Raw genomic sequence first — 113,986 nt, 5'->3', positions numbered from 1 at the left:
GTTCGGGCATCGCCGCGCTGCATGCCAAATGGGGCTGGATCGTCGCGCTCGGCGTCGTCTATCTGATCGCCGGCTTCGTCGCTCTCGGCAGCGTCGTGATGGCGACGGTGGCGAGCGTGATCGTGGTTGGCGCGATGATGATCGTGGCTGGTGTCGCCGAGGTGATCGGCGCATTCCAGATGAAGAGCTGGGGTAAATTCCTGATCTGGGCGTTTCTCGGCGTGCTCTATATCGTCGCCGGCTTCCTGACCTTCGCGAATCCGCTGCTCGCGGCAGTCCTGCTGACGCTGTTTTTGGGAGCATCGCTGATCGCCTCGGGCGCCGTCAGGCTGTTTCTCGCTTTCAGCATGAAACGAGAGAGCCCGTGGGTGTGGGTTGCGCTCTCCGGCGCGATCACGTTGCTGCTCGGCCTGCTCATCGTGGCGCGCTGGCCCGTGAACAGCGTCTACATCCTCGGCCTGTTTCTCGGTATCGACCTGATCATGGCCGGTGCCGGGTGGATCAGTCTCGGCTTTGGCCTGAAGCGGCGAGGCTGAGCGCAGGCGCGTGCAGCTTTCTCTCTCCATCTCTTCCGTCGGGAGAGGTGAAGCGATGGCTTCATGCGCCAGGCCGACGCGGGCCATCAGCAACTCGACGCAAGACCATCTTGCAGAACTCCGCTGATCTGACGCGCTGACAAGAAAGCAGCACGCCGCGCAGGCGCTGACCGCCTCGCGCGGGCGATCATCACCGGGGAGAAACCATGAGAGCCGCTTTGGCCCTGGCCGCAGCGCTGGCTGCCGGCTGCCTGTCCACGCCCGTTTTCGCGCAAAAGTCCTACGGTCCCGGCGTCAGCGACACCGAGATCAAGATCGGCAACACCATGCCCTATAGCGGCCCGGCCTCGCCGCTCAGCATCACGGGCAGGGTGATCTCCGCCTATTTCGACGAGATCAACGAGAAGGGCGGAGTTGGCGGCCGCAAGCTCAATCTGATCTCGCTCGACGATGCCTTCTCTCCGCCCAAGACCATGGAAGCGGCGCGGCGCCTCGTCGAGGGCGATGGCGTTGCCTTCATCTTCGCGACCATGGGCACCGCACCGAGCTCGGCCATCGCGAAGTATCTCAACAGCAACAAGGTGCCGCAGCTTTTCTTGATCAGCTCGGCCTCGAAGTGGAACGATCCGGCCAACATGCCCTGGTCGATGGCGCTGCCCTGGGCGCCGAACTACACCAGCGAGGCCGCGATCGACGTCGCCTATGCCCGCGCCAAGAACCCGAACGCGCGCTTCGCGGTGCTCTATCAGAACGACGATGCCGGCAAGGAATATCTGCGCGGCGTCAAGGAGGCGCTCGGCACTGAGGCCGACAAGGCGATCGCGATGGCCTCGAGCTTCGAGGTCGCCGACCCCACCGTCGATTCCCAGGTGCTGACGCTGGCCAATACCAAGGCCGACGTCTTCCTGATCTATTCGGTGACGCCGCGCGCCTGCGCGCAGGCGATCCGGAAAGCCCATGAGGTCGGCTGGAAGCCGACGCGCTTCATCGCCAGCGGCTGCGCCAACAAGGCGACCGTGATGGTGCCGGCCGGCCTCGACGCGGGCAAGGGCGTGCTGTCGCTCGGCTCGCTCAAGCCGTTCGTCGCCGAGCCCAAGGACGATCCGGCGATGACGGCCTATATCGATTTCATGAAGCGCCGTCTGCCCAATGCCGACGTCAACAACGTCGCCGGCCTCTATGGCTACACCGTCGCCGAGGCGCTGGTGGTGCTGCTGAGGCAGTGCAAGGACAATCTGACGCGCGAGAACATCATGGCGGAGGCCGCCAACCTGAAGAACGTGCCGCTGTCGCTGTTGATGCCCGGCATCACCCTCAACACCACGCCGCAGGATTTCCGCCCCATCAAGGACGGCTACATGCTCCAGTTCGACGGCAACGACTGGGTCGTGGCGAGCGAGCTGTTGCGCGGGACGTGAGAGGCCGAGGAGGTGGTGCACCCTCTCCTCTTGTGGAAGAGGGTGCATGCGCGAAGCGCAGCCGGGTGAGGGGTCTCGATCCTCACGAATGGTGTTGCCGGCAGAGAGAACCCCTCATCCGGCGCTTCGCGCCACCTTCTCCCACAAGGGGAGAAGGAAGAAGGAGACCAGCATGGACTTTCAACACTCCGCCCGTTCGCTCGAGCTCCAGGACCGCGTTCGCCAGTTCATGCGGGCGCATGTCGAGCCGGTCGAGGAGCTCTATTACGAGCAGGTCAAGCCGGAAGCATCGCGCTACAAGACGCCGCCTGTCTTGCAGGACCTGAAGCGGCTGGCGCGGGAGCAGGGGCTCTGGAACCTGTTCCTGTCAGGTGAGCATGGCCCGGGCCTGACCAATCTCGAATATGCGCCGGTGAAGGAGATCATGGGCCGCATTCTCTGGGCGCCCGAGGTGTTCAATTGCTCGGCCCCCGATGTCGGCAACATGGAGGTGCTCGCCAATTACGGCACGCCAGCGCAGCAGGAGCGCTGGCTGAAGCCGCTGCTGGAGGGACGCATCCGCTCCGGCTTCTCGATGACGGAGCCGCAGGTCGCCTCCAGCGATGCCACCAACATCCAGTGCGAGATCCGCCGCGACGGCGGCGACTATGTCGTCAACGGCCGCAAATGGTTCACGTCAGGCGCGATGAACGAGGATTGCGAGATTCTGATCGTGATGGGCAAGACTGCGCCGGATCATCCCGACCGCCATCGCCAGCAATCGATGATCCTGGTGCCGAAGAATACCCCGGGCGTGCGCATCGTCCGCGACATGCTCACTTACGGCTACGACGATGCGCCGGTCGGACACCCCGAGATCGTCTACGAGAATGTCCGCGTGCCCGTGGAGAACATTTTGCTCGGCGAAGGCCGCGGCTTCGAGATCGCGCAAGGCAGGCTGGGCCCCGGCCGCATCCACCACTGCATGCGGCTGATCGGCTGCGCCCAGCGCGCGCTGGAATTGATGTGCCAGCGCGCGGTCTCGCGCGTCGCCTTCGGCAAGCCGCTGGCCGAGCAAGGCTCGGTGCGCGAGGACATCGCGCACTCCTTCTGCGAGATCGCGCAGGCGCGACTGCTCACCTTGCAGGCCGCCGACAAGATGGACCGCGAGAGCAACAAGGCCGCGCGCGACCTGATTGCCGCCGCCAAGATCGTGGTCCCCAGCATGGCGGCCCGTGTCATCGACCGCGCCATCCAGATCCACGGCGCCGCCGGCGTCTCGCAGGATACGTTCCTCGCGCGTGCCTACGTCTACGCCCGCTTCATCCGCATCGGCGACGGGCCGGACCAGGTGCATCTCGCCGCGCTGGGCAAGGAGCTGATCCGGCGGGGCGGAGTGGGCATGGCGTGACGGCTTATTCCAGTCGCTCCTCGATGTCGGCTTGATCGGCGATGGCAGCGCGGCGCCGGCCAATGGCCGTGCGGCCTCGTCGGAAAATTTGGCCGGAGCAAGCGCGTCCGGTTGATGGACAGGACGAATACGGAGGCGAGCTTCGCGGCAATGCAGGAGCGCATCCTATTTGGACGCCCGTGGCCGGACTAGGGCGATCGCAGGCGGTGCGGGGTGATGGACCGCCTTGTCGATCACTATGGGAAGATGAGCCCGATCAGCTCCTTCGCCTGCTCGGCAGCCAGATTGCTGATCTGGTCGGCTGCACCCAGAGTTAAGTACCATCCCAGTGGCGTCTCGGCCGCATGTTGCGCCGTGAGGCAAATTTCTTCGTTGCGTCTGACACATCTCAATGGCGGGAATAGCTTCTGGGAAGCGCTTGCCGTATGCAAGTTCCGGCCGCAGCGCATCTGGAAATCTCGATAATAGTCGAGATCATAGGTGCGCTCGGGAGGTGTGATCTCCACCGCTTCGTCCGTATGAGCATCCCGCGCTCTCACATAGGCGCGTAACCCGGACCATCTGAACAGTCGCGCCAGCAGGCTCTCGCTCTCAGGTTCCCATCGGATCGGTGGATAAAAGAACCAGCGGGAATACCCTTTGTCGCGAAGCGCCTGCTGCCAGGCGGCGCATCGATGATCCGAAGGACGGGTGTTGCCGTTCAGGCGCACGATCTTCAATTCTGCCGGCTTCTTGACGTTTGGGCTGTTGCTCAAAAATGCGCGCAACGTCGCCGCGCCCGAATTATCAAAATAGCCCCCGTCGACGACGTGGATCTCCTGGCCGTTCTTCGTTGCGACCCCGGCCGGAGAAATGACCGGAAAACGGGCGCTATTGAGCACGGCAATTCCGACCGGAATGTCGTCGAGACCCGCCCGCGCATTCCACCACGGGGCATTTGACCACGCAGTCCGCTGTCCGGTCTGCACATTCGTCGTCGAAAACAGCAAATAGGGCGGCCGGTCTGAATTGCCTGCGTGAACACTGCTGAGACGTCGGGCGAGACCGACAGCGCCGGAAATTTCCTTGTAGCCGAAAGCTTCCAGGATCGACTGTTGCCAGCTATCGAGCAGAGCTTGCCCTCGGACTGCGTTGCCCCATGGCAAGAACAGATCGCCCGTCAACAATCCGGCGAGCACCTTGGATAGATGGTCTTGTGCGAGCACGCCGTAGACGAGGTCGCTCGTCGGCGATCCGAAAGCCTTGCCGGGCCGGCAGTCGGACCACGCTTTATCGCCTTGTGCCTGCTTGTAGTCTTGACGCAGGACCGCCCAGATGGCGATGCCAAGACTGCCTCCAGATACGCCGCTGGCAGCGAAAACATGCTCTCCAAACTTTCCGCATGTCGAGTCGTCGGCCATGGCAAGCACCTGGGCGGTGAACATCGCAGCCCGAAGACCTCCGCCATCGGCGTAAATGGCAAGCTGCACGCCGGGTCGATCGACCACGGCCCAGTCTCCGCTCGTCGCGGCGGAGGGCGCCAAGAGCTCCAGTTCCTCTCGTCCGTATTTCTCTTGGGTGTTGAGCACCAACACCGCAATCAACAGAATGGCCAAAACGGGATCGATGCCTCGCACCCCGGTCAGCCGATGCGTGAGCACCATGAGGAGAGCAACGGAGACGCACGCCCACGCAAAGAAGAGGAAGACGACCGGAATGCTGCCAACACTCCAGACGGCTGTTTGCAACAATCCGTAAGACAGGGCGATCCGGGCGGTCGCCATGAGCGAAATGATGCCGACCAGAAGGCAGGTTGTGACCTTGGTCGAGGGATAGAGGTGTGCAGGAATGTGACGTCGTGCCCAAATCGTCAAGAGAGCCGCGGCGAGCGGCGTAAACATACTTATCAACGCGGCGACGAGATCGTCCTCACTTCGTGATCTTTCGTCCATCGTCATCCATACGAAGGTCGCGATGGCAGAGACGATGAAGGCGAGGGCCGCTGTCTCACAATGCGGATCGTTCGATCGCAAGCAAAAGACCCCATAGCCAAGTGCTATGACGAGCGAAATGGCTCCTGGAACTGCCTGTTTGGGAAAGAAACTAGGCACTTTTGCGTACATGAACGCATAGTGGATAAGGGCCAAACTGCCGACGAATATGAGCGCCGCAACGAGTCCGACAAGCGGCTCAGCTTGCTCGGAACGGCTCCGTTGCTGACAGCGGCGGAGCGGCAAATTCCCGAGCAGAAGAGTTGTAATCGACAGCGCCGCCGCGACAATGACTGCACTCAGCCAGAACGCTCCATACAGGGTCCAACCGATGGTTTGTGAATCTGCGCCGATCCATCTGACCCAATGTCTTGGAGTGAGTGCGAAGTTGAGGCCCCCGAGCAGCTCTCGCGTCTGGCCGCTGAAGCACAAAAGCAAGACAAGCATTGCAAGTGCAAACGTGCTGATCCACGCGCGGTAGAGCAACATCTCCCAGAGCCGAATCAGGCCGGACCAGAACGAGACGATGATCGTTCGCATTGCGACGCCCGAATATTCATGATCGCGAGATGAATCGCCGCTTCGGCGAAAGTCATCCGATTGAACTTAGGCTCCTTTGAAGATGATCAGTCCAATGACTGTCGCGCAGGCCAGCCAGACGGCTCGCCCCTGGTCCTGAAGGTTCTTCAACTCCAGCAAACGCGTGGCTCGCTTCGTAGGATCTTCGTGAACGCGACGTTCCGATCGGAAAACATACTCACAAAAGAAAAAGAAGGGCGCGGCTATCGTGAGCAAGCCATAAAAGCCCTTTAGGGCAATCCAGCGCTTTGCGGTGGGAGGCCAGCCGTGAAAGAGACCATAGATGCCGACGAGGAGGAGCAGGATGTAGCTGATCGCGCCAAGGGGAAGCGCAATGGCCCCCTGCTTGCCGATCACTCGGAAAAGACGCCCCCAGCAGGCCTCAAGCTGTTCTTGGAAAGACATCGTCACTCTCCAAATCACCAAAAGTCCCGGCATTGCGGAAAAGCAATAGAGCGGAATTGTGACAGCGCATGAAAACGACCAGTAATTGAGTTGCCCGAACTTTCAGCGCTCGCAGGCAGACGATCCGACGAGGGGCAGCCTTCCTTCCAGATCAGCGCTGGCTTGCTGGGTCGCCCTGTCATGCACTTGGGCGGAGTGAGCTTGGAGTATCGCAGGCGGATTTGAGAGCACGCCTCCCGGGAGGTGCTCGGGGCGGGAGAGGGGCGGATGACGTGCCGGTCGCTATGGTGACATCATGCCGGTGTTTTGCCCGACGAGTCAAATCGATTCGTAAAATCCGTAGCCGTCAACCCCGGTTCAACCCATTGATTCAGTTGCCCCCGCCTACTGTGCATGGGGTTGTTTTCGCACTTTTGTGTCGGCGCGGGCTTCGCGGCCCGCGCCCGCGCCGTCATCCCGCCTTGGCGAGGCGGCCGTCCGCCGAACCTGCGCGCAGGTTCTGGAAGAACTTCTCCACCTCGCGCGACAGCGTGTCCGCCGTCGCCGTCAGGCTGCTCGCCGCCGTCAGCACCGAGGATGCCGCCGTGTCGGTCTCGCCGATGGCGTCGCGCAGCGAGGTGATGTTCGCCACAAGCGTCTCGTTGCCCTGCGCGGCCGATTGCGCATTGGACGAGATCTCGCGCGTGGCGGCGTCCTGCTGACTGACGGCGCCGGCGATCGCGGACGTCACCTCGTTGATCTCGCGCACCGCGCCGCCGATCTCGCGGACGGCATCGACGGCGTTGCGGGTCGAGGCCTGGATCATCGAGACGTTCTCGCTGATTTCGGCCGTGGCCTTGGCGGTCTGGCCCGCGAGCGCCTTCACCTCGTGGGCGACGACGGCGAAGCCGCGGCCGGCATCGCCGGCGCGCGCGGCCTCGATGGTGGCGTTCAGCGCGAGCAGATTGGTCTGCTCGGCGATCGCCTGGATCAGGCTGAGCACGCCGTCGATGCGCTGCGTGGCCGCGGCGAGGCTCTCGATCTCGGAGATCGATTTCTCGGTGCGCTGGCCGGTCTGCTCGACCGCGCCGGCGCTCTGGCGCACCTGGCGGCCGATCTCCACCACCGAGGCCGACAGTTCTTCGGCCGCGCCCGCCACTGCCGTGACGTTGTGCGAGGCCTGCTCGGTGGCGTTCGCCGCCGTGCCGGCGCGGCTGTTCGCATCGGCGGTGACGCGGGTGATGGTCTGCGCGGTCTCGCGCATCACCGAGGCGTTGTCGCTGAGGCCGCGCATGATCGCACCGATCGCCTCGCGAAACTGCTCGACGGATCGCTCGATTTGGCGGGCGCGCTCCTCGCGGGCGGCGGCGTCGTTCGACACTTGCGAGGCGAGGTTGCGGTTGCGGCCCATGGCGTCCTGGAACACCTGGATCGCGCGGGCCAGTGCGCCGATCTCGTCGGCGCGGTCGGAGTGCGGCACCACGATGTTTTCGGCGCCGTCGGCGACCTGCTTGATGGTGGCGGTGATCGAGGCGAGCGGCCGGGCGATCGAGCGGGCGATGATGACGATGCCGATCACGACGAGAGCCAGCGCCACGCCGCCGAGGCAGGTCAGCACGAACGACAATTCGCGATTGGTCTCGGTCTGCTGCGCGATCTGCCGGGCGCGCTCGGCATAAACCTTGGACAGCGCCTCGAGGTCCTTGTTCAGGGCCGAGCGCACCGCGCGGTTGGCGTCGTTGTCGCCCCATTCGCGGCCCGCGGCTGCATTGATTTCGACGCCGCGGCGGACCAGCTCCTTGCGGAACTCGACGAACTGCTCGATGCGCTTCTTGAAGGTGGCAAACTGCTCGGCGTCGTCGGCCTTGACGATGGTCTCCCAACGCTTCACGACGTCCAGGATCTGGGCGTTGAACTTGAGCAGGCCATCGCCGTATTTCTTCACCACGGCCGGCTCGGTCGACATGTAGACGCCGCGAGATTCCATCACGACCGCATAGACCAGCGAGTTGACCCGCTCGACGTTCAGCGCGGCGGCATTCGCCGTCTCGATCGCGCTGGTCAGGTCGGCGCTGCGGCGGCTGTTGTAGTCGGACAGCATCGCGATCGCGGCCGTGAGCAGCGCGAACAGCGCGAAGATCGCATAGAGCTTGGTGGCAAGCGTGAAACGGCCTGCCCGCTTGGTGGCATTCCCAGGTCGGTCTGATGTCATGGTGTGCAGGAGCCCGGAATGGCCTGAAGCGGCCGGTGAGCGGGGTCGTGTAGAATTGATGCAAAACTTTGCAGGAGGAAGGTGGATGTGGCGTTAACGCGCCCGTCAGGCTCCCTCCGTCCTTGCTCGAACGAAAGGTAAGATATTTCAGCGTCTTGATCCTAAGGTATAGTCTCAGGATAGTCTTTCAGCATAGTCTTTCAGCATAGCCTTGGGGTCGGCCGTTGGCCGACCAAGCCTGGAGAGCCCCGTGGTCTACCGACACAGCATCGACACCACGACCTACACCTTCCCGGATCTGCGCGACCTGCTCGCCAAAGCGACACCGCCGCGCTCCGGCGACAGGCTGGCCGGAATTGCCGCTGCCAGCTCCGAGCAGGTGATCGCGGCACGGATGGCGCTGGCGGATGTGCCGCTCGGCCAATTCCTGCAGGAAGCCGTCATTCCCTATGAGACCGACGAGGTCACCCGCCTCGTCATCGACAGCCACGACGCCAAGGCCTTTGCGCCGGTGGCGTCGCTCACGGTCGGGGCCTTCCGCGACTGGTTGCTGTCCGATGCTGCAACGCCCGAGATCCTGCGCAAGCTCGCTCCCGGCATCACGCCGGAGATGGCGGCCGCAGTGTCAAAGCTGATGCGCAACCAGGATCTGATCCTGGCGGCGCGGAAATGCGAGGTCACCACCGCTTTCCGCAACACCATCGGGCTGAAGGGGCGGATGAGCACGCGGCTCCAGCCGAACCATCCGTTCGACGACGCCAGGGGCATCACCGCCTCGATCCTCGACGGCATTCTGCTCGGGGCCGGCGATGCCTGCATCGGCATCAATCCTGCGAGTGACGATCCTGCCGTCATCGCCCAATTGCTGCGGCTGCTCGACGAGGTCATCGCGCGGCTGAAGATCCCGACGCAAGGCTGCGTGCTGACCCATGTCACGACGACGCTGTCGCTGATCGGGCAGGGCGTGCCGGTCGACCTCGTCTTCCAGTCGGTCGCCGGCACGGAGGCGGCCAACCGCAGTTTCGGCATCGATCTTGCGCTCCTGAAAGAGGCGCAGCAGGCCGGGCTGTCGCTGCGGCGCGGCACCGTCGGGCAGAACGTGATGTATTTCGAGACCGGCCAGGGCTCGGCGCTGTCGGCGGGCGCCCATCACGGGGTCGACCAGCAGACCTGCGAGGCGCGCGCCTATGCGGTCGCCCGCGCGTTCGCCCCGCTCCTCGTCAACAGCGTGGTCGGCTTCATCGGCCCGGAATATCTCTATGACGGCAAGGAAATCATCCGGGCTGGTCTGGAGGATCATTTCTGCGGCAAGCTGCTCGGCCTGCCGCTCGGGGTCGACATCTGCTACACCAACCATGCCGAGGCGGACCAGGACGACATGGACAACCTCCTGACGCTGCTCGCCGCCGCCGGCGTCACCTTCATCATGGGCGTCCCCGGCGCCGACGACGTCATGCTGAACTACCAGTCGACGTCTTTTCACGACGCGCTCTATGTCCGCGCCGTCTTCGGCTTGCGCCGCGCGCCGGAATTCGACGACTGGCTGGTGCAGTCGGGAATTACAGGCGCCGATCTCCGCCTGGCCGGCGATGCAGGCCTGCTGCCCGATTTTGCCTCGCGGTTGATCGCGTGAGGCGGCGCGCCAACTGGCACTCCGATGAAACTATCGGCGCCCCCCGGAATTGTGCTTGTGCCACAATATTGAGAAATTCCGGCGACAGCATTACCCTGAGTCTGGCTGGCAATTTCCGCACTATCGGTCGAGCGTGGCGGGGGGAGCTTTGATGCGAGCTGAAAGTAACGGAACGACCCGGCGGATTCTCTGCGTGTTTCCGCGCTACACCTCGTCCTTCGGTACGTTCGAGCATTCCTATCCCTTGACCGACGGCGTCCGCGCCTTCATGCCGCCGCAGGGGCTGCTGCTGATCTCCGCCTACCTTCCGAAAGAGTGGCAGGTCAAATTCGTCGACGAGAACCTGCGCCGCACGACGAAGGAGGAATTCGAATGGGCGGAAGCTGTCTTCGTCAGCGGCATGCACATCCAGCGCCAGCAGATGAACGACATCTGCCGCCGCGCCCATGAATTCGATCTGCCGGTCGCACTCGGCGGGCCCTCGGTCAGCGCCTGCCCGGACTATTATCCGTCCTTCGACTATCTGCATGTCGGCGAGCTCGGCGACGCCACCAACCAGCTGATCGATATCCTGTCGCGCGACACCTCGCGTCCCGAGGCCCAGGTGGTGCTGACCACCAGGGACCGGGTGCCGATGACGGAGTTTCCAATTCCGGCCTACGAGCTCGTCGATGTGAAGAAGTATTTCCTCGGCAGCATCCAGTATTCGAGCGGCTGTCCCTATCAGTGCGAGTTCTGCGACATCCCCGGCCTCTACGGCCGCAATCCGCGCATCAAGTCGCCGCAGCAGATCATCGCCGAGCTCGACCGCCTGCGCGAATGCGGCATGACCGACACGGTCTATTTCGTCGACGACAATTTCATCGGCAACCGCAAGGCGGCTCTGGACTTGCTGCCGCATCTGATCGAATGGCAGAAGCGGACCGGCTACGTGGTGCGGCTCGCCTGTGAGGCGACGCTCAACATCGCCAAGCGGCCCGAGATCCTCGAGAAGATGCGCGAGGCCTATTTCATCACCATCTTCTGCGGCATCGAGACGCCGGATCCGGACGCCCTGAAGGCGATGCAGAAGGACCACAACATGATGGTCCCGATCCTGGAGGGCGTGCACACCATCAACTCCTACGGCATGGAGGTCGTGTCCGGCATCATCATGGGGCTCGATACCGACAAGCCGAACACCTCGGAAGCTCTACTCGCTTTCGTCGAGGAGTCCCGGATTCCGCTGCTCACCATCAACCTGCTCCAGGCGCTGCCGAAGACGCCGCTGTGGGACCGGTTGGAGCGCGAGGGTCGCCTGATCCACGACGACGGTCGCGATTCCAACGTCGACTTCCTGTTGCCTTATGACGAGGTCGTCGCATCGTGGAAGCATGCGATGGCGGTCGCCTACGCGCCCGAGAAGGTTTACGCGCGCTATCAGTATCAATGCGACAATGTTTACGTGCGCCGAGTCAAGATGCCGGTGCCGGACGAGATGAAGACCTGGCCGAACATCCGGCGCGGCCTCGTCATGTTGCGCAACATCTTCTGGAAGGTCGGCGTGCGCGGCGACTACAGGCGCGTGTTCTGGAAGTTCGCGCTCAGACGCATCAAGCGCGGCGACATCGAAGGCCTGATCGGCTGCACGCTGATCGCGCACCATCTCATTACCTTTGCGCGCGCGGCCTCCAGCGGCAAGCAGAACGCCTCGAACTATTCGATCCGGCTGCGCGAGTCCGCCGTTCCGGCTGAATGATGCGACATGTCTGATCCGGTTCCGCCGCGCCGCCCGACCCTCGATCTGCGGGCGTTCACGCCCGCGCGCGTTGCGCTCGGGCGCAGCGGCGCGAGCGTGCCGACCAGGGCACTGCTCGATTTCACGCTGGACCATGCCCGCGCGCGCGATGCCGTGCATGCCGCCTTCGACACGTCGCGCCTGGTCGCCGACCTCGGCGCGCTCGGACTTGCCGTGACCGAGGTGAGGAGCCGGGCGGTCGATCGCAGCGACTATCTGCGGCGGCCGGATCTGGGACGACAGCTTGAACCCGGTTCGGCGCAACTTCTGGCGCGGGGCGCCTCGGCGCCGTGCCAACTCGCGATTGTGATCGGAGACGGCCTGTCCGCGGCGGCGGTTCACGCCCATGCGGCCATCGTGGTGAGGCGCCTGTTGCCATTGCTTGCGCAAGGGGATGACGTCGCGATCGGCCATGTCGTTATCGCATCGGGCGCGCGCGTCGCGCTCGGCGACGAGATCGGCGCCATTCTCGGGGCGCGCATGGTCGCGATGCTGATCGGCGAACGGCCCGGCCTGTCCGCGCCCGACAGTCTCGGCGCCTATCTGACCTTCTCACCGAAGCCCGGCCGGACCGATGCCGAACGCAATTGCGTGTCGAACATCCACCACGCCGGTTTGAGCTACGACGAGGCCGCCTTCAAGATCGCCTGGCTCATCCGTGAGGGGCTCGCGCGCGAGACCACCGGCGTGGCTCTGAAGGACGAGAGCGCGGACCGGGCGCCGCGTCGAATTGGCACGGCGCCGCCGGAATGATAGGCGGTCGGGGGCCCGAAATCGCCGCTTCTTGATCGATTCGGCCACGCCTCGCCTGCTTGCGAGAAGACCTGTTGACCTGCTAAACCCCTCGCGGCGATTTTCCGCGCATTTTCAAAAGGCAAGCCTCCCATTGGTATGGCGTTTCAAGCCGTTCGCGGGGCGCAACAAGCTCTCAAGACCGAGCCGATTTAGGAACTGGACAAGGCATGCTCGAAAAGCACAGCGAGAATGAGGTTCATGTCGACAAGGTCGAGCAGGGACCTGCGTCCTCGATCGCCTTCGGGCTGGAGCGCCTCGGGCTGATCGCCGTTCGGGCGCCGATCGTCTCCTGCATCGTCCTGCTGGCGCTGATCGTCGGCGCCGTGTTCGGCATCCACCGGATCAAGATCGACGATTCGCTGTCGCAGCTCTTTCGCTCCGACACCCGCGAATTCAAGCAGTATGAAGAGGTGACGAAGAAGTTCCCGGCCGAGGAGTTCGACGTCCTCGTCGTGGTCGAGGGCAAGACCCTCCTGGAGCGCAGCAACCTCGAGAAGCTGCGTGACTTCGTTACCGACCTGCAACTGGTCGATGGCACGCGCGGGCTGGTCTCGCTGTTCTCGGCGCGTCAGGCGCCGGCGCCGGGCAAGCTGCCGGCGGCACTGTTCCCGGCCGAGCTCCCCGAGGGGGCCGCCTATGACAAGTTCATCGAGACCGTCAAGAACAACGAGATCATCCGCGGCAAGCTGCTGTCGGAGGACGGCACGCTGGCGCTGATCGTGCTCTCGCTCGATCCCGAGGTGGTCGCCTCCAACAAGCTGACCAAGACCGTCGGCGACATCCGCGCGCTGATGAAGGAGGACCTCGGCGACACCGGGCTCAACGTGCAGCTCTCCGGCGTTCCGGTGATGCAGCTCGAGATCCGCAACGCGGTCGAGCGCGACGGGCTGACCTACAACATCCTCGGCATTCTCGCCGGCTGCATCATCGCTATCATCTTCTTCCGCAAGATCTCGTTCATGGTCGCCGCGGCATTCCCGCCGATGATCGCGATCCTGCTGGCGCTCGGTGCGCTCGGCTGGGCCAATTTCAACCTCAACATGTTCCTGAACGTGATGACGCCGCTCATCATGGTCATCAGCTTCTCGGACTCGATGCAGCTCACCTTCGCCGCGCGCGACCGGCTGATTGCAGGACAGGACAAGTTCACCGCGTTCAAGAACGCGGTGCTGGTGGTGGGACCCGCCTGCGTGCTGACGCACGGCACGGCCGGCATTTCCTTCATCGCGCTGCAATTCTCCGACTCCGACCTGATCCGCAAGTTCGGCGAGGCCGGGCTCGCCGCCACCATCATCGCGCTGGTCGCGGTGCTGTCGCTGGTGCCGGTGTTCGGCGTGCTGCTCGTGCGCAACGAGAAGGTGTTCGCCGTCAAGTTCCAGAGCGCGGATGCCGGCGTCCAGGCGCTGCGCAATTTCTGCTACTGGATCGCGGTGCGCATGGTCGGCCGTCCCGGCCTGTTCAGCCTGATCGCGGTGCTGTTCGTCGGCGGCCTCGGCGTCATCTACGCCAATCTGGAGCCGCGCTACCGGCTCGCCGACCAGGTGCCGGACAAGCGCCAGGCGGTCGCCGCCAGCGACCGGCTCGATGCCAAGCTGACCGGCGCCAACCCGGTCAACGTGCTGATCCAGTTCCCCAAGGGCGAATCGCTCTATTCGCCGGAGACGCTCCAGACCATCGCCGACGTGCATGCGACCGTGGAGAAGACGGCCGGTGTCGGCAACGTCTGGTCGCTGGAGACGCTGCGCCGCTGGCTGGCAGAGAAGGCGGGCAGCGCCGACGTCGCGACGTTGAAGGAATATGTCAACGTCATCCCCGAGCATCTGGTGCGGCGGTTCATCGATGCCGAGCAGGATGCCGTCGTGGTCGCCGGCCGCGTACCGGACAAGGATTCCAGCCAGCTCCTGCCGATCGTCGACAAGCTCGACCACGAGCTCGACGCCGTCCGCAAGAAGCATCCCGGCTACGAGATCGCGGTGACGGGTCTTGCCGCCATCGCTGCGCGCAACTCGGCCAGCATGATCGAGAAGCTGAACCACGGCCTCACCATCGAATTTGCGCTGGTCGCGATCTTCATCGGCCTCGCGTTCCGCTCCTGGGTGGTGATGTTCGCCTGCATTCTGCCGGGCATCTTCCCGGTGGTGATGTCGGGAACGGTGCTGTGGGCGATGGGCGAGGGCCTGCAATTCGCCAGCGTCGTCGCGCTCACCGTCTCGTTCGGCCTGGGCTTGAGCGCCACCATCCACTTCCTCAACCGCTTGAGGCTCGAGAGCAAGCCGGGCGTCGGCTCGGCGCTTGCCGTGGAGCGGGCCACCGTGCTGGTCGGCCCGGCGCTGATCCTGACCACGGTGGTGCTGGCCTGCGGCCTCGTCGTCACCGTGTTCTCGGACCTGCCGTCGCTCAGGCTGTTCGGCTGGCTCAGCGCCTTCTCGATGGTGATGGCCCTCGTCGCCGACCTCTTCATCCTGCGGCCGACGGCGATGTGGCTGATCAATCTGCACGCCAGGCTTCAGGGCCCCGACAAGCCGGCGATCTGAGCAGCTTCATCTGATCCAGGTCAGCAATAAGCCCCCGGCTCGCGAGAGCCGGAGGCTGTATCCTTTCGCAGCGGAAAGGGCGTCAGCCCTTCGTCATCGTGATGTTGACGCCGCGGATCTCGCCCTTGGAGCTGATCTGCACCGTCTGCTTGCTGCCGTTGGTGCGCAACGAGAGGTTGGCGGCAAAGCCGTTGGCCTCGACGAACACGTCGATCTGGCCGCCGCCGGCGGTGCCCTGCAGATTGCCGAAGATGTTGCGGCTGGACTCGCTCCAATTGCCGGAGATGCGCTCGCCCTGGCTCGTCACGTCGCTGGTGAGGTTGAACTTGTAGCTGTCGGACGCGCAGTGCAGCGCCTGCTTCAGGTTGAGGCCGCTGCCGCCGACCTTGTAGTCCGCCTTGCAGCGAATGCGCTCGGTGGAGCCGTCGGACAACGACACCGTGCCGGTGCCGGTCCATGCGCCATCGAAACCGGCAAACGGTCCGGACGACTGAGCATGGCTCGCCGAAACCGAGAAGAGCAGCGCCGCCCCGATGCCGGCCGCCTTGATTGCCAGTCCAGTTCGCCCAATGAATTTCATCGCAATTATCCCGTTTTGGAACGACGCTCGCTTACGATTGAGAACGTCTCGCCACATCGAAAGTTTAGTGCTCCGAGCAAGTCGCAGGTTCAAAGCCTGACCGGCCGGCATGGCAGGTCATGACGCCTCGCGCCGGGCTTGATCGCCCGATTTGCCACGTTTCGGCATGTTTCCGGCGGGAAAGGCAAGGCGGACAGATGCAGCGCTGCAACAGGTATGCAGTAAAACGCAGACGTTCTGAATTATGACGTAGTATCAACCTCTTACATCTGCGAATGAAGGCACGGGGAAGTCTCGATTCGGCGCGTGCGGTGCCAATTTGGCCGCATTTGCCGGTGCTTGTGCCTTCTCTGGGCCGCCACTCCTGCGGCGACTTGCCATCAGAACAATCCGCTCCGGTCGTTCGCCCTCTGCAGCCGGGTCCGGTATGATTCTGCCGTCAGAATGAAGGAATACAATGCGTAATCTTCTCGTCGCTCTCACCCTGCTGTCGGCATCTCTTTCGACGGCCGCGTTCGCTCAGCAAGGGCGTGGCACGGACGCCGAGCAGAAGGCCTGCACACGAGATGTGCAGAAGTTCTGCCGTCCGGTCATCGATCAGGGCGATTTCACGATCCTCGCCTGTCTCAAGGAGAACCGGGCCAAGATCTCGCAGGCCTGCGACCAGGTGCTGAAGAACCACAACCAGTAAGCTTGGCCATTGGCTCCCAAAGGTGGATCCCGGAGCCGCCTTTGGGGTCCGATCCGCAAAGGGCGGCCATCGACAGACAGGATTGGTTTTGCGGCATTATTCCCCTATATGGGGGCCGCGGCGGCATCGCCGGCATGAGCCCGCGCGAGCGAAAAAGCCTTCCTGTCCAAACGATTGTAAACCAGCCCTCGATGACCTCTGCGAGCGAATTGCGATCCGGCAAGGGTGACCGCGACGAGAATTTTCCCGTCGCGTCCTGGATCATTCATCCGCGTCATCGCGCCCTGATCCTGGCCTATTACAATTTCGTCCGCACCGCCGACGACATCGCCGACCACGCGACCCTGCCGCCCGACCAGAAGCTTAGCTATCTCGACCTGCTCGAGGCGGAACTGCTCGGCAAGGGCGACACCCAGGCCGAGGCCGTCACCCTGCGCCGCGCGCTGGCCGAGCGCGGCATGGCCCCACGCCATGCGCTCGACGTGCTCATCGCCTTCCGCATGGACGTGACCAAGCTGCGCTACGAGAATTGGGACGAGGTCATCCACTATTGCCGTTACTCGGCGATGCCCGTCGGCCGCTTCATGCTCGACGTCCATGGCGAGAGCACTTCGACCTGGGCCGCATCGGACGCGCTCTGCGCAGGCCTGCAAATCAACAATCACCTGCAGGATTGCGGCAAGGATTTTCGCGAGCTCAACCGCGTCTATCTGCCGCGCGATGCGCTGGCAGCACACGGCGCCTCGGTAGAGCAGCTCGGGCTCGCGCAGTCGCCGCCGGCGATGCTGGCCTGCCTTCACGCGCTTGCCGCACGCAATGAAGCGCTGCTCAACGAGGGCAGGTCGCTCGCTGCGGAAATCCGGGATTTCCGTCTCGGCGTCGACGTCTCGGTCATCCAGGCCTATGCGGATCGCATCGTGCGCCTCTTGAAAGTGCGCGATCCCCTGCGCGAGCGCGTGCATCTGAACAAGTTCGAGCTGCTCGCCTTCAGCCTCGCCGGGATGATCGGCGAAGTCGGTCGCCGCGCGATCGGACGCAAGGCGATTTCCAGACCGGGGACTGCACATGACGCTTGAGGCGACCACGCCCGGCGCCAATTACGGCTCGGCCGCATCCGGCAGCTCGTTCTATGCCGCGATGCGCATCCTGCCGCGTGACCAGCGCGAAGCGATGTTCCAGATCTACAGCTTCTGCCGCCAGGTCGACGACATCGCCGATTCCGACGGCCCGCGGGAGGAGCGGCTCGCCGCACTCCAGCAATGGCGCGACGACATCGACGCGCTCTATCAGGGCCATCCGCCGCCGCGGCTGAAGGACTACGTCGCCTCGGTGAAGACCTTCGGGCTCAAGCGCGAGGATTTCCTCGCCATCGTCGACGGCATGGAAATGGATGTGCCGCAGGACATCCGCGCGCCCGACATGGCGACGCTGGATCTGTACTGCGACCGTGTCGCCAGCGCCGTGGGGCGGCTGTCGGTGCGCGTGTTCGGCATGCCCGAGGAAGACGGCATCCTGCTCGCGTACCATCTCGGCCGCGCGCTGCAGCTCACCAACATCCTGCGTGACATCGACGAGGACGCCGGCCTCGGCCGGCTCTATCTGCCGCGCGAGGCGCTGCTGCATGCCGGCATCACCTCCGATGATCCGGACCGCGTGATCGCCGAGCGCGCGCTGCCGAAGGTCTGCCTGCCGCTGGCGCAGCGCGCGAAGGTGCATTTCGAGAAGTCGGACGAGATCATGAACCGCAACAAGCGCCGCGCGGTGCGCGCGCCGCGGATCATGTCGAGATATTATCATTCCATTCTGGACCTGCTGATCGCGCGCGGCTTCACCGCGCCGCGCGAGCCGGTGCGTGTGTCGAAGATCACACGCATCCTGATCCTGCTCCGCTACGCTTTCATCTGATGCAAAAGACAGCTCACATCATCGGTGCTGGAATTTCCGGCCTCTCTGCCGCTGTGCGGCTCGCCAATGCCGGCTTCAAAGTCGCCGTGCACGAGGCCACGCACCAGGCCGGCGGCCGCTGCCGTTCCTATTTCGACGGCGCCACCAACCTCACCATCGACAACGGCAATCATCTGCTGCTGTCGGGCAACAGCCATGCGCGCGCCTATGCGCGCGCGATCGGCACCGAGGCGGGTCTCGTCGGCCCCGAGAGCGCGCAGTTTCCCTTCGTCGACATCAAGACGGGGCAGCGCTGGCAGATCGATCTCGGCGCTGGCCGGTGGCCGACCTGGGTGCTCGATGAGAGCCGCCGCGTTCCCGACACCGGCCTCACCGATTATCTGAAGCTGGCGCCGCTGATCTGGGCGTCGGAGGAGACGCTGGTCGGCAAGTCCATTCCTTGCGAAGGCATCCTCTACCAGCGTCTGGTGCAGCCGCTGCTGCTCGCGGCGCTCAACGTCGATCCGCCTGAGGGCTCGGCGGGGCTCGCGGGCGCGATCGTGCGCGAGACGCTGCTCGCGGGCGGGCAGGCCTGCCGTCCGTTGATCGCGCGCGACGGTCTCAGCGCGGTGCTGATCGAGCCTGCAGTGAAGTTCTTGGCTGAGCGCGGCCACTCGGTTCAGCTCGGCCATGAGCTGCGCTCGTTTGCGACCACCGACGGCAAGGTCGGCGCGCTGAATTTCGGCGGCGAGGATGTGATCCAGATCGGTGAGGGCGATGTCGTCGTGATGGCGGTGCCGCCGCGCGCCGCTGCGAGCCTGCTGCCGGGCCTGAAGACGCCGACCGAATTCCGCGCCATCGTGAACGCGCATTTCCGCATCACACCGCCGCCGGGCTCGGCGCCGATCCTCGGCGTGATCGGCGGCGTGGTGGAATGGCTGTTCGCGTTCCCCAACCGGCTTTCCGTCACGATCAGCAATGGCGACCGTCTGGTCGACATGCCTCGCGAGGAACTCGCGCAGGCGATCTGGAACGACGTCTGCAAGGCCGCCGGCCTGTCGGGTGAGTTGCCGCCGCAATTGCCCCCCTGGCAGATCGTGCGCGAGCGCCGCGCCACCTTTGCCGCCACGCCGACCCAGAATGCCCTGCGTCCAGGGCCGGTCACTGCGCTGAAAAACCTGTTCCTTGCCGGCGACTGGACTGCTACGGGATTGCCGGCAACCATCGAGGGATCGGTCCGGTCCGGCGATCGCGCCGCCGATCTGGTTCTGGCCGCCAAAGCATCCTGAAAGGCGGCCCTGACGGGCAGATGTCCCGGCCAATTTTCAATCGACTATCGGAGCAATCGAGCGACATGGATTCCGTGAACGCGACCAGCCGCGAGACCCTGGAATCGAGCATTGAGTCGGCCACGCAGGGCGTTCTCGGCTTCCAGCAGTCCGACGGCCATTGGGTGTTCGAGCTCGAGGCCGACTGCACGATTCCGGCCGAGTACGTCCTGCTGCGCCACTATCTCGCAGAGCCGGTTGACACGGTGCTCGAAGCCAAGATCGGCAACTACCTGCGTCGCGTGCAGGGAGCCCATGGCGGCTGGCCGCTGGTGCACGACGGCGAGTTCGACATGAGCGCCAGTGTGAAGGCCTACTTCGCGCTCAAGATGATCGGCGACTCCGTCGATGCGCCGCACATGGTGCGGGCGCGCGAGGCGATCCATGCCCGAGGCGGTGCGATCAACAGCAACGTCTTCACGCGCTTCCTGCTGGCGACGTTCGGCGTCGTGACCTGGCGCGCGGTGCCGGTGCTGCCGATCGAGATCGTGCTGCTGCCGTTCTGGTCGCCGTTCCACCTCAACAAGATCTCCTACTGGGCGCGCACCACCATGGTGCCGCTGATGGTGATCGCCGCGCTGAAGCCGCGCGCACGGAATCCGAAGGGCGTCGGCATCGACGAATTGTTCCTGCAGGACCCGCGCTCGATCGGCATGACCGCGAAAGCGCCGCACCAGAGCATGGCCTGGTTTCTGTTGTTTCGTTCGCTGGATGCGATCCTGCGCGTGGTCGAGCCGCTGTTTCCGAAGAGCCTGCGCAAGCGCGCGATCGACGCCGCGCTCGCTTTCATCGAGGAGCGGCTCAACGGCGAGGACGGCATGGGCGCGATCTATCCGCCCATGGCCAACATCGTCATGATGTATGACGCGCTCGGCAAGGACGAGAACTATCCGCCGCGCGCGACGACGCGCCGGGGCCTCGACAAGTTGCTCGTCATCAAGGACGACGAGGCCTATTGCCAGCCCTGCGTCTCACCGGTGTGGGACACGACGCTTACCGCGCATGCGCTGCTGGAAGCCGGCGGCGACAAGGCGGTGCCGGCGGCCAGGCAGGGCCTCGACTGGCTGATTCCGAAGCAGGAGCTCGAGGTGAAGGGCGACTGGGCCGTGAAGCGGCCCGACGTGCGTCCGGGCGGCTGGGCCTTCCAGTACAACAACGCGCATTATCCTGATCTCGACGACACCGCGGTCGTAGTGATGTCGATGGACCGCATGCGCCGGGAGCACGGCGTCGCCGGCTATGACACTGCGATCGCCCGTGGCCGCGAGTGGATCGAGGGCATGCAGAGCGACGACGGCGGCTGGGCGGCCTTCGACGTCAATAATCTCGAATATTACCTGAACAACATCCCGTTCTCGGACCATGGCGCGCTGCTCGATCCGCCGACCGAGGACGTCACCGCGCGCTGCATCTCGATGCTGGCGCAGCTCGGCGAGAGCGAGAAGACCAGCACGCACGTCGCCGCCGGCGTCGCCTACCTGCGGAAGACCCAGCACCCCGAGGGGTCCTGGTACGGCCGCTGGGGCATGAACTTCATCTATGGGACCTGGTCGGTTCTGTGCGCCCTCAACATGGCCGGTGTCGACCACGGGGATCCCATGGTCCGGAAGGCCGCCGACTGGCTGGCCTCGATCCAGAACGAGGACGGCGGCTGGGGCGAGGACGCCGTCAGCTACCGGCTGGACTACAAGGGCTGGGAAGCCGCCCCCTCGACCGCCTCGCAAACGGCATGGGCCTTGCTTGCCCTGATGGCGGCAGGCGAGGTTGATCACCCGGCCGTCGCCCGCGGGGTGGAGTACCTGATTGCAACACAAAACAAAAAAGGACTGTGGGACGAGCAGCGGTACACCGCCACAGGCTTCCCCCGTGTATTCTATCTACGGTATCATGGTTACCCGAAGTTCTTTCCGCTGTGGGCGTTGGCGCGGTATCGGAACTTGCGGAACACCAACAGCAGGGTGGTAGGGGTCGGAATGTGACTTTGGGGACGGGGGACTGTTTCGCCGCGGGGAATACCATCGACCCGCGGCCGATATTGATCGTGACCGGACTGGTTCAGGAGGCCCGCATTGCGGCCGGGCCCGGAATGGCGGTCATCTGTTCATCCAGCAGCCCGACCCAGTTGCGGGCGCTGCTGACGGTGGTGGATCCCGAGACGATTCGCGGCGTGATCTCCTTCGGCGTGGCCGGCGGGCTCGACCCGACGTTGCGGTCCGGCGACGTCGTGCTGGCGACCGAAGTGCTGTCCGGCGATACCCGCTGGGCCGCCGGCCTGTCACTCGGCGACGACCTGATCGAGCGCCTGACCTCGGGCCGTCGCCGTGTGGTGCGCGGCAGCCTCGCCGGCGCCGAGGAGGTGGTTACCGGCCGCTCCTGCAAGGCGGCGCTGCATTCGGAGACGGGCGCCTCCGCCGTCGACATGGAAAGCCACATCGCGGCCGCCTACGCCGCCGAAGCCGGGCTGCCCTTTGCCGCGGTCCGCGTCATCAGCGATCCCGCCCATCGCGCGCTGCCGGCACTCGCCCGCGCCGCCATCAAGCCGAACGGCCAGATCGACCTCGCCGCCGTGCTGCGCGGCATCGTGCGCAACCCGACCACGCTGCATGCGCTGGTCTCGACCGGCATCGACTTCAACCGCGCGCTGCGCAGCTTGCGCGGTTGCCGGGATTATCTGATCGGGACGGAGCTGATCGAGAGCGAAGCGCTGGTGTCGAAGGCGGCGTGAAGCGGCGTCTTCGAAAAGCTGAAAAAGAAGAGGCCCGGTCGTCAGACCGGGCCTTTTCTTTTGGGCTGCGAGATCGTTGTCACAGGCGGGGCCATCGACGCGATGTGGTTCGTTACCGCCAGCCGCCGACTTGAATTTGAGCCCATCTGCGCTTATCTTACGTTTGTCTTACCTCGGAGGGGTTGGGCCATGGCCGACACGGACAAGCTCACCACTATCGTTTCCACCAAGGGGCAGGTCATCTTGCCCAGCGCTATTCGCAGGTCGCGGGACTGGAAGGCCGGAACGCGGCTGACTGTCGAGGAGACTTCGGAGGGCGTCCTATTGAAGCCTGCGCCGGCCTTTGCGGCGACGCGGCCGGAAGAAGTGTTCGGCGTCTTGAATTATCGAGGCAAGCCGAAGACGCTCGAAGAAATGGACGCAAGCGTGCTTGCCGAAGCCAGGCGGCGGCATGATCGCGATTGATACCAATCTGATCGTCCGCTACCTGACCCGAGATCACGCCACTCAATCCGCGCGTGCCCGCGCCTTGATCGACGGCCAGAGGGTCTTTGCCGCCGTCACGGTGCTCCTCGAAGTCGAATGGGTGCTGCGAAGCGCGTACGGCTATCAGGCCGCAGACATCGTGCACGCGCTTCGTGTGTTCGCGGGGCTTCCGACCGTTACGGTTGAGGACGGCGCGATGGTCGCGGCAGCGCTCGACCTTGTCGAGAGGGGGATGGATTTCGCCGATGCCCTGCATCTGACGAGATCGGGACATTGCGATGCTTTGGTCACTTTCGATCGCAAGCTCGTCAAGGCGGCGAAGGCGGCCGGTCATGCGGGAGTGCGCGAAGTAGGGTAGTCTCGGTTGACGCGCCGGGACTGATGGCCTCGATCGGAGCGCTGTTACTATAATCCTCGTGTCTCACTTTAGGGGTGCAGTCCAGCACTGTCAGCGTAATAGCGTAACGCCCGCGAGCATCAATCCCTCGTCCAGTCCTCCAGTCGCAATCCGGCAATGCGCTGGAATTCGGCGGTGTTGTTGCTGACAAGCGGCAGGCCGCGCGCGATCGCTTGGCCGGCGATCAGGAGGTCATAGGGGCCGATCGGCGTGCCGCGCCGAGCAAGGTCCGCCCGGATCTCGCCGGTGGCTCGCGCGTCTTCTTGGTCAAGATCGAGGATTTCGAGATCGGCAAAGAGAAGACGGAGTGTTTCCAGATTGAATTCGACTTTCTGGCTGCGATAGGCGCCGAAGTAGAGTTCGTGGGTAACGATGGCCGAGATCGCGAGTGCACCGGGCTCGCTGGATTCGACTCGGCGCAGGAGAGGCTCTGACCGGCGTGTGACGAGTGCGATGACGGCGTTGGTGTCGAGAAGCCATTTCGTCATCGAAACGCCTGGTTCAGATCGGGACGCGTCTGCTCTTCAGGTTGCTCCCGCCCTTCAGCCATGAAGTCCGGGCTGAAACCGCGTGCGACGGCCGCGCGAAGCGATGTCCACGGGCCGGTCGCGCTCCGCCTTGGGCGCAGGATCACAGCCTCGCCTTCGCGGGACACTTCGACTTCATCGACCGAGAAACGAAAATCCTTCGGCAGCCGGACGGCCTGGGAGTTGCCCGATTTGAACACCTTCGCAATGTGGGACATGGCGACCTCGTATATACAATTTCGTATATACGATATGGGGGCGGCAAATGCAACGTCGAGCCACAGTTCTACTTTGCATGGGGTTGTTTTTTGGTTTTTTGCAAAGCCCGGTACAGCCGGCAGTAGGTCTGGCAGACGTCTCTACGAGGCGTCGGGCAAAACACCAGAACATCAGTCAACCCCCTCCTCGCAAAAATATTCCACTTTCCCGAATTTCGGATTTGTGGCATAGAACGGTCATCTCGGCCCTGCCAGAGGGGCGCTTCGCGATCGTCACGAAATGCGGGCCGGGGTGCGGTGGACGCGGCAGCGCCGGCGCGAAAGGCGATGACAGGGCGGGCAACCGTGAGTCATGCGCGGCGCGCTACGACACGGCGCGGTAACAGCGGTTCCGGTCGTCGTCGGAGGTGAGCACACGCGAGCTCCCGGCGATCAGGTCGAACCGTCCGCGGACGGAGAAGTCGTGTGGTCCCGACGCCCGGGGTTCTGGCGTCAAATCTCGCCGTGATGTGGCGGCCAACCGGCACGCGCATCGACTAGCGGCGAGGCGACGGGGGCAATAGTGCAACGCTCCCCGAGGAGAGCGCGAAGGACACCGTTAAAACCATCCGCGCAGGGAAGGCCGGGCGACCGGCATCACCTGTGATCCACCCCGTGTGCATTTTTCGTTGCGCACGGATCTGCGGGTGCCGCCGGCGCCCGGTCTTCCCTGCGCCCTTTGGCTTCCATGGGGCGAAACGAACAGCAAAGCTCGGGCGAAAGCAGCCGCGAGAACGCGATGGTGTGCCTTCTCGAACCGTCGCCTGAGGTCAAATGGATGGTCGCGCAGGTCTCGTGCCCCGGATGCGGCGCAGCGCGCACTTGCGCGGTGCGGTGCAGAGCCGGGGCCCATGCATCACCGGGGACGTGCGGCTCTGGGTCCCGGCTCTGCGCCGCAGCGTTGCACGCTGCAGCGCATCCGGGACACGAAGAGCCATCCTTGCGGCATTGCTCCTACAAAGACAAAGGCCCGGTCGCGATCGCGGCCGGGCCTTTGTCGTGAGAGTTGAGTGCCTATGCCGCCGTCGAAGCTTTCTGCGCGGCCTTCGCCTGCGCCGCTGCCGCCTCGTCCTTGCGGATCTCCGACAGCTTCTTCTGGACCTGCTCCGAGAAGATGTACTGCGCCGGGCGCTGCTTGCTCATGTCGATCTCCGGCGCCATCGGGCCGGAGGTCTTGATGCCGCGCAGCGACACCCACATCGCCTTCAGCGGGTTGTTGAGCGCTGCGGTCGCGGCCGTCGGCTCGTAGCCGCAATGGGCCATGCAGTCGGCGCACTTTTCGTACTTGCCGGTGCCGTAGGTTTCCCAGTCGGTGGTCTCCATCAGCTCCTTGAAGGTCTTGGCATAGCCTTCACCGAGCAGGTAGCAGGGCTTCTGCCAACCAAAAATGTTGCGCGCGGGCATGCCCCAGGGCGTGCACTCGTATTCCTGGTTACCGGCGAGGAAGTCCAGGAACAGGCCGGAATGCATGAAATTCCACTTCTTGCCCTTGCCCATGGCAAAGACGTCGCGGAACAGCTTCTTGGTCTTGGTGCGGTTAAGGAAGTGCTCCTGGTCCGGGGCGCGCTCATAGGCGTAGCCCGGCGACATCGAGACACCGACGCCGAGTTCGACCGTGAGGTCGAGGAATTTCGCGATCTCCTCGGCCGGATGGCCGTCGAAGATGGTGGCGTTGACGTTGACGGTGAAGCCGCGCGCCTTGGCCGCCTTGATCGCGGAGACGGCGCGGTCGAACACGCCCTTCTGCGACACCGCCTTGTCGTGGTGGTCGCGCAGGCCGTCGAGATGCACGGAGAAGAACAGGTACGGCGAGGGCTCGAACAGATCGAGCTTCTTCTCGAGCAGCAGCGCGTTGGTGCAGAGCGAGACGAACTTCTTGCGTGCGACGAGGCCGCGCACGATCTCGCCGATCTCCTTGTGGATCAGCGGCTCGCCGCCGGGAATGGCGACCATCGGCGCGCCGCACTCGTCGGCGGCGTCCCAGCACTCCTGCGCCGTCATGCGGCGGTTGAGGATCGCGTCGGGATAGTCGATCTTGCCGCAGCCGACGCAGGCGAGGTTGCAGCGAAACAGCGGCTCCAGCATCAGCACGAGCGGATAGCGCTTGCGGCCAAGCAGTTTCTGCTTGAGCAAATAGCCGCCGATACGCATTTCCTTGAAGAAGGGGATGGCCATTACACGTTTCTTTCTGGGCTTGAAATTCGGGTGGGGTCAGCTCGCAGCCAATTGGGCCGGAAGCCGAAATTCGATGTTCTCCTCGCGGCCCGGCAGCACCGAGACCTTGACCGGTCCGAGCCGCCGCATCGCTTCGATCACGTCATCCACGAGTACCTCGGGCGCCGAGGCGCCGGCCGTGATGCCGACGGTCCTGGCATCCTTCAGCCACTCCGGATTGAGCTCGCTGCCGTCGGCAATCAAATAACTCGCGACGCCGGCCTCGGTGCCGATTTCGCGAAGCCGGTTCGAGTTCGAGCTGTTGGCAGCGCCCACCACCAGGATCACGTCGACCAGTTTGCTCAAGTCCCTTACCGCAGATTGGCGGTTCTGTGTCGCATAGCAGATATCCCGGATATCCGGACCTTGAATGTCTGTAAAGCGGGCCTGCAGGGCGGCGATGATGTCCTTGGTGTCGTCGACCGACAGGGTGGTCTGGGTGATGTAGGCCACCGGCGTATCCGCCGGCAGCGTGAGCGCCTTAACCTCTTCAACGCTCTGGACAAGCTGCACGGGCCCGGGGACCTGGCCCATCGTGCCCTCGACCTCGGGGTGGCCGGCATGGCCGATCAGGATCAGCGTGCGGCCCTTGCCGATGTAGCGCTTCCCCTGATTGTGAACCTTCGTGACCAGGGGGCAGGTGGCATTGAGCACCGGAAGATCGCGCGCGGCGGCCTCTTCCTCGACGCTGCGGGCGACACCATGGGCGCTGAAAACCGTCACCGCCTTCGGCGGAACCTCGGAGAGTTCCTCGACGAAGATCGCACCTTTGCTCTTCAGGCTCTCGACGACGTATTTGTTATGCACGATCTCATGGCGCACGTAGACCGGGGGGCCGTATTTCTCCAGCGCCCGTTCCACGATCTCGATCGCACGCACCACGCCCGCGCAGAAGCCGCGCGGTTGCGCCAGATACACTTCCATTGGACGCCCATTACGCAAGTTGCACCAATCCGCTTTTGTAAGTCCCCGACGGCACCCCGATACTGACCAATGAGTTGCAATATCCGCACCATTGGTTCGCATACGCGGTAGCCGCCCACCCCCGGAAGGGGCTCCGGCGCATGGAGGCGCAATACTTTGTGTCAAAAAATCGGCATTAAGGAAAGGTCGGACCGCTACGGGTCCGATTGTTGAGGTATCATGGTAGGATATGCGATGGGCGCAAATGCGCGACATTCGTGCATCGTCCTTCGTCACTTTCCCGCCTCAACTCCCCGGCTATACCGGCCGCCCCGCATGATTTTTGCCTCGGTCTCCCGCCGTTTACCTCGAACCTTCTCGCGGCGGGAACCACTCAAAACAGCAATAGGTTTCGCCCGGAAACTCCGATAAACAGCGGGCGTTTCTGGCAAGCTGTAACCGCAGAAAGAAAAGAAGTGCTGCAAAGCGTCGTCGTTGCCACCGTCAGGGCCTGCACCCGGTTTGCCTCCCTCGTCGTCCTTCTCGGGCTCCTGCTGTCGGTGGGAGCGGGCTATTACGCCGCGCGCCACTTCGCCATCAACACCGACATCAATTCGCTGATTTCCCAGAATCTCGACTGGCGCAAGCGCGACCAGCAATTCGACCAGGCGTTCGATCAGAACGAAACGATCCTCGCCGTGATCGAGGCCCGGACGCCGGAGATGGCGAGCGCCGCAGCAGACGCGCTCTATGCAAGGCTGAAGGACGACAAGACCAACTTCCACTCGATGCAGCAACTCGGTAGCGGCGAGTTCTTCGAAAAGAATGGATTGCTGTTCCTGCCGACGGAAGAAGTCGCCAAGACGACCGGCCAGCTCGAATCCGCCGCGCCCTTGATCGAGATCATGGCCGGCGATCCCTCGATCCGCGGCCTGACCGGCGCGCTGGAAACCGGCCTTGCCGGCGTCAAGCGAGGCCAGGTCAAGCTCGACAACACCGAGCGGCCGTTCAACCTGATCGCGCAGACCGTCGAGACCGTGCTCAACAAGGGCAACGCCAGCTTCTCCTGGCGCGAGCTCGTCAGCGACGAGCCGTTGAAGGATTCGGACAAGCGCGCCTTCATCGAGTTCAAGCCCATCCTCGATTACAACGCGCTGGAGCCGGGCAAGGACGCGACCGACGCGATCCGGAAAGCCGCGGCCGATCTGGACTTCCCCAACAAATACCAGGCGCGGGTGCGCCTGACCGGCCCGGTCCCGATCGCCAATGAGGAATACGCGACCGTCCAGGAGGGAGCCGTCGTCAACGGCATCGGCACCGTTCTCGTCGTGCTGCTCATCCTGTGGCTGGCGCTGCATTCGGCGAAGATCATCTTCGCCGTCTTCGTCAATCTCTTCGTGGGCCTTGCGATCACGACCGCGGCCGGCCTGATGATGGTCGGCTCGCTCAATCTGCTGTCGATCGCGTTCGCGGTGCTGTTCGTCGGCCTCGGCGTCGATTTCGGCATCCAGTACAGCGTCCGCTATCGCTCCGAGCGCTACAAGCACAATGACCTCTCGGGTGCGCTGGTGCTGGCCGCCAAGCGCTCGGCGGTGCCGCTGTCGCTCGCGGCGATGGCCACCGCTGCGGGCTTCCTCTGCTTCATGCCGACCGACTACAAGGGCATCTCGGAACTCGGGCAGATCGCCGGCGTCGGCATGCTGGTGGCGTTCGTGTCCAGCATCACCGTGCTGCCGGCGCTGCTCAAGCTTCTGAACCCGCCCGGCGAGCCGGAGCCCGTCGGCTATGCCTTCCTGGCGCCGCTCGATCACTTCCTGGAGAAGCATCGCGTGCTGATCGTCGGCGGCACGCTGCTGCTCGCGCTTGGCGGCCTGCCGCTGCTCTACTTCATGAAGTTCGACTTCAACCCGATGAACCTGCGCAATCCCAAGGCCGAATCGATCGCGACCTTCCTCGATTTGCGCAAGGATCCCAACACCGGCGCCAATGCCATCAACGTGATGACGACGTCGGAGGAGCAGGCGAGGCAGGTTGAGGCGAGGCTCGAGAAAGTGCCCGAGGTGCTCAGGGTGATGTCACTCAACAGTTTCGTGCCGCAGGATCAGCCGCCGAAGCTGAAGCTGATCGCGCAAGGCGCCAAGGTGCTGAACCCCGCGTTGAACCCCGATCAGATCGATGCGGCGCCGTCGGATCAGGAAAATGTCGAGTCGCTGAAATCTTCCGTCGACAATCTGCGCCGGACCGCGGGCGACGCGAAGGGGCCGGGGGCGCTCGCCTCGCGCCGTCTTGCAGACGCGCTCGAAAAGCTCGCCGATAGCGACGAGGCCACGCGCAACAAGGCGCAGGACGTGTTCGTCACGCCGATGAAGATCGTGTTCGACCAGCTCAGGAACGCCATGCAGGCCGGGCCGGTCACCCTGAAGTCACTGCCGCCCGAGCTCGTCAACGCCTGGAAGAGCAAGGACGGCATCATCCGCGTCGAGGCGCTGCCCAAGGGCGATCCCAACGACAACGACACGCTGCGCAAATTCGCGGCGGCGGTGCTCGCGGCCGAGCCGACCGCGATCGGGGGACCGGTCTCGATCCTGAAATCCGGCGACACCGTGGTGAAGGCGTTCATCCACGCCGGCATCTACGCGCTGGTCGTGATCGGGCTCTTGCTGTGGATCACGCTGCGCCGGTTCGTCGACGTGCTGATGACGCTGGTGCCGCTTCTGGTTGCCGGCGCAGTGACGCTCGAAATCTGCGTGTTGATCGGCCTGCCGCTGAACTTCGCCAATATCGTTGCATTCCCGCTGCTGCTCGGCGTCGGTGTCGCCTTCAAGATCTATTATGTCGTGGCGTGGCGCTCGGGCAGAACAAACCTGCTCCAGACCAGCCTCACGCGCGCGATCTTTTTCAGCGCGCTGACGACGGCAACCGCGTTCGGCAGCCTGTGGCTGTCGAGCCATCCCGGCACATCCAGCATGGGCAAGCTGCTGGCACTCTCGCTGGTGACCACGCTTGCCGCCGTGCTGCTGTTTCAGCCGGCCCTAATGGGCAAACCCCGCAATCTCAGGGAGTAGGCAGATGTCGCCGACGGGGTCAGCGGCGCCCTTCTGACCGGGCTTGGCGGCGCCGGCGGCCTTCGGAGCTGCAGGCGCAGGCGCAGGTGCCGTGGCGCCTGTCGTGGCTTGAGCTGCCTGCGCACCTTGAGCCTTCGGCGGCGCGGCGCCGCCGGATTTCGGCGCGCCCTTGGCCATGGCGTTGACGGGACTCGAGGGGATTGGCGGGCCGACCCGGGTCCAGGTCTCGCCGCCGCAGAGGAAGCCCATCACGCAGCCCTTGATTTCGAGTTGGTCGGGACCGGCCGGCGTGATGGTCGCGCTGTAGAGCTGTCCATCCTTGGCATTGTACACCTGCCCTTCCCACTGATCGATACCGGGCTTCTTCTTCATATCGATCAGGGTTGCCATACCCAGCGTCGGCCTGTTCTTTTTCGAGACATCCGGATTGTTCTCGTCGCGCCCGCCGGGCTGCTTTTCCCAGGAGACCGCGCCCCACATGCTGCCATAACATTGGGCGACACGAATGTTGGCAACGCTGTCGGCCACCCGCCAGTCGCCGGTCGGGTCTGCAGCGAGCGCGGATGTCAGGCAGGTGTAACCGCCAGCCAGTATTAGTCCGGTGTAAAGGGCTAAACGCATGATGGTTCCTTGGCAGTGCAACATGATCTAAAAGCTGTGCTTGCGAAGATGGTCCGAAAAAGGGCAAAAGGCCGCACAGACCGTTTTCAGCAGCGGTCCGTTTTCAGTTGACGAGACGGCCTCCAATCGAAGTATGTAGCGGATGCACAGCCCAAATCCAGACATGTCTCAGCTATTCGCGGACCGTCAGGCCCAGCGCAGCACCCTGCATAACCGGTATCTGAACGAGCAGTTCGTCCGGGTTCTCAAGACCATCGGCTACGATGTCGGCTTCCAGAAGGGGCAGGGGCAGTACCTTTACGATCGCGAGGGCGCTCGCTACCTTGACCTGTTGTCCGGCTTTGGCGTGTTCGCGATCGGGCGCAATCATCCTGTCATGCGCGATGCGCTCAAGAGCGTGCTCGATGCCGACCTGCCCAACCTCGTCCAGTTCGACGTCTCGACGCTCGCCGGCGTGCTGGCCGAGCGGCTGCTGAAATATGTCCCCTATCTCGACAAGGCGTTTTTCGCCAATTCCGGTGCGGAATGCGTCGAAGCCGCGATCAAATTCGCGCGTGGCGCGACCGGCCGCCCCGGCATCGTCTATTGCGCCCACGGCTACCACGGCCTGACCTATGGCGCGCTGTCGCTGACCGGCGATTCGAACTTCCGTACCGGATTCGAGCCGTTGCTGCCAGGCTGCACCCCGGTCCCGTTCAACGATCTGGCTGCGCTGGAAAAGGCCCTGGCCTCGCGCGAGGTTGCGGCCTTCGTCGTCGAGCCGATCCAGGGCAAGGGCGTCAACATGCCCACCGACGAGTTCCTGCCCGGCGCGGCCGCGCTCTGCAAGAAATACGGCACGCTGTTCGTCGCCGACGAGATCCAGACCGGCATGGGCCGGACCGGCCGCTTCCTCGCGGTCGAGCACTGGAACGTCGAGCCCGACATGGTGCTGCTGTCGAAGTCGCTGTCGGGCGGCCACGTGCCGGTCGGCGCCGTGCTGACGCGCAAGAGCATCTTCGACAAGATCTTCAACCAGATGGACCGTGCGGTGGTGCACGGCTCCACCTTCTCCAAGAACGACCTCGCCATGGCCGCGGGCATTGCCACGCTCGACGTGATGGAATCGGAGAAGCTGATCGAATCCGCCGCCAAGCGCGGCGCCGAGCTGCGCCTCGCATTGACGCGCATGGTGCCCGGTTACGAGCTGATGAAGGAAGTGCGCGGCAAGGGCCTGATGATCGGCGTCGAGTTCGGCCCGCCGAAGTCGCTGCGCCTGCGCGCCTCCTGGAACGTGCTGGAAACCGCCAACAAGGGCCTGTTCTGCCAGCTCATCACCGTGCCGCTGTTCAAGGATCACAAGATTCTGACCCAGGTCGCCGGCCACGGCAGCCACACCATCAAGCTGTTGCCTCCGCTCACCATCACCGAGGAAGACTGCAGCTGGATCGAGCGCGCCTTCGACGACGTCATCGCCGGCAGCCACAAGGTCCCCGGCGCGATCTGGTCGCTCGGCAAGACGCTGGTGGACAACGCGGTGCGACGGTCGGCTTAAGTTTGCCGACCGGTGTTAGCAATCCAGTATCCCGCTGCGGAGATGATCTGGATTGCTTCGCTTCGCTCGCAATGACGACTGAGCCTCCTACCCCTCCACATTCGCCTTCATCGCCGCCTCGAGCTTGTCGACGAATTCGGCGAGCTCGTCGGCGCCGATATCGCTGACGGCCCAGAAGTTCAGGCCGCGGTCGCCCCAGCGGCGGCAGTTGAAGCCTTGCATGGTCTGGGTCTTCGGCGGCCGGTGCTCGGTGCTCGAGGTTTGCGACACGAACAAATTGATCACGTGCTGCCGGCGCTTGTAGACGACGGCGCCGATGGCGCGGGCGTCGATATAGTCGAGCCGGCCGCCGACCAGCGTAAAACCTTGCGCGGTGAGATTGATCACCGGCGGGGCGACGTCGAGCTTGCCGTTGAACCAAGGCTTCACGGCATGCTGGTCGGTCGAGACCACGTCGGTGAGGTGGCCGGCCTGGAGCGAGCGCAGATGCGCGGAGACCACCTCCGACAGGATGCGTTGCTGGTCGTCCTGGCGCAGCACCACGGCGACGACGCCGGAGGCGGCGAGCGCAGAGACTGCCGAGCCCATCGCAAAGCCGCGCAGTACGGAGCGGCGCGTCGGCTGCTGGCGCTGCGCCTGCGGTAACGAGGTTTCGATGCGAGCACGCAGGCTTGCCGGCGCAGTGTAGCGCAGATTGGCGTCTGCGAGCACGCGCTGCATCTCGCGCTGGGCGGCAAACTCGGCGGCGCAGTCCGAGCAGCTTGCGATATGCGCGTCGACCTCGCGCGCGTGTCCGGCATCGAGCTCGTTGTCGAGCAGCGCGTGAAGCAGGATCCTTGCTTCGTCGCAGGTCATTTCGCTTGCTCCTCTTCCGCCGTCCAGGCCGCGCGCAGCATGGCGCGGGCGCGAGCGAGGCGGGACATCACGGTGCCGACGGGGACGCCGACGGCCTCGGCGATCTCACGATAGGACAGGTTGTTGATCTCCCGCAGCACGAATGTTTCCTTGAACGGTTCGGCGAGCGCGTCGATCAGCTTGCGGATCGCGCCGGCATCGCGGCTGCGCAGCACTTCGGTTTCAGGGCTCACCTCGCTTTCCTGCCATAGCGGCGTCTGCTCGGTGGCGCCGGGCGTATCCTCGATCGCGCTCGGTCTATGCGCGCGCCGCGCATATTCGGCGTTGCAGACGTTGCGCAGGATCGCGAACAACCAGGGCTTCATCGCCGGGCCGCGATAGCTGTCGAAATGCTTCAGCGCGCGCAGATAGCACTCCTGCACCGCGTCCTCGGCGTCGGAGGCATCGCGCAGCAGGTAGCGTGCGAGCGTGTAGACGTCGTCGAGATGGGGCAGCGCGGCCTCGCGGAAGCGCTGTGCCTTCTGCACATCGTCGGTGGCGGGCATCGCTCCTCGCCTTGCCTCTGTTTCTTCTTTCGTCATGATCGAAGGCGCGCGTGCCCGGCCGGCGTGGGACCACCGGCCGGGCAGGACGTTGATGCCTTGGTTGGAGACGTTACTCAACCTTGATCATCCCCGTCATGTGCGGGTGCAGCGAACAAAAGTACTTGTAGTCGCCCGCATCGGTGAAGGTGAACGAGAACCTGTCGTTGGTGTCCAGGGTCTTGGATCTGAACTTGCCGACCGAGACTACGGTGTGGGGAATGTCGTCCCGGTTGGTCCAGGTCACGGTGGTGCCGGTCCTGATCTTGAGCTCGGCCGGCTGGAAGACGAAATTGTCGATATGCACGTCCATGTCGTCGGCACGGACCGTTGTTACGGGCGACAGGATGGCCGCGGTCATGGCGAGGCCGAAGTCGCGGCGATTGAGCATCTTCATTTGTCAGCGTCCGTTCAATCTTGGATTCAGCCCTGGAGCGGCGTGTCGATGATCGCCAGCCGCTGCTCGTTCTGCTTGAAGTTGATGCTGGCGACGCCGAGCATGGAGCGCAGTTTTGCGTCCTCGACCTTCATCGGGCCGGGTGAGGGAGCGGCTCCCGGCGCCGGCTGCGGGAAGGCGGTCGAGCGCGCGGTGTGGAAGGTGACGTTGCCCTCGACCTTCTGCATCACCTGGTGGATGTGCCCGTTCAGCACGGTGACCGAGCCAAAACCCTTGACGTATTCCAGCGCGCGGCCGCCATCCTCGGTGCCCCAGCCCCATTGCGGGTAGACCGTCCACAGCGGGATGTGCGCGAACAACACGATCGGCGTCGATTTCGACTTGCCGCGCAGATCGTCCTCCAGCCAGGCAAGCTGCTCGGCGCCGAGATTGCCGAGGCCGCCGGCGTTGAGATCGACGACGTTGACGAGGCCGACGAAATGCACGTCGCCGGCGTCGAAGGAGTACCAGCCGTGACCCTTGGTGCCGCGGCCGTAGCGTTCGCGATAGAGCTTTACCTCTTCGTCGATGAAATCGTGTTCGCCGGGCACGTAGTGCACGTCGAGCTTGGTCTGCGAGATGATCCTCTCGGCATTGTCGAACTCGACGGCCTTCGACAGATGCGTGATGTCGCCGGTGTGGATCATGAAGGACGGCTTGGCCGGCATCGCGTTGATCTTGCCGACCGCTTCCTCCAGCGTGCCGAGCGCGTTGGGATTGGCTGGCTTGTCGAAGCCGACATGGCTGTCGCTGATCTGGAGGAAGGTCATGCCCGGCGCGGCCGCGGTTGCGGCCTCAGCGGAATCGATGATGCCGAGCGAGCGCGGCACGCCGCCCGTGACGGTCCAGAGCACCCCGGTGCCGGCCCAGGTCATGCACTCCAGCACCTTGCGGCGGCTGACGCCGTCATCCCCGTGATCCTGTCCGCTCATCGCGCCTCTCCACGTCGCCCGGAATTGGGCTTCGGGGAGGTGATCAGGGAAGGGGAAGGCTTATTCCCGGATGCGATGACGATTTCGTGAGGGGGCAGGAGACTTACTTTGAAAATTCTCGCACTGCCTTCACCACACGCTGCGGCACTTCCTGCGCCACACAATGCCCGGCGTCCTCAAACGTCAGCGTACTGACGCGCGGAATGAGCGACACCGCGCGTCGCGCCATCTCCCGGTAGATCGGCCCCGACTTCGCGGCCGTCGTGACGCGGACCGGGCAATCGATCTCAGCGAGCGAGCCGAACGGATTGCCGCGGGCATCGCCAACGTAGACCTGCGCCATCGCCTCATAGATCGGACGGAGCATTGCCGACTCGATCTCCGGCATGCAGCAGAGCCGGACCCTGCCATCGTCGAGCGTCACGAAGCCGTGTCGCACATAGGCCCGAAGCGAGGTGTCGGTCCAATCCGCAAATGCCGGCGCTGCGCGGTAGCGGTTGAAGACGGCATCGGAGTTGTCGAATTCGGCCTGGCGGCGCAGCGCACCTTGCACGCGGGCCAGGGAATCTTCGTCCAATCCGCCGGAGAGCGCCGCGCGCGGATCCATGACGGTCGGCTCCATCACGAACAGCCGCGTGAAACATCCGGGCAACAGCTTTGCCGCAAGCAGCAGATCGGTCGCGCCCGCGCTGTGGCCAATGCCGTAGACGTTGCGCAGCTTCAACGCGTCAATCACCCGACAGATGTCGCCGGCAAAGTCGAGGAAATGATAGGCGCGGGGCTTGTGGCTCGCACCATGGCCGCGGCGGTCGAGCGCATAGACCGTGTAGGTCGATGCAAGCTCGCGCGCGACCTCGTCCCAGACGTCGGCGACGAAACCGGTGCCGTGCACGAGGAGAGCGGGCGGCTTCCCGCTCTCGCCCCATTGCAACATGGCGATTTGTGCATCAGTGGGGCCGATTGAAAAGCGCTGACTGATCATGGTGATCGGATGCTACTTCGCATCCTCCAGGATCATCGTCGCGCCCTTCTCGGCGATCATCGCCGTCGGCGTATTGGTATTGCCCGACGTGATCGTCGGCATGATCGAGGCATCGACGATGCGTAAGCCCGAGAGGCCGTAGAAGCGCAACCGCTCGTCCACCACAGCCATCGGATCGTTTGCCGTCCCCATCTTCGCGGTGCCGACGGGGTGGAAAATGGTGGTGCCGATGTCGCCGGCGGCCTTCGCCAGAGAAGCGTCGTCATCGCCTACCGTCGGCCCGGGCAGATATTCGCTTGGACGATATTTTGCGAGCGCCTTCTGCTGCATCAGGCGTCGCGTGGTGCGGATGGCGTCGGCGGCGACCTGGCGGTCGTCGTCGGTTGACAGGTAGTTCGGCGCGATGATCGGCTTCTCATCGGGTGTCGCCGCGCGCAAGCGAACGGTGCCGCGCGAGGTCGGCTGCAGATTGCAGGCGCTGACGGTGATGGCGGGAAAGCGGTGCAGGGGATCGCCGAACTTGTCGAGCGACAGCGGCTGCACGTGAAACTGGATGTTGGCGCGGGCGCGCGTCGCGTCCGAGCGCGTGAAGATGCCGAGCTGCGACGGCGCCATGGTTAGCGGCCCGCGTCGGCGGAAGGCGTAGTCGAGACCCATCAGGCCGCGGCGGAAGAGATTGTAATAGGTCTCGTTCAGGGTGCGGACGCCCTCGACCCTGTAGATCGCGCGCTGCTGCAGGTGGTCCTGGAGGTTGCGTCCCACACCGGGCTTGTCCATGACGATGTCGATGCCGAGCGGCGACAGCCAGTCGGCCGGTCCGATGCCGGAGCGATGCAGCACCTGCACCGAGCCGATCGAGCCTGCCGAGAGGATGACCTCGCGTTTCGCGCTCGCCTCGACGATCTCGCCGTTCTGGATGAAGCGGACGCCGACGGCGCGGCCTTGCTCGATGATGAGGCGGTCGACCAGCACATGCTTCTCGAGCCGCAGATTGGGGCGGTTCAGTGCGGGCTTGAGGAAACCGCGCGCCGACGACCAGCGCCGGCCGCGCTTCTGGTTGACGTGGAAATAGCTCGTGCCTTCGTTGTCGCCGGTGTTGAAATCCGGAATGCGCCTGATGCCCATCTCCTCGGCGGCGTCACCGACGGCGTCGAGAACGGCCCATGACAGCCGCGGCGCCTCGATTCGCCAGCCGCCGCCGGCACCGTGATGATCGCTGGCGCCGAGGAAGTGATCTTCCAGCCGCTTGAACAGCGGCAGCACGTCGTCATAGCCCCAGCCGGTCAGCCCAAGCTGGCGCCAATGATCGTAATCGGCGGCCTGTCCGCGCATCGAGATCATGGCGTTGATCGCCGAGCAACCGCCGATCACCTTGCCGCGGGGATAGGCGAGCGAACGTCCGTTCAGGCCGGGCTCCGCCTCGGTCTTGAACATCCAGTCCGAGCGGGGATTGCCGATCGCGAAGAGATAGCCGACCGGGATGTGGAACCAGATCCAATTGTCGTCGCCGCCAGCTTCGAGAATGAGGACTCGGTTGTTCGGATCGGCCGAGAGCCGGTTGGCGACGATGCAGCCGGCCGTACCGGCTCCGACGACAATGTAGTCAAACTCACCTTCGAGCCGCCTTGGCATTCTGTTTCCACCCGGATGGTCACTTCGCGTTTCGTCTAATAGGCAGACGCAGCGGATCGGGACAAGCCCGGCCATGACGAGAGAACAGAGCTACCCTGGACCCTCCGCCGGTTGGGTGGACCGGCGCTTGCATGGTAGAGAGTCCTGTATTGCCAACAAAGCTCGAGACCTTCCATGCCCATCGTGAACCGCGTCGCCGACCTTCAGCCCGACATCCAGGCCTGGCGGCGGGACATCCATGAGCACCCCGAGCTGCTGTACGACGTTCACCGCACCGCAGCATTCGTCGCGGATCGGCTGCGGGAGTTCGGGTGCGATGAGGTCGTGACCGGTCTCGGCCAGACCGGCGTGGTCGGAGTGATCAAGGGCAACAAGCCGGTCGGCGAGGGGCCCAAGGTGATCGGCATGCGTGCCGACATGGACGCGCTGCCGGTCGAGGAGCAGACCAATCTGCCTTACGCCTCCAAGATCCCCGGCAAGATGCACGCCTGCGGCCATGACGGCCATACTGCGATGCTGCTGGGGGCCGCCCGCTATCTCGCCGAGACCCGCAATTTTGCCGGCGATGCCGTGGTGATCTTCCAGCCGGCCGAGGAGGGCGGTGCCGGCGGCGCGGCCATGGTCAAGGACGGCCTGATGGAACGCTTCGGCATCGACCAGGTCTACGGCATGCACAACGGGCCGGGCATCCCGATCGGTTCGTTCGCGATCCGCCCGGGTCCGATCATGGCAGCGACCGACGAGGTCGACATCATGATCGAGGGCGTCGGCGGCCACGCCGCGCGTCCGCACAAATGCGTCGATTCCGTGCTGGTCGGTGCGCAGGTGATCACGGCACTGCAGTCGATCGTCGCGCGCAGCGTCGATCCGCTTGAATCGGCCGTGATCTCGATCTGCGAATTCCACGCCGGCAACGCCCGCAACGTCATTCCGCAGACCGCGACGCTGCGAGGCACCATCCGCACGCTGACGCCGGAGGTGCGCAAGCTGGTCGAGAAGCGCGTGCATGAAGTCGTCGCAGGCGTGGCGCAGATCACCGGCGCCAAGATCGACCTGCGCTACAAGCGCAATTATCCCGTCGTGAACAATCATGCGGCGGAGACCGAAGTGGCGCGGCGCGTCGCCGAGCAGGTCGCGGGCGAAGCCAATGTGCACGACATGGCGCCGCTGATGGGCGGCGAGGATTTCGCCTACATGCTGGAAGCACGGCCCGGCGCCTTCATCTTCTGCGGCAATGGCGACAGCGCCGGCTTGCATCACCCCGCCTACAATTTCAACGACGAGGCGATCGTCTACGGCACGTCCTACTGGGTCAAGCTGATCGAGCAATCGCTGGCGGCGTCGTAACGCTCCGTCGTCATTCCGGGATGGTCCGAAGGACCAGACCTCAGGTGCGCAATTGCGCACCGGGGAATCTCGAGATTCCGGGTTCGGTCCTGCGGACCGCCCCGGAATGACAGCCTGGTACTTGGGACGCGCCTAGTCGTCGGGCGCGTCCCCTAGCCGCATCGCACTGCGATGCAAGGGCCGGGACATCAGGCAGCGCGGGCGGCCTTCTTCTGCAAGGCAGCGGCGATCTTCAAATCCTCGACAAAGCGCCGATACTCCAGCACCTTGGCTTCCGGATCCGGCAGCCGCAGCAGATAGGACGGATGCACCGTCACGAGTGCTTTGCGTCCGTCGGGAAGGTCAATGAGCCGGCCGCGGTTCTTGCCGATCGGGGTGATCTTGCCGAACACGCTTTGCGCGGCGGTCGCGCCCATCGCCACGATGAGATCGGGCTGGATTGCCGCAACTTCCCGCTCGTACCATTGCCGGCAGGCTCGGATCTCAGGTGTGTTCGGCTTCTGGTGCAGGCGGATTTTTCCACGCGGCACGAATTTGAAGTGCTTGACCGCATTGGTGACATAGACCTTCCTGCGGTCGACGCCGGCTTCCTCCAGCGCACGGTCGAGCATCTGACCGGCCGGACCGACAAAAGGATGGCCGGCGAGGTCTTCCTTGTCGCCGGGCTGTTCGCCGACCAGCATGATGTTGGCGGACTTCGGGCCTTCGCCGAACACGGTCTGGGTCGCGTCCTTGTAGAGATGGCAGGCGCGGCAATGCGCGGCCTCTTCGCGGAGCGCTTCGAGATCGTCGGCAGCAAGCTTGCGTTTCATCGGGGCCTCCGGCCGCTTCTGAGGCTTGTGCGGATCGGTTGCGGCATTGGCGATCATGGCACCGGTCATGCGCTCGGCGTCCTCGATCAAGGGCTTAATGATCGAAGCCTCGGGCAGGTTCCTCCAATATTTCTTCGGCATTTCGCCCTGCATCGCCTTCACCTTGAGCCGTGCCGGATTGAAGATGCTGGCGTAGTAGCGCCGCCAGGTTTCTTCCAGCCGATCTTCGCTCGGTGCTTCGCTCCTGCTGACGCCGGATGTGAACGAAAGTGCGTGGCCATCCCAATGCGCGCAGAGATCCGGTGTCAGGATCGACCAGGGCATGTCGGCGAAGCGCTTGGCGAAGAACGGCGCAGCGAGCTCGACGATATGATGCTCAGGCTCGAACCAGGCGACGTAATGCGCCTGGCGTTCCCGGCCGATCTCGCGGAAGCGGACGAAGGCATGCATCTTGTGCTCGTCGCGATAGACCGCTTTTGCCATGGTCGTGACCTGCGCGACGTCAGGATCGGTCGCAACCTCGATGAGGTCGTGATTGTCCCTCAATCGCCAGAGTAGGCGATAGAGGATCGCAAAACGCTCGACATCGCGGTGCAGGATGGCGGCCTTGGCCAGCTCGACGAATTTTGCTGATACGTTGAAGGTGCCGTCGTTCACCTCGAGGATCGGAGACGGCGCGGGTGGCGCAAACAATTCCACTTCGCCACCTCGCACGGTCCAGGTGATATCACGCGGCTCCACATGATGTAGAACGAGCGTACGGGCGGCTTTGCGCCAGCCGTCGAAATCGGTTTCGGTATCGAGGGTGATGTACTGCATCAGAAGCCAAACCCCAGTTGCGTTGCCTTCGGCTTGAACCGTTCGATCAGCCCGGCAGCGTCGAGCCGATGGAGCGAGGGTCGGTGATCGCTGAGGACGATGAACGGCAGCGCCTTGTTCCGGGGCACGTGCAGCCGCGCGAGATCGGCAAGACGGATCGTGTTGGTGCGCCGCGTCGCGATGATGCGTTCGACCGCCTTGGTGCCGAAGCCCGGCACGCGCAGCAATTCCTCGCGGCTGGCGCGGTTGACGTCGAGCGGAAAGCGGTCGCGATGACGGAGCGCCCAGGCCAGCTTGGGATCGATGTCGAGCGGCAGCATCGCGCTGTCGTCGACGATCTCGCCGACATCGAAGCCGTAGAACCGCATCAGCCAGTCGGCCTGGTAGAGCCGGTGCTCGCGCAGCAGCGGTGGTGCCCGCAGAGGAAGTGCGCGGCTCGCGTCGGGGATCGGGCTGAAGGCGGAATAATAGACGCGCCGCAGCCGGTAGGCGCCGTAGAGATTGGCGCTGGTGTGGAGAATGGTGTGATCGGAGGCCGCGTCGGCGCCGACGATCATCTGCGTGCTTTGGCCCGCCGGCGCGAAGCGCTGCGGCTTGGCCTTGCTCTTTGCGCTGCGGCTGTCCTCGGCCTCGTCCAGCTTCAGCCGCAGCCGGCCCATGGTGCGGCGGATCGCGCGCACGTCCTTCTCCGGCGCGAATTGCTGCAAGCTGGTCTCCTCAGGCATCTCGATGTTGATGGAGAGGCGGTCGGCATATTTGCCGGCCTCCGCGATCAGCGCGTCGTCGGCTTCCGGAATCGTCTTGAGATGAATGTAGCCGCGGAAGTGATGCTCCTCGCGCAGTTTTCGCGCGACGTTCACCACTTGCTCCATCGTGTAATCGGGGCTGCGGATGATGCCGGAAGAGAGAAACAGGCCCTCGATGTAATTGCGCCGGTAGAAGTCGAGCGTCAGCTTGACGACCTCGTCGATGGTGAAGCGGGCGCGTGGGACGTTCGAGGAAGCGCGGTTGACGCAATAGAGGCAATCGTAATTGCAGGCGTTGGTCAGCAGCACCTTGAGCAGCGAGATGCAGCGTCCGTCCGGCGCGTAGGAATGGCAGATCCCCATGCCGGGCGCGGTCGAGCCCATCCCCTTGCCGTCGCTGGAATCCCGCTTCTCGGTGCCGCTGGAGGCGCAGGATGCGTCGTATTTGGCGGCATCCGCCAGAATCTCCAGCTTGCGTTGTACGTCCATGTTTCAATCTCTTTGATTCCGCTGATGAATCTTTGGATGCGCTAATTCGATTGACTCTGCCGGCACCGTTAGCTTTATATTAGAACATATCATGAACAAATGAGCCAGCCGCTGGTTCTTATTTTCGAGAACTTCGGCACTCACCTCTGAAGGAGCGGCGAGCATGAGCGGCGCACGCATCAGCGCGCTTGCGACCTTGCGCAGCCAGATCGAACGCATCGAGACGGCGGAGGTCGTACATCAACACGATCGCGTCGCGCTCGGCCACAGCGAGGCCGACACCGCGCTGAAGGGCGGGCTCGCGCGCGCGGCGATCCACGAGGTGTTTTGCGAAGGACGACAGGGCGCGGCCGCGACCGGCTTCGTCATGGGCCTTGCGGGGCGCGTGAGCGCGCGTCGGCCGCTGCTGTGGGTGCGGCAGGATTTTTCGGAGATAGAGACGGGTGCGCTGTCGATGAGCGGGCTATCCGAGCTCGGCCTCGATCCGCGCCGCGTGGTGATGGTGCGCGCCGCCGATGTCGAGAGCGCGCTGCGCACCTCGGCCGATGCGCTCGCCTGCGATGCGCTGGGCGCCGTCGTGCTCGAGCTCTGGGGCGAGACCAGACAGTTCGATCTCGTGGCAAGCCGCAAGCTGACGCTCGCCGCGCAATCGTCAGGCGTCACCGGTCTGATGCTGCGCATGGCCGCGCAGCCACTGCCTTCAACTGCCGAAACGCGATGGATGCTGCGCGCTGCGCATTCGCCGCCGGGCTCAGCATGGAGCGCCTGGGGTGCGCCGCGCTTCGATGCCGAACTCTTGCGCAATCGTCATGGCCCCTGTGGCCGGTGGATCATGGAATGGAATTGTGATGAGTGCCAGTTCAGTGAACCGTCGACGTATCCTCAGCCTGTGGCTGCCGCGCCTGCCCATCGACAGGATTCAGCGGTTTTTCGGCAGCGCCGGGCTGGGTAAAGCCAATCATGAGCCTGATATCGTCGTCATCAAGGACAACAATGCGCTGGTGATCCATGCGCTGGACGAGGCCGCCGAGCGCCTCGGCCTGTATATCGGCCAACCCCTGGCCAATGCGCGGGCGATGTGCCCGGACTTGAAAGTGTTCGATGCCGATGTCGCGGCCGATGCGAAGACGCTCAGCGATATCGCCGACTGGTGCGACCGCTTCACGCCGCTGGTGGCGCTCGATGTGCCGCATGGGCTGTTCCTCGATATCACCGGCTGCGCGCATCTGTTCGGCGGCGAAGCCGCGCTGTTGCGGACGCTGGTCCGGGCGCTCGACCGGCAGGGCTTTGCCGTCAGTGCTGCGATTGCCGGGACCTCGGTCTGCGCGCGCACGCTGACGCGGCAGGCCACGGGAACCATCGTTGCAGATGGTGGGGAGGCGGCTGCGATCGACCAGTTTCCGGTGTCCGCACTCGGGGCAGGCGAGGCGATCACCACCGGCTTGCGCCGCGCCGGGCTGAAGACCATCGGCGATGTCGCCTCGCGCAGCTCCCACGAGATCACGGCGCGGTTTGGTGCGCGGTTCTCCACGCTGCTCGCGCATGCGCTGGGACAGGGCGATGCGCCGATCAATCCGCGCAAACCGCTGCCCGACTACATCGTCGAGAAGCGTTTCGCCGAGCCGATCGCGACCGACACCATGATCGCGATGACGCTGTCGCGGCTGGCGGACACGTTGATCGCGTCCATGGAGAAGCAGGGCAAAGGCGCGCGGCGGCTGGAGGCTGCCTTCTTCCGCACCGACGGCGTGGTGCGCGCGATCACGGTCGAGACCGGACGCCCCGTGACGCGAAGCGCCGTGATCGACCGCCTGTTCCGCGAACGCCTCGATGCGCTCGCCGATCCCCTCGATCCCGGCTTCGGTTTCGACATGGTGCGGCTGTCGGCGAGCCGCACCGAGATCGTGGTGCAGGAGCAGCGCGATCTCGATGCGCATGTCCACGACAATGACGAGATTGCTGCGCTGATCGACCGCATCGCCGCGCGCATCGGGGGCAAGCGCGTCGTCGTGCATCTGCCGCAGGACACCCATATCCCCGAACGCGCGGTTTGGTCCGCCCCCGCCCAGCATCATCTCGCCGCTGCCATGCAGGCCGAATGGCCTGTTCGCACCGAGAGCGAGCCGCCGCTGCGTCCCTTGCGGCTGTTCGACAAGCCGGAGCCGATCAAGGTGCCGTTCGCGACCGTGCCGGATGGTCCGCCGCATCAATTCACCTGGCGCCGCGCGCTGCACGCGGTGGTGCGGGTGGAGGGGCCCGAGCGCATCGCCATGGAATGGTGGCAGCAGGACGGCAAGCAGCTGACGCGGGACTATTTCCGCATCGAGGATGCCGAAGGCCTGCGCTTCTGGATCTTTCGCGACGGTCTCTATGAAGGCGAGGTGTTCGACGGTGACGGCAAGCCTACCTCTCCCGGCTGGTATGTGCACGGTCTCTTCGCATGAATACGCTTAGCTATGCCGAGATCGGCATCACCACAAACTTCTCCTTCCTGCGCGGCGGCTCGGATCCGCGCGCCTATGTGCATCAGGCCAGCATCCTCGGCATCCCCGCGATCGGCATTGCCGATCACAACACGCTCGCCGGCGTGGTGCGGGCCTACAAGGAGCTCGACAATGACAAGGTGCTGCACAAGCCGAAGCTGCTGATCGGCGCGCGCATCGTCTTCGTCGACGGCACGCCCGACATCCTGGTCTATCCGCGCGACCGTTCCGCCTATGGCCGTCTGTGCCAGCTTCTCACCCGGGGCAAGCGCGGCGACGACATCACGCGGATCGAGAAGGGCGAATGCCATCTCGCCTTCGCTGATCTCCTGGAGTTTTCGGAAGGCCAGCTTCTGGTTCTGACGCTGCCGCATCGTTTCGAGCCGGCGCGGGCGTTGGATTTCCTCGCAAAGCTCAAAGCCAGCCGCGCTGAGGGCGTGTGGCTGGCGGCGAGCCTGATCTATCGCGGCGACGACAGGCGTCGCCTGGCGCGGCTCGATGATCTCGCAGCAAAAGCCCAAGTCCCGCTGCTTGCAACCAACGAGGTGCTCTATCACCATCCCGCGCGCCGTCCCCTCCAGGATGTGCTGACCTGCATCCGGGAAAAGACCACGATCGATGCAATCGGACGGAAGCTGGAGGCCAATGCCGAGCGGTTCCTGAAGCCGCCGCGAGAAATGGCGCGGCTGTTTCGTGATTTCCCCGACGCGATCGCGGAGACCATGCGTTTTGCGGACAAGATCGACTTTTCGCTCGACCAGCTCAAATACCAATATCCCGACGAGCCGGTGCCGCCGGGAAAGACCGCGCAGGGGCATCTGGAGGATCTGACCTGGGCCGGCGTCGACAAATATTTCGGCGGCGAGATCGACGACAAGCTGCGCGCGACGCTGAAGAAGGAGCTCGCGCTGATCGCCGAGCTGAAATACGCGCATTACTTCCTCACCGTGCACGACATCGTGCACTATGCACGCAGCCAGAACATCCTGTGCCAGGGGCGGGGATCGGCGGCGAATTCGGCCGTCTGCTACGTGCTCGGCATCACCTCGGTCGATCCGACCAAGGTCGACCTGTTGTTCGAGCGCTTCATCTCCAAGGAGCGACTGGAGCCGCCCGACATCGACGTCGATTTCGAGCATTCGCGGCGCGAGGAGGTGATGCAATATGTCTACCGCCGCTACGGCCGCCATCGTGCCGCGATCATCGCCACCGTCATCCATTATCGCCCGCGCAGCGCCATTCGCGACGTCGGCAAGGCGCTGGGCCTGACCGAGGACGTCACCGCCGCGCTCGCCGACACGGTTTGGGGCAGCTGGGGCAAGGGCCTCAACGACATGCAAGTCAGGCAGGCCGGGCTCGATCCGAACAATCCCATGATCAACCTCGCGGTCGAGCTTGCGACCGAGCTGATCGAATTCCCGCGCCATCTCTCCCAGCATGTCGGTGGCTATGTGCTGACCCAGGACCGGCTCGACACCTATGTGCCGATCGGCAACGCCGCGATGGACGACCGCACCTTCATCGAATGGGACAAGGACGATGTCGATGCGCTTCATATGATGAAGGTCGACGTTCTGGCGCTCGGCATGCTGACCTGCATCCGCAAGTGTTTTGATCTGATCGATCGGCACAAGGGCGAGCGTTTTGTGCTGGCGAGTGTTCCGCAGGACGACCCGGAGGTCTACGACATGCTGTGCCGCGGGGAGTCGCTCGGCGTGTTCCAGGTCGAGAGCCGCGCGCAGATGAACATGCTGCCGCGCCTGAAGCCGCGGACCTTCTACGATCTCGTCATCGAAGTTGCGATCGTGCGCCCCGGGCCGATCCAGGGCGACATGGTGCATCCCTATTTGCGGCGGCGGAACGGGCTCGAGAAGGTGAGCTATCCCTCGCCGTCGCCGGAGCATGGCGACAAGGACGAGCTCTACAAGGTGCTGCACAAGACGCTCGGCGTCCCGCTGTTCCAGGAGCAGGCGATGCGCATTGCGATCGAGGCTGCACATTTCACCTCCGAGGAAGCCAACGGCCTGCGCCGCTCGATGGCGACCTTCCGCAATGTCGGCACCATCGGCCAATACGAGGAGAAGCTGATCGGCAATATGGTGGCGCGCGGCTACGACCCCAACTTCGCCAAAAGCTGCTTTGACCAGATCAAGGGATTTGGCTCCTACGGTTTTCCCGAGAGCCATGCCGCGAGCTTTGCGCAATTGGTCTACATTTCGTCGTGGCTGAAGCACTACCATCCCGACGCCTTCTGCTGCGGCTTGTTGAACTCGCAGCCCATGGGCTTTTATGCGCCGGCGCAGATCGTCGGCGATGCCCGCAAGAACGGCGTCGAGGTCCGCGACATCGACGTGTCCTGCAGCTTTGCGCAGAACACGCTGGAGGAAGGGAGCGGCAAATTCTGCGCAGTGCGCCTGGGCTTTCGCCAGATCGATGGATTCCACTGGCTGGACGAGGACGAGGAGAGGCTGAAGAGGGGGCAGCAGCTGCGCAAGCGAAGCGTGGATGAACACGAGTCAGGGGCGCACAAATGGTTGGGCTCTCTCCCCCCTTGCGGGGGAGAGTTGGAGAGAGGGGTAAGCCACGACCAGCGCCCGTGCGGCTCATCCCTCTCCCTAACCCTCCCCCGCAAGGGGGGAGGGAACCCATCCACCTCTCGTGCGGCCTTGGACCAGATGTGCATTGAAGAAGCTGAGCTTGACTGGGCCGACCGCATCATTGCCGCCCGCAACCGCCATCCCTTCACCTCGCTCGAGGACTTCGCCCGCGACACCGGCCTGCCCAAGCGGGCGCTGATCCTGCTGGCGGATGCCGACGCGTTCCGCTCGCTCGGGCTCGATCGCCGCGAAGCGCTGTGGCAGGTGCGGCGGCTGCCCGACGACGTGCCGCTGCCGCTGTTCGAGGCGGCGACCGCCCGCGAGCAGCCGGACGAGCACGCCAAGCCGCTGCCGGTGATGCCGCGCGCCGAGCAGGTGGTCGCGGACTACCAGACCATCCGGCTATCGCTGAAGGGCCATCCGATGGAATTCTTGCGCGAGATGTTTTCGCGCGAGCGCATCGTCGCCTGCAAGGACATCAGCCACGAGAACGAGCGGCGCCGCGTCCGCTGTGCCGGCGTGGTCCTGGTCCGGCAGCGGCCGGGCAGCGCCAGCGGCGTCGTGTTCATGACGCTGGAGGACGAAACCGGCATCGCCAATGTCGTGGTCTGGCCCAAGATCATGGAACAGTACCGCAAGGAGGTGATGGGCGCGCGCCTCATCCTGGTCGAGGGTTATATCCAGAGCAGCCCCGAGAAGGTGACGCATCTCATCGCCCAGCGCATGATCGACCGCTCGCACGATCTGATCGGCCTCGCCAACGATGCGCTCGGTCGCAAGCATCCGGTACCGGCAGGCGCCACCGTCGTCGAGCCGCTCAACGAAGACCCCCGCGCTCTTGCGGACATGCCAGCCCAAAAAATCCGCCACCCCCGCAACGTCCGCATCCTGCCGCCGTCGCGGGACTTTCATTGAGGTGAGTCGCGCGGGATGTCGCACGAGTTTGTTTGCAACGACGGCGCGCCTCATTCTCAGTCGTCATGCCGGGGCTTGACCCGGGCATCCACGTCTTTCCCAGTGTGCAGTAGCGCGTGGATGGCCGGGTCAAGCCCGGCCATGACGGAGGCGAGAGTTCGGCAAGCTATAGTCTAGCTTCCCTCAAAAATTCACCCGGTTCGAGATCGCGCCATCCACGACGAGATTGGATCCCGTCGTGAATCCCGACACGGGGCTTGCCAGAAACACCGCAGCGCTTGCAATTTCCTGGGGCGTTGCCATGCGTCCCGTCGGGTTGCGGCTCATCGCATCCTTGTAACGCTCGGGCATGTTCTGCTCGATCATCTCCCAGACGCCGCCCTTGAAATAGACCGTGCCGGGCGAGACGACGTTGACCCGGATCTTCTTCTTCGCATATTGCCGGGCCAGCCCCTTGGCCATGTGGATCAGCGCGGCCTTGATCGGGCCGTAGGAGCTGGCCGTGTCTGCCTGCGCCGCCGCGATCGACGAGATGATCACGAAAGCCGCATCGCCGCTGCTGGCGCCGCTGGCTTCGAGGAACGGTCGCGCGGCATCGAATGCATGCACGGCGCCGAGGACGTCGAGCCGGAAATTCTGCTCCCAGGACGCGGGATCGCCGCCTTGCGCCATCGCGCCGGCATTGGAGAACAGCAAGTCGACGCCGCCGAGCTCTTTTGCTGCCGTCTCGATCCAGCTTTTCAGCGCCGCGCCGTCGGTGACGTCGACCGTGCCGCCGGTGGCCTTGATGCCGCTCGCCTTCAGCTCTGCGACGGTGGCCGCCACCTGATCGGCGTTGCGCGCGCACACCGCGACATTGGCGCCTTCACCGGCCAGCGTCGCCGCAATCGCCCGCCCGATGCCGCGCGTGCCGCCGAGGACGATGGCGTTCTTGCCTTTGAGACCGAGATCCATTGTTAGCTCCTTATTTGGTGCTGCGAGTGCAGCTGCTTCGACATGTATGCTGAACTATCCAGTTCGTCATTGCGAGCGTAGCGAAGCAATCCAGAAAATGCGTCCTAGGCAACAGTCTGGATTGCTTCGTCGCAAGGGCTCCTCGCAATGATGCGGAGAGACCTCACTCCGGTGCCGCCCCCACCGGCGGACCGCCGGGCGGGCGGTGCAGGAAGGTCAGCGACGCATAGGCGCCGGCCCAGGAGCCGATCGCCGCGAACGCGACATAGAGCGCGTTATCGGTGTAGCTGATCACCGCATAGGAGGAGAGCAGGTACCAGACCGCGCTCCAGTTCGCCGCCGGCACGCGCTTGCGCGCGATCACCGCCGAGGTGAACATGACATAGACCGCGTCGGTGGCCGCCGTCGCGATGAACACGGCGCCTGCGGTGAGGGGATCGATGGCGGCCATTGCATTCCTTCTCGTGCTGATGAATGGTCGCGAAAATTAGAGCATGATCCGGAAAGGTGTGCAGCCGTTTTCCATCGCGACGAACGCGGACCGCGTTTGCGCGGAGATCATGCTCAAGCTTCAAGGGAGGGCACCGGCCATGCAAAGCCCCGCCGACATTCTGAAGGGTATCTGGACGTCCGCCGGCGGCGATGCGGGTTCGCTCGATCGCGTGCGGCTGACCGGCACCGAGCCACAAATCCCATCCTCGTTCCGTGTCGCCGTCGCCGGCCAGACGACGATAGCTGCCGCGGGGCTCGCCGCCGCCGAAATCTGGCGACTGCGCAGCGGCGAGGTGCAGGACGTCTCCGTCGACATGCGCCACGCCGTCGCCGAATGTCGTTCCGAGCGCTATTTGCGCGTCGACGACAAGCCGCCGCCGCCGGCGTGGGACGCGATCGCCGGCGTCTACAGGACCGGCGATGGCCGCTTCGTCCGCTGCCACACCAATTTCCCGCATCACCGCGACGCCGTCTGCGAGGTGCTCGGCTGCGCGGCGGAGCGCGAGCAGGTGCAGGCGGCGTTGATGCATTGGAGGGGGGAGGATTTCGAAACTGCGGCTTACGCAGCAGGCGGCGTCGTCGCCCTGATGCGGTCCTACGACGAATGGTCCGCCTTGCCGCAGGCGCATGCGCTCGCGCAATTGCCGCTGGTCTCGATCGAGAGGATCGGCGAGGCCCCGCCGAAGCCGTGGCCAAAAGGCGATCGTCCGCTCTCGGGACTTCGTGTGCTCGATCTCTCCCGCGTCATCGCGGGCCCCGTCGCAGGCCGCACGCTCGCGGCGCATGGCGCGGACGTGCTGCTGGTGTCAGGACCGGAACTGTCCGCCATTCCCTGGCTCACCATCGATACCGGCCGCGGCAAGCTCACCACCTTCATCGAGTTGAAGAGCGAGTTCGGACGGGCGCAGCTGCGCGAGCTGCTGAAGGACGCCGACATCTTCTCGCAAGGCTATCGCCCGCGTGCGCTCGCTGCCCTCGGTTTCGCGCCGGAGGACGCAGCGCAAATCAATCCCGGCATCGTCTATCTCACGCTGTCGGCCTATGGCCACACCGGCCCCTGGGCCGAGCGGCGCGGCTTCGACTCGCTGGTGCAGACCACGACCGGCTTCAATCATGCCGAAGGCCGGGCCGCCGGCATCGATGCTCCCAGGGAATTGCCGGCGCAAATCCTCGACCACGCCACCGGCTATCTGATGGCGTTCGGCGCGATGATGGCCAGGGCGCGCCAGGCCCGCGAAGGTGGCAGCTGGCACGTGCGCGTCTCGCTGGCGCAGACCGGACGCTGGTTGTGGAGCCTCGGCCGGCTCGACGGCGGACTGAATACCCCGGATATTGCGGGCGAGGCCGTACATGCTGCGTTCATCGAAGATATGCCATCTGGCTTCGGCACGTTGAAGGCAGTGCGTCATTCGGCAGTGCTGTCGAAGACGCCGGCACAATGGAGCCGTCCCGCGATGCCGCTCGGCACTCATCCTGCAGAATGGCCTGCGCGAAGCTGACATGAAGCTGACACGTCGCAAAACTTTAACGCAAACCGCAAGGGACCAGCGTTTTTTAGGTTGTTTGAAATCCCAATTCGGCACTATTAGCGCGACCGATGAGGCAGTCATTTGCCGAGATCGTCGCAGACACGACCGGGGCCCATGGTATTTGAAAAGACCAAGCGATTGCAGGTGCTTACAAAACAACGGGTGATCGCATCCGTAGTTCTACTCGCTCTTGCAGGCGCCGGTGCCTACGGCTTGCTTTCTTCGGGGCCAAAGCAAAAAAAGCACTCCGAGATTTCCAGCCAGTCGCGCAGGAATGCGCAGACCTTCACGCCCACGCCGTCCGAATGGGCGACGCTGACGATCGAGCCGGTCAAGGCCAAGAGCTTCCGAGCCGAGTATGTCACAGAGGGCAAGGTCGCGGTCGACGAGGACCGCTCGACGCCGGTGTTCTCGCCCTACGCGGGCAGGGTCACCAAGCTGCTGGCCAAGCCGGGCGAGATGCTGAAGCAGGGTCAACCGCTGTTTACGATCGAGGCCGCCGACACCGTGCAGGCCCAGAACGATTTCATCGCGGCGATGACCTCTCAGAACAAGGCGAAGTCGGCGCTCGAGCTCTCCGACATCCAGTTCAAGCGCGCCAAGGATCTTTATGAGGGACACGCCATTCCGCTGAAGGATTATCAGCAGGCGGAAACAACCCAGGTCCAGGCGCAGAACGACATGCGCTCCTCGGTGACGGCGCTGGAAGCCGCGCGCAACAAGCTGCGCATCCTCGGCTTCACCGACGAGACCATCAAGGCGTTCCAGGACAAGGGCACGATCAATCGGGAGGTCACGATCTATTCGCCGATCTCCGGCACGGTCGTGCAGCGCAAGATCGGCCCCGGGCAGTACGTCAATTCCGGCGCCAGCGACCCGGTCTTCGTCATCGGCGATCTCTCCACGGTCTGGCTCACCGCCTTCGTGCGCGAGAGCGACGCGGCCGCGGTGTGCATCGGGCAGGACATCACCGTCAACGTGATGGCGCTGCCGGGCCGTCCGTTCACCGCCAGGATCAACTACGTCGCCGCTGCGATTGACCCCGCCACCCGCCGCCTTCTGGTTCGCGCCACCATCGACAACAAGGACGGCCTGTTGAAGCCGGAGATGTTCGCCAACGTCACGATCTATTCGGCCGGCGACCGCGCCGCGCCGGCAGTGCCGAAGCAGGCGTTGATCTACGAAGCCGACAACGTCCGCATCTGGGTCGCGCGCGAGGACAAGTCGGTCGAGCTGCGCAAGATCAGGATCGGCCTCATCAACGGCGACCTCGTCGAGGTCACCGGCAATCTCAAGCCCGGCGAGCAGATCGTCACCAAAGGCAGCCTGTTCATCGACCGTGCAGCCTCCGGCAGCTGATCCAGAATGAATGTTGACGTGAATCAGGTCACGCACGGGCTCGCGTCACCTCGCCCCGCTTGCGGGGAGAGGTCGGATTGCATCGAAGATGCAATCCGGGTGAGGGGGACTCTCCGCGAGTCCAACTCTCGCCGTCCCTGCGGAGACTCCCCCTCACCCCAACCCTCTCCCCGCAAGCGGGGAGAGGGGGAAGGCCGTTGACCTGAATGGATCGTCTCGTTGCCCTCGCCGTCGACCGGCGCTTCCTGATGGTCGGCATGTTCGCCGCCGTGCTGATCGGCGGCCTTATCGCGTTCAACCAGCTCAACATCGAGGCCTATCCCGATCCGACCCCGCCGATGGTCGACATCGTGACGCAGAGTCCGGGCCTGTCGGCGGAGGAGATCGAGCGCTACATCACGATTCCGATCGAGACCCAGGTCGCGGGTCTGAAGAATCTCACTACCATCCGCACCATCTCGCTCTACGGCCTCTCCGACGTCAAACTCCAGTTCTCCTTCGCCTACACCTATGACGAGGCGTTGCAGCAGGTGCTGAACCGCCTGGCGCAGCTCGCGCCGCTGCCGGGCAACGTGCAGCCGCAAATCTCGCCGCTCAGCCCGATCGGGGAGATCTTCCGTTACCGCCTGGTCGGCCCGCCCAATTACAGCGTGCTCGACCTCAAGACCATCCAGGACTGGATTCTCCAACGCCGTTTCCGCGCCGTGCCCGGCGTCATCGACGTCACCGGCTGGGGCGGCAAGAGCAAGACCTACGAGCTCCAGGTCGACTTCAACAAGCTGGTCGCCAATGGCCTGACGCTGCCGCAACTGCTCCAGGCCGTCGGAAATTCCAACGTCAATGTCGGCGGCAACACCGTCGATATCGGCCAGCAATCGGCGGTGGTGCGCGGCGTCGGCCTGATCCGCTCGATCGACGACCTCGCCAACACCATGGTGGCGCAGACCGGCGGCAATCCGGTGCTGGTCAAGGACGTCGCAACCGTCACCGTCGGCCAGAAACCCCGTCTCGGCATCGCCGGCCTCGACGAAACCGACGACATCGTGCAGGGAATCGTCCTGATGCGCCGCGGCGAGCAGAGCTCGCCGACCATCAAGCGGGTCGAGCAGCTCGTTCAGCAGATCAACAACTCCACCATTCTGCCGCCGGGCGTGCGCATCGAGCGCATCTACGACCGCAAGGACCTGATCGACCTCACCACCCACACCGTGCTGCACAACATGGTGGTCGGCATCCTGCTGATCGTGCTGTTGCAGTGGATATTCCTCGGCAATCTCCGCAGCGCGCTGATCGTCGGCGCCACCATTCCGTTCGCGCTGTTCTTCGCCGTGATCATCCTGGTGCTGCGCGGGGAATCGGCAAACCTGTTGTCGGTCGGCGCCATTGATTTCGGCCTGATCGTCGACGCCACCGTCATCATGGTGGAGGCGATCTTCCGCCGCCTGACGCAGACGACGCCGATCTCGGAATCCGAGCATACGTCGCCCGAGATGCTGTTCGGCATGAAGAGCCATGCCATCCTCAGCGCGGCCGCCGACGTCTCGCGCTCGATCTTCTTCGCCGCGGCGATCATCATTGCGGCCTTCCTGCCGCTGTTCACGCTGTCCGGGGTCGAGGGCAACATCTTCGGGCCGATGGCCCGCACCTATGCCTATGCGCTCGCCGGTGGGCTCCTTGCGACCTTCACCGTCACGCCGGCGCTGTCCGCGATCATCCTGCCCGCGCATGTCGAGGAAACCGAGACCAAGGTGATGCTGATCCTGCACCGGTTGTACTCGCCGCTGCTGCATTGGGCGGTCGCCAATCGCAACATCGTCCTCGGCGGTGCGGTCGGCCTCGTGCTGACGACGGTGGCGCTCAGCCGGCTGCTCGGCCTCGAATTCCTGCCGAAGCTGGAGGAGGGCAATCTCTGGATCCGTGCCACGCTGCCGCCGACCATCTCGCTCCACGAAGGCAACAGCTATGTCAACGAGATGCGCAAGGTGATCCGCGCCCGGCCGGAGGTCGAGTCCGTCGTGTCGCAGCACGGCCGTCCCGATGACGGCACCGACGCCGCCGGCTTCTTCAACGCCGAGTTCTTCGCGCCGCTCAAGCCCGTGAGCCAGTGGCCCGGCACGCGCGACAAGGAAGAGCTGACCGCGCAACTGCTCAAGCAGCTCGACGACCGCTTTCCCGGCGTCGAGTTCAACTTCTCGCAATATCTCCAGGACAACGTCTCCGAAGCCGTCTCCGGCGTGAAGGGCGAGAACTCGATCAAGCTGTTCGGCAGCGACCTCCAGGCGCTGACCGACACCGCCAACAAGATCAAGTCGGTGCTGGCGACCGTACAGGGCGTCACGGACCTTGCCGTGTTCACCTCGCTCGGGCAGCCGACCATCCAGATCGACATCGACCGCGCCAAGGCCGCGCGCTACGGCCTTGCGCCGGGCGACATCAATGCCACTATTAAGGTCGCAATCGGCGGCGACACCGCCGGCGACCTCTACGAGCCCGGAAGCGACCGCCACTTCCCGATCATCGTTCGCCTCGCGCCGGAATACCGCCGGAGTGCCGAGGCGATCCAGAATTTGCGGATCGGCGCGCCCGGGCCGAACGGCACCGTCACGCAGATTCCCCTGAGCGAGGTCGCCACCATCAGCCTCGTCTCCGGCGCGGCCTATATCTATCGCGAGCAGCAGGAGCGCTATCTGCCGATCAAGTTCTCGGTGCGCGAGCGCGATCTCGGCAGCGCCATCCGCGAGGCACAGGACAAGATCGCCGAGCAGGTGCAGCTGCCGCCGGGCTCGCACATGGAGTGGGTCGGCGAGTTCGGCAATCTCCAGGACGCGATCCGGCGGCTGTCGATCGTGGTGCCGATCTCGCTGGCGCTGATCGGCGTGCTGCTCTGGTTCAATTTCGGCTCGATGACCGACACGCTGCTCGCGATGAGCGTGATTCCGATGGCGATCTTCGGCGGCGTGCTGGGCCTGCTGATAACAGGCACGGCGTTCAGCGTCTCCGCGGCAATCGGTTTCATCGCGCTGTTCGGCATCGCCGTGATGGACGGCATCATCATCCTCTCGCAGTTCAACCAGCTCATCGAAGAGGGCATGGACCGCATGAGCGCGGTGGTCCGCACCGGCGAGCTTCAGCTCCGTCCCGTGCTGATGACCTGCGTCGTCGCGGGCGTCGGCCTGTTGCCGGCGGCGCTGTCGGAAGGCATCGGCTCGCAGGTGCAGAAGCCGCTCGCGGTCGTCGTCGTCACCGGCATGATGCTAGCGCCGCTCGTGATATTGGTGACCTTGCCGGTCCTGATCTCGTTCTTTTCCCGCCGCGCGCGCTGACCGTCAGAACCCGTAGAGCCGCGCCGGATTGTCGACCAGGATCTTCTTGCGCACGTCCGCATTCGGCGCCCACACCGGCAACTGGTTGAGCAGGCGGCCGTCGTCGATCTGATAGAAAGGCGCGATGTCGGTGGGCTTCCGCCCCTCGACGCGGCTGGAATCCGGATGCGGCCAGTCGGTGCCCCAGACGATCCGGTCCGCATTGGCCGCGATCAGCGCGCGGGCATAGGGCACCATGTCCTGATAGTCGGGTGCGAGCTTCGACGAGCGATAGGCGCCCGAGATCTTCACATAGGCCTTGCCGGACTCGACGAGTGTGATCAGGTCGGCAAATCCCGGCTGCTCCAGCCCAAATGAGGCCTCGAGCCCGCCGAAATGGTCGAACACGGCGGGCACGGGCGATGCCAGCACGAGATCCTTGATCGCCGAGATCATCGCCGGCGTCGTGTAGAGCTGCACATGCCAGCCGCGCGCCTTCACGCGCTCGACGGCTCTGGTGAAGCGGGCGCGGCCGACATTGGGGTCGTTGATGCTCCCGGTCGCCAGATTGATGCGGATGCCGCGGAAGCCTTCCGCCTGCATGATATCGAGCTCCGCTTCCGTGGTCTTGTCGTCGATCACGGCGACCCCGCGCGCAGTCGCGCCACGCGCCTTCATGCCGAACAAGGTGGAGGAATTGTCGGTGCCGTAGACGCTCGGCGTCACGATCACCACGCGCTCGATATGCAGCGCCTTGTGCAGCGTCGCCATTTCTTCGGGGCTCGCCGGCTCCGGCGTATAGACGCGCCCCGCGAAGAACGGAAATCTCTGGGGGTCGCCATGAATGTGGGTATGGCAGTCGCAGGCATGCGCCGGGATGCCGAAATTGATCGGCGTTGCGGGTTGCGCCGCACGGGCGCGGGCTTTGCTGGTCATGGCTACTCCGGCGGCAAGGGAGGCAAGCAGGACGCTGCGTCGGTCGAGCACGGCTTCCCTCGTTCTTTGGAAATGCGGCTGGGACGGTATCAGATCCGCCGGGTCAGCTGCTGCGCCTAGCTGCATAGCTGCTCAACAAGGCCCGCAAGCGGACGTGAGCCGTCAACGCGTCCGACCAGGCACCGTCAAGACGGCGAGCGGTGCGGAGAGCTTGGGAGGCGCTGCGGGACGCCTATTGCCCCGACGGCGTACGCAGGCCGTGCCAGGCGTCGCGGACCTGGTGGTAATGCACCTCGGGCAGGTAGTCCGGCGTGTTCAGGTTCAGCGTCTTGACGTCGAGATGGCCGATGGCGCTGAGCAGCGTGTAAGAGGCGATCACGCGGTCGCGTTGCGCGCCGATGAGGCGGGCCTTGGCCTGGATCAGATCGGCTTGCGAGTTCAAGACGTCCACGGTCGTGCGCTGTCCGCCGGCCGCCTCGCGCTGCACGCCCTGGAGCGCGACGGTCGCCGCCTTCACCTCGGACTCCGAGGCCGAGACCGTGACCTTGGCACCTTCATTGGCAACCCATGCGCTGACCACCGCCGTGCGCGCCTGGTTGCGCACCTGGTCGAGCACAAGCCGGCTCTGTGCCGTGATCTCCTTGGCCTGCCGGGTCTGTGCCGCAGCCTGACCGCCGTCGTAGATCGGCGCGGTGACGTTGGCGACGATGGAGGCTTGGTCTTCGGCGAAGGTGCCTAGCGTCGGGTCGTTGTTGCGGCTCTTGCTTGCGCTGCCCTGGATGCTGGCGCTCGGCAGCAGCGTGCCTTCGGCGATGCGGATGTTGGTGGAGGCGACATCGACGTCGAAGCTTGCGGCCATCACCGCCGGATGCTGGCGGATCGCCATCGTCACGGCGTCTTCGCGGCTCTTCGGCAGATAGCGGTCGACGGCCTCGGCGGGCCGAAGCTGCGATGGCGCATTGCCGATCACCTGCGCATAGGTCGCCTGGCTGACGGCGAGCGCGACCTCGGCCGCGTTGAGATCGGCAAGGCCGCGATTGAGACGGGCCTCGGCCTGCGCGGTGTCGGTCGGCGTGACATCGCCGGCGTTGAGACGGCGCTGGGTGACCGCCAGTGTTTCACGCAGGAACGCGACGTTGGAACGCTGTGCCTCGACCAGCGACTGGTTGGCGAGCACGTTGGTGTAGGCGGTGACCGCGTCGAGCAGGACGCCCTGGCCGACATTGCGCAGTGCCTCGCGGCCCGACTGCACCTGGAGTTCGGCGGCCCGCACGCTGTTGGCGGTGCGGAAACCGTTGAACAGGGTCTGCGTCACTGTGACGCCGATGATCCAGGGTTTCAGGTTGGCGGTCTGGATGGTGTTGTCGGGCAACAGATTGCGCACCGATTGAAGGCCGGCGCTGAGGCTGGCCAGGATCTGCGGCCGGTAGCCGGCGAGCGCCTGCGGTACGTTCTCGTCGGTCGCGCGCTGGCGCGCGCGCTCGGCATTGAGCTGCGGGTTGGTCTGGTAGGCCTTGGCCAGCGCCTCCGGCAGGGCCTCGGCCCAGGCGTTAGAGGGGAGGGCGCAAGAGAGCGCCAGCGTGGCCCATGTCGCAAACGCGGGACCCACGCCCGATCGATGCCGCGTCACCCCGCGACCAGCTCTGGCGATACGCCCAATCATATGTTCCCGCGAAATTCCCGGCTGTCCGCCCCCGCCGACGGCGGTCCTCTTAACTGTTAAACCAGCCAAGGTCCCGCAGGCAAACTGCCGCGGGGGAAACCCCCATGAAATCCGTGCTTGTTGCAGCTCCGTCACAGCATTCTGCGGGAGCGCGGCAGAGCCTTACGCCGGCCTGACCGGTTTGCCTTACCGGTTCTTGTTCACCGGCTTGCGCTTCTCGATGAACGCAGCCATGCCCTCGGAGCGGTCCTCGAGCGCGAAAGTCGAGTGGAACAGATTGCGCTCGACGCTCATGCCCTCGGCGAGCGTGGTCTCGAAGGCGCGGTTCACCGCTTCCTTGGCCATCGCGGCCGCAGGGCGCGACATCGCGGCGATCTTCTCGGCTGCCGCCATCACTTCGTCCATGAGCTTGTCGGCGGGTACGATGCGGCTGACGAGGCCCGAGCGCTCGGCTTCCGCCGCATCCATCATCCGGCCGGTGAGGCAGAGGTCCATTGCCTTGGACTTGCCGATCGCGCGTGTCAGGCGCTGGGTACCGCCGATGCCGGGAATGGTGCCGAGCGTGATCTCGGGCTGGCCGAACTTCGCGGTGTCGGCGGCGATGATGAAATCGCACATCATGGCGAGTTCGCAGCCGCCGCCCAGCGCATAGCCGGCAACCGCCGCGATCGTCGGCTTGCGGCAACGCGCGACGCGGTCGCCGCCGATCGCGGCGAAATCCTCCGAGAACATGTCGATGAAGCCCTTGGGCTGCATCTCCTTGATGTCGGCGCCGGCGGCAAAGGCCTTATCGTTGCCGGTCACGACGATGCAGCCGATGGCATCATCGGCCTCGAGATCGTCGACCGCCGCGGCGATCTCGCGGAAGACGCCGAAGGAGAGTGCGTTGAGCATCTTCGGCCGGTTCAGCTTGACGATGCCGACCGCGCCTTTGCTTTCGACGATGATGTGTTCGAACGTGCTCATGCTCCACCCACGCTTTTGATTGGGTGGGCAATGTGCCCGCTGGCGCGATGGGCTTCAAGGGGCTGCAGGCCGCCGGAACGCGACGAGGGCGCGTTCCGGACGAGGTCCGTCAGGCAGGTACCCGGGCCGGGAAGCCGCCGGCAATCACGCCATGAGCATCCGCGCGGCGGACGCCAGCGTCAGCAGCGTGCCGACGCCGATGAAGATCTTGCCGATCAGGGAGCTCTGATCCCAGGCCGAGCTCTGGTGGCTGCTTGCCATCACCGGCGCGGGCCGCGGCTGTGCCTCGGTTGCGGCAATCACCGCCTTCTGCCCCGGCGTCTCCTGTTGCAGGGCGCGATCGATGTCGTTGAGCTGATCGGGTGCGACGACCTGGCTTTCCGCCGGCGCGACGTTGGTATTATCGGCTGCAGCCTGGACATTGTCGTTGGCGCGGTTCGTCATCGCGGAGGCGGCAGCCGCAGTCGGCGTATCCGTGGCGAGCTGCGCGTTGGCATTGGCGACCTCCGGCGGCATCTGGCTCGACACCGGCACCTCACTGCCTGCCTTGTTGTCGTTCTTGTTGCCGTTCCTGGCCTCGTCAGCACGTGCCGCGGCGCCCTTCCTGTCGGCCTTGTCGTCGGATTTCTGCGTCGTCTTGCTGCTGCTGGTGCGACGCGAGTCTTGGCGCCGGTGCTTGGCCGTGTCGGCCTGCTGGTCCGCGCTGTCCGCTTTATTGCTTGCGGCCGAATTCGGCGCCGCCTGTGCAATGCCTCCGAACAGCAAGAAAAGCCCGGCCAAGACGATCAGGGCCGCGCGTGCGCTGGCTTTCATCATGTTGACGATCTCCCCAATTCCGCCCGTCCCGGCAGCGAACAGAGACCCCGCGGCGTGACGACAGCGGGGCAGAAAATGGGAATCTTCGGGCTAGAGCCGGCAAAAACGGGGCAGACCGCCCCTCGCGGCCGGCCGCCCGATGCGGAACGCGCCGATCGGTGTTATGAGCCGCCCCAGAGATGTTTACGGCCGCTTCGGTCGCGAGGTGCCGGCTCGATCACGAATTCGTGATCTGTCCGGCGCCACGTAACAAATTGAAAGAGCGGCCGAATTGCTTGGTGAGGGCGCGCGTGCGCGGACGTGAGGACGAATGGACCGGCCTGATGCGGTCGGCCATGGCTGGCGATGACGCAGCGTATCATCGCCTGTTGAAGGCCATCACGCCGGTGCTGCGCGCTGCCGCGAGGCGCGGGTTGGCGCGGGCAGGTCAGCCTCCCGACCAGGCCGAGGATATCGTGCAGGAGATTCTGTTGGCGGTGCATCTGAAACGGCACACTTGGGACAGCGAGGCTCCCTTCGCGCCCTGGCTGTTTGCGATCGGCCGCAACAAGCTGATCGACGCGCTCCGCCGGCGCGGCAAGCGCGTGTTCGTCAACATCGACGATTTCGCAGAGACGCTGCCGGGCGAGGTGCCGCAGGAGACCGCGTCGGCCGCCGAGGTCGCCGCCCAACTGGGCACGCTGCCGCAGCGTCAGCGCGACGTGCTGCAATCGGTCGCCGTCGAGGCGGCCTCGATCAAGGATACGGCGGCGAAGTTTTCGATGAGCGAGGGTGCGGTGCGGGTCGCGCTGCATCGCGGACTTGCGGCGCTGACGGCCAAACTGCGAGACCATTAGTCATGGACACCGATCAACTCATTCGCTCGCTCGCAGCCGACAACGCGCACCGCGCTCCACGCGTCGGCGCCGTGCTGGCCATGGCGCTGCTGGTGGCCGCGCCGTTTTCGATCCTGTTTTTTGCGACATTCCTCGGCGTGCGCGCCGACGTGATGAGCGCCATGCACAACCCGTTCTTCGACATGAAGTTCGCGGTGACGCTGTCGCTCGCAATCCCCGCGATCATCATCAGCCTGCATTTGTCGCGTCCCGAAGCCCTGCTGCGCGGCTGGGCCTGGCTGCTGCTGCTGCCGGTCGGGCTGCTGGCGGTTGCGATCGGCAGCGAGGCGATGATGGCCCCGGCCATGCCGATGACGATGCGCTTGATGGGCAAGAACTCCAGGATATGCCTGGTCGCGATCCCTGCGATGTCGCTGCCGCTGCTTGCGGGGGCGCTGTTCGGCCTGCGCCACGGCGCGCCGTCAAGCCCCGCGCTCGCCGGCGCGCTCGCCGGGCTGGTGTCGGCCGGCCTCGCCGCGACCCTCTATGCCTCGCACTGCACCGACGACTCGCCCCTGTTCGTCGCGACCTGGTACACGCTCGCGACCGCGCTGGTAACGGCGATCGGCGCGCTGGTGGGATCGAAGGTCCTAAGATTCTAGTCCAGATCCTGCGGCTTCACTCCGCCGGCGTCGCGCCCAGCTGCATGCGGTGGAAGCGCAGCACCTGCTGCGCGGTCGATGGACGTAGCGCCTCATAGCTGTCGCGCAGCGTCAAAATGTCGGTCTGCGACCCGCCGGAGAGCTTCTCGCGCATGGCGATGATGGCGCGCACGCTCGACCATTGCATGCCAGCGACCTTGGCGAGGATCATCACGCCTTCGGTACGGCTCTCGATCATCATGGTCTCGGCCGTCTCGACCGTGACGCCGGCGAGCGCAGCCAGCCCCGCATTGGTCTCGTCGAACTTGCCCTGCTCGGCGAAGGTTGTGACCTGAAACTCGTTGAGCCGGCCGTCGTCGTGCAGCGATTTCACCAGCGCGCGGGCCAATTCGGTCTGCTTCGTCATGGCGGCAGCGCGAACCCGTTGGGCCGCTTGCTGGACTACGCTCGCGACCTCATCCGCAAGCTCGGGATGCGCGGCCGCAAGCTTCCTGCGCACGCTCGAGGATGCCTTGGCGACCAGTCTCAAATAGTGATGGCGCGGCAGGTCGGGCCGCAGGCCGATGCAGCTGGCGAGGTCGTCGTCGCGCTCGGCGCGGATGACGAGCTCGGTGAGACTTCCATCGGAAAGCCGCGCGCCCGGATTCCGGACGGTCGACTGCACCACGTCCTCGTTGCCGCGCGTCACCAGCACGTCGGTCAGTGCTTCCGACAGCATCCGCCGTAGCGAGATCGCCTTGAGATGCGCCTGGCCCCTGGTGCGTGCGATCTCGAGCAGGGTCGCTTCGTCCAGCCGTTCCGATTTCGATAGCACCGGGCCGGAGACCTCGATGACCTCATCGAGCGCGAGCGTGCGGATGATTTTCGGCGGCGCAGCCGCGATCGGTGCGAGGCGTTCGGCGAGCAGCGCCCTGGCCGACGCCTCGATCTGCCCGATCAGGCATTGGAACACGTCGTCGAACACGCGGATGTGGTCGTCGGAATAGTCCACTGCGTTGCCCACGAAGAGATCGGTGATGCGGCGCAGCGTCTCGACCCGGCGCGCAACGGTGCCGTGCGTGAGGGCAGCCTGTAATTCGTCGAGCAGGTTTTCGGATGGTCTTGCGGATCTGGATCTCATTGCCCTGTCCTGGAGCGTTCGGCCCGGCAACGGCTTCTGCCGCGCCGGGAGAAAATGGATTGGTCAGCTCGTCACAATGGAGTTGCGCCCTTGCGCCTTGGCGGAATAGAGCGCGCGGTCGGCGCGCGCGAGAAACGTGTCGGCAGTATCAATGTCGTGCAGCGTCGCGACGCCCGCAGAAATGGTCACCTGCATGCCCGGAGAGAACGCGCTCCAGTCGAGATCGGCGACGATGCCGCGCAACCGCTCCAGCATGCGCTGCGCGACGTCGCCCGGCATGCCCGGCAGCAGCAGCAGGAATTCCTCGCCGCCGTATCGGCCGAAACTGTCGGCCGGGCGGATGTTGGCGAAAATGGTGATCGCGAAGGTGCGCAGCACCTCGTCGCCGACGGGATGGCCGAAGGCGTCGTTGATGCGCTTGAACCAGTCGAGATCGATCAGCGCGATCGCGCACGGCGTGGATGCCTGCCGCGACTTTTCGATCTCGGCGTCGAGAAGCCGCATGATGCAGCGGCGGTTGTAGGCGCCGGTGAGTTCATCGAGCTCGGCCAGTTCCTCGATGCGCTGATAGGCCGCCTTCAGTTCGATGCTGCGCCGGTACAGGATCTTGCGCAGGGTGGCGCCGAACAGGCCGAGAAAGGCGCACTGGCCGATCACCAGCACGAAGCAGAGCATCGAGGCGGCTCGCTGCAGACGCGTCGTGACCGGCAGTCCGATCGGCAGGTCCGATCCCAGGAAAACCGCGGCGAGCCCGCAGGTGGCAAGGCCCCAGGTGAGCATCGCCTGCCCCGACGTCATACGCAGTGTGCCGAACGCGAAGATCAGAAACAACACGGCCAGGAACGCGACCCCGACGGTCGGTACCGCGAGCAGGAACGCCAGTTGCAGCGCCATATGCGCCGAGATCTGATAGACGGTGAGGTAATGATCCTTGAACCGGTCGCCGAAGCCGGCTTCGGACAGCACCGTGAACGTACCGATGATGATGAGGCCGCCGATCCAGAACAGTGACGGAACGCCCATCGAGATCGTGCCGTCATAGGCGTAGAGCAGCAGGACCGAGGCGCCAAGCGAGTAGCTTGCGACCTGGCCCATATACATCTGGCGGCGCTGCCGGGCCCGGCGCGCCCTGACTTCGGGGGCTGCCGTCTCAGGCGCGAGGACGAGGTCCGCGGCCTCTGCGGCATTCCTCTCGGGAAAGGACGTCGCGGCCGTGCTCATGGTCCCGCCAATGGTGGATGTCAGCGCAAAAATCTACGTGGCAAGCCTTTAGGTTTGGTATCCTTTGAAACCGAATCCGAATCCTGCAGCACGGAACAAGATGATCAGCCATCGCGCGATCTTACCGGCGATCCTGCATCGTGTGCGATGCGGTCGAGCCAAAGCAGGGCTTGGTGCGACAAACCTGGTGCAGGACTGCTATGGAACCGGACCAGGCCGGCGCCTGTGCCGCAAAGGCCGTCCGCAGGGAAAGTATCTCAGTACTATGTTACCGATTGGGATAGACGCCGCTAACCGCCGCGGATGGGACGATAAAAGTGCGCCTGTGTGGGGTAGCTCACACTGGCCCCCGGATGATTGCGGTAGTTTGAACAATTTTGCCTTCCCCGTCGAACCGCCTGCCGCATCGACCCGACCAACTTTGCGAGACGGCCATTGAGCGTGACACAAGCGGCTTCCGACGAGGTCCTGATCGCCAGGATCGCCCAAGGTGACCGGCTCGCCATGCAGGTGCTGTACGGGCGGCACCATGTCAGGGTTTACAGGTTCGGACTGCGGCTCGTGCGGGACGAGCAGGCGGCGGAAGACCTCATCAGCGAGGTGTTTCTCGACGTCTGGCGTCAAGCCGGCAAGTTCGAGGGCCGATCGGCGGTTTCCACCTGGCTGCTGGCAATCACCCGATTCAAGGCCCTGTCTGCGCTCCGGCGCAGGAAGGATTTCGAACTGGACGAAGAAGCCGCGAACGCGATCGAGGACACGTCCGACGATCCGGAAACGGTGGTGCAGAAGAAGAATACCAGTGAGGCGTTGCGGGAGTGTCTGACGGGCCTTTCGCCGGAACACCGGGAAATCGTCGATCTCGTCTACTACCACGAGAAGTCCGTGGAAGAGGTGGCCGGAATCGTCGGAATTCCCGAGAACACTGTGAAGACGCGCTTGTTCTATGCGCGCAAGAGACTGGCCGAACTGCTGAAGGCAGCCGGCGTTGAGCGAGGCTGGCCATGATGGCGTTGAGCAAGAAGATGCTGGAGCAAGAGCCCAGTGAGATTGAACTGCTGCTGCCGTGGCACGCCGCCGGTACGCTGAGCGCGCGCGATGCGCGCCGCGTCGAGGAAGCGCTGGCGCGCGATCCCGAGCTTGCCAGGCAATATGCCGTGATCCGCGGCGAGTACGAAGAGACCATCCATCTGAACGAGAGCCTAGGGGCTCCGTCGGCGCGGGCGATGCAGAAGCTGTTCGCCGCGATCGACGCTGAGCCGGCACGGGCGAGCGCCTCGTTGCCGCTGTCGGCGCGCATCTCGACCTTCTTCGCGAGCCTGTCGCCGCGCACGCTGGCGTGGTCGGCGGGCCTCGGCGCTGTCGCGCTCGTGCTGCAGGCCGGAATCATCGGCGCCGTGCTGATGAGAAACCAGCCGGCGACCTTCCAGACGGCTTCGCTCTCGACCAGCGCCCCGATCACACGCGAATTTGGCAGCACGGCCGCGCCTGCGCGCGCGCTGGTGCGATTCACGCCGGAGGCACGCGTCGCCGACATCACGGCGCTGCTCGACAGCTATCAGGCTTCGATCATTGGCGACGCCAAGGGCGGCATGTTCCGCCTCCAGTTCGACAAGGCGATGAGCCAGGACGAGCTCGCCTCGCTGCTCGGCAGGATGCAGCGCGAGAAGGTCGTCAACCTTGCCGTCGCGGCGCCCTAGGCGCGCCGCTGGGCCGATGACGGGCAATTCCGACAGCAGGGTGCGTGCCGGGGCGTACGCTTCGTCCATCGGAGCCGCCCTTCTGGTCGCCTCTTGTCTCGGCGTCGAGGTTGCGCAGGCGCAGGCGATCATGCGTACGCCTACGATCAGCGTTCCCTCGCGCATCCCGACGATCTCCCCGAGCATTGCCCCGCGGGTCAACCCGACCCTATCCGCCAGGGCGGTGTCGGTCGACCGCGGCCCGCGTCCGATCACGACCGCCCGGATTCCTTCGGCGCGGATCGGATTGACGCCGGTGCTGCCCTATGCGCGCTACTCTCCCAACCTCTATCCGGCCTGCACGGCGCCCTATCGGTCTGCCGACGGCGAATGCCTGGCACAGGCGAACGCGGGCGGCGAGGGCAGTGGAAAATCGGGCAACAAGAAGAGCGCCCGTAAGGGGCGCGGCAACAACACGCCGGTCGCGGTGAACCAGCGCAGCTTCGCAGGCGAATTCGTCGCCGAGATCGACGGCAGTCTGTCGGTGACGGAGGCCGACGAGCTTGCGCGTCGCCACGGCCTCGCGCGCGTCGCATCCGAGAATTTTCCGCTGATCGGGGCGACGTTCGGCCTGTTCCGCATCACCGACGGCCGGCCCGCCGAGACGGTACGGCGCGAGTTCGCGGCCGACGGCAGCGTGCGCTCGGTCCAGCCGAACTTCCGCTACGCGCTCCAGGACCAGAAATCGTCCGTACCGGCCGAGGGCGATCCTGCGCAATATGCGCTGGCAAAACTCCGCCTGCCGCAGGCGCATGCGCTGGCGCACGGAGCCAACGTTACAATTGCCGTGATCGACTCCGGCATCGACGCCAAGCATCCCGAACTCGCCAATTCCGTCGCCGACAGTTTCGACGCGCTCGGCAGTGCCGAGGGGCCGCACGTTCACGGCACCGGCATCGCCGGAGCCATCGTGGCGCATGCCCGCCTGATGGGCAGCGCGCCCGAGGCGCGCATCATCGCCATCCGGGCCTTCGGCGGCACCAACGGCGGCGCCGAGAGCTCGTCCTACATCATCCTGCGGTCGCTGAATTACGCCGCCGAGCACGGCGCGCAGATCATCAATATGAGCTTTGCCGGTCCGAAGGACGCGATCATCGAGCGCGCGATCGCGGCGACGGCCGCACGCGGCCTCGTGCTGATCGCGGCCGCCGGCAATGCCGGCGCGAAATCGCCACCGCTCTATCCGGCTGCCAATCCCAATGTGATCGCGGTCAGCGCGACGGATCAGCAGGACAGGCTGTTCTCCGCCTCCAACCGCGGCAACTTCATCGCGGTCGCAGCCCCCGGCGTCGACATCTTCCTGCCGGCCCCTGCCGGCAAGTACCAGATGACGTCGGGAACCTCGTTCTCGGCGGCCTATGTCTCCGGCGTCGCGGCGCTGCTCCTCGAGCGCAACCACGCCTTGAAGCCGGAAGCGCTGCGCATGACGCTGGCGAAGACCGCGCGCGATCTCGGCTCACCAGGACGCGACGACCTTTTCGGCGACGGTCAGGCCGACGCCTTTGCCGCGGTCATGGCGGTGCCCGCCGACAGCGCGACGCCCGTTGCGGCTGCGTCCGGTACAACAAAACGTGAAGATGCCGAGAAGCGTCGCGGCGAGCCCGGCAGCCGTGCGATCGAGCAACCGTCGTTGTCGGGCTCGGACGAAAAGTCCGCGGTTTCTCAGGCAGATAGACCGGCGGCGAGATAGCGGCTGCGACAAGGATGCGCACGGGCCGAAGCTCAAAAAAGCGAACCCTCGCATTGAACGTTCAGCCAGCTGCCACGACCAACTGATGTGGGAGCGGTCATCCCTCCCCATCAGTCATATCAGGCGCGAGCGCCCATCCACCCCAAGCGCCCATATGGCTTGACCCGTCCGGTTGTCCCCCCGGACGGGTCTTTTCTTTTCAGCGCGTTCTTGAGCGAAGTGGCCGCCGGTTCGCGGGACGAAAACGCGTCAAACCGAGGATCCAGAGCGTCGGTTCTGATTCAACCGGAACCGAAGCTTTCGGCATCCGGTCTTTTGAGGCTCCGCATTCGTTCAGCTTGCGGTTGAGGATCACCGCAGCCGTCCGTTGCCGTCGCTCGCGCAACGAACCGCAACTCCGTTATGCTTGTGCGAAGCTTGACTCGAAAACGCAGCAAATTTCCGAAGGACTACGGTATTTGATGACGAATGCCGTGTCGCTGCTGGACAAGTCAAATCTTTTCCACAAAATATTCATGTCGCGTCTAAATTGATTCGTGTGCGTTGCGTCCCCCGCGTCCGTATTTTTTTCCTGACGGGCTGGTTCATGACACATCGCCAAGAGTTCGTTCGCGACGCAGCCGCCGGCCGCGCCATCGCGGCGCGCTGGTGCGCTCTCGCCGAACAGCGCCTGCAACATCTCTCCGAGATGTTCGAGACCGGCCGCTGGCGCCGGTATCATTCCGAGATCGAATTCCTTGAAAACATCCAGGAAGCCAAGCGTGCGGTCCAGACCTGGCGCGCGCTCGCAACCGGCGGGGACGTCGCCGAGGCGGCTGCAAGCGTGACGCCCGCATTCGGTTGGTCGCCGGCGACCATGCCCCGCATGGCACCGCGCGAACAGCAGGCGCAGACCGTCCAGCCCAAGGCCGTTCACATCGCGCCTGAGACCGCTGTGGCGGTCAGGCTCGATCAGAAGCCGGGCGTGCTCGCGGAGATCACCGAGGCGCCGATCGCGGCGGTGTTGCCATCCGTCGCGATGGCGCCGCCCACTGCACCTGCCGCGGTGGCTTCGTTTACCGCCCCCGCCGAGATGCCGCCGCTCAAGGCTCCCGCTGCGAGGGCGCCGCGAAGCGCACCTGCCGTGAGATCACCCCTTGCGCCCGCCGCCATGACGCCGTTCACCGCGCCCGAAGTGAGGCCGCCGCTCGCGGTGCCTGCCGCGAAGTTGCCGAAGTCGGCGCCTGCGGCGATGGCAGCGCTCCTCCCGCAGTTCGCCCCGCCGACCGAGGAAATCGTCGCAGCCCCCGAGCGCGTCGTCGAATTCACCTTCAGCCTCGACGGCCTCGAAGCCAAATACCCGCTGCTCAGAAACGCGTTCTAAGGCGGTGGGTGAGGCCCGAGCAGAGTCGGCCGCCTCTCTCGCCCCGTCATCCTAGGTGCGAGGCATGGGACGCGACGCGTCCCATGGCGAGCCTCGAAGGATGAGCGGGCCATCTGCCGACAGCGCATCTAACGTCGCACCGCATTGCCGCCGACCACAACCTGCGCGAAGCGTTGCGCCCCTTCGGCCGACAGATCCGACGTCACCGCCCGCGCGTGGTCGAGCCCGACCACGGCGCCTCGTGGCGTTTCCGAGATCATGTTGTTGTTGACGAGCGCGGTGCCGGCGCCCGGCACCACCGAGACCCCGACGCCGGCCAGCGCCTTGCGGATCACGTTGCCGGTGATCGCGACGTCGCGCAGATATTTGCCCCAGCCGGCGACGATGCCGTAGGACGGCGCATTCTCGATCACGTTGCCGGTGACCGATGTGTCAGCCTCGATGTAGATGCCGACGCCGGCATCGTCGTCCGGTGCGGTGCCGATCGGCCGCTTCGGGATCAGATTGCGGATGATGTTGCCCTGGACCACCGCGATGCGGCCGCCTTCGTTGAAATTGCAGACGGAGATGCCGACGGCGGCGCCATCGACCGTGTTGTTGGCGATCACGGCCGCCTCGAATGCAAACTCCGAATAGAGCGCGACCTCGCGCACGTCACTGACGCTGTTGCCGCTGATGTGGATGTTCGAGGCCGAGTTGCCGCGCACCGCCGAATAGTCGCAATTCCTGATGCGGTTGCCGCGCACGATCACGTTGCCGGCGCGAAACGCGTTGATGGCGTTGCCGTACTGGCCGGAGCCACCGGGGCCTGCCTTGATGTCCTCGATGCGGTTGTCGGCGACCAGCGTGCCGTCGTCGCCGATCGCGGTGCGCAGGATCTCGATGCCATTGTCGTTGGTGCCGATGATGGTGTTGCGCGAGACGCTGAGCCCCCTGGCGTCGAACGAGACCACCGCAGTCAGAGCGATATTGGTGAAGATGTTGCCGGAGACGTCGCCCGCGACCTGCTCGAGCCAGATGCCGCTGCCGCCCGATTTCGTGATCTCGCAATCCGCCATGCGCACATCTCGTCCGCCGAGAACATGGATCAGGCCCCGCCGGGTCGGCAGCGGAATGTTGCCGCCGTCGAAGGTGATGCCGGTGAGGCCGATCGCATCGGAGCCGTCGCTCTGGATCATCGAGGTTCCGCCCGTGAAGACCAGCCTGGTCGCACCGCGCACGCCGATCAGTTGCGACCCGTTCGGGAGCCGCAGCAACCCGCTGCGATAGACGCCCGGCGGCAGCGCCAGCGGCATTTGCGCCCGCGCAGCCTCGTCGATCGCCCGCTGCAGCGCTCGCGTCTGATCCTCGCTGCTTCCAGGTCGCACGCCATATTGCGTGGCATCGCGCCCGAGCAGGGACGTCAGCGGCGCCGCGCGCGCAGCGTCGGCCGGCATGGCGAGCGCGCCAGCGATGCCCGCGGTCGAAGCCCCGATGAGATGACGGCGATTGAGGTCCATGACGCGTCCTCCGGCGGACGCGGGAGGTCCGCAGCGGTTTCGTAGCCCAGCGCGGCGAGGGCCGTGAGGATTGTTCGCGGTAGGGTTAAATGTTTACGCAAAGACGGTGCTGTAGGGTGGGTTATTAGCCTTGCGGCTGCGCGAAGCGCAGTCCGTCAGGCGTAACCACCACGGTCTCTATCCGCGGAGACAGAAGAGGTGGATTACGCTTCGCTAATCCACCCTACGAGACCGGCGTGTTCCGCCGCTTCCGCGCCAACTGCACCACCTCCATCAGCATGGCTTCCCCCGCGTCCACCAGTTCCTCCAGCGTGATCCGGGCTGAACCCTTGCGCCGCACGGCGCCGCTGCGCGCAAGCAGCGGAATGTGGATGAAGGTCGCAAGCTTCGGCCCGCCCGACCTGACGTTCTCGATCGCGCGCCAGCTCAGGTAATTGCAGAGATAGGCGCCGGCATCGCGCGAGGGCCGCGCGTCGATGCCGGTGAGGCGCGCGGCGCGCAGCAGCCGTGCGGTGTGCGGGCCGAACGTCATCGCATCTGCATGGCCGGCGATGCCGCGTTTGCTCGAGCGGGTGTTGGCGGCATCCGGCCAGAGCATGGTCACGGCGTTGCGGGCGCGGGTCTCGATCCGCAGATAGGGCGTGCGCGCCGCGAGGCCGAACATCAAGAGCGCGTCGGGCTTTTGGGCGGCGAGCACGTCCGGCAACTGCCGGTCGACGGCAGCATAGGTGACCGGGAAGATGTGGCTCGACAGCTCGACATCGTCGAGCGCCGGCCGGCGCAACTGCATCAGCCGGGCCACCAGCGCCTGGGTCGGATTGTAGGGCGCGCCCGGAAATGGCCCGAAGCCGGTGAGGAGAATGCGGGGCCCGGTCATTGCAGCAACTCCAGAATACGCTCGGCGGCGAGCGCCGGCGTGAGATGGCCCTCGGCGACCTCGGCCTCGATCTTCCGGACCTTGGTCCGCACCGACGCTTCGCTGCGCAACCTCGCCAGCATGCGCTGCTCCAGCATCGACCACATCCATTTCACCTGCTGGTCGCGCCGCCGCGCGGCGAAGTCGCCGGACGCATTCATCGCCTTGCGGTGGTCCAAAACCTTCTGCCAGAGCTCGGCGATGCCGGTGCCGGCCAGCGCTGAATATGTGACAACAGGCGGGTGCCAATGCTCGGATCTCGGCGCCAGGATGTGCAGCGCGCCGCGATAATCCGCGGCGGTGATGTTGGCGCGCTTGAGATTGTCGCCGTCGGCCTTGTTGATGGCGATCATGTCGGCGAGTTCGACCAGGCCCTTCTTGATGCCCTGCAGCTCGTCGCCGCCGCCCGGCAGCATCAGCGCCAGGAAGAAATCCGTCATGTCGCACACTGCGGTCTCGGACTGGCCGATGCCGACGGTCTCGACGAGCACGACGTCGAAGCCGGCGGCTTCGCACAGCAGCATCGCCTCGCGCGTCTTCGCCGCGACGCCGCCGAGCGTGCCCGAGGACGGCGAGGGGCGGATGAAGGCACTGTCCGAGGCCGAGAGCCGCGCCATCCGCGTCTTGTCGCCGAGGATCGAGCCGCCGCTGCGTGCCGAGGACGGATCGACCGCGAGCACCGCGACTTTGTGGCCCTGCTCGATCAGATACGTCCCGAGCGCATCGATGGTGGTGGACTTGCCGACGCCGGGCGAGCCGGTGATGCCGACGCGAAACGCCTTGCCGGTGTCGGGCAGCAGCATCTGCACCAGCTCGCGCGAAAGCGCCTGATGATCGGCGCGCCGGCTCTCCACCAGCGTGATGGCGCGGGCGAGCGCCGCGCGGCTGCCGGCGCGGAGCTCTCTGGCGAGGGTCTTGATGTCGATGGATTTGCCAATGGTCATGATTGTTATCGCGTCCAGCCGCTAGGGGCCCGACATGCGAAGGTGTCTTCAGCGCAGGATTTCAACGGTGGAAGGTGAGTTCGAATCATGTCCCAGACGATCTCGGCTTTGGTCATATGGTAGGCATGACGTAGAAGATTTCCGAAGTCGATCATCTTGCGCCAGTCGATTCCAGGCTCGGTTCGCTTGATCTCATCCGGGATGAATCTCGAAGCCTCGCAGACGATCTCGAGAAGGCGTTCGATTGCCAGACGAGAGGTCCTTTCAGAGACGAACTGATCGAAGCTGAGGCCCTTCACGACGCTTTCGATGTCGGTGATGGCTTCCAGAATATCTCGCAGCCGGTCTTCCACGGTCGGAGGCATTCAGAAGACCTCAACCAGATCATCCGCGATCCGTTCAGCCACGCGCGGCTTCAGCAGGTCCCGCATCGAGATCTGCGCTCGAAGGCCGACCTGATCCTCGATCAGGTGCAGGACCCTGAAATAGTCGAACCGCGGCGTTTCCTCGCGCGAGGTCGTCTCGATCAGGACATCGAGATCGCTGTCGGGCCGGGCGTCGCCGCGCGCGCGGGACCCGAACAGGTACGGGCGGGTGACCCCCGCGGCCCTCAAGGCGGGAATGAGCTCTCGGAGCTTTCCGACAATCGTCTCGAGCGGAACGTCTGCGACCTCTGTCATGGCCCAATACTAGCACAGGGTTGCAGCCTGGCCCAGCCGCCGGCCTCGACCGCACGGGCGGGGGGCAGGCGAGCGCCCCCGCCGATATCACCTGCTCGTCGTTGCCGCCGTCTGCGCCGGCTTCAGCTTCCGCCACACCCACACCATCACCGGCCAGAGCAGCGCGCCGATCGCCATCGCGGCGAGGATCGCCGCGACCGGCCGCTCGAAGAACGGCAGGATGCTGCCGTCGGACTTGATCAGCGAGGTGACGAAGGCCTGCTCGACCATGGTGCCCATGACGATGCCGAGCACCATGGCCGCGACGGGATAACCGTTCGCCTCCATGACGTAGCCGATCACGCCGAAGGCGGCGACGGTGACGACGCCGAACATGTTGTTGCCGATCGCGAACGAGCCGACGGCGCAGCACAGCATGATGATCGGCATGATGGCCGAGCGCGGCGCCAGCAGGATGTAGGCGGCGACCCGGATCATGGCGATGCCGAGCGGGATCATCAGGATGTTCGCGATGATGAACATCAGATAGATCGCGTACATGCTCGACGCCTTCTCGGTGAACAGCGTCGGGCCGGGATTGAGTCCCTTCATGTAGAGCACGCCGATCGCGATCGCGGCGATGGTGTCGCCGGGGATGCCGAACAGCAGCGAGGGCACCCAGCCGGAGGCGATGCTGGCGTTGTTGCTGGCGCCGGCCTCGACCAGGCCCTCGACATGGCCGGTGCCGAACTTTTCCGGCTCCTTGGAGAAGCGCTTCGACATCGCATAGGAGACCCAGGCGGCCATGTCGGCGCCGGCGCCGGGCAGCACGCCGATGATGATGCCGACGATGTTCCCGCGCGTCATCTGCCAGTGATACAGCTTGGTCAGCCTCCACTGGCCGGCCAGAATGCTTCCGAACTTTCGGCGCGGCAGCGGCGGCGGCTCGGGCGTCAGCATCGCGCGCATCACCTGCGCCACCGCGAACACGCCGACCAGCGCCGGAATCGGCTCGATGCCGCCGAACAGATCGGTGAGGCCAAAGGTGAAGCGCGGGACGCCGCCGGGATTCTCGATGCCGATGCAGGCGACGAGCAGGCCGATGAACATGCCCGCGATCGCCTTCACCGGCGAAGAGCGCGCAACCAGGGTGGCGCACATCAGGCCGAGCAGCGCCAGCCAGAAATATTCGAAGGTCGAGAACGACAACGCGATCTCGGCCAGCGGCGGCGCCAGGATCATCAGCGACAGCACGCCGGCGATGCCGCCGACCGCCGAGAACCAGACGCCGGCCCCGAGCGCGAGCTCGGCCTGGCCCTTGCGCGTCATCGCGTAGGCCTCGTCCGCATAGGCGGCGGAAGCGGGCGTACCGGGAATGCGCAGCAGCGCGCCCGGAATGTCGCCGGAGAAGATCGCCATCGAGGAGGCCGCGACGATGGTCGCGATCGCCGCGATCGGTGAGAGATAGAAGGTGACGGGGACGAGCAGAGCGGTCGCCATCGTCGCCGACAGGCCCGGCAGCGAGCCGATCACGAGCCCGTACACGGACGCCGCGAACATCGCGATGATGACCTCCCAGGTGGAGATCAGCGCGAACGCATCGATCAGGGTTTTCAGCATGGGACTACCAGGGCGCCGGCAACAGGCCGGCGGGCAGCGGCACGCGGAGCAGCTTGCCGAAGATGAGGTGGATGGCGAAGGGCGAGAGGGCCGCGAGCGGCAGGGCCAGCTTCCACCTGGCCCCGAGCGCGGTCGAGGTGACGTAGACCATGATCGCCGCGGTGATGATGAAACCGAGCCGGTCGGCCGCGACGACGTAAAACAGCAGCAACGCCGGCGGCAGCAGCGCGCGCAGGCCGTAGAGCCTGCCCTGCGGCGGCGGGGCAGCGGCCTGGCCGTCCTCCAACGGGACCAGCACTTCCTCCTCCTCGAAGGAACGGCCGATGCCGAACACGATCGCGAGCCCGCATAGTGCAAGGCCGCAGCCGATCACCAGCGGAAACACGTTGGGGCCGACCGGCTGGCCCGGCACCGGCGGCAGGATCCAGCCGCCATAGGCAGCTGCTGCGCCGAGCACAACGAGAAACGATCCCGTCACGGAGTCGGGAAGACGCATGGGAGGGGTCCTGTCAGAATTCCGGGAGGTGCGCTCCCTCTCGCCGCATGGGCTGGGCCAGCGCATATGCCGAAGGTGCTCGGCGTGCATGGTTCGAGACGCCCGCTTTCGCGGGCTCCTCACCATGAGGTTTTGATATCTCGCCGCAAAACGCGACCTCATCCTGAGGGCCCGCCGTAGGCGGGCGTCTCGAAGGATGGGCTGCAGGCGAGCTACTCGCCACCTTCTTCATATGCCGATAGCCCTGCCGCGTGCGGGGAGAGGCGAAACATCACGCCTTGCTCAGGCCTGCCGCCTTCATGGCCTCGCCCATCTGGGCGTCGCCCTTGTCCATGAAGCTGGCGAAGTGAGCGGCATCGCCCCACACGGTGCCGAAGCCGCGATTGCTCATGAAGTCCTTGTACTCGGCGGAATCGTAAACCTTCTTCAGTGCCGCGGTGAGCTTCGTTGCGATCTCCGGCGGAAGGTTCTTTGGCCCGGCGATGCCGCGCCAGGCGCCCGTCGCGTAGTCGATGCCCATCGCCTCCTTCAGCGTCGGCACGTCCTTGAAGATCGGGTTGCGGGCCGGCGCCATGATGGCGAGGCTCCTGGCCTTGCCCGCCTCGATGATGGCGCGCGCCTCGGGCACCGAGCAGGTGGTGAGGTCGAGGCCGCCGGCGGCGAGATCCTGCATCGCCGGCGCCGCACCGTTCGAGGGCACCCACGCGACCTGATTGGCCGGCAGGCCCATGGCCTGCATCCAGCCGACCAGGGCCAGATGCCAGATGCCGCCCTGGCCGGTGCCGGAGGCCTTGAACTTGCCGGGAGGCGCCGCCTTGATCGCATCGGCGAGCTCCTTGACCGTCTTGTAGGGCGAGGAGGAGGAGACCTGGATGCCCGGAGGGTCCTCGTTCATCAGCGCCAGCGGGGTGTAGCTCTTCGGCGTCAGCTCGGTCAGGCCCTGCCAGTGCATCATCGAGATTTCGACCGTGAGCATGCCGATGGTGTAGCCGTCGGGCTGTGCGGTCGCGATCGCGCTGTGGCCGACCACGCCGGAGCCGCCGGTGCGGTTGACCACGTTGAAGGGCTGGCCGAGGTCCTTCTCCAGCAGCGCCGCGACAATGCGCGCCGTCGCGTCGGTGCCGCCGCCGGCGCCCCAGGGCACGATCACGGTGACCGGCCGGGCCGGGTAGGCTTGTGCGAGCGCGGGCTTGAAGCCGAAGGCGGCGGATGCTGCGACTGCGGCGGTCGAGGCCGCAAAGGTGCGGCGCGTAATCTTGGACATGAATCCTCCCAGCGGCACCCGTGACGCCGGGCGCTCTTGTCAATGGCGGCATTCTAGTCGGCTTTGCGGAGCCGCCGCAAGATAGCGCTACCAGCGCGTTGTGAGCATCATGTCGCTGCTCAAACGTTGATCACTGCTCCTCCGCGTCGCCCTTCGGCCGCGCGCCGCCGAAGATTCGCGTGCCTTCTGCGCTGAGATACGGCTTCAGCGCCTCCCAAGGCACGAATGCAACATACTCGCCCTCGGCGTAGGGACCGACGGCGTAGGGCGGGTAGTGAAAGGTGAGGCCGGAGCTCTTGCCTGCGTCAGTTGACGGCGCAAGCGTCACCGCGCCGATCTTGAGCAGGTTCGGTTCCACGCCCTTGAACCATTCGTCGGTCGCGGTCTCGCCGGCACCGCGCTTCTTCTTTTCGGCCTTGAGCGAGGTGATGATGGCCGTCACCATCGCCTTCATGGCCGGACCCTTGTCGGCGGTCTCGGTGAAGAACGGGCGGATCGAGATGCGCTTGTTCGCCGCCTTGTCCCACAGGATCGTGTTCACATCCGAATTGGGATGCGCGCCGCGAGTGTTCATGTAGTCGTTGCGGAGGATGCTGACATAGCGATCGGCGACGACCGAGCGGATCTCATATTTGCGCTCGAAGTCCCAGCCACCGTCCGTGAAGAACTGTGGGTCCGCCTTGCGCGAGGCGGCGGCCTCGGCCGCATTCTTATCGAGCCATTTCCTGCCTTCGGCCAGGCAATCCGCCGCCAGCGCCGCATCCGCCTTGATCCTGTCGTCGAGGAAAACGCGCGCCTCGATGCTCTTGGTCTTGACGACGGCGTCGGGCTTGGGGTCGGCGGCGAGGGCGATGCCGAACAGCGCGCTGCAAACTGCGGTCGCGGCCAGCGCGCGCATGAACGTTGGCGCGAGAAACATCACGCAAATCCTTCTTGCCGGAAGTTCGAGCGACGGCTACTCCGCCGCCTCGCTATGGCCGAGCCGGGCGTTCAGCTTGCGGATCAGCTCCTCGGCGGCGTCCGCGATCACGGTGCCCGGCGGAAAGATCGCCTCAGCGCCGGCGGCGTAGAGCGCGTCGTAGTCCTGCGGCGGCACCACGCCGCCGACGATGATCATGATGTCGTCGCGGCCCTGCTTCTTCAGCGCGGCCTTCAATTCGGGCACGGCGGTGAGGTGGGCGGCGGCGAGCGAGGAGACGCCGAGAATGTGGACGTCGTTCTCGACCGCCTGCCGCGCGGCTTCGTCGGCAGTGGCAAACAGCGGCCCGATGTCGACGTCGAAGCCGATGTCGGCAAAGGCAGACGCAATCACCTTCTGGCCGCGATCGTGGCCGTCCTGACCGATCTTGGCGACCAGGATGCGCGGGCGGCGGCCTTCCGCCTCCTCGAACGCGTCGATCAGCGCCTGAACCTTCTCGACCTGGTTGCCCATGCTGGACGCCTCCCGCTTGTAGACGCCGGTGATGGATTTGATCTCGGCGCGGTGCCGGCCGAACACCTTCTCCATCGCGTCCGAAATTTCGCCGACGGTCGCCTTGGCCCGCGCCGCATCGATCGCGAGCGCGAGCAGATTGCCGTTGCCCTCGCCGGCCGAGCGCGTGATCGCCGCGAGCGCGGCATCGACGTCCTTCTGGTTGCGCTCGGCTTTCAGCCGCTTGAGCTTGTCGATCTGGAGCCGGCGGACGTTGGAATTGTCGACCTTCAGGATCTCGATTTTGTCCTCGTCGGTCGGCTTGTACTTGTTGACGCCGATCACCGCCTGCTTGCCGGCGTCGATCCGCGCCTGCGTCTTGGCGGAAGCCTCCTCGATGCGCAGCTTAGGCAAGCCGGCCTCGATCGCCTTCGCCATGCCGCCGAGTTCCTCGACCTCCTGAATGTGGCTCCACGCCTTCGCCGCGAGGTCGCGCGTGAGCCGCTCGACATAGTACGAGCCGCCCCAGGGATCGATGATGCGGGTGGTGCCGCTCTCCTGCTGCAGGAACAGCTGGGTGTTGCGGGCGATGCGGGCCGAGAAGTCGGTCGGCAGCGCCAGCGCCTCGTCGAGCGCGTTGGTGTGCAGCGACTGGGTGTGGCCTTGCGTCGCCGCCATCGCCTCCACCGTCGTGCGCATGACGTTGTTGAAGACGTCCTGGGCGGTCAGCGACCAGCCCGAAGTCTGGCTGTGCGTGCGCAGCGAGAGCGAGCGCGGGTCCTTCGGGTTGAACGGCTTCAGCAGCTTCGCCCAGAGCAGGCGCGCGGCGCGCATCTTGGCGACTTCCATGAAGAAGTTCATGCCGATCGCCCAGAAGAACGACAGGCGCGGAGCGAAACGATCCACGTCGAGCCCTGCGGCAAGGCCGGCGCGCAGATATTCGACGCCGTCGGCGAGCGTGTAGGCGAGCTCGAGGTCCTGCGTCGCGCCGGCTTCCTGCATGTGATAGCCGGAGATCGAGATCGAATTGTACTTCGGCATCTTTTGCGAGGTGTAGGCGAAGATGTCAGAGATGATCCGCATCGAGGGCGCCGGGGGATAGATGTAGGTGTTGCGCACCATGAACTCTTTCAGAATGTCGTTCTGAATGGTGCCCGACAGCTTCTCCGGCGGCACACCCTGTTCCTCGGCGGCGGCGACGTAGAGCGCGAGGATCGGCAGCACCGCGCCGTTCATGGTCATGGACACGCTCATCTGGTCGAGCGGAATCCCCGCGAACAGCGTGCGCATGTCGTAGATGGAATCGATGGCGACGCCGGCCATGCCGACGTCGCCGCCGACGCGCGGATGGTCGCTGTCATAGCCGCGATGGGTGGCGAGATCGAAGGCGACCGAGAGGCCTTTCTGGCCGGCCGCGAGGTTGCGGCGGTAGAACGCGTTGGAATCCTCCGCCGTGGAGAAGCCGGCATATTGCCTGACCGTCCAGGGCTGGTTGACATACATGGTCGGGTAGGGGCCGCGCAGATAGGGCGCGATGCCCGGATAGGTCTCGAGGAAATCGAGCCCGGCAAGATCGGTCTCGCCATAGGCGGGCTTCACCAGAATGCCCTCGGGCGTCAGCCACGGTTCGGCGCTGCCTGACGGCGCGGTGGTGGCGGTGCGCTCGAAGGCGACATCGGCGAAATTGGGAATGCGGCTCATGGCTTCAACCATATTATAAGCGCTCAATCATGATCCGGATGCTGATGGCTGACGATGGTCGCCATCTTCTCCGGTCCGTAATTCTGCTGCGTGGTCTGGCTTGGCAGGTTGGCGATGCCGACCACCCAGCCGAGGCGGGATTCGGTGCCGAACTGGCGCGTCGGGATCACCCAGTCGGGGTGATCGAAGGTGCCGGTCATGATCTCGATCCGGTCGCCGTCGATGCGGCCGAAGCTCAGCGGCGTGCCGCAGGCGGCGCAAAAGCCGCGCTCGGCGATGGTGGAGGAGCGGAAGAACGAGGGCTGTCCCCTGGTCCAGGCGAAGTCCACTTTGTTGATGTCGGCAAAGGAGGCGAATGGCGCGCCGGCCGCCTTCTGGCACATGCGGCAATGGCAGATCGAAACCCTGGTCGGCGCCGTCATGACGGCAAAGCGCACGGCACCGCATTGGCAGCCGCCGGTGAGAACGGGTTTGCTGGTGTCGGTCATGGCTGCTCCATCCGTCGATAAGCGTCTTGCAATGTCGCAAGCGCATCGCCTCCGGCGAAGACAAAACCCGTGACGCCGGCGGTCCGCAGCGCCGCCTCGGCATCAGTCGGGCGGCCCGCCAGATAGATATGTCTGCTGCCTGCCGTTTGCAGGGCCCGGGCGGCGGGTTCCGCCTGACCGGCATAGACCTTGTCGCTGGAACAGAGGCACGCAAGCTCCGCACCTGAAGCCTTGAACGCGGCTGCCAATTTGGCCGCATCGGCAAAACCCTCGCTGTCGACCGCCTCGATGCCGCCGGCCTCGAAGAAGCTCTTCGCGAAGGTGGCGCGCGCCGTGAAATCTGCGGGCGTGCCGAGACTGGCCAGGAACACCTTTGGCCGCGCGCCACGTGCCTTCAACGCCGCGTCGGATTTGTCGCGCAGCGCCTCGAACGGTTCCGCCAGCCGGATCGGCGGCAGCGCATCGAACTTGTATGTCTGTTCCCCGTAGGGCGGAAGCGCGATCGGCGTTGCCTTCAGCACGGTCGCTTCGCGCTCATGCAGGTTCGGAAACTCGCTGGCGCCGGTCAGCACGTCGCGGCGCTTTGCAATGTTGGCCTCACGCGCCTTTCGCGCGGCCGCCACCTTGCTCTGGAACACGCCCTGCTGAAGCGCCGCGAAGGCACCACCGGCTTTCTCGCTTTCCTGGAACAGCGCCCAGGCGGCCTCGCAAAGCTGCGCCGTCAGCGTCTCGATGCCGCCTGCGCCTGCCGCGGGATCGCTGACCCTGGCGAGATTGCTCTCCTCCAGCAGCAGAAGCTGCGTGTTGCGCGCTACGCGCCGCGCGAACGGATCGGGCAGGCCGAGCGCCAGCGTATGCGGCAGCACCGTGATCGCATTCGCGCCGGCCAGCCCTGCCGCGAACGTCGCCATGGTCGCGCGCAGCATGTTCACGTAAGGGTCGCGCTGCGTCAGCATGCGCCAGGCTGTATCGGCAGCAATGAACAGCGGTTTGGGCGTCAGCCCGCAGGCCTGCTCGATGCGTGCCCACAGCAGCCGCAGCGCGCGGAATTTGGCCATGGTCAGGAACTGGTCGGCATCCGCGGCAAGCCGCGCATAGACCATGCCCTGCGCCTTATCGAGAGGAATGCCGGCGCCTTCGATCGCGCGCAGATAAGCGACGCCGCAGGCAAGCACGAAGGCGAGCTCCTGCACCTCCGAGCCACCGGCATCGTGGATCACGCGCCCGTCGGCGGAGGCAAATGGTCCCTTGAAGCCGAGCGCGGCAAGGCCCTTGATGGCGCCGGCGAGCGCAGGAGCGATCTCGTCCCAGGTATAGGGGCTGTGGCCCCACACAGCGGTGGCCGCGAGCGGATCGAGGCCGAAGCGTATGTTGCAGGCTGCGGGATCGAACCCCTTGCTCTTCACATATTCCGCGACATGGATCGCGGCCATCCGCGATTGCGGGCCGATCTGAAGCTCGAGGCCGATGCCGGCATCGAGATGAATGTCTTTCAAAACCTTTGCGACCGCATCCGCCGACGGTTCCAGGCCGAAGCCATGGGCGCCACTGCCGCCGGCGAACACCAGCGCGAGCCCCGCCGCGCCGTTCTCGAGGTCGGTCAGGGCCTGTGCATTCGCGAGCGCCGCGTCGGGATGGTCAATCCGCTGCACGATCTGCCACGGCGCAGCCGGCGCGCGTCCCACCACGGGCGCAACGCCTTTGGCGCGCGGATAGAGCGGATCGATCTTGATGCCGTCATAGGTCTTGCCGACCAGCTTCTCGAACGGCGCGCCCTTCAGCACGCCGTCGACCAGCTTACGCCAGTCCTCAGGCGTCGCCTTGGGAAAATCCGCCGCCAGCGGCAGGTCGTCAGTCACGGAGGTCATGCGGCGAGGGGCTCCCAAACGTCTCGTTGTTCTCAGGCGAAATTGCCACGGCAGACCGTCCCTGCAAACGGTTGTTTTTGGTTAACCGGTATCCGGAAGCCGCTCAATGCCTTGCGTGGAGACGCTGGCGAGGCCGTCACGCACACGAATGCCTGAGATCACGCGGTCGGGCGCGATCTCGGCCAGCGGCACCAGCACGAAGGCGCGCTCGAACAGGCGGGGATGCGGCAGCGTCAGGTCGGGCTTCTGCAAGCTGACGTCGTCATAGGCGATCATGTCGAGATCGAGCGTGCGCGGGCCCCAGCGCCTCGCCTTCTCGCGCGTGCGGCCGAATTTCTGCTCGACTTTCTGCAGCACGAACAGGAGCGCGTGCGGATCGAGACCGGTCTCGATCTCGATGCAGGCATTGATGAAGGGATCCTGGTCCTCGTCGCCCCAGGGCGGGGTCGCATAGTCGGACGAGCGCGCGATCAGCGCCGCCTGTGCCATGCCGCAGATATGCGCGATCGCCTTTTTGAACGTCGCGCGGACATCGCCGACATTGCCGCCAAGTGCGATCAGCACGCTCGCCATGTCAGGGATGCCGCGAGCGTGTCAGCATGATGCCGACATCGTCGAAGATCGCGGCGATCGGCGCATGCGGCTTGTGCACCGTGATCTTCACGGCGCGGACGCGCGGAAAGTTCGACAGGATGGCGTCGGCCACGGCGCCGGCTGCGCGCTCCAGCAGCTTGTAATTGGTGTTCTTGAACGCCGCCGTCGTCGTCGCCACGACATCGGCGTAGGACACCGTGTCCGCGAGCCGGTCGCTGCGCGACGGCTCGGACAGGTCGGTATAGAGTTCGAGATCGATGACGAAACGCTGGCCGACTTCGGTTTCGTGATCCATCACGCCGTGGCGGGCATGGATCGACAGGCCGGTGACGAAGATCGTATCGGTCATTGCTTGCTCTCGATTGCATGCGCCACCCGCAGCGCCTGCAGGGTTTCGCCGACATCATGGGTCCGGATGATCTTGGCGCCGCGCTGCGCGGCGATCAGATGGGCTGCGATCGAGCCGGCCAGCCGCTCCGATGGTTTCGACGGCGACACCGAGGCGATGAAGCGTTTTCGCGAGGCACCGACGAGGATCGGCAGGCCGAACATGTCGAGCTCGCGTAAGTGCGCCAGCGCGGTCATGCTCTGCTCGACCGTCTTGCCGAAGCCGATGCCGGGGTCGAGCACGATCTTGTCGCGCACGATGCCGGCCTGCGCGGCGATATCGAGCGAGCGCCGAAAGAACGTCTTCATGTCCGCGATGATATCGATCGCGGGATCGACACTGTCGCGGTTGTGCATGACGACGACGGGAACGCCTCTTGCGGCGATCAGCGGCGCCATGTCGGGATCGCGTTGCAGGCCCCAGACGTCGTTGGCGATCGCCGCGCCATGGTCGAGCGCGAAGGCCACCACCTCGGCCTTCATGCTGTCGATCGAGACGGGCACGCCGAGCGCCACCACGTCGGCCAGCACCGGTTTCAGTCGTGCCAATTCGTCTGCCGCGGTGACCGGCCGGGCACCCTTGTAGGGCCGGGTGGATTCGGCGCCGATATCGATGATGTCGACGCCATCGGCGATCATCGCCTGCGCCCGCTCCAGCGCCCGCGCCGGTGCGATGAACGCGCCGCCGTCGGAGAAGGAATCCGGGGTGATGTTGAGCACGCCCATCACCGCAGGAAGCGACCGCTCCAGCAGCGTCCGCAGCGCATCAGGCCCGGCCGAGCCGGCCGGCGGGACGGGAGGGGAGAGCGAGGCGTTCATGCGGCCCGCTTTGCGCGGTCGGGCAGGGGGAGTCAAGCGGGGATGGGGTGGACGAGCACCGCTCTAGCACCGTCACCCCGGCGCAACGGCGAAGCCGTTGTCGCTGGAGGTGGCCGCTTCTTAGCGGCCCTCGAAGGGCGACGGCCCGGCGCTCTCCGTGCGGACGCGGCGGTGGCCGTGCATCCTTCGAGGCTCGCCGAAGAGGCGAGCACCTCAGGATGACGGAGAGGGAAGTGGGCTAATACGTGATCTTCGGCGGCAGCTTCTTGGCCTTCGCGATGATGTCGCCGACCGATTTCTCGGAAGGCAGGATGCGGACGAGCTTCTTCTTCTCGTTGGCTTCGCGCATGCTCTGGGCAAGCCTTGCGGGATTTCGATAGGCGAGCTCGCGCACGGTGGTGACGCCGGCGGCGCGGACCAGGCCGACCTTGGCCTTGCCCATGCCGGGAATGCGCATGTAGTCGGAGACGTTGGCCCATTCCAGCAGCGACTGCTCGCTGATGCCCGTCTTGGCGGAAAGCGCCTTGCGGCCCTTCACGGTCGAGGCCGCCTCGAGCAGCGCGTCGGTGGTGCGGATTCCTTGCGCCTTCAACTTGTTGGCCGCAAAGGTCGACAGGCCCTCAATCTCGGAGATTGGATATGTCATGACACTCGGTGTGAAATGCGTGGCTTCAGGCGAATTGGCTGAGGCCCGGAGTCCCAGCAATGATCTTGCCCATCTGATCCGCTCCGATTTTGTCTCGCCCGTAGCGGAAAAGTTCACGGGCGACCTTTTGAATATCGGACATGCCGAGTCCCAGGCCCATCAGGCGCGTGCCGACCGCCATCAAGCCGCCACCCATCAGCCGCGACAGGCCGCCGCCGCTCCTGGACGCCTCGATTGCAGCTTCCGCTCCTGGGATCTGGTCGATCAGGGCCTCTACGCTCTCGGAAGGACCCTCGCTGCGGAGGAATCCCAGGATAATGCCGACGGTCTTTTCAGCGACAGCACCATCTATGCTGGCGTTTGCCGCCAGCCGTCCGATCAGCTCGTCCATAAGGCCCCTCAGCCGGTTTGCACGCCGGAGTATTGCTTCCGAAAATTGATCTTGAGCCGGTGTGATGTGAAATTCAAGCGATGAACGCATGCGCGGTCGCGATTCATCCCCGAACGCGCGAAAGGTGTTGCAGCCGTGCACGAGCCGAGATCGAATCGGCAAGAAATTGCCGCGCTGCGAATACCTCGTTCCTACTTTCGGCTGATGTTGTCCCTTCGTGTCCGACAATGTCCCATGCTCGGGGCGCGCGTTGAATGGTTTTAATCGGTGCGCGACATGCGCTAAACTACGGAACTGGTGCATTTGAGTTTCAATACGCGAAACTCGGCAGAGAGATCAGAATAATGACCGCACAGGACAGCAAGCTCGGCGATACCGACGACAAGATTTTCGTCGGCAAGGGAAACGAGCAGGTATGGCTGACGCTGGCGCTCGCCAATCGCCACGGCCTCGTTACGGGTGCAACCGGAACCGGCAAGACCGTGTCGCTTCAAGTGCTGGCGGAAGGATTTGCGCGCGCCGGTGTTCCCGTATTCGCGGCCGACATCAAAGGTGACCTCTCCGGAATCTCGGAAGTCGGCGAGGCCAAAGACTTTATTCTCAAGCGCGCCGGCGACATGGGTCTCAAGTTTCAGCCGGACCAGTTCTCGACCGTGTTCTGGGACGTGTTCGGCGAGCAGGGACATCCGGTCCGCGCCACCGTCACCGAAATGGGGCCGCTATTGCTGGCGCGGATGCTCGATCTGAACGAGGTGCAGGAAGGGGTTCTCAACGTCGCCTTCCGCGTCGCGGACGAGAATGGCCTGCCATTGTTGGATATGAAGGATCTGCGATCGCTGTTGGATGCGATCGTTCCCGCCAGTGGCAAGAAGGGACCGGATGCTGAGGAAGATCCGTTAGCCGAGGTCCGCAAGGCCGCGCAGAGCTTCGGCAATGTCAGCAAGGCGACGGTTGGAACCATTCAACGCCAGCTGCTGGTGCTGGAAAACCAGGGCGGAGCGAAATTCTTCGGTGAGCCGGCACTGGAGCTGAAGGACTTCATGAAGACCGATAGCGACGGTCGCGGCATGGTCAACATTCTGGTTGCCGACAAGCTGATGGAGAGCCCCAGGCTCTACGCTACCTTCCTGTTGTGGTTGCTGTCGGAGTTGTTTGAGGAACTGCCTGAAGCCGGCGATCTGCCGAAGCCAAAACTTGTGTTCTTTTTCGACGAGGCGCATCTGCTGTTCAACGATGCGCCGAAGGCACTGATGGACAAGATCGAGCAGGTGGTTCGTCTGATCCGTTCCAAGGGCGTCGGCGTCTATTTCGTTACGCAGAATCCGATCGACGTGCCGGACAAGGTGTTGGCCCAGTTGGGCGGTCGCGTGCAGCATGCGCTGCGTGCCTTCACCCCGCGCGACCAGAAGGCCGTCGCTGCTGCAGCCCAGACCTTCCGGCCCAACCCGAAGCTCGACACGGCCAAGGTGATCACGGAGCTCGGCAAGGGCGAGGCGCTGGTGTCCTTCCTCGAGGGCAACGGCACGCCGTCGATGGTGGAGCGGGTGATGATCCGGCCGCCGTCGGCGCGCATTGGACCGATCACGCCGGACGAGCGCAAGGCCATCATGGCTGCAAGCCCGGTGAAGGGCAAATATGACACCGCCGTCGATTCCGAATCCGCCTACGAGATGCTCCAGAAGCGCATCGCCGACACCGCGGCCACGGCGGACAGTCCAGCGGGTGGAGGCGGCGGCATCCTCGGCCAGATCGGCTCGATCGTCGGCACCATCTTCGGCACCAACGTCAAGCGAGGGCGTCTGTCGACCGGCCAGGTCATTGCGCGGGACGTGACGCGATCGGTCACCAATCAGGTGATCGGCGGGATGGCCGCCAATATCGGCAAGTCGGTCGGCGGCCAGCTCGGCGGCTCGATCGGCCGCACGCTCGTCCGCGGCGCGCTCGGTGGATTGCTGCGGCGGTAGAGCATGATCCGGAAATGTGTGCAGCGGTTTTCCGAAAAGATCATGCTCAAATAATAACCTAAAGCGGGATGACGATTCATCCTAATCGCATCGCGCTTTAGGCAGGACGCCCGACGGGAAGGCAATTCGTCCGCCGGGCTCATCGACCTGTCCCTCGCTCGAGGGGCCGAACGTCGCACATATGCCGAACGTCGCACACATTCAGGTGAGGGGGCTCTCCAAGCCCCTGCGGGTCTGCTACGTCCTGTTTCGTCGCCGCACCGGACCCCCGCCCCGTGACCCCGCCCGCCCCCTTAGCCAAGCCTGATGCGCCGAGACGTCTGTCGCCGCGTGCGCCGCTGGATCTGCTTTTTCTGTTCTGCTGCATCCTCCTGACGGCTGACGTGCTCGTCCCCGAGATCTTCGGCCACGGCAAGACCAAGGATTACGTGCTCTGGTACTGGGCCGGACAGCAGGTCTTGCAGGATGGGCCGCTCTATCCTGCCACGGCCCGCGACTATTTCGACTTCATCTATCCACCGCTCCCCGCGATCCTGCTGGCGATCCCGAGCTGGTTCGGCAAAATCCCGCTCTATGTCGTCCTGTCGATCTTGAATGCTGTGGCTTGGTGGTACACCGGGACGCTCTCCCAAGTCATGGCCGGCTCGCACCGCAAGCCTGGACGCTGGCTGGAAGCGCTGCCGGTGCTGGTGACCGTGGCCTTCGTGTTCGACATGTTCGATCTCGGCCAGCCGAATCTCGTCCTGCTCGCGATGATGCTCTATGGCTTCTGGAGCCTGCGGCATCAGCGGGCGTGGCTCGCCGGCTTCCTGTTCGCGCTCGCCGCCGCCATCAAGGTGTTTCCGATCGCTGTGCTGCCGTATCTGCTTTGGCGGCGGAAGTGGGCCGCCCTCGTCAGCACGATCGCCTTCACCGGCATCCTGCTCTATGTCGTGCCGGCGCCGATCCGCGGTTTCGAGCGCAATGCGGCCGAGCTTGCGGTCTGGTATCAGGGCATGGTCGGGACGAGCTCGGAAAAGGGCTTTGGCCAGCGCGCGGAGCAGAACTGGTCATGGGTCAACCAGTCCCTCATTGCCGTCACGCATCGCCTGGTCCGTCCGATCAACTACAATCAGGACGATCGCAACAAGCCGCCGCGGACGATGAACGTGATCGACGTCGATTACCGGACGGCGAACTGGATCGTGCTGGCGCTGTCGGCACTGCTTGGGCTCGGCTTCGTCGCGATCATGCCGCGGGAGGCGCAGCGGACGGAACGCTCGGACGCCGAGGAGCTCGGCATCCTGTTTTGCCTGATGACGGTGGCCTCGCCGCTGGCACGGCAATACTACTTCATGTGGCTGTTCTTCCCGATGACGGTGCTGATGTATCGCGCCGCTTTCGACGCGCGGGCGCATGTGCGCCTGGGAACCTGGCTCGCCCTGGGCGCCGCCGGCATCCTCATGCTGCTGTCGCTGCCGTGGTTTCCCAAGGTCATCCAGGCCTGTGGCAACAACCTGGCTGCGACGGCCGTCCTCGCAGGGTGTCTCGCCTGGCACATCCGGCATCCGGCGGTTGCGGCTGGCCCCGAGGCCGCGCCGGCGTTAAAAGCGCAGACACCTTGAGACCCCGCAATCAGGAACACGACAATGTCCAACACGCAGCTTCAATCCGTGCTCGACCACATCGACAAGGATTTCGACAACAGCCTGGAGCGCCTGTTCTCGTTGTTGCGGATCAAGTCGATCTCGGCCGATCCGGCCTTCGCGGATGATTGCAGGGCTGCGGCCCAGCATCTCGCCAGGGACATCGCCAGCTTCGGTGTCGCGACCGAGGTGAGGCCGACCGCGGGCCATCCCGCCGTCGTCGGCAGGACCGGAGCGGGCGGGCGGCCGCACGTGCTGTTCTACGGCCATTACGACGTGCAGCCGGTCGATCCGCTCGATCTCTGGCACCGTCCGCCATTCGAGCCCGTCGTCGCGGATCATGCCGACGGTCGCAAGATCATCGTCGCGCGCGGCGCCGAGGACGACAAGGGGCAGGTGATGACCTTCGTCGAGGCCTGCCGCGCCTGGAAGAAGGTGACGGGCTCGCTGCCGGTCGACGTCACCTTCCTGATCGAAGGCGAGGAGGAGGTCGGCTCGAAGAATTTCGTGCCCTTCATCGAGGCCAACAAGCACGAGTTCAAGGCAGACTACGTGCTGGTCTGCGACACCAGCATGTGGGACAGCAACACGCCGGCGATCACGACCTCGCTGCGCGGGCTGCTGTATGAAGAGCTGAAGATCACCGCGGCCAACCGCGATTTGCATTCCGGCGTGTTCGGCGGCACCGCGATGAACCCGATCCGGGTGCTCACGAAAATACTGGGCGGCCTGTTCGACGACGACAACCGCATCACCATCCCCGGCTTCTATGATGGCGTGAAGGAGACGCCGCCCGACATCCTGGAGCAGTGGAAGAAGCTCGATTTCACGCCAGAGACCTTCCTCAAGCCGGTCGGACTGTCGCTCCCGGCCGGCGAGAAGGGCAGGCTCCTGGTCGAGCAGGCCTCGACGCGTCCGACCTGCGACGTCAACGGCATCTGGGGCGGCTATATCGGCGAAGGCTCCAAGACCGTGATCCCGTCACATGCTTCGGCCAAGGTGTCGTTCCGCCTCGTGCAGGGCCAGGATCCCGCGAGAATCCGCAAGGCGTTCCGCGATTACGTATCGGCGCGCATTCCCGGCGACTGCAAGGTCGAGTTCGGCGACCATTCCGCCGCGCCTGCGGTCGCGCTCGACTGGACCATGAAGCCGCTCGCCGCCGCCAGCAAGGCGCTGGCCGAGGAGTGGGGCAAGGAGACCGTGCTGATGGGCTCGGGCGCCTCGATTCCAATCGTCGCCGACTTCAAGCGCACGTTGGGCCTCGACTCGCTGCTGGTGGGCTTTGGCCTCGACGACGACAACATCCACTCGCCGAACGAGAAGTACGACCTGCGGAGCTTCCAGAAAGGCATCCGCTCCTGGGCAAGGATCCTCGCCGCGCTGGCGGAGGTGAAATAGAGACGATGCCTTAGTGCGTAGGGTGGGCAAAGGCGCGTAGCGCCGTGCCCACCATCTCTCAGTGATGACGAATAAAGAAGACGTGGGCACGCTGCGCTTTGCCCACCCTACGAGACCTTCATCCGTTGCGAAGACTCTATCCCCGTCATTGCGAGCGCAGCGAAGCAATCCAGAATCCGTCCGCGGAAGCAGTCTGGATTGCTTCGTCGCCAGCGCAAAATTGCTTCGCAATTTTGTCGCGGGCTCCTCGCAATGACGGGTGCGGCGACCACCGTCGCAAACAAAAACGCCGCCCGGGATTGGGTGGCGTTTCATTCCAAAAGGCGTAGAGGTTCGTTGGGCGCTACTCTACACCAGATCGCGAAAATCTCAAGACCTGTAGCCGGGATTGACGCGGTCGAGCTTGCGCAGCAGGGGCGGCCAGACGAGGTTGGTGGCGCGCAGCTCGGCGCGGTCGCGGTTCGACAGCAGTTCGGTGTTCTTGTCGATCGCGGTATCGTCGACCGGATAGACCGGCGTGCCCAGCGCGCGCGTGCGCACCTGCATCGAGCAGGCGCGCTCGAGGTGATACATGCGCTCAAAGGCGGAGGCGACCGAGCGGCCGACCGTGAGCGTGCCGTGGTTGCGCAGGAGCATGTGGTTGTGGTCGCCGAGATCCTTCTGCAGCCGCGGCCGCTCGTCGTGGTCGAGCGCAATGCCTTCATAATCGTGATAGGCGAGGTCGTGGGTGACGAGCTGGGCAGTCTGGTTCAGCGGCAGCAGGCCTTCGGCGCTGCTCGACACCGCGGTGCCGTCGAGCGTGTGGAGATGCAGCACGCAGATCGCGTCCTCGCGCACCTCGTGGATCGCCGAATGGATGGTGAAGCCGGCCGGGTTGATGCTGTATTCGCTCTCGGAAAGCTGGTTGCCGTGCAGGTCGACCTTGACGAGGCTCGAGGCCGTGATTTCCTCGAACATCAGTCCGTAAGGGTTGATGAGGAAGTGATGGTCGGGACCGGGCACGCGCGCCGAGATGTGGGTGTCGACCAGATCGTCCCAGCCGTACAGCGCGACGAGGCGATAGCAGGCGGCGAGATTGACCCGTTGCTGCCACTCCGCCTCCGTCATGTTGGACGGCACTTCCCTGAGGCGCGCTTCCGCTGGCGACATGGCTGGTCTCTCCGAAACATCGTTGTTGCGGAGCGGAAACCTAGTCTTGCTGCGGGCTGGCAGCAAGACGGCCAAAAGCGCGGCAGTTCAGCGTAGCCCGCATGAGCGCAAGGGATAGGCGGGGCTGCCCCGAAGGTCCCGGATGTATGGCGCTCTCCAGGCCACGGCTGCGTTTTTCTTGGGCAGCCCGGAGACCGGGGACAGAATTTACGGCGCCGGGATCGACAGCAGGCTGGAGATGCCGCGGCCGCGGATGTCGTAGACGCGGGCGAACACCACGTCGTCGCGCTTGATCTCGACCATGACGGGCGCGGTGAGGCCCTTGCAGTAGAACTCGCCGAGCGTCATGGCGAAATCGGCCGCGTTGGAATCCCACCCGATGGTGAAGTCAGGTCCGAGCGCGACCTGGGCCGGGCGTTGCGGACCGCAGACCGCGACCTTCCATTTGCGGTTGCTGGGCGGCACTTCCTGGCGCTCGACGAGCTGCTCGCGCAATTCGTCGGAGGCCTGCTTCAGGGCGAGGCCCCAATAGTCCAGCATGAAGCGGTCGTCGGCGCCGCGAACGGTCCCGGCGATGTGGTTGAAATGCGTGTATTGGTAGGGGTGCAGCCGGATCATCTCGGCGAGCGACAGCGCGAGGCCGAAGCAGAAGGTGGCGAGCACGACCGGCTGCCAGGTGCGGTGATTGGCGCGCAGGCGCTCCATGGCCCAGGCGAACGCGACGCCGCCGAGCACCGCCATCGGCGGGATCACGAAGACGAAATGACGGATGCCGTTGTACAACGCCGGGCGCTTCACCATCGCGATCGCGAGCGGCAGGGTCGCAGCCAGCGTCAGCATCAAGAGGATGGTCTTGCGGCGCGTCGGCACCCCGCGCCGCGGCAGCATGGCGAAGGTGCTGAACACGGCGCCGGTCGTCAGCACCAGCATCACCTCCGGCAGCTGCAGTGCGAACAGCGTCGGCAGATAGGACCAGGGCATGTCGGGCACCGACACGATCGCGCCGTCGAACATCTCCTTCCACGGCTTCTCGAAGAAATGCGAGAAGTAGGTCAGCGCATCGAAGGGATTGCCGGGCTCCATGATCGACCACGGCCAGATCAGGCCCATCACGAGGTAGCCGAGCACGAGGCCGGGCAGCAGCACATAGACGACATGGGCAAAGCGGCGGACCGACTCGCGCAAACCCTCAGTGCGCAGTTCCTCCAGCAGCAGCGGTATGAAGCCGAGCACGGCGTAGACGAGTGCGAGCCCGCCGAGAATGCGGCAGCCGAGCGAAAGACCGGCACCCAGGCCGACGATGAGGACCGTGCGCGGCGACGGCCGCGGATATTCCTCGGCGAGACGGACGAGGCCGAGCATCAGGATGATCATGGCCACCGCGAAGGGCGCATCCTTCGGGTTCATGAACATGTGGCCGTAGAAGATCGGGCAGAGCGCGAGCAGCAGGAGCGAGGCAAGACCCGCAAGAGGTCCGCCGACGCGGCGGCCGAGCCGCCACGTCACGGCAAGGCCGATCACGCCGACGATGGCCCCGACCAGGCGGCGCGTCTCGAACAGCTCGAGCGGGATGACCTTGTGCAGGAGGGCCGCGACCATGTCGAAGCCGCCGCCATACATGTAGAGATTGGCGAAGGAGAGCGCCGCGGTGTCCTTGAAGCCGGAACCGAACATGCGCAGCAGCAGGTCGGCGTATTCAGCGTGGGTGTAGTCGTCCCAGCCGAGCCCGTAGTCGCGGAACGTCAAGCCTGCGATGACGGCGACCGCAGCCAGCACCAGCATGGCGAGATCGTCGCAAGTCCGCTCGACCGAGCGCCGCAAGGGCGTGTCGATCACCGAAGTCGTGATGGATGTCATAGCGGTCGGTGCCCCGGGATCCCCTCTTGGCCCTGCCGGTGCGCGCGGGCCTGCTCCCCGGACTCCCTATAGCGCAGTTCCATTACCAAGTAATTGGGCATTATAGCTAAAATCCTGATGCGACGCAGCAATTCCCGTTCCTCGGAGGACCCTGAGCAGTACCGAGCCGGAGCTGAAGGGAATGTGAATAAGTCCCTGATTTCCTTTCCTTTAGGAACACCGCCTACAATTGGCCGTTGGCGTGGAACATCGTATGACGGTATCGTGGCGTAGCGGTTGTCGCGTGTGGATGCGCGGCCGGGGGTGAGTTCGATGAGCTTGGCATTGTTGATCGTGGGGATTTGCGCCCTCCTGGCGGGTCTCCTTGCGGTCATTTTCGGCCTGACGATCAGGGAATTCAGCCTCGGCGGAACTCTCATAATCTCCGGCGTCATCGGCGTCTGCTCCGGAATGTTACTGGTCGGCCTGTATCTCGTGCTGCTCGAGCTCAAGGGCATCGCTCGCCGGCTGGCCGCCGCGATCGCGCCGTCCGATGTTCGGGTCAGGCCCGTGCTGCCGGGCCTCGCCGTGTCAGGCACGGTCACGCCCGAGCCGGCGCCGCCGCCACCACCACCCGCAGGCCCGCGGCCGTGGCAGAGCGAAGCTGCCGCGCGCGAGCGTCCGCGGGTCGAGGGGCCGCAGGAAGCCGAAGCTCCTGCGCCGCCACCCGCCGCGGAAGCGCCGCGCCGGCGCAACCTGCTGTTCACCTCGACCTCGCGCAAGGAGCGCGAGCGCGCGGAGAAGGCCACCGAAGGCGCGGCGTCGCAGCCACCTGCGGAGGAGCCCGGTGAGGCGCCGGACCATCCGCCCGCGAGCTTTGATGCGGCCTGGCCGAGGCCGGATCGTATGCGCCCGCAGGAGCCGCCGGCTCCTCCCCCGCGCCGTCCGCCGCCGCGCTCCCCCTCGACCTTTGCGGAGGCCGCCCCACCGCCTGCACCCGAACCACCGCCGCCCGTCGAGCCGGCACCCGTGACCGTGCTCAAATCCGGCGTCGTCGACGGCATGGCCTATTCGCTCTATTCCGACGGCTCGATCGAGGCGCAGATGCCGGAAGGCATGATGCGCTTTGCCTCGATCGACGAGCTCCGCGCCCATCTCGACCAGCGCGGTTGAGGCTGCCGCGCATAAGTAAAGCAGCGCCGTTCACCAGTAATCAGGCACATCATCGTCCGTTATCTTATTTGAGCCGAATGTATTGTTGACATGGAATACTCCGGCGTCGTCAATCCCGTGAGACGCAAGGTGGAGGGAGGGCGGCCGATGTCGGACGCGGGGGCCAGGAATTTCATCGAGCTGACGGCAAGCATCGTGTCGGCCTATCTCAGCAACAATCCCACGCCGGCGGCTGAGATTCCGAACCTGATCAGCCAGGTGCATGGCGCTCTGGTGCGGGTGTCGTCGGGCCGCGCCGAGGCGGCGCCGCTCGAGCCCGCCAAGCCGGCCGTGTCGCTGAAGAAGTCGATCGCGCCCGATTATCTGGTCTGTCTGGAAGACGGCAAGCGCTTCAAGTCGCTGAAGCGCCATTTGCGAACGCAGTACAACATGACGCCGGAGCAATACCGCGAGAAGTGGGGCTTGCCGGCCGACTATCCCATGGTCGCCCCGAACTATGCGGTGGCGCGCTCGCAGCTTGCCAAGCAGATGGGCCTCGGACAGCAGCAGCGAAAGCGGAAGTGATTTCCTACGTCGCTTCCGCGAGCGCCTGTTTTGCGTCGGTCTTGATGCGCTCGACCATCGAGCGCAGGCCATTGGAGCGCTGCGGCGTCAGGTGATCGCGAAAGCCGAACTCGTTGAACACGGCGATCGCGTCGGTAGCGAGGATCTGCTGCGGCGTGCGGCCCGAATAGAGCGCAAGCACGATCGCAACCAGCCCGCGCACGATATGCGCGTCGCTGTCGCCGCGATATCTCAGGATCGGCTCGCCATTGCTGCGGTCGACCAGCTTCTGGAGCCAGACCTGGCTGACGCAGCCCTGCACCTTGTTGGCGGCGGAGTGTTCCGCCTCCGGCATCGGTTCCAGGGTGCGGCCGAGCTCGATGACATACCGGTAGCGGTCATCCCACTCGTCCAGAAGCTCGAAATTGTCCCTGATTTCGTCGATCGTCGTCATGTTGGCCCGTGTTCGCGTTCAGGCCAATATAGGGTTGCGAAGCCGTGAAATCGATAGGGTTTGGCCGCTAATTCGCTGGCCCTGGGCCGCGCCATTCCAGCGCGAGGTCGTCCTGGGTCAGGGTATCGCCCGGCGCCTCGCTTGCGGCACCGTTGCCTTCGCCGGCCATGGCGATCGAGCCGGTATGGTCGGGCGCCTTCTTGTCGGTCTTGTCGGTCTTCTCGTTCTTGTCGTTGGTGATCTGCTCTTTCTTGTCGTTGATGATCTGGTAGAGCTTCTTGGCGCCGTCCTGGGCCCGCTGGCCGATGATGGTCGCGGCCTGTCCGCCGACCTCGCAGGCGGCCGGCTGGCGCTTGCAGAAATGGGTCATGTCGGAGACGGCCGCAGTCGCAGCCTGCACCGCGTCGGCGGCGCCGATCTGCGGCAGCTTCTCCGATTCGGGCGTCTTGTCCCGCGGCAGGAGCACCAGCACCAGCCCGAGCCAGAATGTGATGCGAAGCAGAAAGCGCATCTTGCGACCTGTCCGTTAGATTCCGCCCGCGGCGATCTCCGCGGAAGTCGGACCTAGCAACTCTCGATAAATCGCAAGTGATTGCCTTGAGCTTAATTCGCGGAAAATTTGCGCAGGATTCTTCGAAGCCGACGGTGTCGTAAATTTTCGATTGACGCCCGCGCTCGTGATCCCGCCGGCCGCCCCGCATCCACCAATTCGAAACCATGCGCAGGAAGGTGAAACCCTGTGTTCACCATCCCGACCGAAGACGTCGCCAAATCGTCTAAAAAGCTTCGCGATCGCGCGGTGTCCGGCCGCACGCGGCGTCGCCTTAGCACTCGTTTAAGGTCGCTCTGACACGGTGGCTCAACGACAAGGAGGCGTTCCGGCGCGTCTTCCAAGAGACGATTGAGCCGAAGCGCGAGACCCGTGACAGTTTTGAGTATCATCCGCGATTGTCTCGATGCGCTGCTGCATCCCTCCGCGCGCTACGATGCGCTGATGCGAGCGCGCCATCGTGCCTTCATGGCGCCGCGGCTGCTCGGCAGCCTGGCCGCCTTTGCCGCATTCCCGGTTTATCTCGCCATGCGCGGTGCGCCGAGCGCGGTCGAGGTCGCGGCCTTTGCCTGGCTGATCGCGCCCATCATGCTGGCCTGGTTCCTGTCGCGCACCGGGCGCTACGAAGGCGCGCATGTGCTGTCGTCGCTGGCGCTCGCCGGCCTGATCATGGCGGTCGCGGTCACGACGGGCGGGATCCAATCATTCGCCGCGGTCTGGCTGATCGTGGTTCCACTCGAAGCCGCGCTGTCGGCCTCGCGCCGCGTCGCGGCCTTTGCCTCGCTGCTCGCGCTGTCCTGCGCCGGAATGCTGATCCTGATCAGCCAGCTCGGTTGGCTGCCGGTGGAGGAGCCGAGCGCGGCGGAGCGCGGCGTGCTGATGGCCTTCGGCATCGCGTCTGCGACCCTCTATGCCGCAGGGCTCGCCTTCGGCGCGGAATCGCTCGCGCGCACCAGTGTCGCGCTCTTGTCGCGCGAGGAGGAGCGTTACCGCCTGCTCGCGCGCAACATGAGCGACGTGATTTCGCGGCATCAGCGCAATGGGGCCGTGCAGTTCATCTCGCCGGCGGTGGAGGCCATGCTCGGCGTGCAAGTGGCGCAACTGCTCGGCCACGGCCTGTTCGACCGCGTCCATGTCGCCGATCGGCCGGCCTATCTCACCGCTCTGTCGGATGCGGCGCGCGGCGACGTCGCAAGCGTCGAGTTCCGCTTGCGGCGGGAGCCCGTTGGTTCCGAGCGCGGTGAGGTCGATTTCATCTGGGTCGAGATGCGCTGCCGCCCGCTCGACCTGGATCTCGGCCGCCAGGATACCGATCGTGACACAACCCGCGAAGCCGAAGTCGTCGCGGTGATGCGCGACGTCACCGACCGCAAGCTTTTCGAGCAGGCGCTGGATCAGGCGCGCAGCGCCGCCGAGACGGCCGATGCCGCCAAGACGCGCTTCCTCGCCACCATGAGCCATGAGCTGCGCACGCCGCTCAACGCCATCATCGGCTTCTCCGAGATGATCGCGCAGGAGCAGAGCCTGATGCTGGGGGCGGCCCAGCGCAAGGAATACGCCCAGCTCATCAACGATTCCGGCCAGCATCTGCTGTCGGTCGTCAACGGCATCCTGGACATGTCGAAGATGGAATCGGGCAATTTCGAGATTGCGTCCGAGCCGTTCGCACCGCGCGCCTCGCTGCTCCATTGCTGCAATCTGCTGGCGCTGAAGGCGCGGGAGAACGGCATCGACCTGATCACCGACGCGCCGCAGGACCTGCCCGTCATGACCGGCGATCCCAGGGCATTCAAGCAGATCGTGCTCAACCTCGTCGCCAATGCGATCAAGTTCACCGAGCGCGGCGGCCAGGTCTGCGTATCAGCCGCGGTGTCGGGTTCGCAGCTGACGCTGCGCGTCAGCGACACCGGCGTCGGCATCGCGCCCGACGACCTCAAGCGCATCGGCGCGCCGTTCTTTCAGGCCGGCAGGACCTATCAGCGCCGTCACGAGGGCACCGGTCTTGGACTTTCGATCGTCAAGAGTCTCGTGGCGTTGCATCTCGGCGAATTGACGGTACAAAGCAGGTTGGGAGAGGGCACCGCCGTCACCGTCAAGCTGCCGCTCGTCTACACGCCGCCGCAAATCAGGCCGGCCCATGACAAGGCGAGCGAGGGCAAGATCGCGACGCTGACGCCGGTGCTGCGCCAGGACCTTCAAGGTCAGGACCTTCACGACCAAACTCACGACCAGTCTCAGGACCAACCCGCTCTGGTGAAGAAAAGTGCCTAGGAAGTCTGCAAAGGACGAAGCCGCTCCGCGCCGTCGTGGCGCCAAGGCCGCGGTCGTCGATGTCGAAACCGAGCGCAACCTCGTGCTGCGCGTGCTGCTGCACAGCCCCAAGGATACGCTGGCCGGCCTCGTCGTCGCCGCCGCGATCAGTGCGATCGTTGCCAACGCGCTGTTCCTCCAGACCGGCCGGCATCCCGCGCCGATGTTCGGCACGGTGATCAATCTTCCCGCGCCGTCGTCCGTGCCGCTGGCGAACCCGATGCCGCGCCCGCGGCCCGTCGGCGCCGATAGCTCGCCGCTCGAGCCGCGCGCGACGGAGTTCCGCGTCGAGCCCAAACCTGCCGAGCGTGCCGTCGAGAAGGCGCCCGAAAAGCCCGTCGAGGCGACCGCTTCGACGCGCGCGAGCGATCCGATGACGAACCTGGTCAAGGCGACCACCTCGGCGCCGCCCGCGGCCCTGCGTCCGCCGGCGCCGATTCCGGCGCAAAGCCCGGCCGCGCGGCGTATCGCCGGCGTGCAGCGCGCGCTGTCCGAATATGGCTACGGCAATCTGAAGATCACGGGCACGATGGGCGGCGAGACCCAGTCCGCGATCCAGAAGTTCGAGCGCGAGCACAAGATGCCCGTCACCGGGCAGGTGTCCGATCGGCTGCTGCGCGAGCTCGGCGCTGCGATCGGCCATCCCGTCGAGTAGTCGTACCGCCTGTCATTGACGCCGATCAATTCCGCATAGTGCGCGTCCGCACATCAGCTCGGCGTCCGCGGGCGCGGGATTTGCTGGGGATCAATGACGGCCGGCGGATTTGGGGAACATGATCGCTCATCCTCATCAGGGAAGAGAGAGGTCGTCATGTTCAAGGTTTCGATTCTGGTCTGGATCATGTTGGGAACCACGTTGGCTGGAATCAGTCTGATCGTGGTGCTGATGGTGCCGAGCCTTGCGGCGGATGCCATCAAGAACATTCCCTACGCCGTGGCCGTTGGATTCGCGCTGGCGATGCCGCTGTCATATTTCGTCGCGACCCAGATTCGCGGCGGCCAGGAGAGCACGCGCAAGGCGTGAGACGGACGAAGTGAGGCTGGCGTGAGACCTCGCACTCGCCTATCGTCGAATTCATGCGTTTGAAATCCAACATTTGGGTGGCGGCTTACTTGCGCCGCTGCCAGACCGAGGGCGTGTTCGGCGCCGTGCGACGCCGCGGCGCCGAGGAGGCGGGCGCGGTGTTCGTCAAGGTGTCGCTGCTCGACGGCAATGCGATGCTGTACGCGCCGGCGCCGCAGACCGTCTATGACGACGGCCGGCCCATCGATCGCTTCTTCGTGCCCGTCTCACCGCAGCCTCTGCCGGAGCACACGATCGAGGAGCGGCTGACCAAGGAGATCCGCTTCGATTCCGACGCCTGGATCGTCGAGACCGAGGACCGTGCCGGACGGCATTTTCTGGAACTGGCGAAGGTGTAACTATCCCCGCCGTCATTGCGAGCGCAGCGAAGCAATCCAGAATCTCTCCGCGGAGGGATTCTGGATTGCTTCGTCGCAAGGGCTCCTCGCAATGACGATCGTGGGACCGACGCTCATCCCACACTCAATGCCGCTGCCCGTAGAGACAGGGGTAGCGAATTAGCGATCCGACGAACCGGTGCCCTTCCGCACCGTGTGGCTGGAGCCGGGCTGCGCGCCCGGCCGCGTCTGGCTCGCGCCCGCACGCGCGCGCTGGCGTTCGCCGTCATGCAGTGCTGCCTGGTACTTTGCGCGCGTGACGGCGAGCGTCGAGCCGCGCCAGGCCGCCAGCATCACCAGCGCCGAGCGCTCGGCGAGGCGGTCGTAGAGCCGCGACAGCCGGTACACGGCGTTCACCGACGTCCCGATCTCCGGCTTGAAGAACAAGAGGATGCGCTGGAAGACGGGGCTCGGCATGTCGAGTGCGCGCGCGGCGACCGCGAGCGCCTCGCCGCTGGTATCGTCGGCGATCTGGGCTGCGACGCGCGAGGGCAGGATCAAGCTGTCGCCGAGCTCGAAGGTGAAATTCTCGACGTCGCCCGCGATCGCCGCCATTTCCAGGATCTGGATCGCGCGCTTGGCGCGCACGGTCGGGATGCGGGGGGCGGCCTTCAGCGGGGTCTGTGCCAGATTGTGCAGGATCAGCGCGCGCTCGGAGGCGCCGGCGCGGAAGAACATGTCGTGGATCTCGGCCGCCTCCTTCGGCTGCATCGCCATGTCGGCGGTGATGCGCTGCTCGGGCTCGGCCGGCCCGCGCGCCGGAGAGGGAGGTAATGGAACCCTGCGGCCTTCCTGTGCCGCGACCAGCCCGAGCTTCTGCAGGACCGGGACGGGCGTGTGCGGATAGACCGCGAGCCGCGCCTTGACGGCCGCGCGCGTTGCATCGTCGACCTGGTCGATCAGCCGCGTGGCGAGCTCGACGAACTGCCGCTGCTCGTCCTCGCTGTGGGTGCCGGTCTGGACATACAGGTCGGTCAGCACGCGCAGCAGCGTCGGACGGACGTCGACACCTTCGCGACGGGACAGGTTCATCAGCCCGTCGAATCCGGGAAACAGCGACTTGGTCATGGAGGCGTACGCAACTCGGAAGAGATACTTGCGAGCGAGCCTAGCGCAGGTTCTTTTAAAGCCTCGTTAAGGAAAATGAGGCGTGAAGCCGGCCCTGCAATTCAGGGCATTGTCGTACCGCAACGGGACGGCGCGGCGCGCCCGTGCGGTTACGGTCCAAGGGCGCGCGTTTACATCCCGTTAACCATGAACTGATCTTAATGATCGCCACGTTGCAGAGGCGCGTTCGGTCGCACGGCAATTGAGAGAGCTGACATGGGGACCATCATCGAATTTCCGGCCGGTCGCCGGGTGGGCTCGCCGGGGGATGTCGCTCCGCGCGCGGACATGGGAACGGTCGTGATCCTTCCCGTGATCCGGATCGAGCGTGAGGCGGACGAAACCAGCGGCGATCGCGGGCCGGAGCAGGGCGCAGCGCCGGGGCGCCGTCGTCGCCGCCGCTGACATCCGGCTTCACGCAATGCCGGAATCCGTCCGCCAGATCCGGCCCGTCCTCTCGGCCGTCCTGCTCACGCTGCTTGGCGCGGGGCTGTGCGCCTGCAGCGGCGGCGATTTCGGCCGCACCCGCGCCGACATGCGCAGCGACGACATGCACCGCTGGCTGGGCGCGGAGGTCACCTCCAGCGTCGGCCTGCAGCCCTCGCAATTCCAGCTCACCGACGAAGAGCGCCAGCTTCGCGATCTCGCCTATCCGATGATCGAGCCGCCGCTGTCGCGGCCGGCCTGGAAGAGCGTGTTCGGTGACTACAAGGCGCTGCCCTCGCCCTGGCGGCAGAAGGTCGTGTTCGACCGCACCATGTACGGACGCACGCTGATCGACGAACCGCACCGCTCGCATTCCTCGCGCTATGCGCAACTGATCGAGGACGTCCGCAACGACATCACGCGGTTCGAGCCGTTCTTCGCCAGCGCGATCCGCGTCATCGATCTCGACAGGAAGCGCGATGCCAGCATGGCGCGCGTCTCCGCGCTCTCGCCAAGGGAGAGGGACGATGCGGTCGCGCGCATGCAGGAGAACTCGTTGATCGTCCAGTGGGTGCAGCAGTGCCTGGAGCAGCGCATCTCGTCCTACCGCTGGGCGCTGGAACGCCTGGTGATCCAGGCCCCCGACGGCATGGCCGCCGATGCCGACCGCCTGATCGGCGAGCTCGCCGCCCAGACCGCCAATCCCCCGGTCGCGGCACAGCCGCCCTACGGCCGGGCGGTCGTCTCGAAGGGCTGACCATACAACCCGCTGCCGGCCGAGCGCAGCCATCTCGCCCTTGCGGCCAAGTCAGCGAAGCAAGCCTGAAGCCGCCGCCACCTCATGCCGGCCGCAGCCGCCTGGCCTGTTAAGGCATCCGGGAACCGCCTTGATTGCCCTTGTCCTTCCGTACGGTCCGGATAGGATGGTCCCGTTTCATCAAGTTATTTTTTCAAAGGTTGTTCGAGATGCGCTTGGACGCCATTGGTCCATTTAAGAGCCGTCTGGACCTTACCCCACGCCAACTGCTGACCCTTGCCCTTCTGCTAGGGTCAACCGGCTCTGCAACTGCGCTGACCAAGGAAGCGGCGCTCGAGAATTGCCGGATGACGGTCGGCAGGCCGATCGTGCAGGCCTGCATGCGCGCAGGTGGAGGGCCGGCCGGCGGTGCCAATCTCGAAGCTTGCCGCGCCAAGGCCTCGCCCCAGGTCAGGGCCTGCGTGATGGCGGCACTGAATGCCGCCAATGGCCGCGCCAATGTCGCAGTCGAACTTCCCAAGGAAATGGCACCCAAGCTCGAGGCAGGCACCGCGCTGCCGAAGGATTTCGTCGCGCCGCCCCGCAGCATCGCCGACATCACGGCGATCCTCGACGGCGACAAGCCCGACGAGAAGACGATCGCGAAATTGAAGTCGGACGCCGAAGCCGCACCGACCGGCAAGGAATCCCGTCAGGATCTCGCGGAGCTCTATTTCGATCGCGCCAACGCGCGCGCGCAGCTCGGCCGGCTCGCCGAGGCGATGTCCGACGCCGACAAGGCCGTGGAAGTCGGGCGCGGCGCCGTCAGTCCGAATTTGCTGGCGCGGATGTTGCAGCTTCAGTCGCTGCAGCACGCTCTGGCGGGGGACCCGAAGCGCGCGCTCGAGATCATGCAGAGGCTTCTGCGCGAAGCGGCCAGTATGCCGGGCGCCAAGGGATGGCAGTTCAACACCAACCGCGGGGTCGCGGCCGTTCTCATCCAGATGGGCGACGTCGCACAGGCTGAAGCCTATCTGCGTCGCAGCCAGACCGCGATCCAGGAGGCCCGGACCAGTGGCCATCCCAATTGGCGATCGGCCTATTCCAGGTTCGGCCAGAGCTGGGAGGGCGAGCTGGAGCTGGCTCGCGCCCTGATTTTCGAGGCGCGCGGACAGTTTGCCGACGCCGAGACCGCGTATCGCAATGCGGAGGTGCGCAAGCGCGCAAGCACGAAGGCGATCATGGAGTCGGACAACGCGCCGGCGGAAACACTCCTGCAGCAGGCGATCGACGGCACCGTGTTGAACCAGGCGCGGATGAAGGCGAAGCAGGGCCGGCTCGCCGAGGCCGAGACGGACGCGCGTCGCGCGCTGCTCTCGCGCCTGAAGGACACCGGCAAGTACAATCCCGTCACGCCGCGTTTCGTGATGGGGCTGGCGGGCATTCTGGTCGATCAGGGCCGTTACGAGGAGGCCGAGAAGCTCGGTCGTGTGGCGCTCGAGATCAACAAAAGCGTGGGTGTGCCGGAGGACTCGCAGACGACGGTACAATTGCTGTCGCAGCTCGCCGGCATTCTGACGCTTCGGCGCCAGAACGCCGAAGCGAACGAGATGTTTGCGAGGATCGACAAGGCCGTGGCCGGCTGGGATCCGCAGCGCCGTCAGGTGTTCGAACTCAATCCGTCCCGGATCCTCTCGCTTTACGGCTCCGGTCAGTTGGACGCAGGCATCGCCGCGGCCGAGCAGCTGGTGAAGAAGCAGGTCGCCCGGGTCGGCGAGAATCATTTCGACTCCGCCTCGGCGCGCGGCACGCTGGCGGTTGGACTGATGCGCGCACGCCGCGATGCGGAAGCCATCCGGGAGTTCAAGGCTGCCATCCCGGTCATGGTGGCGAGCGCCGGAGAAAACGCCGACGATGAGAACACGACGGTGGTGGCCGCGCGCAGCCAGCGGCTGCAGACCATCGTGGAGAGCTATCTGCTGCTGCTTGCCAGGGCCGTAGGAACCGGTAAGGAGGTCGGCGAAGAGACGTTCGGCCTCGCTGATGCTGTCCGCGGCCGTTCGGTGCAGCAGGCGCTGGCGGCTTCGAGTGCGCGTGCGGCGGCAAAGGACCCTGCGCTTGCCGAGCTCGTGCGCAAGGAGCAGGACCTCACCAAGCAGGTCAATGCCCAGCTCGGCACGCTCAACAACGTGCTCGCGCTTCCCGCGGCGGAACGGGACGAGAAGGGCGTTGCGCAAATCCAGGCTTCGATTGGCGCCTTGCGCGGGCAGCGCGACAAGGCGCGCCAGGAGATCAAGCAGAAGTTTCCGATTTACGCCGATCTCGTTTCGCCCAGGCCGCCGAGCGTCGCCGAGATCCGCGCCACGCTGGCCGACGATGAGGCCATGCTGTCGTTCTACTTCGGCCAGAACGGCAGTTTCGTCTGGGCCGTGCCGAAGTCCGGGCCGGTGGCGTTCGCCGCCGTCCAGGCCAGGATCGGCGACATCGAGACGAAGATCCGCAAGCTGCGCGAAGCGCTCGAGCCGCAAGCTGCGATGATCTCCGACATTCCGCCCTTCGACCTCAAACTCGGCCACGAGCTCTACGAACTGCTGCTCAAGCCGGTCGAGAGCGGCTGGAAGCCGGCCAGGAACGTGATCGTCGTGACCAACGGCGCGCTGGGATTGTTGCCGCTGTCCCTGTTGCCGACGGCGCCGGCGGAAGTGTCTGCCGACGAGGACCCGCTCTTCATCGGTTATCGCAATGTGCCGTGGCTGGCGCGAACCCATGCCGTGTCGACGGTGCCTTCGGCGGCGGCGCTGCGCACGCTGCGGCAATTGCCGCCGGGCAAGCCCGGCCGCGGCGACCTCGTGGCCTTTGGCGATCCCTATTTCAACAGCGAGCAGCAGGTCGAGGCGGAAGGCGGAGGCGAGAAGATTCAGGTCGCCGACGCCGGCGGCAACATCACCCGCGGCGGCCCGCTGAAGCGGCGCAACAGTCCCAAGCTGGAAGGCGTCGACAGCGCCGAGCTCGGCCTCCTGCCCCGTCTGCCCGATACCGCCGACGAGTTGAAATCGATCGCGCTCGCCTTGCAGGCGGACCCCTCCAAGGTGCTGTTTCTCGGCAAGAGCGCGACCGAGAGCGCGGTGAAGACGATGAATCTGTCTGGCTTCAGGATCCTGGCCTTTGCGACCCATGGACTGGTCCCGGGCGAGCTGAACGGGCTGACGCAGCCGGCGCTCGCTTTGTCGTCGCCGGCGGTGACGGGTGAGGGCGGCGACGGCCTCCTGACCATGGAGGAGATCCTGGGCCTCAAGCTGGATGCGGACTGGGTCATCCTGTCGGCCTGCAACACCGGCGCTGGTGCCGGAGCAGGAGCGGAGGCGGCATCGGGGCTTGGGCGCGCATTCTTCTACGCCGGAACGCGGGCGCTGCTGGTGACGAACTGGTCGGTCCATTCACAGTCGGCGCGGCAATTGGTGACCGACCTGTTCAAGCGTCAGGCCGACGATCCCAAGCTGTCGCGCAGTGAAGCGCTGCGGCAGGCGGCGATGGCCCTCGTCGATGGTCCGGGCTACCTCAACAGCGAAGGCAAGACCGAGTTTGCCTATGCGCATCCGCTATTCTGGGCGCCCTACACCATCATCGGCGATGGCGGCTTGCGTTGACGAACGGGAAGGGGGCAGGGAAATGAAGCGGAAAGTCTTGTTGAGCCTCGTGGCTGCAGGTTTGTCGTTCTCGACACCGTCGCGCGCCACGCTGTTGATCACGGAGGAGGAAGCGAAATTGCCGCCGCCGAAGGGAGCGGTTGCCGTCGATCAGCGCGGCATCCTGCGCGGTCCCAAGGTCGAGTTCGTCTCGCCGGGCGGCTCCGCGAGCTCACCTCTCCGGCTGGTGCTGAAATTTCAATCCTATGGCGGGGCAAGGATCGATCCGGAGTCGGTCAAGGTGATCTTCCTCCGGTCGCCGAACGTCGACCTGACCCCTAGGGTCAAGCCGTTCGTGGCGCCCGACGGCATCAACATGCAGGATGCGGAGCTGCCGCCCGGCGAATACACGGTGCGCGTCGATATCAAGGACAGTGATGGCCGGCCTGGCACGACTGTATTCACCCTGAAGGTCGCACCCAAGTGACGTGTCCTTACTGCCGGTCCGAGAGTGCAGAGGGCGCGCTGGTTTGCGCCTCGTGCGGGCGCGACATCGCCGTCCCCGCCACGCTGCTCGCGGAGCGCGACGATCTCCTGCGCAAGCGCGAGGAGCTGCGCGATGAACTGCGGCGGGCCAGGGACGAGGTCGAAGCCATCATGAAGCGGAGAAAGTCGCGCTAGCGATGGAGTGTCCGTTCTGCTCCGAGACGATCAAGGACGAAGCCATCGCGTGCAAGCATTGTTCGCGAGACTTACGCGTCGTACGGCCGACGCTGCTCGAGATTGACGAGATCGTCGCCGAGCTGGACAAGCTCAGGCGCGATCTCGATCGCGTCAATGTCCGCCTCGAACGCTACAACAACCCGCTGCGTTATTATGGAACGCATGCGGTGCTCTACGTCCTCATTCCGTCCCTGCTGCTGGTGATCGCGCATGTGCTCGTGACCATCACCTTCAACGTGTCGCCGATCCCACTTCGGATTGCATCGATCGTCATCCCGCTCCTGTTCGGATTCGTGGCCTATCCGCTGCACCGGGTCTCCGCCCTGACGGCATTCGTGCTGGCGTTCCTGGCCGCAGGCGTCAGCATCCTGGCGATGCTGACGGTCACCGGCCTGCACGATGATGTCCCGATCCTGCCGACGATCTGGATCGAGTGGCGGGAGGTCTTCGAATATGGCGCCAGCATACTGCTCGCTTTCGTCTCCGGAAACATTCTCAGCGTCATGATCTTCCAGATCCTGCCGCGTGTGCTGACACAGGGCGGCAAACCGAATGCGTTCGCCTTCCGTGCAGCGCGCCTACTCGGGCAACACGTCGGCGAGGAGCAACTGCGCCGCCGCGCCCGCCTGATCCAGGACCTCATGCAGACCGCGGGGCCGCTGGCCGGCGTCGCCGCGACCGGCGTCGGATCGATCTATGCGGGGTTGAAGGGCTTCTTGCTCGGATAGCTCCGCGTTCAACGCGGACGCTTGGTCCGGGCCGGTGTGGCCCAGGGAAAAGATGCGAGCCTATCGCGCCTCGACCACCTCGCCGTCTTCCTTCACGAAGCGGCCAACCGGATTGTCCAGGATATCCATCACGGCCTCCGACGGCCGGCACAGGCGCGTGCCCCTTGGCGTCACCACGATCGGACGGTTGATCAGGATGGGATGGGCGATCATGAAATCGAGGAGCTGGTCGTCGGTCCATTTGGGATCGTCCAGGCCGAGTTCCTTGTACGGTGTTCCCTTCTCGCGCAGCAGCGCGCGGACCGGAATGCCCATCGTTGCGATCAATTCCTCGAGCTTCTCCCGCGAGGGCGGCGTCTTGAGATATTCGATGACGACGGGCTCAGTGCCGCTCTGCCGGATCATCGCCAGCGTGTTGCGCGAGGTGCCGCATGCAGGGTTGTGATAGATCGTGACGCTCATCGAATTGTCTCCATGACTGGCAGTCCGGCATCATCGCTGCCGCACCGCCGCCGGCAAATGATGAGTTCATTGGCGGGCCTCGGCAGCCGTCGGGACTTTACCAGTCCCCGCTTCGTACCAGCCCCGCGTGGCCTTGACGATACGGACGACGGACAGCATCACCGGGACCTCTACGAGGACGCCGACCACGGTCGCCAGCGCTGCGCCGGAGTCCAGGCCGAACAGGCTGATTGCGGCGGCGACGGCCAGCTCGAAGAAGTTGCTCGCGCCGATGAGGGCAGCCGGAGCCGCGACGCACCAGGCCACGCCGAACCGCCGGCTCAGCCAATAGGCCAGGCCCGCATTGAGATAGACTTGCACGAGGATCGGGACGGCAAGGATCGCGATGACGCCGGGCTGCCTGACGATCTGCTCTCCCTGGAAGCCGAAGAGCAGCACCAATGTCGCGAGGAGCGCGACAAGCGAGAGAGGCTGCAGCATCTGCATGACGCGGTTGAAGCTGGCGTCGCCGCCTCGCAGCAGCATCTTGCGCCACAGCTGAGCGACAATCACGGGAACAACGATGTAAAGCAGAACCGACAGAAGCAGCGTGTCCCAGGGGACGCTGATCGAGGCCACTCCGAGCAGCAACCCCACGAGCGGCGCGAACAGGAAAACCATGATCACGTCGTTGAGTGCGACCTGGCTCAGAGTGTAGTGGGGCTCCCCTTCGCACAAATTGGACCACACGAACACCATCGCAGTGCAGGGGGCAGCCGCAAGCAGGATCAAGCCGGCGATGTAGGACGGGATCTGGTCGGACGGCAGCCACGGTGCGAAGACGTGACCGATGAAGAAGGAGCCCAGCAGCGCCATCGAGAACGGCTTCACGGCCCAATTGATGAAGAGGGTGACGCCGACGCCGCGCCAATGCTCCCGGACCTGGCCCAGTGAGCCGAAGTCGATCTTCAACAACATCGGCACGATCATGAGCCAGATCAGTATCGCGACCGGCAGGTTGACCTTGGCGACCTCGGCGGCTGCAACCGCGCCGAAGAAGCCGGGCATGACGTGCCCCAATGCGACGCCGACCACGATGCAAAGCGCGACCCACAAGGTGAGGTATCGTTCGAAGATGCTCATGGTCACGCGACGTCGCTCTTGCCGGAGGTTGCCCCCTCGGAGCGGCCGATTTCCCGCAGCTTGGTTCCGAGCGAAAGCCGGTCGATGCCGCTGAGGGGCAGGTTCACGAACGCGCCAATGCGGTTCTTCAAGTAGCGGAAGGCCGTCGAGAAGGCCGCAAGTTTTTCAATCTCGGTGCCTTCGACGGCCGCAGGATCTTCGATGCCCCAATGCGCAGTCGTCGGCTGACCCGGCCAGACCGGACAGGATTCGCCGGCGGCATTGTCGCAGACGGTGAAGACGAAATCCATCACCGGCGCATCGGGCGCGGCGAACTCGAGCCAGCTCTTCGAGCGCATCCCGTCGGTCGGGTAGTCCATGCTCTGCAGCGTGCGTAGCGCCAGCGGATGCACGGCGCCTTTCGGCGTGCTCCCCGCGGAGAAGGACCGGAAGCGGCCGGCACCGTCCTTGCGAAGGATCGATTCCGCGAGCACGGAACGGGCCGAATTGCCCGTACAGAGGAACAGCACATTGTAGACGCGGTCAGGCATGGACCTTCTTCCTTCGCTTGGGAGCGCAGCACGATTGCAAAGTCTCGACGACGGGCTCGCAGACTTCCGGCCGTCCGCCGCAGCAATCGCGCAGCAGGAAGACGGCGACGTCGCGAAATTCACCGAGGTTGGCGCGGTAGACGATCGAACGGCTGTGCCGCTCGGACATCACGAGGCGCGCGCGGCTCAGAATCGACAGATGCGCCGAGAGCGTGTTCTGGGGGACTTCCAGCAGGCGTGCGAGATCGCCGGCCGCAAGACCGTCAGGCTCGTGTCTGACCAGCGCCCGGAACGCCTCCAGACGGGTCGGTTGAGACAGCGCGGCGAGCGCCAGGACGGCTTCTTCTGTTTCCATATATCCAGATTTATGGAATTGTTCGGGCGGCGTCAACCTGAAATCCGCGACCTCGTGAGCAATATTTCGAATATTCTAGAAATAGCGTTTGACAGTCGATGTGCACGTGTGCATCGTGGCCTCATGAAGATCGATGACGCAGCCGCGCGTTTGGAGGCCCTGGGCAATCGGACCCGGCTTCAGATCTACCGCGCATTGGTCCGGGCCGGGCACGCGGGCATGCCGGTTGGCCGCTTGCAGGACAAGCTGAAGATCCCGGCGTCAACGCTGTCGCACCACATCAAGACCCTGGTCGCGGTCGGACTGGTCAGTCAGGTCAGGGAATCGACGACCCTGATCTGCCACGCCAACTTCGACGCCATGCGGGGCCTGGTCGACTATCTGGTCGCGGAGTGCTGCGCGGACGAAGCCGGATGCAAGGATGCTCAGACGGCAGCCTGATTCATTTGGCCATTTGTTCCATAATTCTAGAAGAATGGAGTGTTCGCAATGGAGAAGAGGACGGTAGCGATCATCGGGGCGGGGCCGGTCGGCCTCGCAGCCGCCGCGCATGTGCTCGAACGCGACATGTCGCCCGTCGTGCTCGAAGCCGGACCCGAGGCCGGGCATGCGGTGCGGCAGTGGCGGCACGTCCAGCTCTTCTCGCCGTGGGAATTCAATGTCGACAAGGCGTCGGCGCGCCTACTCGCGCCGACGGGCTGGAATTCGCCCGACCCGCAATCCTATCCGACCGGCGGCGAACTGATCGAGCGCTACCTCGCGCCGCTCGCAACGCGAACGAAGCTGCGCGAGACGATCCGGACGTCGAGCCGCGTCACGGCGATCAGCCGCGTCGGCTTCGACAAGGCGAAGACCAGGGGCCGCGAGCAGGCGCCGTTCGAACTCCGCTATCAGAACGGCAAGGGCCCCGAGGTGCTTCGCGCCGACGCCGTCATCGACGTGTCAGGCACGTGGTTCTCGCCCAATCCCGCCGGCAGCAACGGTCTGCCCGCGATCGGCGAACACGAGCACGCCGGTCGCATCGCCTATGGCATGCCGGATGTGCGGGGCACGGATCGCGGCAGATATGCCGGCAAGACCGTGGCCGTGCTCGGTGCCGGCCATTCCGCGCTGGGCACGCTGATCGATCTCGCGCGGCTCGCCGAGGAGGTGCCCGGCACGCAGCCCGTCTGGCTGTTGCGCGGCAACGATCCTGCAAAGGCCTTCGGCGGCGGCAGCAACGACAAGCTTGCCGCGCGCGGCGAGCTGGGATCCACCTTCGCCGCGCTCGTGGCTGATGGAAAGATCAAGGTCGAGACCGATTTCGGTGTCACCCATCTTTCGGAGGTCGAAGGACGTCTCAGGATTTCGGCGGGTGCCTGCTGCGGTGCGCGCAGCGTGGTTGCGGATGAGCTGGTGGTGTCGACCGGCTTCCGTCCCGATCTCTCGTTCCTGTCCGAGCTGCGGCTTCGGCTCGACCCGGCGATCGAGGCGCCCGTCGCACTTGCGCCGCTGATCGATCCCAACGAGCACAGCTGCGGAACGGTGCGGCCTCACGGCGCTCGCGAACTGGCGCATGACGAGCCCGGCTTCTATCTGGCCGGCATGAAATCCTACGGCCGGGCGCCGACCTTCCTGATGACCACCGGATACGAGCAGGTCCGCTCGATCGTCGCCGAGATCGCCGGCGACAAGGAGGCTGCGGCACGGGTCGAGCTCGTGCTGCCCGAGACCGGCGTCTGCACACGTGGCGGCGTCGAGTCCGCCGGCGCAGCGGGATGCTGCGGCGGTCCGGCCAAGGCCGAACCCTCAGCCTGCTGTGCCGCCGATGAATCCGCGATGAAGGCAGGCGGCGCGGGATGCGGTTGCTCATGAGCCGAGGCGCTGCGAGCCCGTTCGCTGTCGTCGTTGCGCTCGGCAGCGCCCAGACCATTGCCTGGGCGTCGAGTTACTATCTTCCTGCGATCCTGGCTGCGCCGATTGCGCACGATCTCGGTCTCGCGCCGACTTACCTGTTCGGTGCGCTGTCGGGAGCGCTGGTCATCTCCGGCCTGCTCGGCCCGAGAGTCGGTCATGCCATCGATACGTTCGGAGGGCGCAGCCTGCTTGCCGTCTCGAACCTCGTCTTCGCGGCAGGCTTGCTCCTGCTCTCCGTGTCCCATGGCGTGGCGCTGCTGATCGCGGCCTGGATCCTGCTCGGGATCGGCATGGGCATGGGCCTCTATGAAGCGGCGTTCGCGACGCTTGCGCGCATCTACGGCGCCAATGCGCGAGCCACGATCACCGGCATCACGCTGATCGCCGGTTTCGCCTCTACCCTCGGCTGGCCTCTCACGACGTGGCTCGCTTCGGAGTACGGCTGGCGCGCGGCCTGCCAGGTATGGGCGGTGATCCATATCGGCCTTGCCTTGCCGCTCAACCTTTCGCTGCCCCGTGCCGCTCCATTGAACCAGGATTCCCGACCGGGCACGGGCGCGAGCCAACATTCCGGTCGCCAGAGCGAAAGCTTCGCGATGATGCTGCTGGCGTATATTTTTGCGGCGGCAAGCTTCGTCAGTTCCGGAGTCTCGGCCATCCTGCCGACCATGCTGGTTGCGTTCGGCGCCACGCCGGCACAGGCCTTGTTCGCAGGAGCATTGGTCGGACCTGCGCAAGTCGGGGCCCGCCTTCTGGAGGCAGGTTGGCTCAGCCGGTTTCATCCGCTGCTGTCGGCAAGGCTTGCCATGCTCTTGAATCCGATCGGCGTGCTTGCACTGGTCGCGGGCGGCCCTTGGCTCGCGCCGGCCTTCACGGTGCTGTATGGCGCGGGCAACGGCATCATCACCATTGCCCGTGGTACGCTGCCACTGGCGTTGTTCGGGCCGGCGGGATTCGGCAGGCGGGTCGGCATGATCTCGCTGCCGTCGAGGGCAACAGGCGCCTTCGCGCCGCTTGCGCTGGGACTGATGGTGGAGCATTTCGGCAGCAGCGCACTCTGGATCAGCGCGCTGGCCTCGGTTTCCGCTTTCGTCGCGCTGCTGCTGCTTCGTGCCGATCAGAACGCCCACGCGACGGGGGGAGAGCATTCATAGCTTGCGCGATGGCATGCATCGGAGCATTCACTCACGAATGCTTGACCCGGATCAAAGAATGCTTTCGGCGGCGGATTATGCTAGAACCAAGCTGCGGTTCCAAGAAGTATCCAAAAGGTTAAGCACATCCTGATGCGGATCGTCCGTACCATCCTGGCATTCGCCATCGCTCTATCCCTGGCGATGCTGCCGGCTGGCGCGTCCGCTTCTGGCCTCGCCGTGTCGTCGGGCGACATGCACGCGGCCATGGTCATGAGCGGCGACGGCGATATGTCGATGGACGATTGTTGTCCCGACATGAAGGGAACGGGCTCTGACACCGCCGGCTACAAGTGCGGGATGGGCTTCTGCTGTGTCGGGAGCACCACCGCGCTCGCAGACGTCCGTCCCCTGGCTTTCGAATTCCTCGCCGTAGGGGCGGGGAAAACCGCCATTCCTGCCGACCAGGTCGTCTCTTTCCTCGGCGGCAGCCCTCCCTTCCGGCCTCCTCGAATCTGATCTCGCCAAGCCAACGACGCGTGCGGCACGCCTGCGCGCGACGATGACTGACGTGCGCGCTTCATGCGTCACGGCGGAAGATCAATTCATGAGGACAGGACAATGCTTTCCAAATTCAGCACCGCGGCTCTTGCCGCCACCCTTTCGCTCGCCGCAACGGCCGCGATGGCGGGTGCCGGCGATTACGCGTTCGAGCCGGTCAATCCCGAGATGAAGAAGGGCGACGACGTTACGCTCGCCGTTCGCTTGACCAACAAGCAGACCGGCAAGCCGGTTGCGGATGCCGTCATCTTCAAGACTCGCGTCGACATGGCTCCGGACGGCATGGCCGAGATGGAGTCGGCCGTGGCACCGCTGCCGTCCAGGGAGCCGGGCGTCTACGCCTTCAAGACCGACCTGCCGATGGCCGGCCGCTATCAGGTCACGCTCTCGGCGAAGGTGCAGGGCGAGCCTGACACGGTCACCGGCAAGGTCATCGTCAAGGCGACGAAGTGAGCCTTCGGGCGCCGGATGGCGCCCGAACTTCTCTCTCCCATTCACATGGACGCGCGCCCGATGCGCGCGGTATCTGGCGATGAACACGCTCCGTCTTCTCACCGCACTCGCGCTCACTGGCAGCCTGGCCCTGGGCGGCTCCTGGCTCATGACCGACGGACGCTGGTCCGTCCATGCCGAGGTCGTCTCGGCCACGGAAGGCGGCGCCCGAACGCCGCTTTATTTCCGCGATCCGGGCGGCGCGCCGCTTTGGTCGGCCGGTCCAAGGAAGGATGACCGCGGGCGGGACTATCTGCCGGTCTACGATGACGATCAGGCAGCCCCTGCAGAGCCGAAGCCATCGCAGGCGGCTTCAACGCGAAAAATCCTCTACTACCGCAATCCCATGGGGCTGCCCGACACCTCGCCCGTGCCGAAGAAGGATCCGATGGGGATGAACTACATCCCCGTTTACGAAGGTGACGACGTCGATGATGGGACGGTGAAGCTGTCGCCCGGAAAAATCCAGCGCACCGGCGTGAAGTCCGAGCCGGCTGAGCGGCGGTCGATCCGGGTGCTGGTGAAGGCGCCCGGCACGATCCAGCTGGACGAGCGCCGCGTCTCGGTGATCGCGATGCGCGCCGAGAGCTTCGTGCAGAAGATCGCGGACGTCACCACCGGCACCCGCGTGAAGGCCGGCCAGCCGCTGATGGAGATCTATGGTTCGGCGGTCGCGTCCGCGGCGGCGGAATATCTTGCGACGATCACCTCGAAGACGGTGGGCGGTGTCGAGGTGTACGGCCGCGGCTCGCGGCAGCGGCTGGTCAATCTCGACGTCCCCGAGCAGGTCATCGCCGAGATGGAGAAGACGCGCGTCGCGCCCGTCACCATCCACTGGGCGGCGCCGCGCGACGGAATCGTGCTCGAGCGCAACGCGATCGAAGGCATGCGCGCCAATCCCGGCGACGTGCTGTTCCGGATCGCGGACATCTCGCTGGTGTGGGCGCTGGTCGACGTTGCCGAGCGCGATCTCGGCAACATCGCGGTGGGGCAGTCCGTTACGGTGCGCGCGCGCAGCTTTCCCGGCCGAGCCTTCACCGGCAGGATCGCCGTGATCTATCCGCAGGTGAACCGCGAAACCCGGACGGTCCGCGTCCGGGTCGAGCTCGCCAATCCCGACGCGGCGCTGCTGCCGGACATGTATGTCGATGCCGACATCGACACGGCAGATGGCGCGCCGGTCCTGGCGATCCAGGATAGCTCGGTGCTCGACACCGGCACGCGCCAGGCCGT

102 protein-coding genes (2 of these 102 running past the window's edge) are annotated in these 113,986 nt (G+C 65.0%); 51 read left to right on the top strand and 51 right to left on the bottom strand.

The features are described 5' to 3' along the window. The 3 genes from IVB23_RS08630 to IVB23_RS08620 all read left to right on the top strand — a co-directional run. Positions 1-536 carry the 3' portion of an HdeD family acid-resistance protein gene (locus tag IVB23_RS08630; RefSeq protein ID WP_061878090.1) on the top strand. 40 nt of this gene lie to the left of the window's left edge, so 536 of the gene's 576 nt are visible here — the last part of the coding sequence; its start codon lies off the left edge, out of view; its stop codon occupies positions 534-536. A 206-nt stretch (positions 537-742) separates the two neighbouring features. Beyond that, positions 743-1,954: an ABC transporter substrate-binding protein gene (locus IVB23_RS08625; protein ID WP_061878089.1), complete on the top strand. Its 1,212-nt coding sequence runs from the start codon at positions 743-745 to the stop codon at positions 1,952-1,954. Between the two features lie 172 nt (positions 1,955-2,126). Further along, complete coding sequence (locus IVB23_RS08620; protein ID WP_247803226.1) at positions 2,127-3,344, top strand: acyl-CoA dehydrogenase family protein; 1,218 nt, start codon at positions 2,127-2,129, stop codon at positions 3,342-3,344. A gap of 236 nt (positions 3,345-3,580) precedes the next feature. On the opposite strand, the gene IVB23_RS08615 is transcribed toward IVB23_RS08620, so the two are convergent. The 3 genes from IVB23_RS08615 to IVB23_RS08605 all read right to left on the bottom strand — a co-directional run bounded on the left by IVB23_RS08615 (position 3,581) and on the right by IVB23_RS08605 (position 8,489). Beyond that, a complete protein-coding gene (locus IVB23_RS08615; RefSeq protein WP_247803225.1) occupies positions 3,581-5,854 on the bottom strand; it encodes a hypothetical protein in 2,274 nt (757 codons plus the stop codon). Positions 5,855-5,920: 66 nt separating this feature from the next. Further along, entirely contained in the window at positions 5,921-6,298 is a 378-nt protein-coding gene (locus tag IVB23_RS08610; RefSeq protein ID WP_197969343.1) for a hypothetical protein, read from the bottom strand. A gap of 451 nt (positions 6,299-6,749) precedes the next feature. Then, a complete protein-coding gene (locus tag IVB23_RS08605) occupies positions 6,750-8,489 on the bottom strand; it encodes a methyl-accepting chemotaxis protein (RefSeq protein ID WP_247803224.1) in 1,740 nt (579 codons plus the stop codon). Positions 8,490-8,739: 250 nt separating this feature from the next. Here IVB23_RS08605 and IVB23_RS08600 point away from each other — a divergent pair, with 250 nt between their 5' ends. The 4 genes from IVB23_RS08600 to IVB23_RS08585 all read left to right on the top strand — a co-directional run bounded on the left by IVB23_RS08600 (position 8,740) and on the right by IVB23_RS08585 (position 15,228). After that, on the top strand, positions 8,740-10,122 hold the full coding sequence (locus IVB23_RS08600) for an ethanolamine ammonia-lyase subunit EutB (RefSeq protein WP_247803223.1): 1,383 nt from the start codon (positions 8,740-8,742) through the stop codon (positions 10,120-10,122). A 151-nt stretch (positions 10,123-10,273) separates the two neighbouring features. Beyond that, a complete protein-coding gene (locus tag IVB23_RS08595; RefSeq protein WP_247803222.1) occupies positions 10,274-11,860 on the top strand; it encodes a B12-binding domain-containing radical SAM protein in 1,587 nt (528 codons plus the stop codon). A gap of 6 nt (positions 11,861-11,866) precedes the next feature. Then, complete coding sequence (gene eutC / locus IVB23_RS08590; protein ID WP_247803221.1) at positions 11,867-12,652, top strand: ethanolamine ammonia-lyase subunit EutC; 786 nt, start codon at positions 11,867-11,869, stop codon at positions 12,650-12,652. 209 nt (positions 12,653-12,861) lie between these two features. After that, positions 12,862-15,228: an MMPL family transporter gene (locus IVB23_RS08585; protein WP_061878081.1), complete on the top strand. Its 2,367-nt coding sequence runs from the start codon at positions 12,862-12,864 to the stop codon at positions 15,226-15,228. Between the two features lie 82 nt (positions 15,229-15,310). On the opposite strand, the gene IVB23_RS08580 is transcribed toward IVB23_RS08585, so the two are convergent. After that, on the bottom strand, positions 15,311-15,808 hold the full coding sequence (locus IVB23_RS08580; protein WP_061878080.1) for a hypothetical protein: 498 nt from the start codon (positions 15,806-15,808) through the stop codon (positions 15,311-15,313). 457 nt (positions 15,809-16,265) lie between these two features. Between IVB23_RS08580 and IVB23_RS08575 the strand changes: the two genes are divergently transcribed. The 8 genes from IVB23_RS08575 (at position 16,266) to IVB23_RS08540 (ending at position 23,280) form a co-directional block, all read left to right on the top strand. Continuing rightward, on the top strand, positions 16,266-16,499 hold the full coding sequence (locus IVB23_RS08575; protein WP_025035011.1) for a hypothetical protein: 234 nt from the start codon (positions 16,266-16,268) through the stop codon (positions 16,497-16,499). Positions 16,500-16,690: 191 nt separating this feature from the next. Next, positions 16,691-17,575: a squalene synthase HpnC gene (hpnC, locus tag IVB23_RS08570; protein ID WP_247803220.1), complete on the top strand. Its 885-nt coding sequence runs from the start codon at positions 16,691-16,693 to the stop codon at positions 17,573-17,575. Further along, entirely contained in the window at positions 17,565-18,404 is an 840-nt protein-coding gene (gene hpnD / locus IVB23_RS08565; RefSeq protein WP_061878078.1) for a presqualene diphosphate synthase HpnD, read from the top strand. Before hpnC ends, hpnD begins: the two co-directional genes overlap by 11 nt. Further along, positions 18,404-19,672 (top strand): hydroxysqualene dehydroxylase HpnE, encoded by a 1,269-nt coding sequence (hpnE, locus tag IVB23_RS08560; protein WP_247803219.1) that lies wholly within the window; start codon positions 18,404-18,406, stop codon positions 19,670-19,672. Before hpnD ends, hpnE begins: the two co-directional genes overlap by 1 nt. A 65-nt stretch (positions 19,673-19,737) precedes the next feature. Continuing rightward, positions 19,738-21,690: a squalene--hopene cyclase gene (shc, locus tag IVB23_RS08555; RefSeq protein WP_247803218.1), complete on the top strand. Its 1,953-nt coding sequence runs from the start codon at positions 19,738-19,740 to the stop codon at positions 21,688-21,690. After that, entirely contained in the window at positions 21,687-22,436 is a 750-nt protein-coding gene (locus IVB23_RS08550) for a phosphorylase (protein ID WP_247803217.1), read from the top strand. The genes shc and IVB23_RS08550 overlap by 4 nt, the downstream gene beginning before the upstream one ends. Positions 22,437-22,625: 189 nt before the next feature. Then, a complete protein-coding gene (locus IVB23_RS08545) occupies positions 22,626-22,901 on the top strand; it encodes an AbrB/MazE/SpoVT family DNA-binding domain-containing protein (protein WP_061878645.1) in 276 nt (91 codons plus the stop codon). Further along, positions 22,888-23,280, top strand: coding sequence for a type II toxin-antitoxin system VapC family toxin (locus tag IVB23_RS08540; protein ID WP_247803216.1), 393 nt, complete (start codon positions 22,888-22,890; stop codon positions 23,278-23,280). The genes IVB23_RS08545 and IVB23_RS08540 overlap by 14 nt, the downstream gene beginning before the upstream one ends. A gap of 119 nt (positions 23,281-23,399) precedes the next feature. Here the strand turns inward: IVB23_RS08540 and IVB23_RS08535 are convergent, their stop codons facing one another. The 4 genes from IVB23_RS08535 to ispH all read right to left on the bottom strand — a co-directional run bounded on the left by IVB23_RS08535 (position 23,400) and on the right by ispH (position 27,241). Beyond that, complete coding sequence (locus IVB23_RS08535; RefSeq protein WP_061878073.1) at positions 23,400-23,807, bottom strand: type II toxin-antitoxin system VapC family toxin; 408 nt, start codon at positions 23,805-23,807, stop codon at positions 23,400-23,402. Further along, positions 23,804-24,064, bottom strand: a complete 261-nt coding sequence (gene vapB, locus IVB23_RS08530; RefSeq protein ID WP_247803215.1) for a type II toxin-antitoxin system VapB family antitoxin — start codon at positions 24,062-24,064, stop codon at positions 23,804-23,806. Before vapB ends, IVB23_RS08535 begins: the two co-directional genes overlap by 4 nt. 1,053 nt (positions 24,065-25,117) lie before the next feature. Continuing rightward, positions 25,118-26,278, bottom strand: coding sequence for an adenosyl-hopene transferase HpnH (hpnH, locus tag IVB23_RS08525; RefSeq protein ID WP_061878071.1), 1,161 nt, complete (start codon positions 26,276-26,278; stop codon positions 25,118-25,120). Between the two features lie 36 nt (positions 26,279-26,314). Beyond that, on the bottom strand, positions 26,315-27,241 hold the full coding sequence (gene ispH / locus IVB23_RS08520; RefSeq protein WP_061878070.1) for a 4-hydroxy-3-methylbut-2-enyl diphosphate reductase: 927 nt from the start codon (positions 27,239-27,241) through the stop codon (positions 26,315-26,317). Positions 27,242-27,696: 455 nt separating this feature from the next. On the opposite strand from ispH, the gene IVB23_RS08515 reads away from it, so the two are divergent. Next, complete coding sequence (locus IVB23_RS08515; RefSeq protein WP_197969206.1) at positions 27,697-30,285, top strand: MMPL family transporter; 2,589 nt, start codon at positions 27,697-27,699, stop codon at positions 30,283-30,285. Here IVB23_RS08515 and IVB23_RS08510 read toward each other — a convergent pair. Continuing rightward, positions 30,253-30,906 (bottom strand): DUF2147 domain-containing protein, encoded by a 654-nt coding sequence (locus tag IVB23_RS08510; protein WP_247803214.1) that lies wholly within the window; start codon positions 30,904-30,906, stop codon positions 30,253-30,255. The two genes, IVB23_RS08515 and IVB23_RS08510, sit on opposite strands and share 33 nt — an antisense overlap. A 142-nt stretch (positions 30,907-31,048) precedes the next feature. On the opposite strand from IVB23_RS08510, the gene hpnO reads away from it, so the two are divergent. Beyond that, positions 31,049-32,440 (top strand): aminobacteriohopanetriol synthase HpnO, encoded by a 1,392-nt coding sequence (gene hpnO, locus IVB23_RS08505; RefSeq protein ID WP_028176727.1) that lies wholly within the window; start codon positions 31,049-31,051, stop codon positions 32,438-32,440. Positions 32,441-32,527: 87 nt separating this feature from the next. Here the strand turns inward: hpnO and IVB23_RS08500 are convergent, their stop codons facing one another. The 6 genes from IVB23_RS08500 to IVB23_RS08475 all read right to left on the bottom strand — a co-directional run bounded on the left by IVB23_RS08500 (position 32,528) and on the right by IVB23_RS08475 (position 37,858). Then, entirely contained in the window at positions 32,528-33,295 is a 768-nt protein-coding gene (locus tag IVB23_RS08500; protein ID WP_247803213.1) for an anti-sigma factor, read from the bottom strand. Then, positions 33,292-33,840 carry a sigma-70 family RNA polymerase sigma factor gene (locus IVB23_RS08495; RefSeq protein ID WP_247803212.1) on the bottom strand — a complete coding sequence of 183 codons (549 nt, stop codon included), beginning with the start codon at positions 33,838-33,840 and terminating at the stop codon, positions 33,292-33,294. Before IVB23_RS08495 ends, IVB23_RS08500 begins: the two co-directional genes overlap by 4 nt. A gap of 109 nt (positions 33,841-33,949) precedes the next feature. Next, the gene (locus tag IVB23_RS08490; protein WP_247803211.1) at positions 33,950-34,273 is read right to left on the bottom strand and encodes a cupredoxin family copper-binding protein; all 324 of its coding nucleotides are present in this window, start codon (positions 34,271-34,273) and stop codon (positions 33,950-33,952) included. 26 nt (positions 34,274-34,299) lie between these two features. Beyond that, positions 34,300-35,244, bottom strand: a complete 945-nt coding sequence (locus tag IVB23_RS08485; RefSeq protein WP_247803210.1) for a metallophosphoesterase — start codon at positions 35,242-35,244, stop codon at positions 34,300-34,302. Positions 35,245-35,347: 103 nt separating this feature from the next. After that, positions 35,348-36,226, bottom strand: coding sequence for an alpha/beta hydrolase (locus tag IVB23_RS08480; RefSeq protein WP_247803209.1), 879 nt, complete (start codon positions 36,224-36,226; stop codon positions 35,348-35,350). A gap of 12 nt (positions 36,227-36,238) precedes the next feature. Next, a complete protein-coding gene (locus tag IVB23_RS08475) occupies positions 36,239-37,858 on the bottom strand; it encodes a GMC family oxidoreductase N-terminal domain-containing protein (RefSeq protein ID WP_247803208.1) in 1,620 nt (539 codons plus the stop codon). Between the two features lie 174 nt (positions 37,859-38,032). Between IVB23_RS08475 and IVB23_RS08470 the strand changes: the two genes are divergently transcribed. After that, entirely contained in the window at positions 38,033-39,205 is a 1,173-nt protein-coding gene (locus tag IVB23_RS08470; protein ID WP_061878061.1) for a M20 aminoacylase family protein, read from the top strand. Positions 39,206-39,393: 188 nt separating this feature from the next. Here IVB23_RS08470 and IVB23_RS08465 read toward each other — a convergent pair whose 3' ends face one another. Both IVB23_RS08465 and IVB23_RS08460 read right to left on the bottom strand, forming a co-directional pair. Beyond that, positions 39,394-40,836, bottom strand: coding sequence for a UdgX family uracil-DNA binding protein (locus IVB23_RS08465; protein WP_247803207.1), 1,443 nt, complete (start codon positions 40,834-40,836; stop codon positions 39,394-39,396). Then, positions 40,836-42,071 (bottom strand): putative DNA modification/repair radical SAM protein, encoded by a 1,236-nt coding sequence (locus tag IVB23_RS08460; RefSeq protein WP_247803206.1) that lies wholly within the window; start codon positions 42,069-42,071, stop codon positions 40,836-40,838. The genes IVB23_RS08465 and IVB23_RS08460 overlap by 1 nt, the downstream gene beginning before the upstream one ends. 163 nt (positions 42,072-42,234) lie before the next feature. Between IVB23_RS08460 and IVB23_RS08455 the strand changes: the two genes are divergently transcribed. Genes IVB23_RS08455 through IVB23_RS08445 form a run of 3 tightly spaced genes read left to right on the top strand, consistent with a single transcriptional unit; the run spans position 42,235 to position 48,066 of the window. Further along, complete coding sequence (locus IVB23_RS08455) at positions 42,235-43,023, top strand: DNA repair protein (RefSeq protein ID WP_197969200.1); 789 nt, start codon at positions 42,235-42,237, stop codon at positions 43,021-43,023. Next, the gene (locus IVB23_RS08450) at positions 42,920-44,515 is read left to right on the top strand and encodes a DNA polymerase Y family protein (RefSeq protein WP_247803205.1); all 1,596 of its coding nucleotides are present in this window, start codon (positions 42,920-42,922) and stop codon (positions 44,513-44,515) included. The genes IVB23_RS08455 and IVB23_RS08450 overlap by 104 nt, the downstream gene beginning before the upstream one ends. Then, on the top strand, positions 44,512-48,066 hold the full coding sequence (locus tag IVB23_RS08445) for an error-prone DNA polymerase (RefSeq protein WP_247803204.1): 3,555 nt from the start codon (positions 44,512-44,514) through the stop codon (positions 48,064-48,066). The genes IVB23_RS08450 and IVB23_RS08445 overlap by 4 nt, the downstream gene beginning before the upstream one ends. 183 nt (positions 48,067-48,249) lie before the next feature. Here IVB23_RS08445 and IVB23_RS08440 read toward each other — a convergent pair whose 3' ends face one another. Both IVB23_RS08440 and IVB23_RS08435 read right to left on the bottom strand, forming a co-directional pair. Further along, positions 48,250-49,020: an SDR family oxidoreductase gene (locus IVB23_RS08440; RefSeq protein ID WP_061878055.1), complete on the bottom strand. Its 771-nt coding sequence runs from the start codon at positions 49,018-49,020 to the stop codon at positions 48,250-48,252. A gap of 163 nt (positions 49,021-49,183) precedes the next feature. Continuing rightward, on the bottom strand, positions 49,184-49,471 hold the full coding sequence (locus IVB23_RS08435) for a hypothetical protein (protein WP_061878054.1): 288 nt from the start codon (positions 49,469-49,471) through the stop codon (positions 49,184-49,186). A 139-nt stretch (positions 49,472-49,610) separates the two neighbouring features. Between IVB23_RS08435 and IVB23_RS08430 the strand changes: the two genes are divergently transcribed. The 3 genes from IVB23_RS08430 to IVB23_RS08420 all read left to right on the top strand — a co-directional run bounded on the left by IVB23_RS08430 (position 49,611) and on the right by IVB23_RS08420 (position 55,723). Next, positions 49,611-51,011 (top strand): CoA transferase, encoded by a 1,401-nt coding sequence (locus tag IVB23_RS08430; RefSeq protein WP_247803203.1) that lies wholly within the window; start codon positions 49,611-49,613, stop codon positions 51,009-51,011. A 144-nt stretch (positions 51,012-51,155) separates the two neighbouring features. Next, the gene (locus IVB23_RS08425; RefSeq protein ID WP_061878053.1) at positions 51,156-52,400 is read left to right on the top strand and encodes an efflux RND transporter periplasmic adaptor subunit; all 1,245 of its coding nucleotides are present in this window, start codon (positions 51,156-51,158) and stop codon (positions 52,398-52,400) included. Between the two features lie 206 nt (positions 52,401-52,606). After that, on the top strand, positions 52,607-55,723 hold the full coding sequence (locus tag IVB23_RS08420; RefSeq protein ID WP_247803202.1) for a CusA/CzcA family heavy metal efflux RND transporter: 3,117 nt from the start codon (positions 52,607-52,609) through the stop codon (positions 55,721-55,723). Positions 55,724-55,726: 3 nt separating this feature from the next. Here the strand turns inward: IVB23_RS08420 and IVB23_RS08415 are convergent, their stop codons facing one another. From IVB23_RS08415 to IVB23_RS08400, 4 genes are all read right to left on the bottom strand, one after another. Continuing rightward, positions 55,727-56,689: an amidohydrolase family protein gene (locus tag IVB23_RS08415; protein WP_247803201.1), complete on the bottom strand. Its 963-nt coding sequence runs from the start codon at positions 56,687-56,689 to the stop codon at positions 55,727-55,729. 181 nt (positions 56,690-56,870) lie between these two features. Further along, positions 56,871-58,301, bottom strand: a complete 1,431-nt coding sequence (locus tag IVB23_RS08410; protein WP_156504852.1) for a TolC family outer membrane protein — start codon at positions 58,299-58,301, stop codon at positions 56,871-56,873. Positions 58,302-58,487: 186 nt separating this feature from the next. Continuing rightward, positions 58,488-59,267: an enoyl-CoA hydratase gene (locus IVB23_RS08405; protein WP_061878049.1), complete on the bottom strand. Its 780-nt coding sequence runs from the start codon at positions 59,265-59,267 to the stop codon at positions 58,488-58,490. 144 nt (positions 59,268-59,411) lie between these two features. After that, positions 59,412-60,083 carry a hypothetical protein gene (locus IVB23_RS08400; RefSeq protein ID WP_197969180.1) on the bottom strand — a complete coding sequence of 224 codons (672 nt, stop codon included), beginning with the start codon at positions 60,081-60,083 and terminating at the stop codon, positions 59,412-59,414. A gap of 290 nt (positions 60,084-60,373) precedes the next feature. On the opposite strand from IVB23_RS08400, the gene IVB23_RS08395 reads away from it, so the two are divergent. Both IVB23_RS08395 and IVB23_RS08390 read left to right on the top strand, forming a co-directional pair. Beyond that, positions 60,374-60,919, top strand: a complete 546-nt coding sequence (locus IVB23_RS08395; protein WP_197969179.1) for a sigma-70 family RNA polymerase sigma factor — start codon at positions 60,374-60,376, stop codon at positions 60,917-60,919. A gap of 2 nt (positions 60,920-60,921) precedes the next feature. Then, positions 60,922-61,560 carry a DUF1109 domain-containing protein gene (locus IVB23_RS08390; protein ID WP_197969177.1) on the top strand — a complete coding sequence of 213 codons (639 nt, stop codon included), beginning with the start codon at positions 60,922-60,924 and terminating at the stop codon, positions 61,558-61,560. A gap of 16 nt (positions 61,561-61,576) precedes the next feature. Here IVB23_RS08390 and IVB23_RS08385 read toward each other — a convergent pair whose 3' ends face one another. Together IVB23_RS08385 and IVB23_RS08380 are read right to left on the bottom strand one after the other, a co-directional pair. Next, positions 61,577-62,680, bottom strand: a complete 1,104-nt coding sequence (locus IVB23_RS08385) for a DUF2336 domain-containing protein (protein ID WP_247803200.1) — start codon at positions 62,678-62,680, stop codon at positions 61,577-61,579. 63 nt (positions 62,681-62,743) lie between these two features. Beyond that, positions 62,744-63,901, bottom strand: coding sequence for a GGDEF domain-containing protein (locus IVB23_RS08380; RefSeq protein WP_247803199.1), 1,158 nt, complete (start codon positions 63,899-63,901; stop codon positions 62,744-62,746). Between the two features lie 435 nt (positions 63,902-64,336). On the opposite strand from IVB23_RS08380, the gene IVB23_RS08375 reads away from it, so the two are divergent. From IVB23_RS08375 to IVB23_RS08360, 4 genes are all read left to right on the top strand, one after another. Continuing rightward, on the top strand, positions 64,337-64,906 hold the full coding sequence (locus tag IVB23_RS08375) for a sigma-70 family RNA polymerase sigma factor (protein ID WP_061878044.1): 570 nt from the start codon (positions 64,337-64,339) through the stop codon (positions 64,904-64,906). Next, entirely contained in the window at positions 64,903-65,598 is a 696-nt protein-coding gene (locus IVB23_RS08370; protein ID WP_061878043.1) for a zf-HC2 domain-containing protein, read from the top strand. The genes IVB23_RS08375 and IVB23_RS08370 overlap by 4 nt, the downstream gene beginning before the upstream one ends. A gap of 16 nt (positions 65,599-65,614) precedes the next feature. After that, positions 65,615-67,327 carry a S8 family serine peptidase gene (locus IVB23_RS08365; RefSeq protein WP_247803198.1) on the top strand — a complete coding sequence of 571 codons (1,713 nt, stop codon included), beginning with the start codon at positions 65,615-65,617 and terminating at the stop codon, positions 67,325-67,327. A gap of 586 nt (positions 67,328-67,913) precedes the next feature. Next, positions 67,914-68,690, top strand: a complete 777-nt coding sequence (locus IVB23_RS08360) for a TIGR03809 family protein (RefSeq protein ID WP_247803197.1) — start codon at positions 67,914-67,916, stop codon at positions 68,688-68,690. Between the two features lie 128 nt (positions 68,691-68,818). On the opposite strand, the gene IVB23_RS08355 is transcribed toward IVB23_RS08360, so the two are convergent. From IVB23_RS08355 to IVB23_RS08275, 17 genes are all read right to left on the bottom strand, one after another. Then, on the bottom strand, positions 68,819-70,189 hold the full coding sequence (locus tag IVB23_RS08355) for a TIGR03808 family TAT-translocated repetitive protein (protein ID WP_247803196.1): 1,371 nt from the start codon (positions 70,187-70,189) through the stop codon (positions 68,819-68,821). 223 nt (positions 70,190-70,412) lie between these two features. Continuing rightward, on the bottom strand, positions 70,413-71,066 hold the full coding sequence (locus tag IVB23_RS08350) for a pyroglutamyl-peptidase I (protein WP_197969170.1): 654 nt from the start codon (positions 71,064-71,066) through the stop codon (positions 70,413-70,415). Beyond that, on the bottom strand, positions 71,063-72,049 hold the full coding sequence (gene meaB / locus IVB23_RS08345) for a methylmalonyl Co-A mutase-associated GTPase MeaB (protein ID WP_061878038.1): 987 nt from the start codon (positions 72,047-72,049) through the stop codon (positions 71,063-71,065). Before meaB ends, IVB23_RS08350 begins: the two co-directional genes overlap by 4 nt. 5 nt (positions 72,050-72,054) lie before the next feature. Next, entirely contained in the window at positions 72,055-72,414 is a 360-nt protein-coding gene (locus IVB23_RS08340; protein WP_247803195.1) for a HepT-like ribonuclease domain-containing protein, read from the bottom strand. Beyond that, positions 72,415-72,729 (bottom strand): nucleotidyltransferase domain-containing protein, encoded by a 315-nt coding sequence (locus IVB23_RS08335; protein WP_247803194.1) that lies wholly within the window; start codon positions 72,727-72,729, stop codon positions 72,415-72,417. 87 nt (positions 72,730-72,816) lie between these two features. Then, complete coding sequence (locus IVB23_RS08330; protein WP_247803193.1) at positions 72,817-74,328, bottom strand: tripartite tricarboxylate transporter permease; 1,512 nt, start codon at positions 74,326-74,328, stop codon at positions 72,817-72,819. A 4-nt stretch (positions 74,329-74,332) separates the two neighbouring features. Continuing rightward, a complete protein-coding gene (locus IVB23_RS08325) occupies positions 74,333-74,824 on the bottom strand; it encodes a tripartite tricarboxylate transporter TctB family protein (RefSeq protein WP_061878034.1) in 492 nt (163 codons plus the stop codon). 271 nt (positions 74,825-75,095) lie between these two features. Further along, positions 75,096-76,088 carry a tripartite tricarboxylate transporter substrate binding protein gene (locus tag IVB23_RS08320; protein WP_061878642.1) on the bottom strand — a complete coding sequence of 331 codons (993 nt, stop codon included), beginning with the start codon at positions 76,086-76,088 and terminating at the stop codon, positions 75,096-75,098. Between the two features lie 130 nt (positions 76,089-76,218). After that, positions 76,219-76,986, bottom strand: a complete 768-nt coding sequence (locus IVB23_RS08315; protein ID WP_247804800.1) for an RsiV family protein — start codon at positions 76,984-76,986, stop codon at positions 76,219-76,221. Between the two features lie 57 nt (positions 76,987-77,043). Then, positions 77,044-79,200, bottom strand: coding sequence for a methylmalonyl-CoA mutase (gene scpA, locus IVB23_RS08310; RefSeq protein WP_247803192.1), 2,157 nt, complete (start codon positions 79,198-79,200; stop codon positions 77,044-77,046). Positions 79,201-79,223: 23 nt separating this feature from the next. Further along, positions 79,224-79,688, bottom strand: coding sequence for a GFA family protein (locus IVB23_RS08305; protein WP_247803191.1), 465 nt, complete (start codon positions 79,686-79,688; stop codon positions 79,224-79,226). Further along, positions 79,685-81,556, bottom strand: a complete 1,872-nt coding sequence (locus IVB23_RS08300; protein ID WP_247803190.1) for a methylmalonyl-CoA mutase family protein — start codon at positions 81,554-81,556, stop codon at positions 79,685-79,687. The genes IVB23_RS08305 and IVB23_RS08300 overlap by 4 nt, the downstream gene beginning before the upstream one ends. A gap of 81 nt (positions 81,557-81,637) precedes the next feature. Then, positions 81,638-82,129: a 2-amino-4-hydroxy-6-hydroxymethyldihydropteridine diphosphokinase gene (folK, locus tag IVB23_RS08295; protein WP_247803189.1), complete on the bottom strand. Its 492-nt coding sequence runs from the start codon at positions 82,127-82,129 to the stop codon at positions 81,638-81,640. Position 82,130: 1 nt separating this feature from the next. Further along, complete coding sequence (gene folB, locus IVB23_RS08290; RefSeq protein WP_028176687.1) at positions 82,131-82,499, bottom strand: dihydroneopterin aldolase; 369 nt, start codon at positions 82,497-82,499, stop codon at positions 82,131-82,133. Next, positions 82,496-83,356: a dihydropteroate synthase gene (folP, locus tag IVB23_RS08285; RefSeq protein ID WP_247803188.1), complete on the bottom strand. Its 861-nt coding sequence runs from the start codon at positions 83,354-83,356 to the stop codon at positions 82,496-82,498. Before folP ends, folB begins: the two co-directional genes overlap by 4 nt. Before the next feature lie 238 nt (positions 83,357-83,594). After that, positions 83,595-84,002 carry a DUF4332 domain-containing protein gene (locus tag IVB23_RS08280; protein WP_028176685.1) on the bottom strand — a complete coding sequence of 136 codons (408 nt, stop codon included), beginning with the start codon at positions 84,000-84,002 and terminating at the stop codon, positions 83,595-83,597. Between the two features lie 25 nt (positions 84,003-84,027). Beyond that, a complete protein-coding gene (locus IVB23_RS08275) occupies positions 84,028-84,393 on the bottom strand; it encodes a hypothetical protein (protein ID WP_061878025.1) in 366 nt (121 codons plus the stop codon). 344 nt (positions 84,394-84,737) lie between these two features. On the opposite strand from IVB23_RS08275, the gene IVB23_RS08270 reads away from it, so the two are divergent. The 3 genes from IVB23_RS08270 (at position 84,738) to IVB23_RS08260 (ending at position 89,380) form a co-directional block, all read left to right on the top strand. Continuing rightward, complete coding sequence (locus tag IVB23_RS08270; protein ID WP_247803187.1) at positions 84,738-86,357, top strand: helicase HerA-like domain-containing protein; 1,620 nt, start codon at positions 84,738-84,740, stop codon at positions 86,355-86,357. 275 nt (positions 86,358-86,632) lie between these two features. Beyond that, positions 86,633-87,961, top strand: coding sequence for a glycosyltransferase family 87 protein (locus IVB23_RS08265; RefSeq protein ID WP_061878024.1), 1,329 nt, complete (start codon positions 86,633-86,635; stop codon positions 87,959-87,961). Positions 87,962-87,985: 24 nt separating this feature from the next. Continuing rightward, the gene (locus IVB23_RS08260) at positions 87,986-89,380 is read left to right on the top strand and encodes a M20/M25/M40 family metallo-hydrolase (protein ID WP_247803186.1); all 1,395 of its coding nucleotides are present in this window, start codon (positions 87,986-87,988) and stop codon (positions 89,378-89,380) included. Positions 89,381-89,749: 369 nt separating this feature from the next. Here IVB23_RS08260 and IVB23_RS08255 read toward each other — a convergent pair whose 3' ends face one another. Then, positions 89,750-90,529, bottom strand: coding sequence for a class II aldolase/adducin family protein (locus IVB23_RS08255; protein ID WP_247803185.1), 780 nt, complete (start codon positions 90,527-90,529; stop codon positions 89,750-89,752). A 207-nt stretch (positions 90,530-90,736) separates the two neighbouring features. Further along, entirely contained in the window at positions 90,737-92,386 is a 1,650-nt protein-coding gene (locus tag IVB23_RS08250; RefSeq protein ID WP_247803184.1) for a glycosyltransferase family 39 protein, read from the bottom strand. A gap of 312 nt (positions 92,387-92,698) precedes the next feature. On the opposite strand from IVB23_RS08250, the gene IVB23_RS08245 reads away from it, so the two are divergent. Then, positions 92,699-93,538 carry a DUF308 domain-containing protein gene (locus tag IVB23_RS08245; RefSeq protein WP_247803183.1) on the top strand — a complete coding sequence of 280 codons (840 nt, stop codon included), beginning with the start codon at positions 92,699-92,701 and terminating at the stop codon, positions 93,536-93,538. Between the two features lie 147 nt (positions 93,539-93,685). Further along, the gene (locus IVB23_RS08240) at positions 93,686-94,102 is read left to right on the top strand and encodes a MucR family transcriptional regulator (protein ID WP_061878641.1); all 417 of its coding nucleotides are present in this window, start codon (positions 93,686-93,688) and stop codon (positions 94,100-94,102) included. Between the two features lie 4 nt (positions 94,103-94,106). Here the strand turns inward: IVB23_RS08240 and IVB23_RS08235 are convergent, their stop codons facing one another. Further along, on the bottom strand, positions 94,107-94,535 hold the full coding sequence (locus tag IVB23_RS08235; protein ID WP_247803182.1) for a SufE family protein: 429 nt from the start codon (positions 94,533-94,535) through the stop codon (positions 94,107-94,109). Positions 94,536-94,602: 67 nt separating this feature from the next. Next, positions 94,603-95,046 carry a DUF5330 domain-containing protein gene (locus IVB23_RS08230; RefSeq protein ID WP_247803181.1) on the bottom strand — a complete coding sequence of 148 codons (444 nt, stop codon included), beginning with the start codon at positions 95,044-95,046 and terminating at the stop codon, positions 94,603-94,605. A 411-nt stretch (positions 95,047-95,457) separates the two neighbouring features. On the opposite strand from IVB23_RS08230, the gene IVB23_RS08225 reads away from it, so the two are divergent. The 4 genes from IVB23_RS08225 to IVB23_RS08210 all read left to right on the top strand — a co-directional run bounded on the left by IVB23_RS08225 (position 95,458) and on the right by IVB23_RS08210 (position 98,817). Continuing rightward, positions 95,458-97,356: an ATP-binding protein gene (locus IVB23_RS08225; RefSeq protein ID WP_197965272.1), complete on the top strand. Its 1,899-nt coding sequence runs from the start codon at positions 95,458-95,460 to the stop codon at positions 97,354-97,356. After that, positions 97,349-98,050: a peptidoglycan-binding domain-containing protein gene (locus IVB23_RS08220; RefSeq protein ID WP_247803180.1), complete on the top strand. Its 702-nt coding sequence runs from the start codon at positions 97,349-97,351 to the stop codon at positions 98,048-98,050. Before IVB23_RS08225 ends, IVB23_RS08220 begins: the two co-directional genes overlap by 8 nt. Positions 98,051-98,206: 156 nt before the next feature. Beyond that, positions 98,207-98,419, top strand: a complete 213-nt coding sequence (locus IVB23_RS08215) for a hypothetical protein (protein WP_061878015.1) — start codon at positions 98,207-98,209, stop codon at positions 98,417-98,419. 53 nt (positions 98,420-98,472) lie between these two features. After that, on the top strand, positions 98,473-98,817 hold the full coding sequence (locus tag IVB23_RS08210; RefSeq protein WP_197965271.1) for a DUF1491 family protein: 345 nt from the start codon (positions 98,473-98,475) through the stop codon (positions 98,815-98,817). A 159-nt stretch (positions 98,818-98,976) separates the two neighbouring features. Here the strand turns inward: IVB23_RS08210 and IVB23_RS08205 are convergent, their stop codons facing one another. Beyond that, on the bottom strand, positions 98,977-99,924 hold the full coding sequence (locus IVB23_RS08205) for a DUF2336 domain-containing protein (protein WP_197965270.1): 948 nt from the start codon (positions 99,922-99,924) through the stop codon (positions 98,977-98,979). Between the two features lie 255 nt (positions 99,925-100,179). On the opposite strand from IVB23_RS08205, the gene IVB23_RS08200 reads away from it, so the two are divergent. From IVB23_RS08200 to IVB23_RS08175, 6 genes are all read left to right on the top strand, one after another. Then, entirely contained in the window at positions 100,180-100,368 is a 189-nt protein-coding gene (locus IVB23_RS08200; RefSeq protein WP_061878012.1) for a hypothetical protein, read from the top strand. A gap of 16 nt (positions 100,369-100,384) precedes the next feature. Beyond that, positions 100,385-101,146: a hypothetical protein gene (locus tag IVB23_RS08195; protein ID WP_061878011.1), complete on the top strand. Its 762-nt coding sequence runs from the start codon at positions 100,385-100,387 to the stop codon at positions 101,144-101,146. Positions 101,147-101,493: 347 nt separating this feature from the next. Further along, positions 101,494-104,772 (top strand): CHAT domain-containing protein, encoded by a 3,279-nt coding sequence (locus IVB23_RS08190; RefSeq protein ID WP_246515189.1) that lies wholly within the window; start codon positions 101,494-101,496, stop codon positions 104,770-104,772. A gap of 22 nt (positions 104,773-104,794) precedes the next feature. Then, positions 104,795-105,238 (top strand): hypothetical protein, encoded by a 444-nt coding sequence (locus IVB23_RS08185; protein WP_061878010.1) that lies wholly within the window; start codon positions 104,795-104,797, stop codon positions 105,236-105,238. Continuing rightward, on the top strand, positions 105,235-105,432 hold the full coding sequence (locus IVB23_RS08180) for a hypothetical protein (RefSeq protein ID WP_061878009.1): 198 nt from the start codon (positions 105,235-105,237) through the stop codon (positions 105,430-105,432). Before IVB23_RS08185 ends, IVB23_RS08180 begins: the two co-directional genes overlap by 4 nt. A gap of 2 nt (positions 105,433-105,434) precedes the next feature. Next, the gene (locus IVB23_RS08175) at positions 105,435-106,202 is read left to right on the top strand and encodes a hypothetical protein (RefSeq protein WP_197965268.1); all 768 of its coding nucleotides are present in this window, start codon (positions 105,435-105,437) and stop codon (positions 106,200-106,202) included. Positions 106,203-106,262: 60 nt separating this feature from the next. On the opposite strand, the gene arsC is transcribed toward IVB23_RS08175, so the two are convergent. From arsC to IVB23_RS08155, 4 genes are all read right to left on the bottom strand, one after another. Beyond that, positions 106,263-106,664, bottom strand: a complete 402-nt coding sequence (gene arsC / locus IVB23_RS08170) for an arsenate reductase (glutaredoxin) (RefSeq protein ID WP_197965267.1) — start codon at positions 106,662-106,664, stop codon at positions 106,263-106,265. Positions 106,665-106,730: 66 nt separating this feature from the next. After that, the gene (gene arsB, locus IVB23_RS08165; protein ID WP_247804798.1) at positions 106,731-107,786 is read right to left on the bottom strand and encodes an ACR3 family arsenite efflux transporter; all 1,056 of its coding nucleotides are present in this window, start codon (positions 107,784-107,786) and stop codon (positions 106,731-106,733) included. A 2-nt stretch (positions 107,787-107,788) separates the two neighbouring features. Continuing rightward, positions 107,789-108,316 (bottom strand): arsenate reductase ArsC, encoded by a 528-nt coding sequence (locus IVB23_RS08160; RefSeq protein WP_061878005.1) that lies wholly within the window; start codon positions 108,314-108,316, stop codon positions 107,789-107,791. After that, positions 108,309-108,671, bottom strand: a complete 363-nt coding sequence (locus tag IVB23_RS08155) for a metalloregulator ArsR/SmtB family transcription factor (protein ID WP_061878004.1) — start codon at positions 108,669-108,671, stop codon at positions 108,309-108,311. Before IVB23_RS08155 ends, IVB23_RS08160 begins: the two co-directional genes overlap by 8 nt. Before the next feature lie 123 nt (positions 108,672-108,794). Between IVB23_RS08155 and IVB23_RS08150 the strand changes: the two genes are divergently transcribed. The 6 genes from IVB23_RS08150 to IVB23_RS08125 all read left to right on the top strand — a co-directional run. Then, positions 108,795-109,112, top strand: a complete 318-nt coding sequence (locus tag IVB23_RS08150) for a helix-turn-helix domain-containing protein (protein ID WP_061878003.1) — start codon at positions 108,795-108,797, stop codon at positions 109,110-109,112. Between the two features lie 48 nt (positions 109,113-109,160). Further along, positions 109,161-110,525, top strand: coding sequence for an NAD(P)-binding domain-containing protein (locus IVB23_RS08145; protein ID WP_247803179.1), 1,365 nt, complete (start codon positions 109,161-109,163; stop codon positions 110,523-110,525). Then, positions 110,510-111,721, top strand: coding sequence for an MFS transporter (locus tag IVB23_RS08140; RefSeq protein ID WP_247803178.1), 1,212 nt, complete (start codon positions 110,510-110,512; stop codon positions 111,719-111,721). Before IVB23_RS08145 ends, IVB23_RS08140 begins: the two co-directional genes overlap by 16 nt. Positions 111,722-111,853: 132 nt before the next feature. Then, positions 111,854-112,219, top strand: a complete 366-nt coding sequence (locus IVB23_RS08135; protein ID WP_247803177.1) for a hypothetical protein — start codon at positions 111,854-111,856, stop codon at positions 112,217-112,219. A 102-nt stretch (positions 112,220-112,321) separates the two neighbouring features. Continuing rightward, entirely contained in the window at positions 112,322-112,714 is a 393-nt protein-coding gene (locus tag IVB23_RS08130; protein WP_247803176.1) for a FixH family protein, read from the top strand. Between the two features lie 79 nt (positions 112,715-112,793). Continuing rightward, a protein-coding gene (locus tag IVB23_RS08125) for an efflux RND transporter periplasmic adaptor subunit (protein ID WP_247803175.1) crosses the window boundary here: on the top strand, positions 112,794-113,986 show its 5' portion. 229 nt of this gene lie beyond the right edge of the window; 1,193 of the gene's 1,422 nt are visible here — the first part of the coding sequence; it begins with the start codon at positions 112,794-112,796; its stop codon lies off the right edge, out of view.

Origin of the sequence: Bradyrhizobium sp. 191 (genome assembly GCF_023100985.1) — a bacterium.
GTDB classification, from domain to species: domain Bacteria; phylum Pseudomonadota; class Alphaproteobacteria; order Rhizobiales; family Xanthobacteraceae; genus Bradyrhizobium; species Bradyrhizobium diversitatis.
Note: the sequence above shows the minus strand (reverse complement) of the source record. Positions and strands in the feature narration are given on the sequence as shown.

Bases quoted from the DNA above. Each gene is read 5' to 3' on its own strand.
- IVB23_RS08625 (WP_061878089.1), top strand. From the start codon at position 743: ATGAGAGCCGCTTTGGCCCTGGCCGCAGCGCTGGCTGCCGGCTGCCTG.
- IVB23_RS08620 (WP_247803226.1), top strand. From the start codon at position 2,127: ATGGACTTTCAACACTCCGCCCGTTCGCTCGAGCTCCAGGACCGCGTT.
- IVB23_RS08615 (WP_247803225.1), bottom strand. From the start codon at position 5,854: ATGCGAACGATCATCGTCTCGTTCTGGTCCGGCCTGATTCGGCTCTGG.
- IVB23_RS08610 (WP_197969343.1), bottom strand. From the start codon at position 6,298: ATGTCTTTCCAAGAACAGCTTGAGGCCTGCTGGGGGCGTCTTTTCCGA.
- IVB23_RS08605 (WP_247803224.1), bottom strand. From the start codon at position 8,489: ATGACATCAGACCGACCTGGGAATGCCACCAAGCGGGCAGGCCGTTTC.
- IVB23_RS08595 (WP_247803222.1), top strand. From the start codon at position 10,274: ATGCGAGCTGAAAGTAACGGAACGACCCGGCGGATTCTCTGCGTGTTT.
- eutC (WP_247803221.1), top strand. From the start codon at position 11,867: ATGTCTGATCCGGTTCCGCCGCGCCGCCCGACCCTCGATCTGCGGGCG.
- IVB23_RS08585 (WP_061878081.1), top strand. From the start codon at position 12,862: ATGCTCGAAAAGCACAGCGAGAATGAGGTTCATGTCGACAAGGTCGAG.
- IVB23_RS08580 (WP_061878080.1), bottom strand. From the start codon at position 15,808: ATGAAATTCATTGGGCGAACTGGACTGGCAATCAAGGCGGCCGGCATC.
- IVB23_RS08575 (WP_025035011.1), top strand. From the start codon at position 16,266: ATGCGTAATCTTCTCGTCGCTCTCACCCTGCTGTCGGCATCTCTTTCG.
- hpnC (WP_247803220.1), top strand. From the start codon at position 16,691: ATGACCTCTGCGAGCGAATTGCGATCCGGCAAGGGTGACCGCGACGAG.
- hpnD (WP_061878078.1), top strand. From the start codon at position 17,565: ATGACGCTTGAGGCGACCACGCCCGGCGCCAATTACGGCTCGGCCGCA.
- hpnE (WP_247803219.1), top strand. From the start codon at position 18,404: ATGCAAAAGACAGCTCACATCATCGGTGCTGGAATTTCCGGCCTCTCT.
- shc (WP_247803218.1), top strand. From the start codon at position 19,738: ATGGATTCCGTGAACGCGACCAGCCGCGAGACCCTGGAATCGAGCATT.
- IVB23_RS08545 (WP_061878645.1), top strand. From the start codon at position 22,626: ATGGCCGACACGGACAAGCTCACCACTATCGTTTCCACCAAGGGGCAG.
- IVB23_RS08540 (WP_247803216.1), top strand. From the start codon at position 22,888: ATGATCGCGATTGATACCAATCTGATCGTCCGCTACCTGACCCGAGAT.
- IVB23_RS08535 (WP_061878073.1), bottom strand. From the start codon at position 23,807: ATGACGAAATGGCTTCTCGACACCAACGCCGTCATCGCACTCGTCACA.
- vapB (WP_247803215.1), bottom strand. From the start codon at position 24,064: ATGTCCCACATTGCGAAGGTGTTCAAATCGGGCAACTCCCAGGCCGTC.
- hpnH (WP_061878071.1), bottom strand. From the start codon at position 26,278: ATGGCCATCCCCTTCTTCAAGGAAATGCGTATCGGCGGCTATTTGCTC.
- ispH (WP_061878070.1), bottom strand. From the start codon at position 27,241: ATGGAAGTGTATCTGGCGCAACCGCGCGGCTTCTGCGCGGGCGTGGTG.
- IVB23_RS08510 (WP_247803214.1), bottom strand. From the start codon at position 30,906: ATGCGTTTAGCCCTTTACACCGGACTAATACTGGCTGGCGGTTACACC.
- hpnO (WP_028176727.1), top strand. From the start codon at position 31,049: ATGCACAGCCCAAATCCAGACATGTCTCAGCTATTCGCGGACCGTCAG.
- IVB23_RS08500 (WP_247803213.1), bottom strand. From the start codon at position 33,295: ATGACCTGCGACGAAGCAAGGATCCTGCTTCACGCGCTGCTCGACAAC.
- IVB23_RS08495 (WP_247803212.1), bottom strand. From the start codon at position 33,840: ATGCCCGCCACCGACGATGTGCAGAAGGCACAGCGCTTCCGCGAGGCC.
- IVB23_RS08490 (WP_247803211.1), bottom strand. From the start codon at position 34,273: ATGAAGATGCTCAATCGCCGCGACTTCGGCCTCGCCATGACCGCGGCC.
- IVB23_RS08485 (WP_247803210.1), bottom strand. From the start codon at position 35,244: ATGAGCGGACAGGATCACGGGGATGACGGCGTCAGCCGCCGCAAGGTG.
- IVB23_RS08480 (WP_247803209.1), bottom strand. From the start codon at position 36,226: ATGATCAGTCAGCGCTTTTCAATCGGCCCCACTGATGCACAAATCGCC.
- IVB23_RS08475 (WP_247803208.1), bottom strand. From the start codon at position 37,858: ATGCCAAGGCGGCTCGAAGGTGAGTTTGACTACATTGTCGTCGGAGCC.
- IVB23_RS08470 (WP_061878061.1), top strand. From the start codon at position 38,033: ATGCCCATCGTGAACCGCGTCGCCGACCTTCAGCCCGACATCCAGGCC.
- IVB23_RS08465 (WP_247803207.1), bottom strand. From the start codon at position 40,836: ATGCAGTACATCACCCTCGATACCGAAACCGATTTCGACGGCTGGCGC.
- IVB23_RS08460 (WP_247803206.1), bottom strand. From the start codon at position 42,071: ATGGACGTACAACGCAAGCTGGAGATTCTGGCGGATGCCGCCAAATAC.
- IVB23_RS08455 (WP_197969200.1), top strand. From the start codon at position 42,235: ATGAGCGGCGCACGCATCAGCGCGCTTGCGACCTTGCGCAGCCAGATC.
- IVB23_RS08450 (WP_247803205.1), top strand. From the start codon at position 42,920: ATGAGTGCCAGTTCAGTGAACCGTCGACGTATCCTCAGCCTGTGGCTG.
- IVB23_RS08445 (WP_247803204.1), top strand. From the start codon at position 44,512: ATGAATACGCTTAGCTATGCCGAGATCGGCATCACCACAAACTTCTCC.
- IVB23_RS08440 (WP_061878055.1), bottom strand. From the start codon at position 49,020: ATGGATCTCGGTCTCAAAGGCAAGAACGCCATCGTCCTCGGCGGCACG.
- IVB23_RS08435 (WP_061878054.1), bottom strand. From the start codon at position 49,471: ATGGCCGCCATCGATCCCCTCACCGCAGGCGCCGTGTTCATCGCGACG.
- IVB23_RS08430 (WP_247803203.1), top strand. From the start codon at position 49,611: ATGCAAAGCCCCGCCGACATTCTGAAGGGTATCTGGACGTCCGCCGGC.
- IVB23_RS08425 (WP_061878053.1), top strand. From the start codon at position 51,156: ATGGTATTTGAAAAGACCAAGCGATTGCAGGTGCTTACAAAACAACGG.
- IVB23_RS08420 (WP_247803202.1), top strand. From the start codon at position 52,607: ATGGATCGTCTCGTTGCCCTCGCCGTCGACCGGCGCTTCCTGATGGTC.
- IVB23_RS08410 (WP_156504852.1), bottom strand. From the start codon at position 58,301: ATGATTGGGCGTATCGCCAGAGCTGGTCGCGGGGTGACGCGGCATCGA.
- IVB23_RS08405 (WP_061878049.1), bottom strand. From the start codon at position 59,267: ATGAGCACGTTCGAACACATCATCGTCGAAAGCAAAGGCGCGGTCGGC.
- IVB23_RS08400 (WP_197969180.1), bottom strand. From the start codon at position 60,083: ATGATGAAAGCCAGCGCACGCGCGGCCCTGATCGTCTTGGCCGGGCTT.
- IVB23_RS08390 (WP_197969177.1), top strand. From the start codon at position 60,922: ATGGACACCGATCAACTCATTCGCTCGCTCGCAGCCGACAACGCGCAC.
- IVB23_RS08385 (WP_247803200.1), bottom strand. From the start codon at position 62,680: ATGAGATCCAGATCCGCAAGACCATCCGAAAACCTGCTCGACGAATTA.
- IVB23_RS08380 (WP_247803199.1), bottom strand. From the start codon at position 63,901: ATGAGCACGGCCGCGACGTCCTTTCCCGAGAGGAATGCCGCAGAGGCC.
- IVB23_RS08370 (WP_061878043.1), top strand. From the start codon at position 64,903: ATGATGGCGTTGAGCAAGAAGATGCTGGAGCAAGAGCCCAGTGAGATT.
- IVB23_RS08365 (WP_247803198.1), top strand. From the start codon at position 65,615: ATGACGGGCAATTCCGACAGCAGGGTGCGTGCCGGGGCGTACGCTTCG.
- IVB23_RS08360 (WP_247803197.1), top strand. From the start codon at position 67,914: ATGACACATCGCCAAGAGTTCGTTCGCGACGCAGCCGCCGGCCGCGCC.
- IVB23_RS08355 (WP_247803196.1), bottom strand. From the start codon at position 70,189: ATGGACCTCAATCGCCGTCATCTCATCGGGGCTTCGACCGCGGGCATC.
- IVB23_RS08350 (WP_197969170.1), bottom strand. From the start codon at position 71,066: ATGACCGGGCCCCGCATTCTCCTCACCGGCTTCGGGCCATTTCCGGGC.
- meaB (WP_061878038.1), bottom strand. From the start codon at position 72,049: ATGACCATTGGCAAATCCATCGACATCAAGACCCTCGCCAGAGAGCTC.
- IVB23_RS08340 (WP_247803195.1), bottom strand. From the start codon at position 72,414: ATGCCTCCGACCGTGGAAGACCGGCTGCGAGATATTCTGGAAGCCATC.
- IVB23_RS08335 (WP_247803194.1), bottom strand. From the start codon at position 72,729: ATGACAGAGGTCGCAGACGTTCCGCTCGAGACGATTGTCGGAAAGCTC.
- IVB23_RS08330 (WP_247803193.1), bottom strand. From the start codon at position 74,328: ATGCTGAAAACCCTGATCGATGCGTTCGCGCTGATCTCCACCTGGGAG.
- IVB23_RS08325 (WP_061878034.1), bottom strand. From the start codon at position 74,824: ATGCGTCTTCCCGACTCCGTGACGGGATCGTTTCTCGTTGTGCTCGGC.
- IVB23_RS08320 (WP_061878642.1), bottom strand. From the start codon at position 76,088: ATGTCCAAGATTACGCGCCGCACCTTTGCGGCCTCGACCGCCGCAGTC.
- IVB23_RS08315 (WP_247804800.1), bottom strand. From the start codon at position 76,986: ATGCGCGCGCTGGCCGCGACCGCAGTTTGCAGCGCGCTGTTCGGCATC.
- scpA (WP_247803192.1), bottom strand. From the start codon at position 79,200: ATGAGCCGCATTCCCAATTTCGCCGATGTCGCCTTCGAGCGCACCGCC.
- IVB23_RS08305 (WP_247803191.1), bottom strand. From the start codon at position 79,688: ATGACCGACACCAGCAAACCCGTTCTCACCGGCGGCTGCCAATGCGGT.
- IVB23_RS08300 (WP_247803190.1), bottom strand. From the start codon at position 81,556: ATGACCTCCGTGACTGACGACCTGCCGCTGGCGGCGGATTTTCCCAAG.
- folK (WP_247803189.1), bottom strand. From the start codon at position 82,129: ATGGCGAGCGTGCTGATCGCACTTGGCGGCAATGTCGGCGATGTCCGC.
- folB (WP_028176687.1), bottom strand. From the start codon at position 82,499: ATGACCGATACGATCTTCGTCACCGGCCTGTCGATCCATGCCCGCCAC.
- folP (WP_247803188.1), bottom strand. From the start codon at position 83,356: ATGAACGCCTCGCTCTCCCCTCCCGTCCCGCCGGCCGGCTCGGCCGGG.
- IVB23_RS08280 (WP_028176685.1), bottom strand. From the start codon at position 84,002: ATGACATATCCAATCTCCGAGATTGAGGGCCTGTCGACCTTTGCGGCC.
- IVB23_RS08275 (WP_061878025.1), bottom strand. From the start codon at position 84,393: ATGGACGAGCTGATCGGACGGCTGGCGGCAAACGCCAGCATAGATGGT.
- IVB23_RS08270 (WP_247803187.1), top strand. From the start codon at position 84,738: ATGACCGCACAGGACAGCAAGCTCGGCGATACCGACGACAAGATTTTC.
- IVB23_RS08260 (WP_247803186.1), top strand. From the start codon at position 87,986: ATGTCCAACACGCAGCTTCAATCCGTGCTCGACCACATCGACAAGGAT.
- IVB23_RS08255 (WP_247803185.1), bottom strand. From the start codon at position 90,529: ATGTCGCCAGCGGAAGCGCGCCTCAGGGAAGTGCCGTCCAACATGACG.
- IVB23_RS08250 (WP_247803184.1), bottom strand. From the start codon at position 92,386: ATGACATCCATCACGACTTCGGTGATCGACACGCCCTTGCGGCGCTCG.
- IVB23_RS08245 (WP_247803183.1), top strand. From the start codon at position 92,699: ATGAGCTTGGCATTGTTGATCGTGGGGATTTGCGCCCTCCTGGCGGGT.
- IVB23_RS08240 (WP_061878641.1), top strand. From the start codon at position 93,686: ATGTCGGACGCGGGGGCCAGGAATTTCATCGAGCTGACGGCAAGCATC.
- IVB23_RS08235 (WP_247803182.1), bottom strand. From the start codon at position 94,535: ATGACGACGATCGACGAAATCAGGGACAATTTCGAGCTTCTGGACGAG.
- IVB23_RS08230 (WP_247803181.1), bottom strand. From the start codon at position 95,046: ATGCGCTTTCTGCTTCGCATCACATTCTGGCTCGGGCTGGTGCTGGTG.
- IVB23_RS08215 (WP_061878015.1), top strand. From the start codon at position 98,207: ATGTTCAAGGTTTCGATTCTGGTCTGGATCATGTTGGGAACCACGTTG.
- IVB23_RS08210 (WP_197965271.1), top strand. From the start codon at position 98,473: ATGCGTTTGAAATCCAACATTTGGGTGGCGGCTTACTTGCGCCGCTGC.
- IVB23_RS08205 (WP_197965270.1), bottom strand. From the start codon at position 99,924: ATGACCAAGTCGCTGTTTCCCGGATTCGACGGGCTGATGAACCTGTCC.
- IVB23_RS08200 (WP_061878012.1), top strand. From the start codon at position 100,180: ATGGGGACCATCATCGAATTTCCGGCCGGTCGCCGGGTGGGCTCGCCG.
- IVB23_RS08195 (WP_061878011.1), top strand. From the start codon at position 100,385: ATGCCGGAATCCGTCCGCCAGATCCGGCCCGTCCTCTCGGCCGTCCTG.
- IVB23_RS08190 (WP_246515189.1), top strand. From the start codon at position 101,494: ATGACGGTCGGCAGGCCGATCGTGCAGGCCTGCATGCGCGCAGGTGGA.
- IVB23_RS08185 (WP_061878010.1), top strand. From the start codon at position 104,795: ATGAAGCGGAAAGTCTTGTTGAGCCTCGTGGCTGCAGGTTTGTCGTTC.
- IVB23_RS08175 (WP_197965268.1), top strand. From the start codon at position 105,435: ATGGAGTGTCCGTTCTGCTCCGAGACGATCAAGGACGAAGCCATCGCG.
- arsC (WP_197965267.1), bottom strand. From the start codon at position 106,664: ATGAGCGTCACGATCTATCACAACCCTGCATGCGGCACCTCGCGCAAC.
- arsB (WP_247804798.1), bottom strand. From the start codon at position 107,786: ATGAGCATCTTCGAACGATACCTCACCTTGTGGGTCGCGCTTTGCATC.
- IVB23_RS08160 (WP_061878005.1), bottom strand. From the start codon at position 108,316: ATGCCTGACCGCGTCTACAATGTGCTGTTCCTCTGTACGGGCAATTCG.
- IVB23_RS08155 (WP_061878004.1), bottom strand. From the start codon at position 108,671: ATGGAAACAGAAGAAGCCGTCCTGGCGCTCGCCGCGCTGTCTCAACCG.
- IVB23_RS08150 (WP_061878003.1), top strand. From the start codon at position 108,795: ATGAAGATCGATGACGCAGCCGCGCGTTTGGAGGCCCTGGGCAATCGG.
- IVB23_RS08145 (WP_247803179.1), top strand. From the start codon at position 109,161: ATGGAGAAGAGGACGGTAGCGATCATCGGGGCGGGGCCGGTCGGCCTC.
- IVB23_RS08140 (WP_247803178.1), top strand. From the start codon at position 110,510: ATGCGGTTGCTCATGAGCCGAGGCGCTGCGAGCCCGTTCGCTGTCGTC.
- IVB23_RS08135 (WP_247803177.1), top strand. From the start codon at position 111,854: ATGCGGATCGTCCGTACCATCCTGGCATTCGCCATCGCTCTATCCCTG.
- IVB23_RS08130 (WP_247803176.1), top strand. From the start codon at position 112,322: ATGCTTTCCAAATTCAGCACCGCGGCTCTTGCCGCCACCCTTTCGCTC.